Here is a 115,343-nt window from a genome sequence, read left to right as displayed (position 1 = left end):
CTGATAATCTCTTAGGATAAAGTCTCTACCTTGTCTTGTCTGTTTTCTCAGTTTAAATATTAACGGGTCACCCTTCTTTAATGGGGCTAAGTCTTCAACAGGGTAGCCGCGTGTTAATAGTTTTTGTTTGACCCTACCTCTTTCTAATAAGGGTAAATAAAATCCACCGGACACAGGTGTTAAGTAAGGAAAGTGTTTTATATCTTTTTCAATTTCTTGCTTTATTAAATTGTCTTTAATTTTAAGATAGAGAGTTTTCTCATCATCCTCTGAGGCTTCTAATGTTATAACTCCAAACCTGGAAATAAGATCACTTATCATGTATTCAATATTTGAGGGGACAGGATATCGAGAATAGCTGGACAATCTCTCAAGTATAGTATCTTTAGATAAGCCAGCTGAAGCTGCATTCCATAAACTCAGAGGAGTTATTCTGTATGTATGCATATGTTCAGGAGATTTTTCTAATTCTGCAAAAGGGCTTATATAGCTTCTTGCTTCTACAAAACCAGGATCATGAACATCCAATAAGAGAGAACCATCTCCTTGAACAATCAAGGGTTTATATTCATTTGCAACCATAAAGATCAGAATACTAAAGTAAGCTTATATGGGCAAGCCTAATTAAGAATAGATGCAAAGGATGATATACCTTTTAAGTCATTATCTGTAAAGTGAAGTCCTGCTCCGAAATAATAATCTCTTTGGTCCTGTCCCAAGATATCATCTACCCCACCAGTAATATAGACCCATGATAATGGGTTATTGGGATCGAAAGACATAAAAGGGGTCAATGTTGAACCAATTCTAAGTTTTGGTTGTTGAATAGGATCAAAATCAAAGGCTTCAATAGATAAATCAGCAAAATTTACAGGTTGATAATCAACCCCAAATCCACCTTTCCCTTCGATCAAGCCACCTCTTAATGTCAATGGACCATATATATAGGCTAATTGAATATAAGGTGCCCATGTTGATGATACTTTTGTTGTGACTGTTGTCTCTGTAGTGGCTCCTGTTGTTTCTGCTGTTGTTGTTTCTATTTTCTCTGTATAGGGGGAATAGGATAGACCTAATGCATAGTATTTATTTTTATTTCTTGGAGTTAATTTTAATCCCACTTCCGTTCTACCTGAATTTTGATTTACTAAATAATCAGTGTGATAGTCTATTCCAAGATCAATTCCTATTGTTGAGTTAATAGTGTCTTCTGCTGTCTCTGTCAAATTGATTACTCTATTGTATAATTCATCATCATTTATTAGTTTACCAAGGTTGCCTTGGCCTGATTCTATGGCTGTTGTAATACCTTGAACCTGTGCGAGAATATCCTTTCCTGATTCCATTTGTTTTGCCAGTAATGCTAATGATTGATCTATACTTTGCAGGGAGGAATTTATTTCTCCTTCATTCTGTACCATCATTCTATTAAGATTGTAGGTAAGTTGGTTAAGGCTTTCAATTAAAAGATTAAACTGTTGTATACTAGCATCAGAGTTACTACTCATACTTGAAGATATTCGTTCCATATTAGATAAGATCATATTTATACTTTTAATAGAACTTGTTAAAACATTGTATGAGTCGGAATTAGCAGTATTATTATATCCGATTTGTCCGTCGCGTCCCTGTACTTGATTAATGATTTGCTTGATAAAGTCAGAGGATATACCACTTACTTCTTCAAGCGTATCCATAGTTTGTTCCATTGCTGTTCCTGATTGTACATTATGAATCACAGCACCTTTTTTAAGTTGTGTGTGAGTAGCTGTACCAGGTTCCAGAGATACTGAGGCTGTACCTAAAAGTGATTCCATCTTTTTCTCAAAGCTAGCATCTTCGTATAAAGGAATATCTCTACTTATCTCCATATCTACCCTAGCTTTTCCATCTTCTAGTACAATATCTTTAATATTTCCGACTACAACACCGTGTATCCTAACTTTTGATTCGGGTAATAATCCTGTTGCATCATTCAAGTAAGCAGTAACTAATATAGTGTCTCCTTTATTGATTGATTCTGCTGTTAGCAGCATAAACATTATTACACCTAGAACAGAGAATGAAACTAGCATTCCAATTTTTACATATTTACTCATTCCTCTTCTCCTATACTTTCAACTGAGGTAAAACTATTGCTTATAAACTTTTTTAGTGTAGGATCAGTATCTTTTACTGCTTCTGATGGTGTTCCAAAGAAGTGAATCTCTGCTTCATGAAGAAATGCTATTTTGTCTGCGATTCTAAATGTAGCTGGAATGTCATGGCTGATAACAATACAGGTTAATCCAAGCTCTTTATTTACTTTGTATATCAAGCTATCAACGCTCTCACTTAAAATGGGATCTAAACCAGTAGTAGGTTCATCAAATAGTAAAACTTCTGGATCCATTGTTAGAGCTCTTGCTAAGGCAACCCTTTTTTTCATTCCTCCAGAAAGTTCTGCTGGGTATGATTTTTGAATACCCTGCATACCGACCCAATCTAATTTTTCAGCGACTTTCTTGTTAATAAATTTACGATCTCGAATCTTCTGAACATGTATTATGGGAAAAGCTATATTTTCTTCAACTGTCATCGAGTCAAAGAGCGCTGACTCTTGGAACAAAAAGCCAAAGTGTCTCCTGAATTCCATCAATTCCTTTGATGTTGCACCAATCATGCTTTTACCTCGATACCTAATATCTCCAGAATCAGGATTTAAGATACCAATAATATTCTTAATTAGAACTGATTTTCCTGTCCCACTTTTTCCGATAACTACAGTAATTTTCTTTTCTTCAAAGTTCAAATTTATGTTTCTAAGGACTTCTTTGGGACCAAATGATTTGTATAGATTTTCTACTGATAAAAATTCTTTCATAAGCTACTTACTTTAATATAACAACTTTAACATCAAATCTGTCATAATATAATCTGCAAAAAATATCATTAATGCGGAAGTTACAACAGCTTTAGTCGTTGATTCTCCTACTGCCTTTGCACCTCTTTCTGTATAATAACCATAAAAAGTGCAGATAATTGAAATAAAGAATCCCAATACAACTGATTTTATTAGACCTGATAATATATCTGTTGGGTCTAAAAACCAGTACATTTGATCAAAAAAACCACTAGAATCAACTCCAAGACCTATCACTCCAACGAGATAAGCTCCTGCAACACCCATTAAATTTGATGCTCCTGTTAATAGTGGAAAAGCTATAAGCGCTGCATACACTTTAGGAACAACCAGAAAATGTATCGGGTTTATTGTCATTGTTTCCATAGCGTCTAATTGCTCTGTAACCTTCATTGTACCAATTTCAGCAGCCATTGCTGAACCATCCCTTGCAACAAGCATTAATGCGGTTATAAAAGGTGCCAATTCTCTGGCCATAGTTAAGCCTACAGCCGCACCAATCAATATTTCTGAACGAAAAATGCCTAAAAGATAGTTTAATTGTAAGGCAAAAATCATCCCAATAGCAGTACTGGACAGAGCTATAACAGGAAAAGAATTCGCACCTATCTTTTCCAATTCCTCAAATATCCTTCCTATTCTGAAAGGAGGAGTAAACATCCATCGAACGACCTGCATTAGGTAGGCATAAAATCGACCTAGTACTTCAAAGTGACTAGCAATAGTCTTTGTAATTTTTTTAATTCCCAAGTTGGGCATAATTCATTCCTGGGTTGAATCCTTTTTGTTCAAGGAGTATTTTAGCAATACTTAATGTATGTGTTTTTTTTCTTATTGAAAAGGAGTGTATGTGAAAAACTGCCTAATATTACTATTTTTAACGATAATTCTATCTTGTCATAGAACAGAACAGGTTAATACGCCCCCACCTTCAATTAAAGTGACAGTAGAAGATACATCACTAATAGAAAACTATTTGAATAAACTAAATCCTTCTAGCAATATAAGCGTTCAGTATGAGGATAATGAATTAACTTTGATTCATCATCTTGACTACTCTCAAAATCCAGAGGAAATTCTTTATTTCTGGCAACAAGCAGCATTTGAGGGTTTGGACACGTTTGGAGAAAATACCAGATTGTCTATCACAGTAATGGATAACAAAAGTTTGTTTACAGTTCATTTTGTTTTAGCAAATACCAAAGCCTATCAGGAAGGTGAAATTTCTTTCCGCCAATATTTGGGTACTACTAATGTGGAATTATTAGTCTCAGGAGATGAACTGCCAGTCGCGGCAGTTTCTTTATTAGCCTATCTAGCAGGGGCAAGGGATGGTCGGTTTGATACATCGCCTGTAAACTCTCCTGAGGAAAATGAGGATAGTTTTCACTGGGTTGAGGATGAGCTCGTAGAATCAACTAAGATTTATCCTCTTAACGTTGGAGAAAATGGTCCTTATTCTTCTCCACAGAACAATGATTATTATGTTTATCAACCTACAGAGGACAGCCCCTTTATCTTTTCTATTCCTGACAATGTTTACTATTTTAGGGTTTTAAACGAGGATATGTCTGTCATTGCTTCGGCTGATGAAAAAGGACAGATTAATATGGTGTTAAAAGCCCATACGCCCTATTTTATTGAAGTATTCTCAAACAGGCAAAAAAAACAATCATATAAGTTAGTTATTAAGAAGGGAGAATGAAGTTCATGTTCAATGATAGAATTAATACCAATAGTGCAAAATGGGATAGTATTGTTCAACCTGGTTATACCTTGCCTTTATGGGTAGCAGAAATGGACTTCCCTATAGATAAAAATATTCAAGATGCATTATTACATAGAATACAACATCCTTATTTCGGTTATAGTCTAGTTCCCAAAGAACTTAATAGCGCTATTATTGACTGGTTTAATAAAAAACATGGGTATACGTTAACTCCTGAAGATATTATTCCTACCTCTGGTGTTGTCCCTGCTATCTATGGTGCAGTAGAAGCCTTTTCGGATGTAGGTAATGGTATAATTCACCAACCTCCAGTTTACAATCCCATTAGACAAGCATCTTATTCTCGATCACGTAAAACAATAAAAAACTCTCTTAAATGGAATGGAGATCATTGGGATATAGATTGGAAAGATCTGGAAGTAAAATTAGCTGACATCAATAATAAAGTGATGATTTTATGTAATCCTCATAATCCTGTAGGTCGAGTGTGGACTCCGAATGAAGTACAAAAAATAGTAGACTTATGTAGAAAAAATGATGTTATTCTTGTTAGTGACGAAATTCATTGTGATCTTACTATGCCAGGACATTCACATTGCAGTGTTTTCTCCGTTGGTGGTGATGATATTTCTATTGTACTAACAGCCACAGGAAAAACATTTAATATCCCAGGATTAAACTCGGCACGTGCCTTTATTAAAAATCCTGTGCTTAGGAACGCTTTTGATCGTATCTTACCGTATGGGTATAAAGGCCACAATGATCCTTTAAATGAAGTTGCGGCTTTTGCTGCCTACACGCAAGGTAATGATTGGTTAAGGTCAATATTAAATAAAATTACAGAAAATTATGAATCTCTACGGATTTTCTGTGAATCACATCACATTCCTTTGTCTCCTTTAGAAGGGACTTATCTTGCCTGGTTAAAACTTGGTGAAGTAACAGATAGATCTTTGGATAAACTTGAAGACGAAGGTGGTGTTAAACTTAATGTTGGTACTTGGTTTGGATCTGAGGGACAAGGGTGGTGTCGATTGAATCTTGCTTGTCCAGATGATGTTTTATCCATTGCCCTTGATAGAATTGCCACTTTTATAAAAAAAGTGTAATTCTAAATCACTATATACTCCAATAAATACTTTATGGTAATATTATAATATAAGTACTAGAATTCTTAAGAAGCCCATTCCAAAGGAGTTCTTCATGTCTGCAGCAAATAACTTATATGAGTATCCAGAGTCCAATCCTCAACCAAAACCGAAAAAAGAACGTATTAAACAGTTTGTTCTAGACACTAATGTTTTTATTCATCGTCCAGATGCCATTATGTCTTTTCGAAATAATGAAATTGTTATTCCCTTATGGGTATTAGAAGAGCTAGATAAATTAAAAATAGGCCATGAAGAAAGAGCAAGAAATGCAAGGCATGCTATCCGTATACTAAATAAATATGCTGAAAAAGGGGATCTTACTAAGGGAGTAAAAATGGAAAACAATTCCATACTCCGTATTGCCACTAGACATGCTCCTGCCTCAGGCATTGATATGGATCTCAATAAAATTGATAACAAAATTATACTAGTAGCTTACAATCTACATAAAACAGGGTGGAATCAAGTTTTTTTTGTATCTAAAGATATCAATGCACGCGTTAAAGCCGCTGCACTTGGAATCAAAGCAGTAGATTATGAGAAACAGAAAGTAAATATCGATACACTTTTTCAGGGATATCGAGAGATCCTGGTAAAAGAAGATGTAATAGAAAATCTAAGTGAATACGTTGGTTGGGATTCAGAACATGAAATGTTGGAAAATGAATTTGCTTTACTTAAATGGAAAGAGGATAAATCATTTAAACTCACTCGACATAATAAAAATGTAGGAGGTTTACATTTATTAAGTGATCCTACACCTCGAGCATGTAATATTCATCCCTTGAATGTACGCCAGACTATGGCTCTTAATTTACTATTAGATGATGATATTCCGTTAGTGTCTTTAGTCGGTAAAGCAGGAACTGGTAAAACTTTATTAGCTTTAGCTTCTGGCTTGCGCAAAATATTAGAAGGACATGTCTACACAAGGATGTTAATAAGTAGACCTATCATTCCTATGGGAAAAGATATTGGTTATTTACCAGGTGGTAAGGATGATAAACTAAGTCATTGGATGCAACCTGTTTTTGATAATCTTGAATACATTATGAACGTATACAAAAGCCAAAATCTTAAAAGTCTGGATCAATTGTTAAAAACAAAAACAATTGAAATTGAAGCTCTAACTTATATACGAGGGAGAAGTCTTCCCCGTCAATTCATCATCATAGATGAGGCACAGAATTTAACACCACATGAGGTAAAGACAATAGTTAGTAGGGCAGGTCAAGGTTCGAAAGTTGTATTAACTGGAGATCCGTATCAGATAGATAGTCCATATCTGGATTCTAATTCGAATGGTTTAACCTATTTAGTTGAGACTTTAAAAGGACAACCTTTATATGGTCATATAACTTTGGAAAAGTCAGAAAGGAGTCCTTTGTCTGAACTAGCTGCAGAACTCCTTTGAGTAGTAAAATTATTTACTTAAACTATTTAATATTTCTGCAAACTCAGAGCTGTCAGACAGAATCTGGGATTCCGATTCATTGTTACTAATGAAGGTTATCTCATAGTAGTCTTGTGTAATAATGTCTATAGCATAACACTTATAGACAAGATTAGCATCTGTAAGCAGTCTCAGAATATGAAAATTAAATTGGTTTGTATCGTAATTAGATGTATATGCATCACTATTATCTAAAGAATTTTTAAAAACATCAAAAGAATCATATATCGCCTCTTCTGAAATTCTTCCTTCCTTGTCTTCAATAGTCAAAACTGTGTTTTTTCCATATACCCATATATCACCATTTGCTATTTGGCTCTTGCTAGTTTGATCATCCAAAATTTGCCAACTCCACTTTGAACTAAAGTTTAATTGGGAATTCTCTGAGTGGAATGTTTTATTTGCACCAGCTGCATTACAACTAGCCAGCACAAAAACCAACATAATTAAGATAGTATTATGGTAATAATTCGTATGAAAGATAGTGCTTAGATTTTTGAAAAGATTTGGTTGGTTTATATTCAAAAGTTTCCCCACTTGAACTAATTACAAATGTGAAATTATCCGTTCTTAACCATTCGAAGAAAGAATCTTTGTCCCATTTTGTAGTGTATCGTATAATTTTTTCGTTTCTTTTAACATAAATCGATGCTAAATCTGCAAGACTGTACTTTTTTCCTTCAAATAAGAAATAAGCCTCATCAATATTCGTTAAAGATTTTCCATCAATTGTGAAGTTACAGGTTATGAACCCAAGATTTTCATTAGTCCCTTCTCTATAGGTAAGATCAATAAATGCTTTAGATCCATCTCCATTTAATTTGGTTGGCCTTAAGTAATATTGTAATTGTCCATTTTCTACAAAATAAACTTTTACAGGAGGTTGGGTAGCACATGACGATATTAAGAGGGAGACAAAAAAGACAAGAAAAAGAGGCCATATAATGGCCTCCTTTTGTTTATTCACCAGTAACAACTGTAGTTACCTTAGTTAATACAACCAACCATGTGTATTTAACATCTACAGTACTTACAGTAGAAATACCACCGTTAAGAGCAGCTTTTTGGATACCCATATCTAGGTTAGTTCCCATTGGAATACCAAAGATAAAAGATCCAGTTGCTTCACCAGTTTTAGATCCAACTGGATTTGAAGTAGCTGTTCCTGGAGTAGTAATTGTACAACTCATGATTGATGCAAATAACACCAATGCCGTTAAGAATTTTCCGATTTTCATTCTTAATCTCCTTCATAAAATTAGTTTTCACAAATAATAGCGTAATCGTATTCATATTTCAACTTATCTTGCAAAAAAACATAAAAAGATATTATGAAGAATCAGTTGAAGTTATTATAATTGATTGGTTGATCTTGTATAAATATATATATGGGAATAAATAATATGAATTTGGTGGACTGCTTTATTCTAATGATCAATAAATATAAAATATTTAAAAAAAACAGGGAAATCTGCTATTGTATTGGTGAAATGTATAAAAAGAATAAATAAGGACAATCAACTATGTTACCTCATATAGCTGTTATAGGTGGTGGCCCTGCTGGGTTATTTACTGCCATTAATGTTAGCCATAAAGCACAAGTTACTCTCTATGAAAAAAAAAGCAAATTAGGCCGGAAGCTGATGATTACAGGTTCTGGCCAATGTAATATCACCCATGATGAGGAACCAAGAGAAATGCTTTTAAATTATAGAGGTAATTCCCGTTTTCTACGCAATGCTCTGTACCATTATACTTCATCTGATTTGATGCAATTTTTCAGATCTAGAGGTGTTGAACTCACCATTACAAAAGAAGGGAAAGTCTTTCCTCAATCTCTTAAAGCAGGAGAGATCCTTAGTTGTTTAGAAAAGGAGTGTCTCAAAAGTAAGGTCCAAGTTCTTAATAATCAAAAAGTACAAGGCATCAGTCATATAGAGGATAAGTTTGAAGTGAAAACAAATAATGTAACAAGAATATATGATTATGTTGTCATCGCCACAGGAGGGATGTCTTATCCTGCTACAGGTAGTGAAGGCGATGGCTATGGTTTGGCTAAATCTTTAGGCCACAAAATTATTTCTCCAAAACCAGCCTTAGTAGATGTTCATATACAGGATTTTCCTCTTAATGACTGTTCCGGATTATCTTTTAGAAGCTTAAGATTAGGACATTGGAGAGAGGGGAAAAAAGTTAATAGTTATGTTGGTGATCTATTGATTACTCATGTAGGGTTTTCAGGTCCTGTTATTCTCAATAACAGTCGATTTATGAACAAACATGATGTCCTCATACCTGATTTTACTGGATATGGAGATGAATTTGTCGTTATGATAGTTGAAGCTCTTAGAAATCACCCCAATAAGAGTATTCTAAACTTATTGAAAACATTTGATCTACCCCAACATTTCGTTGAGATAGTACTTAAGCTTCATGGTATCAACCAAGATCTTCAATCAGCTAATGTTAGTAAAGAGAATCGAAAAATGATAATTAATGCCTTTCTGAATACAAAATATACTATAGCAAGAACAGGTGGATGGAAAAAAGCCATGGTAACAGCAGGCGGGGTTGATCTGAAAGAGATCAACCCCAAAACTATGGAGAGTCGTATATCTCCTGGACTATACTTTGCCGGGGAGGTGATGGACATAGACGGGGATACTGGTGGGTATAATTTACAAGCCGCTTTTTCCTCTGCCTATACCATCTCTCAAGCTCTATAAACTAAAGTTCATGATCCCATTGAGAGTAGGCTATGTCTAATTTTTTCTGAAGTTTAGATAATCTATTAGTCATAGCAAGAGCTTCTGTAAACTTATTTTTTAAAGTTAGACTATCAATCTCTCTTTGAAGATCTTCTTTTTCTACTTCCCATTGTGTTATTTTCGTCTCCCAAGATTGATCCTGAAAGGTCTTGTCTTCCGTATTGGTCCTTCGTCTATTGTGAAGTCTGTTCCCCATATGGGGTAACTGTTGGTATCTTTTCCTGAAAAAGTCTGTAAAAGACCCATAAAAGGAATGGATTTTTTCTTCTTCAATAAAAAGAACTCTTTCAATAACACGGTCCAAGAAGTACCTATCATGGGATACTATAAACAGAGTTCCGGGATAATCTTTCAAGCAGTCTTCTAGTATCTCTCTACTTTTGATGTCCAAGTGGTTTGTTGGTTCATCTAATATAAGAAAATTCGTTTCCAGATAAGATAGCTTGGCCAGTTGAAGCCTTTGTCTCTCTCCTCCTGATAATAATTTGATGCTTTTATTCATCTCTTGATAATCAAATTGATAGGGGGCCATTACATTAAAAGCCTGTGATTGAGAAAGACTTCCCCATGTTCTGACCTCTTCTTCAATTGTTCCATCCTCTGTATCAAATTTGATATCTTGTCCTATATATCCTAACTTTGTACTTGGATTCAGCCTTATAAGCGAGTTTTCCCAATCTCCTTTATCAAGGATTTCTCTAATAAGTGTTGATTTTCCTGAACCGTTAGCACCGATAAGGGCAACTCTTTCAGAGGAAAATACTTCAAAATTTATATCCTTAAAAATAGTCTTGTCAGAATAACAGAAACTATATTCTTGAACTTTTAAGGCAATATCACTTCTATGTTTCTGCCCTTGAAGATTGATCTTGATAGCTGATTCTTGATGAATGTTTAATTTGTTTCTTTCCTCTTGAAGCTGCTTAAGTTTCACTTTTGCTGTGTTCAGTAACTTTAGCACACCTACTGGCGGATTATAGGAACTTGAGGCTCTTGCTTGGAGCTGCTTTACTTCGCTAGTTGTTTCATGGATAGACTTGTCTAGATGATCAATCGCTTTCTTTTGTTGAAGTTGGGATTGGAGTAATTGAATTCTATATTGGGAATATTTACCTTTCCAATGGTTGAATTGTCCCCTTTCAATATGCCAAAGCTCATCAGTAACTTTTTCTAATAAATACCGATTGTGAGATATAACCAAAACGGCCCCTGGGTATCCTCTAAGGAATTGTTCAAGCCAGGCTAAACCAATAAAATCTAAATGATTTCCTGGCTCATCCAGTATTAATAGGTCTGGTTGGTACAATAGAGCTTTAACAAAATAAAGTAAGCTTTGCTCTCCTCCTGACAAAACGCTAATATCTGTATCAAGATCATTTTCCATTCCCAGCCGTCGTAATAAAGACAGAGCTCTATCCTGTGCTTCCCAGCCCCCCAAGGCTTCGAACTTATCCTGACATTTCTGGTAATCAGCCAGCACCTTATCTAGGTCCTTTGTGTTAGCCATTTGTTCTTCGAGCATATTCATATTTTGTTGGATTCTTAGATAGTCCTCAAGAATGACGTCGTTTATTGTTCCGATTCGATTGAATGCCAGCATTTGAGGAACATAGCCAATACTTATATCTGGTGTGGTACTTACTTTACCTTCTGTGCTTTGTAATTGTCCTAATATTATTTTGAGTAAAGTAGATTTACCAGCACCATTTGGACCGATTAGACCTATTTTATCTCCCTTGTTAATATCTACGGAAATATTTTCAAATAAAGGTTCTTCACTGAAAGAGTGTGTTAAGTTATTTATCGTTATTAGGTTCATACCATTCTCCTATGTGGTTAGTGAGAATAGGAACCTCTGACATTATAGCTATTTGTGATAGGATTTAGACTAATATCATATGAGGGTCCTATGTTTTAAAAGCCTTCATTGTCTTTCCTCCCATGTTTGATGTGAATTGTATGATCATAATTTTCTCCTTGTTCAAATATTCCCCATAGTAGTTAATATGCCATTCTAAGACAAGTATTTCCAAAAATATTTGCTATGATGACAAAGGTATCTAATAAGTCTACACTTGGTACATGGAGTTATTCTTAAAAATCCTGATGTACCTAAATATTGGCATTACCATCATTGCGGTCATTACTATATTTTTAGAAAAAGACAATGATCATTCTATGATTTCCTGGTTGCTTGCCATATTCTTTCTTCAGTCCTTCGGTCTGCTTTTATATGTACTCTTTGGTATTAATTGGCGCAAACGCAAACTGATGAAGACTAACCTGGAGAGTTCTTTCAAAGAGGAGATTGCTCCTTTTTTATGGTTACAGAAAAAATACTTAGAGGATCTTGTCTCGTCAGGAGAAGAAGAGGATTTTGAAAAAATACGCCTCATAAGAATGATGCAGAAATGTAATAATTCTCTTTTGACATTGAATAATCAATGTTCCCTATTCCATAAGGGTGAAGATTTTTTCAAGGATCTAAAAGAAGAACTTAAGAAGGCCAAACGATTAATACATATGGAGTTTTACATTTGGCGTTCGGACCAACTAGGAGAAGAAATAAAAGATATTCTCCTTCAAAAAGCAGCAGAAGGAGTAGAAATCCGTCTCCTTTTTGATGGGTGGGGCTCTTTTGGTGCCATTAGTAGAGCTTATAAGAAATCCCTTTTATCTTCTGGAATTGAATACCGTTATTGGTTAGATATTTCTGTATTGAAACCCAACATTAAAGTAAACTATCGCAATCATCGTAAAATTGTGGTTATTGATGGTCATACAGCCTATACCGGTGGGATGAATATAGGACAGGAATATATTAGTGGTACTAAACGCATGAAGTCCTGGAGGGATACCCAGATAAAGATAGAAGGTGAAGGCGTATCCATACTGCAAGCAGTCTTTTTATCTGACTGGTATAATAGTGGGGGCAAGGTTGAACATCAATGGGAACAGTTTGTCACAAAGCATAATCCTTTAGGGAGTACTCCTTTACAAGTTCTTACCTCTGGTCCCGATAGTCCCTGGGATTCTATTGCTATCAATTATTTTTCCCTTATTGCCAATGCCAAAGAATCTGTTCATATTCAGACCCCCTATCTTGTTCCTGATGCCTCTCTGTTGCGAGCCATGGAAGAGGCTGCTATGAAAGGAGTTCAGGTTAATCTCATGATGACAGGAGTTCCAGATAAAAGGATACCCTATTGGGTCGGTCAGACCTATTACGAAAGATTGCTTAAGGCTGGAGTCCGCATCTATCGTTATACAGCAGGATTCCTTCATTCCAAATATGTCATCGCGGATAGTAAATATATCTCAATAGGTAGTTGTAATATGGATATTAGAAGCTTAGAAGTTAATTTTGAAGCTAATCTTCTTATTTTTGATGAAACTATCGGGAGAGAGTTAGTTAATACCTATAATAAAGATCTTGAATCTTCTAAGGAAGTTTTTTTGAGTAGTATACAAAAGCGGCCTCTCCTCCTTAGATTGCGTAATAGTTTGTTTAGGATCTTTAGTCCTATTTTATAGCAGAAGGAATGTTCGTGAAGGTAAAGCCTATATTAACCGTTGGTCTTAATCCCGCTATACAAAAGATATTAATATTTGATAAATGGTGTCTTGGCAAGGTGAATAGAAGTGACGAGTGTCATTATGTCAGTGCTGGTAAAAGCATAAATGTTTCCAGAGTTTTAACACAGGCAGGAGTTCCTAATATAGGATTATCTCCCTTAGGTGAGATTAACCTGAAGCAGTGGTTTCAATTACAGACAAAAGATCAATTAAATATAATTCATAAACTTATGCCAGGACTAACCAGAACCTGTACAACTATTATTGATAGGTCAACAAACATTGTAACCGAAATAGTAGCTGATGAAAGTTATGCTGAACTAACAGATGTTCAGGAAGAGCTAAAAAGAGAGTATAAGCAATTAATTCCTCACATATCTTTTATTGTATTGGCAGGAAGTAAGCAAAAGGGCTTTGATGATCTTCTTTATACCCAGCTTGTCCAAGAGGCTAAGAGAAAAGGGGTACCTATTCTGGCCGATTATAAGGGAGACGATCTTAGGGCCAGTTTGATCGACAAAGAAATAAGACCTGATGTCGTAAAAATCAATCATAAAGAAATACTATCTACCTTCAGTAATACCACTTCAATAGAGGACCTCATAAGGGAACTATCCTTTCAATATAACAACAGCTTTATAATAACTCGTGAAGAAAAGTCTGTGTTGGTAGCTACTTGTGGAGTGTATCATGAAGTACCTGTGCCTCCCCTTCAAAACATAATAAACCCTATAGGCTGTGGGGATGCCATGACGGCCGGCCTTGCTCAGGCTTTGAGCTGTCATAAAGGTTTACCCACATCCCTTCAGCAGGGGCTTAAATATGCACGCTTAAACGCTCAGAGTCTCTATCCAGGGTGGATAAAGGTTTAAACTTGACCCCCAAACAGTCCTGATTTATCCTCATAGGGCATAAAAGGGGGATAACTTGTCAAAATACATTGGATCTATCGACCAGGGCACAACTAGTACAAGATTCTTATTATTCACAAAAGAAGGTAAAATTGCCTATTCCAGGCAATTAGAACATAAACAATATTATCCTAAACCAGGTTGGGTTGAACATGATCCTTTAGAAATATGGACAAGAACTCAGCAAGTTATACGATCTACTCTCACAGAGGCAGGTATTTCAGGTGATCAAGTTCAATCTATTGGTATTACGAATCAAAGAGAAACGACAGTAGCTTGGAATCCCCAAACGGGACATCCTTATGGAAGAGCCATCGTTTGGCAGGATGTGCGAACTGAATCCTTTATTCAAGATATTAAGGCTCAGAACAAAGAATCCTCTATAAAAAATAAAACCGGACTTCCTTTAGCAACATATTTCAGTGGATCCAAGATCAACTGGATGATTGAGAATAATAAAGAACTTCAAAAGGCCTTATCCAGAGGAGAAGTTCTTTTTGGAACCATGGATACCTATATCACATGGTGGTTGACCGGAGGTCCGCAGGGGGGCTCTTTTGTAACAGATATTACCAACGCCAGTAGAACATTATTAATGGATATTCATACCTTAACTTGGGACAAAGATATGATGGACACCTTTGGAGTTAAAGAAGAATATTTACCCAGGATATATCCCAGTGTACCATCTTCTCCCTTTGGCTTTACCACTAAAGATGGACCTTTTCAAGCACAGGTTCCTATAGGTGCTATTCTTGGGGATCAGCAAGCAGCTCTCTTTGGTCAAACCTGTTATGAACGTGGGGACTGCAAGAATACTTATGGTACAGGTGCTTTTCTTTTAGTGAATACAGGTACTGATATAGTAAAGTCAACCAAAGGGCTCATAACAACACCTGCTTATCAGTTAGGCAACTCTAAACCTATCTATGCCTTAGAAGGTTCTGTAGCTATCGCAGGCTCTTTAGTTCAATGGATTCGGGACAATCTTGGTTTTATTGAAAAGTCAGATGATATTGAGACTTTAGCCCTAAGTGTTGAAGATTCGGGTGGTGTGTATATCGTTCCTGCTTTTAGTGGACTCTTTGCTCCCTATTGGCGACCTGATGCCCGTGGGGTTATCACTGGCTTAACTGGCTATGTCAATTCAGGTCATTTGGCCAGAGCTGTATTGGAAGCTACTGCCTTTCAAAGTAAAGAAATATTTGATGCCATGTCCGCAGAAGCAAATATAGATCTAGGTTGTTTAAAAGTAGATGGGGGTATGACGAATAATCATACATTGATGCAATTTCAGTCAGATATACTGAATGTCCCTGTTATAAGACCTCAAATCACAGAAACAACCGCTTTGGGCGTGGCATATGCAGCAGGCTTAAGCAGTTCCTATTGGCATGATAAAGAACAAATAAAGGCACAATGGCATATAGATTGCGAGTGGTCACCTCAGATGGATGCACATACAAGATCATATAAATACAAATACTGGCAAAAAGCAGTCAGTAAGACCTTAGATTGGGAAGATCTATAAAATTGCAACTAGCTCCATATCTTCATCTGTGCTAGGGTAGGAAGACGATGAAAAAGCTCATATTTATACTTATATTGTTGATCTCTTCAAGCTATCTATTTGCAGATGATCTGGATCAATTTAAAATAGGCCCTCATGCTCAGTTTAGTCTAATTACAGTCAGTGATGGTCCTGAGTTATATGCCACATTTGGCCATACCATAATAAGAATAAAAGACATTGAGAATAATATTGACTGGGCCGTTGATTGGGGTAAGTTTGATTTTAATACAGAAGGGTTTTACTTCAAATTTATACGTGGACGTCTCAATTATTTAATGGATGTAACTCTTTTTCGCTATGCCCTTCAGCAGTATGTTATGAGAGATCTTACTTTAACAGAGCAAGTTCTTCGATTAGATACAGAGGAAAAACAGGACTTCTTTGAGTTTATCAAAGAAACATATAAACCGGAAAATCGTTTCTACAAATATGATTTTTTTAAAGATAACTGTGCTACAAGGATAGGGGAGTATCTTCTTAATGCTTTTCCAGAAGTTGTCCGTTTCAATGCTCCCTATGAAGGAAGTCAAACCTCTTATCAAAGGATGATTCAACCACACTTAAAAGTAAAACCATGGACTGGTATGGGAATAAACATCATATTAGGGCAGGAATCTGATAAAGAAATCCTTAATCATAATAAAATGTTTCTCCCCCACGATCTGATGGAAGCTGTCGATAACGCCGAAGTCTACGAGGATGGTCAATGGTTACCTCTCGTAATGGATAAACATATCATCTATCAAAGCAGGGGGATTACAACACTCTCTGTTCCTCCTTTTTATAGACAACCATTACCTTATACTATTCTCCTCTTATTAATAGGAATGATTCTATTCTATCTCGAGAGAAAGCAGATTATTTCATTAAGAATCTATGATATAGTCGCCAATGTTATCCTTTCCATTTTAACAATATTCTTACTGTTCATGTGGCTGGGGACAGACCATAGTGCTACAGCACTCAACCTCAATATTTTATGGACCTTTCCCTGGGGATTACTACTAATACAAATTCCCTTCATGAAGTCTAACAAATTAAAGCTTGTATTTACCAGTTTTCTTGCTCTTCTTAACTTATGGTTTATAACTCGTGGACTATGGTCGACAGCTTTCGTAAATCCTTCTCTTGTCCCAGTTATAGTTTTTGTTTATTTTCATAACATACATATCATATGGAAAAAGTCATAAAATGAATTTGCCATGTGACCCTATATAATTTAAAGTGGATAATGATTTTTACAGAGGAGTAACTACTTGAATAATCAAGAAAAAAGTAAATTAGATAATCCGTCTAAGCAGGATCATAATAATGCTAAAAAAGCCATTGATAGGGCCATGAAAAAATCAGAAGCCTATTTGAGCTCACATTTCCCTAATTTAAAGGTGAAGGCTATAGTTAATGGCTTGTCCTCTTATACGTTTCTTGTTTTTTTTAGTTTAATAATGGATTCTATTAGTGTAACTCATGGAATGGGATTTGTTCAGAATGAAAAGACTGTAGCATTTCTTTTGGTCGTTCTATTTTTGGACTTGGTAATTCCTTTGCTCATAATAGGTGCTTTTACTTTTATTTATATGACACCTGTTCAAAGGATATATAAAAGACAGTTTTTAACAAAAGATGTGGATTCTGATAAGTATCAGAATAACATAAAAAAGTTTGATAAATACATTCCCTATGTTTCCATCCTCATGTCTGTTCTCTATCTTTTTGGTAATCTTTGGGGACTGGAATACGATACGAGTCTGGTTACAACAGTCTTTCATATTGGATCCCGATTGAGCTTACTCCTTGTTGTGTTGGTTTTCAACTATATAAGGTTCAAGCTATTTGTTAGAAGACGTTTGTTATATGTTCTTGATTTGCATGAAATCAATACAAAGATTAGATTAACCCAAAAGCAATTCTTCTTTAACTCTATCTTGCCTATCCTGTTAATTCTGAATGCTATGTTAATATTCACAGATGTTTCACTACGTCTAACGGATGTTTCCGGTCAACGTATGGAAAATATGCAGAAACGAATGTTGACCCTCATGGGTCAGGATATGCCAAGCATAAAAAATACCTCCTCAGATAAGAGTAACTCCCAAGGTATGCAGATTGAACTTGATACTTTAGGAAAAGGATATTCACTTCTTATTTTTCTTCTACTTATCCAGACTGCCGTTATTTATTATACCTTAGGAATACTGCAAAGAAGGCAAATGAAGGATCTCCAGGATAAAATGAAGGACCTAACAGAAGGGGATGGAGATCTTACCAAAAAAATTAAGATATTAGAGATAGATGACTTCGCCGTCATTATAAGTTATGTGAATAAATTCGTAGAGACTTTGAGAAATAAATTGTTAGTTGTCAAGAATTCTGCTACTCAGGTTCAACAATCTGCAGAAGTCATCCTGAAAGAGTTGCAAAACACCTCTTCTGCCACGGAAGAGATGGTCGCCTCTGTAGAGCAAATCAATAAAACAACCACCTCTCGAACAGAAGTAATTGAACATACCGGAGCCAGTCTTAGAGGAATGATAGATTCTTTAGAATCTGTTAGTGCTTCTGTGGAAACGCAAGCCTCTTTTGTGGAACAAACGTCTTCTTCTATCAATGAAATGGCAGCTAATATTCAATCTGTTCATGAAACCACTTCAACAGCGAACAAATTATCCTCAGAATTGGAAGGTGTCGCTGGAGATGGACACAATGCTGTTCTTAAATCGATAGAGGCTGTTAAATCTGTTGAAGCCTTTAGTGATGAAGTTAACAAAATTGTTGCTGTCATTACCAAGATAGCTGCCCAAACTAACCTTTTAGCTATGAATGCTGCCATAGAGGCTGCCCATGCTGGTGATGCGGGTCGGGGATTTGCTGTTGTAGCTCAGGAAGTAAGGAATTTAGCTGAAAATTCTTCCACTTCTGCCAAACAGATCAAGGAACATATTAAGGAAATGGTATCCCTTGTTAATAATGGAGTAACTCAATCTGATGAGGCTGGTAAAGCATTGACAAGAGTCTCTGATGATGTCAGTAGGTCAAGTCAATTGATCCAGGAAATATCCGCAGCCATGGATGAACAAAGTGCAGGTGCCAATGAAATCCTAGGTTCCATCACCTCTCTTGTTGATGCCACACAAAAAATTAAAACAGTGATAAATGAGGAAATGAGTAAAAATGCTGAAATGCGCCAAGCTGTAGATCAGATTACTCAAGCCTTCCAGGAAATAAAAGTGGCAACACAGGAACAAACAGAAGGGACCAAAGAAATGATACATCTGGTCACTCAATTACAAAGTGTAGCCCGTAATAATCAGGACGTTGTCAAAGTTTTATCTAATGAATTCTCAGGATTTAAGTTAGACTAATTAAGCATTTGACAGAGAAAGTTCATAACCCCTAAGATTAATCATATTAATTAATATTTAATTTAATTAATAATAAGTAAAATCTTAGGGGTTTTTTTATGATCTTGTATTATCTTCAATTCGGATTATATCTACTGCTCATGCTGGTCATCGGGTATATATCGATGAACAAAACAAGAAACAATCGTGATTTCATCATAGGAGGACGGACTCTTGGTCCTTTCACCTCTGCAATATCCGCTGGGGCTTCGGATATGTCCAGCTGGTTACTACTAGGCTTACCGGGATCTGTTTTTGCAGGAGGCTTAAAGGAGGGCGTCTGGATCTCACTAGGATTATTGATAGGAGCCTATGCTAACTGGCTGATTGTGGCAGGGCGACTAAGGTCTATGACAGGTCGTTATGGCACTGTTACTTTACCATCCTTTATATCAAAACGCTTTGATGACAAGCTAGGTATTCTCAAAGTTGTGTCTACTATTGTCATTCTGTTTTTCTTTACCCTCTATGTTGCTTCAGGTCTGAAAGGGGGAACCCTTCTCTTTTCTCATACCTTCAATGCCAGTGAACATCTTGGTTTAATTGTCACTACTGCTGTGGTTGTCTCCTATACCTTTCTTGGTGGATATCTAGCTGTTTGCTGGACTGACCTCATTCAGGGCTTATTGATGCTGGGGGCTCTCATCTTTTGTGCCCTTTTGGCTTACTTTGCCATTAGAGGACAAGGATCACAAATCCTGGCTGCCAGTCCAAATGCCTTTCAATTTAAAACTTCTTGGATATCAGGATTATCCCTCCTGGCCTGGGGCTTTGGCTATTTTGGTCAACCCCATATATTAGCTCGTTTTATAGGGATTCGTGACGTGAAAGATGTGCCTGCCGCCAGAAGAATAGGTGTTACCTGGATGGGGGTGTGTCTAGTTCTGGCTACTGTCATAGGTATCATTGGTATTGGGTATAACTCAATTCATCCTTTGCCAGGTTTAAATGGAGAAGCTGCGAATAGTGAGCGTATCTTTCTTGCCTTAACAAGTGCCTTATTTCATCCCCTTTTTGGTGGTTTTGTATTAGCTGCTGTACTAGCTGCTGTTATGTCTACAGCGGATTCCCAGTTATTGGTACTAACTTCTTCACTAACAGAAGATATTCCTTTTATTGCCAGTCAATCAGGCAAGAAGAAAGCTATGATTAGTCGTTTTGGGGTTGTAGGTTTTGCCCTTTTGGCATTCCTCATTGCCTATAATGATTCGGGAAGCATACTTGGTATGGTTGGTTACGCCTGGGGTGGATTTGGAGCTTCCTTCGGCCCAATCATTGTTTTAAGCGTGTTATGGAAGGGAACATCAAAATGGGGGGCCCTGGCTGGAATGATAGTAGGTGCGGGTACGATCTTTGTCGTTAAGAACTTTATCAACATTCCTGGAGAATATTTTTATGAACTTCTTCCTGGTTTTATCCTTGCTTTTATTGTCACAGTACTTGTTAGTCTTATTACTCCAAAACCATCTTCTGAAGTATTAGAAGTATTTGAACAAAGCAAACATGAGGTAAAAAAAGTTCCTCTTCTGTCAAAATAAAATTTAGGCTGCTGTGTCTATACAGCAGCTTTATTCGGCCTTCTCTTCATCTGCCTTCAATGCTGCTGATTGTTTTTATCCAGGTGCATAGTGAAATATAATCCTGCTAAAGCGAGAGTAGGAGATATGCTATTCCCCTTAAAACCAAGGATGTTCAATCTGAGGGACTCAAAAGGTTCTAATAGGGTCAAAGCTGTACATCTTTTCCTACACCAGTCCCACAAGCCCAGATAGTCCTTTTGTTTACTTAATCTGAATAGTCTTGTGAATTCCTCTTCTGACAGGGACATATCTGCGATCTCTTCAAAAAGGGTATCAAAGCCTCCTTGTTCCGATAAGTTTAATTCATGAAAAAGACTTTCTAAGGGGGGCTGAAAGTTGTTTCTGGTTGAACCAATGATAAATAGGCTTTGTTTAAAGCGAAAACTGTTATTCCGGGGAATCAGATCAAAGATGATTTTCCAATAACCCCCTTCCCTCTCAATAATAGAAAGGGCGATGACCAAGTTAATATAGGTTCTGACATCAAGCTTAGGCGTATAAACTAGGTCCAGTATCTCCTGATGGCAGGAATAATCATGGATACGTGCCATAGATTTTGCCGCTATAGATTTAATATAGGGATAACTTTCCTCCATGATTTGACGCAGCGCCTGTTTAGATTTGGGGCTATTATAGGCGCCCAGAGCAAAGATTGCTGACTGTCTCCACCATGAATAATTATCCATAGCTTCTTCAATAATATCCTCTTCTAATTCTGGTCTAGGGTTCGAAAAGAGTGAGCGGATTACCATTTCCTTATCTCGCAAGGTTGCTAATTTTAATCTCTTTTGTATTTCCTGTGTGGCCAAATGGCTTTGGTCAGATTCCAATTCTGCTAGCAAGCTCTGTCTTCTTACCTGGTTTTGGGTTCTCTTTAATAGGTCAATATTGTGAATAGTCTTTAAGTGTTTTGGGTTAATAAGAATGTTAAGGAATTGATTAGCAGATAGACTACCTCTTTCCTGCAAAAGCAAGGACAATGCAAAATTAAACAGAGCCAATAAGCCCATAAGCCCAAAGGATAAACTGTATTCATGAGGAATGGCTAAGTGGAGTGCTGAAGAAAAATCGGCTAAGTATCCACCTAAAAGTCCTACTCCCAATGATACTAAAGAAAACACCACTGCCACAGCGGAGGAAAAGCCAACACGATCATCTTCGGGAATAGAATTAACAATAAGACGATCTAGTAATAAACGAATCATCCCGATAAAAAACAGGGAAATAAATCCCAGCAGAAAGAAGATCCACAAATCTGTAGATCCAGGTAACATAACCCATATGAGAGATAATACAATGATAATCAGATTAACAATTGTCAAAAGGGGTTTGCTGCCAAAGCGATCAAGAAAGGGACGGGCCAAGCGACTGGATATAATAACCCCGAGGAAATTAATCGTAGTAAAGATAAAAATGATATTAGAAGGAATCCCCACTGATTTACGCAAAAAGGGAACAGTAAAATTAAAAAGTACAATGAGGGACATCCCGCCGCAATATAAGAGGATAAGTATACGGTGTCGGGAATCTTTTAAATAACCTAAGAATTTCTGAAAAGATTCTCCTAAGTTACTTCTCTGAATCGTATCTTTTACAGGTATACGCTTGACTGCTATAGAAGCGGCTGTATTAAGAATAATACCCAAACCTAATAGAAAATAGATACCTTTTAACTCATTGGATTCATAAATGGATAAGCCTGTGAAGCTAATAAAGCGGGACAGCATCATAGAGGCATAGAGCACAACCATGACCTTTGAACTGTAATTCCCTCTTTCAGAAGGCTTTGTTACAATTCCCTGTAAAACATGATTAAGAGGGTAGGCCACATTACGAAGCAAGCAATATAGGGTGTAGACTCCAATAATAAGATAGACAGCATATCTCTGGGGGAGATAGAACACACCTCCATAGGCCAGACAGACAAGTCCCCGTAACAGCCATGCTCCAAAGAATAAGTTAACAATCCTAACACCGGGGAAATACCGGGGAACAAAGAAAACCACCAGACCAGTGAGATAAACTGTTGATGAAATATATCCTAACTGGGTATTGTCTGCACCAAAATGGAGGGCCATCAAGTAGATAATGGTCTCTGCCAAAAAGCTATATCCCAGACCATTAATGAAAGTATAAGTAAGGTAGCTTTTTTGCCCTTTAACTTTATCAGAACGTGACAGAAACATAAGTCCAAGAATGGAGTAAGTTCCTTTTAAAAGCAATACTTTTTTGTAAGGAATTGTCTCTTGTGTGCCTAATAACGTAGGAAAGTAAAGAAGAACCCAAAACATTTGTAAGGTAACAGATATTACCCTTTTCCTAGCAGGACGCCTTTGTTATGATTATACTATCTAAGGAGGCCCTTATTATTAAAAAGACCATAACTCTCATTACTCCCATTGTACTCAGTCTTATCCTAGTCTTAATACGAACATGGGTAATCAGTTATTTTTCTATAAACAATCAGTTTAGTTTAATTATTGAAAAGCTCACTCTTATCCTGGTCATATGTTCTGTCACATGGGCATTACGAGTTTTGATACGGTCCTTTAAGGATGTCTTATTAAGCAAATACAACATCAATGATGAAGATAATCTAAAATCCAGAAAGGTTCACACACAAGTGGGAATCCTTGAAAAGGTACTCAATTTTCTTCTCCTTCTTCTTATGGTAGGGATGATACTCCTTAGTTTTGACTCTGTCCGTCAGATTGGTGTGGGGCTATTTGCTTCTGCTGGGTTGGCTGGTATTGTGATTGGTCTATCTGCTCAAAAAGTGGTAGGAGCTGTTCTTGCAGGAATCCAGATTGCCTTTACCCAACCCTTTCGTTTGGAAGATGCCGTTATCGTAGAAAATGAGTGGGGTTGGATTGAGGAGATACACCTAACATATGTTGTTGTCCGTTTATGGGACAAAAGACGTTTGGTCCTTCCCTCTAATTATTTCTTGGAAAAGCCCTTTCAGAACTGGACTAGAAATAATGCTGAAATTGTCGGTTCTGTGTTCCTTTATCTAGATTATTCTGTCCCCTTAGACGTGATACGAACAGAATTAACTAGACTATTAAATAGCACCTCCTTATGGGACCATAAAGTAAATGTTCTCCAAGTGACCGATTCTACAGAAGTCTCTATGGAAATCAGAATCCTGGTAAGTGCCAGGAACTCTCCCACCGCCTGGGATCTTCGTGTCTTTATACGGGAAAAACTTATAGAGTTTATTCAAAGAGAATATCCAGATTCTCTACCTAGAAGAAGGTACCAACAGGAACATTCCTCTTGACACTATCTACCACATTGTTTAAATAATAGTTAATGCAGATTAAGAAGGATAAGGTTTACACAAATATATTAGATGCTGCTCGTGCTGAATTCCTTGATAAAGGGTTTGACGGGACTAGTATGCGATCTCTTGCTAATAAAGCCGGGGTAAGTCTCAGTAATATTTATAACTACTTTGCCAATAAAGATGACATATTTGAACAAGCCTTGCATGATGTGATTCATTTATTGGACAAAGCTATGATAGCCCACAATCGTGGATCTCATCTGACTATGGATGTCTATGACAATTCTGAGATACTAAAAAAGCAGATCCGTTTCTTTATTCATCTTATACGTAGACATCAGAAAGAGTTATATATTCTGTTCTTCAAATCCAAAGGAGTGGCAAGAGGAGATATTACCCAGCATTACATTGAAAAAATGACAGTCATGGGAGAAGAGTATATTAGGTTAATGTCCCAAAAATATGGACAAGTAAATGGTTCGGTCTCCCTTTTTTTTATACATACCTACAGTGCCTACTGGATGAGTGTAATCAAAGAACTTATAACCCACGAATTATCAGAAGATGAACTGGAGGTCTTTCTGACAGAAGCTATGGAGTTCTCTGTTGCAGGATGGAAGAGAATTATGAAAGTTTGAATTTTTTTAAATCAAAAAAGAACAATGTTCATTAAAGGAGGTTTTATTGATGAACACTCTTAGAAAGCTGCAAAATTACATGGAAGGACGTAAGATCTTTCTTCCTATTGCCCTTTTATTTTCAGCCTTAAGTGCTCTTTTGGGAATGGCTCCTTATATCTTTATATGGCAGATCATAAAGATTTTACTAGGAGGAAGCTATTCTCAGAAGACGATCACCGACCTAAGTTTATTAACAATCGCTACAGGTATTGGTGGTGTTATTAGCTACTGTATTGCTTTGAGTTTGTCCCATTTGGCAGCCTTTAGAGTAGAAAATCGCCTCAGAGCAGAGGGGATTAGAAAGATGATAAACAAACCTTTAGGGTTCTTTAGTCAAAGGTCAACTGGAGCTATTCGTAAAATAATTGATGATAATGTCAGTATCACCCATAGTTTTCTGGCGCATCAATTACCTGATTTAGCAGGAACTATCGTTATCCCCATTGCTTCTTTAGTGATGATTTTTGCTTTCGATTGGAGGTTTGGTCTTGTCAGTTTAATCCCCATGTCTATGGCATTTTTTCTCATGACAACCATGATGTCTCCTAAAGGACGACAGTTTATGATGAATTATATGGGTGCTTTAGAGGACATGAATACAGAGGCTGTAGAATATGTACGTGGTATTCCTGTTGTTAAGGTCTTTCAGCAATCAGTCTTTTCCTTTAAGAATTTTCATAAGACCATAATTAATTATAAGAATATGGTAGCTGGTTATACGAACATGTGGGAGACTCCCATGTCTCTTTATACAACGGTTATCAATAGTTTTGCCTATCTATTTATTCCTTTAGCTCTATTCTTATTCTCGAGAGAACCCTCTTCGACTGTCATCACTAATGTTCTCTTTTATATTTTGATAACACCAATCTTTACTAGTAACATTATGAGATCCATGCATATCAATGAAGCCTTTGCTCAAGCGAAAGAGGCCTTGAGTCGGATTGAGACCTTATTAAAAGCGGATGATCGAAAGGAACCCACCCATTCTGTCACCTTAAAGGATCACTCTATAACATTCCAAGACGTTAACTTTGCTTATCCCGATTCTCAGGACCTAGTTCTTAATAAGATTAATTATGTCCAACCGGAAGGGACTACTTATGCCTTAGTAGGCCCATCGGGAAGTGGTAAAACTAGTATAGCACGTTTGATTCCCCGTTTTTGGGATTGCAATGAGGGGCAAGTACAGATCGGTGGAGTAAATGTATGTGACATTCCCAAAGAGCAATTGATGAACTCCATATCCTTTGTCTTTCAGCAAACCCGATTATTCAAGGGAACGATCAAAGATAATCTATTAATAGGAAAACCAAAGGCCACTGATGACCAGATACTCCAATGTTTATCTCTGGCTCACTGTGAAGATATCATTCAAAAACTTCCTGAAGGTCTTGATAGCCTAATAGGTCCTGGTGGAACTTATCTCTCTGGAGGAGAACAACAGCGTATAGCTCTGGCGCGAGCCATATTAAAAGATGCTCCCATTATTATTCTTGATGAGGCAACCGCATTTACAGATCCTGAAAATGAGCATCTTATTCAAAAGGCTTTTAACCATCTAACCAAAGGGAAGACTGTTCTCATGATTGCCCATAGGCTAACTAGCGTTATCCAATGTGACAAAATCCTTGTCATAAAGGAAGGACAAATCCTCGAAGAAGGAACCCATACAGAATTACTGCAGAAGGAATCCCTTTATACCTACCTATGGGAGGAGTATCAGAGATCCATAAGCTGGAAGATTGGAAAGGAGGTAGTAAATGTATAAGTATTTGCAACAGCGTTTATCTTTGTCCCCTGAGGGTGCAAAGTCTTTTCTCAAAGGGGTGCTTTGGACAACACTATTGAATATCGCTCTTATGCTTCCTGCTTTATATGTCTTTGTATTCTTGACAGAGCAAATACAACAGAAGATCCTCCTTCCCCAAAGTACCCATCCTATTTTCCTTTATATAGGGATAGCAGTGCTTTTCTTTGGGATTACCTGGTTGATCGCAAAAGGACAATATCGAAGTACATTCACCTCTGTTTATGAAGAAAGTGCTAACCGCAGACTTTCCTTGGGAGAAAAACTAAGAAGATTACCACTTAGTTTTTTTGGGGAGAAGAATTTGAGTGATTTAACAGGAACCATCATGAGTGATTGTACAGAGCTGGAACATACCTTTAGTCATGCGGTACCCCAGTTATTTGCTTCCCTTATCACGATTGCCATGGCCTCTATTGGGTTATTTATCTACAACTGGCCTATGGCTCTGGCCTTATTATGGGTGGCTCCTGTTGCAGGAGGTCTTGTATTACTATCTAAAAGGATACAAATAAAAAACAATGAGAAGATTTACTTAGCGAAACGAGCTGTAAGTGACCATGTCCAGGAAGGCATGGAGAATGTACAAGATATTAAAGCTTACAATAGGGAAGATTCCTATAGTAGGGAGACCGATCGTAAGCTCAAGGAATACGAAAAGGCCATTGGAAAGGGCGAATTGATTACTGGACTCTTTCTTGACAGTTCGAAGGGAGTCTTAAAACTAGGAATCCTAACCCTGGTCCTTGTTGGTGTTTATCTAAGCACGCAAAGTTCCACACAAGTATTCCCTTTTCTTGTTTTTTTAGTCTTTGCTTCTCGAATCTATGAACCCATACAGGAAGTCCTTAATAATTTAGCCGCTCTCTTTCATCTGGATATCCCCATATCCCGGGTTCAGCAAATGGAGGCACTTCCCGTACAGGAGGGAAGCAAAGATTTTGCTCCCTCTTCTTATGACATTCAATTTGAGAAGGTAGAGTTTGCCTATGAAGAAGGTAAAACAGTCCTTAATAATGTGAGCTTTTCTCTGAATCAGGGGGAAGTTACCGCCCTTGTAGGACCTTCTGGAAGTGGCAAGTCAACAGCTGCCAAATTAGCGGCTCGCTTCTGGGATGTGAACAAGGGACAAATAACCATAGGGGGCATTGATATTAAAAATGTTGATCCAGAAACCCTCTATGAATCCTTGTCCATTGTGTTTCAGGATGTGGTTCTCTTTAACTCTTCCTTGTTGGATAACATAAGGATTGGACGTAAGGATGCCAGTGATGAGGAAGTGTTGAGGATAGCCCAATTAGCTCAATGTGACGAATTCGCCTTGTCTATGCCAGAAGGTTATAACACGGTTATCGGAGAGAACGGACGTACTCTGTCCGGGGGAGAACGACAGAGAATCTCTATAGCCAGAGCTCTTTTAAAAGATGCCCCCATTGTCATTCTGGATGAGGCCACTGCTTCCTTAGATGTGGAGAATGAAAGCAAAATACAAAAAGCTCTGTCTTACCTTATCAGCAATAAAACCGTACTGGTGATCGCCCATCGCATGAGGACAATAGCCCAGGCAGATAAGATTATCGTATTTGATCAGGGCCATGTAAAAGAGTGGGGTACACCTCAAGAACTAGAACAGAAACAGGGTCTCTATTATAAGATGATTCAAAGACAATTAAGTGTGACTACTTAAATGTTTAGTAGTTTCCTCCTTTCTTAAGGGAAAGGAGGAAACTTTTTTGTATTTTTAAGAAAAAAGTTTAAAAATTTTTCTCGATATTCCAGAAACAGCTGAGAAGTAGTTAGTAAATACTCATAAACAGGAGAGTCCTATGATTAACTACTATCTTATCAAATCTGAGCTGGATACTAACCAGGAAGAACCTTATGTGGCTCATATAAATCACAATCAAGTTCTGGATCAAAATGATCTTATTAAGGTTATGGCCCACAAGAATACTACTGTTACACGTCAGGATATTTTAGTTGTCCTGGATTTATTTGAGGAAGTCATAGAGGATCAACTATTATTGGGAAATAAGATTTCGACTAATCTCTTCCAATTTAAGTTGTCCTTAGGAGGGAGGTTTAAGAACAGAACAGAAAGTTATGACAAGAAGAAGCACCAGCTTCGTGCTTTATGTAATTTGAATTTATCCTTTAAGAAAAGGATCTCCCGCTTGGCTTCCTTGACGGCCATCCAAAAAAGAAAATCCCACATAGCCATTGATACTATTATGGATTTTGGTTCTTCCTCAGGAAGGCATATCACTCCCGGTGGACTATGTGAGATCAAAGGTTATGGTTATAGTCCCTATGAAGAAGATAAACTTCAGATTCAATTAATCCATGATGATGGACAGGTCTATGTGGTCGACCAGATCCATAGGATTCTTCCTAAAAGCATACTTTGTAACTGGCCTTCCTTTCTTCCAAAAGGTATTTACACAGTACAAATGTTGATGAAAACTCAAGACGGTGCCCAAGGGACTAGCTATCATCATCAATTTTGTCTGACTCTTTAGCCTATTTTGTCAGACCTTTTATACGAAAACGTCTGAGGTTTTTACCTAAAAGGTCTGACCTTTTTGATCTATCTCCAGTAACAAACAATAAATTTGTTATTTTGACAGAAGTGGTTATATTTAAACGACTATGAAAAGACAGTTTATAACTTTAGGCCTTTGTGGTTTATTTTTTATGGCAAGTTGTCAAAGCCACGATTCTGAGAGCTCTTCTGCTCTGGATAATCCAGAATCGTTCCGGCAAGCTATGCGGGACTTTGTGGAAGACATAAGCCTTTATGGCAGAAGCTCTGATTCTGATTTTATTGTCATTCCCCAGAATGGACATGAATTACTCGTTTATGATAACACTACCAGTGCAGATAAAAATTATACCCAGGCTATAGATGGTGTAGGGCGGGAAGACTTATTCTATGGATATGAAAATGATGACGAAGGGACCCCCACCTCTGATAGAGAGGAAATGATCACCTATATGGACATAGCGAAGAGTCAGGATATTATTCCTCTGGTAACAGATTATGTGTCTACTACTGCAAAAATAGATGACTCATATGCCCAAAACAACGCAAAGGGTTATCTCTCTTTTGCTGCGGATCACAGGGAGCTTGATCATATTCCTTCCTATCCTGTTCATCCCTATAAGGTTAATAGCAATGACATAACTAGTTTAGGAGAGGCTAAGAATTTTCTTTACCTTTTAAATCCCACAGAAAATAGTGCTTTTACAAGCAAATCTGTTTTTTTAGATGCTCTTGCTAATACCAATTATGATGTAATTATTATGGATTTATTCTATGACGGTTCCCAAGACACTGAGCTTAGCGCCTCTGAGATCAATAGTTTAAAGACAAAAGCCAATGGTGGTAAGCGTCTTGTTATTGCCTATATGAGTATAGGAGAAGCAGAAGACTATCGATACTATTGGAAATCTTCCTGGTCCTCCCGTTCTCCTTTATGGCTGGATAAGGAAAATCCTGATTGGAAAGGGAATTATAAAGTTCGTTATTGGAGTCAAGACTGGCAAAGTATTATCTATGGTGATAGTGATGCCTACTTGGATAAGATACTGGCCGCATCCTTTGATGGGGTTTACCTCGATATCATCGATGCTTATGAACATTTCGAAGATTAATTAGGATTCATCAGGGATGATGAGTTCTTTTTGATGTAAGATAACATCGAGCACCTTTGATCGTCCTGAACTTAATAGCCGCTGTATTGTTCCTCTTGATATGGACATTCTCTCAGCGGCCTCTATTTGATTTAATCCTTCATAATCACAAAGCCTTATCGCTTCAAACTCATCTATTTCAAGGAGTACTTTTTCTAGAAATCTTGCTGGTATACCAGAAGGCTTAAAGTTACGTCCTCCCTGAAGGGGGCGGCAATGTCTTGATTTTTTTCTACCCGGCATGGTGACTCCTCTTGTTAATTTTCTCGATGATCATAACCGGGTAGAGAGGATAGGACAAGCCATTCTAATGGTGGCTACAGTTCTCATGGTGATGTTCATGATCGTGACTGTGATCGTGGTTATGGGAACAGCTTGATCCATTAGATACTAGTTCTCCTTCCATAAATTTACTGATGTTTTCCCCTATATCTCCAGAAGCTCCCAGGATAACTTGGATGTCTTGTGCTTCGAAAAGGGCGACAGCTCTCTGTCCCATTCCTCCTGTAATGATCACATCAGCCCCTTGCTCATGGAGGAATTTAGGAAAAGATCCGGGAACATGTTCAGGGGGATCAAGTTCTTTTGAGCTCAATACTTGCTTTCCGTCAACTTCACATAATAAGAATTTCTTAGAATGACCAAAATGTTCTTCCACATTAATACCATCATTTGTAGGTAGGGCTATTTTCATTTTCTACTCCTTAAGTGTGCATATGCACAATTAAGGGTAGTCTTATAGGGGGTATTGGTCAAGAGGGTTTCTATATTTCTTTGTTCTTAAAGATGTGAACACTGAATTTATAACAAACAAGAGAAAACACTATGGTCCAGAGAGGACTGAATAGAAGAGCTCTAGTCACTTTGATGTCTTGAGCGGCAGAACTAAGAAAATAGTAGGGAGATATGATCCCCAGGGTTAGACCGATAAATGTTAAACTGGATAGGATTATGATATAACGACTATAGTCGCTTCCCCATAGAAGAGTAAGAGGAATAATCCCGCTACCGATTCCAATGGCCATACAAAGAGCGACGAGGGACATCCAAAGAGCCCCCTGAATGTGCCCTGTAAACAGGACCAAGAGATTACCCCACAGACATCCTCCTCCTGCAAGGATTAGGATAAGAATGTACTTGCCCCTAATGTAGTCTCTACGCTCTATGGGCATTGTTAAGGCGAAGCTTAGCCATTGCATTCTCTCTTCCTGAACAAAGACTCCACTGATCATTAAAGTACTCATCAGGGTTGCAATAATCGTATAGGATCCAGGGTCCTTGTCTAAGAAAATCACAATCCCAAGCAAAAATAAGAGTAATGTGACGATGGCTAAGGTTTGTCTTCTGAGACTGTAGAAGTCTTTGATTAGTAAACTTTTCATGAGGGTTGATCTCCTTTGATGATAAGATCCATGAATTGATCCAAATGGGGGTTTTCCACCATTATTTGGGGATGCCTATCCTGAAACTGTTTTCGATTGATGGTCAGTCCCTGATATTGGTAAGTTTCTTCTTTATAGGCTAATAGTTCTTCTGGTTTTATTGATAGGAAATCCTTCTTGCTGCAAGAGATTAATCCATAATCATAGCGAAGCTTGTCTTTGTTTTCATGAAATACAATCTGCCCCTTGTGTAGAAACAGTATCCTGTCTGCTATCTTTTCCAAGTCCTCTGTCATGTGGGAGGAAAGGAGAACCGAATGATCTGGATTTTGTACAAAATCTAATAGAATATCCAATAGTTTTGAGCGCATGAGGGGGTCCAATCCGTTAGAAGGCTCGTCCAGTATGAGGAGTCGCGCCTGATGGGATAAGGCTACTACCAGGGATAATTGTACTTTCATTCCCTTCGAGTATTTACCCAGGGGCCTGTCTATAGGGAGTTGCCAATCCCTAAGATAGGATAGGTATTGCTTTTGATTCCAATTAAGGTAAGCTGGTGCCAATATCCGGGATAATTGGAGAGGATTCACATAATCAGGAAAACTGTTATTGTCCATAATGACAGCCATGTCATTCTTGAGTTTAGGCCCTTCATTGTCCAGGGACTGTCCCCAGAACTTAACAGAACCATTAGGGGGATGATTGAGGTTTAAGATAGCCTTAAGACAGCTGGTTTTTCCTGCGCCGTTTTCACCTATAATACCTGTGATGCTCCCTTGGGGAAGAGTAAAGTCGATAGGTCCCAATTGGAAGTTTTTGTATTTTTTTACGAGATCCTGAATGACTATTGAATCTATCATTTGTCAAACTCCTGACGGAATATCTTGATCATTCTCACAAGTTCTTCAGTCTTAACCCCTGAGGATTGACTCAATTGGACAGCTTTTTCTATATGATGTTCGATCTTTCTTAGCTGTTCTTCTCTGTACATTTGGGGGTTCTGTGAAGCAACAAAGCTTCCTTTACCAATAATGGTTTCTATGAATCCGTCCTGATTTAATTGTTCGTAGGCTTTCTGTACAGTGATTACGCTAATATGAAGATCTTTAGCCATTCCCCTTATAGAGGGCAATATGTCCCCTGCCATAAGGATTCCTTCCATAATCTGGCTTTTGATTTGGGTACGAATCTGTTCATACAGAGGTTGCTGGCTATTGTTCTTGATAATGATGTCCATGATATTCTCACTGTTATATAGTGTATATGTTCAATATGTACACTATATAACAGTGACCCATTGTTGTCAAAGACAAGATCAGAGAAGAAGAGGCGTAGGTGGCCTCTTCTTAACTCCTATTATAATCCTTTGGAAGCTATATAAGCAGATAGGTCTAGTAAGCGGTTAGAAAATCCCCATTCATTGTCGTACCAGGATAAGATTTTTAGAAGCCTTGGTCCGGACATCGTTGTGGATAGGCTATCGATAATCGTTGAGTGATTATTTCCCTGGTGGTCACGGGACACTAGTGGCTTTATATTGTATTCCATAATGCCCTTAAGATCTGAATCAGCTGCTTCTTTAAGTACTTTGTTCACTTCTTCTATGTTTGTATCTCTTTTAACAGTTACTGTTATATCTAGTGCTGATACAACAGGAACGGGCACTCTTAAGGCATAGCCTGTTAATTTGCCGTCTAATTCAGGGATAACCAAACCTATGGCTTTAGCCGCTCCACTGGAGTAGGGGATAATTGATTCTGCTGCTGCCCGTGCTCCTCTGAGATTATTCATTGGTTTATCCAACAAGGCCTGGCTATTGGTGTAGGCATGGGTTGTTAGCATAAGACCATTTTCAATACCAAGCTTATCATTGATGACTTTGACAATAGGAGCCAAAGCATTAGTGGTACAGGATCCATTAGAGACTACCAGGTGTTTTTGGGGATCATATTGGTCATTATTAACACCCATTACAGTGGTTAAATCAGCCCCTTTGGCAGGAGCTGTAATGATAACCCTTTTTGCTCCCCCTTTTGTTATGTGCACTGCTGCTGCTTCTTTACTATTAAAGAAACCAGTGGCTTCCAATACTATATCTACACCATAGTCTGACCAAGGAATGAGGGCAGGATCTTTTTCTGCTATGACATGAATGCTTTTACCATCAACGATAAGAGCCTGATCTGTACTAGACACTTCACCTCTATAGGTTCCTAATACGGTATCATATTCAAAAAGGTGGGCTAAGGTAGCACTATCGGTTAGATCATTAACGGCTACCACTTCCAAATCTGTTCTCTTAAGGGCAGCCCTTAGAACGCTTCTTCCGATTCTTCCGAATCCATTAATTCCAATCTTTATCATTGTGAACTCCTTGTTGAGTTCAATATAAAGAAAAAAAACTATGGCAAAAATGACATTAATAGTTCATATTCTGCCAAAACGATTCCGGTATTCTTTTGGGGTTATTTTGAGATATTTATCAAACAAACGTCTTAAGCTTAGTGGGGTTTCGAAGCCGCAATCAGAAGCGATAATATCAACGGTATCTGTGGATTGCTCTAACTGAACTTTAGCTCTGTCCAGACGAAGCTTCTCTATATATTGCCCCGGAGGTAGTCCTACTTCTTTTTTAAAGGCTCTCGCAAAATGCCTTGGGCTCATATGAACGATGTCTGCGATATCTTCAACCTTCAAGCTTTGGCCTAGATGATCCTGTATATAATCCTGGGCCTTTTTTATAGGACTGTCCATATTAACCTGATGAGTGAGAAGGGTACTAAATTGGGATTGCCCTCCAGGACGTCTTAGGTAGAGCACCAGATATTGGGCTACTTTTTTGGCCAATTCAAAACCATAGTCTTCCTCTACTATCGCCAGGGTGATATCAAATCCAGAGCTGGCGCCTGCTGAGGTCCATATGGATCCATCTTTTACATAGATCGGATCATCTTTTACTGTTACCTCAGGATATTGAGCTAATTGATCCAAGAGCTGCCAATGGGTCGTTGCTTTTTTCCCTTTAAGTAGACCTGCTTCTGCCAGGAGAATAGCTCCGGAACATACTGAGACAATTCTTTTGAAATATTTACGGGAATTTTTAATCCAATCAATGATTTCTGATCTAAAGATTTCTTGCCTGCCACTTCCCGTTACTATAAGGGTATCAAACTGGTTTTCTTTGAGGTCCCATTCCTCAATTGTGGTGTCCGCTAATATCTGATAACCAGCCCGGCCATGAACCAGAGGCTCCGGTTCTGTGCCCATAATGGTAATCTTATACAATTCTTGGCCAGAGTAGTGATTTGCCTGGTGGAATATATCTAGGATACCCGCTCCTTCAAAGAGAAGGCCCTGGGTATTAAGTAGTAGTAAAATACTATGAGACCTATTTTTATTCATGGTCACATAATATAAATATTCTAAGTGGTGGACAAGATGATTATACAGTCGTTATCATTAAGTTTATGATTAGTTGGAGTTTTATTATCACCTCATTTATTGTTGTTGTTATGCCGGGAACTGGTGTTTTATATACACTATCTAAGGGTTTATCTTCTGCTAAAAAAGACACTATTTTGGCTGCAGTAGGATGTACCTTGGGAATCGTTCCCCATTTATTAGCAGGAGTTTTTGGATTAACTGCCCTTTTACATACGAGTGCTTTGTTATTTTCTACCATCAAATATATTGGGGTGGCTTACCTTATCTATTTGGGAATAGGTATGATTCGTAGCAAAGGTTTTAATGTGGACGTGAAGACGAGCTCCCAGTCCTCCCTTGGCATCATAGGGAAAGCGGTTCTTATTAATCTACTCAATCCCAAATTAACTCTGTTCTTTTTGTCCTTTCTTCCTCAGTTTATGGCATCCGATTCATCAAACTATGAGATTCAAATGATGATATTAAGTCTGTTCTTTATGGGCATTACCTTGCTTGTGTTCCTTGTGTATGGTCTTCTGGCTCATTCTTTTAAACAGCTGTTTACAGAATCTTCTCAGCTTATGAATAGAATCCAAAAAGGTTTTGGTCTGTTGTTTTTGGGTCTAGCTGCCAAGTTGGCTTTCGGTAAGGAATAATTGTCCTACAAGCTCGAACGAATGTTCTCTATTCTCACTACTTTACTCAATAATGAACAAGTAACAATCAAAGCTTTGGCAAAGGAATTTGAAGTATCAACTAAGACGATACAAAGAGATATAGAGGCTTTAAACAGAGCGGGTATCCCTCTCTACAGCCAGTTGGGGCGCCATGGTGGGATCAGATTACTGGAGGGGTATTCCTTAGATAGAATATTCCTAAAAAAAGACGAGTTAGAAGATATCTTATCAGGTTTATCTGGACTGGGTTCTGTATTCCCCTCTTCAAAGGGTAATCCCTTAATACAACGTTTTCTAGCAATGGGTGCCCAGAAACAGAGCTCTATAGATATAAATCTAAGTTCCCACTATAAACCTGATATCCAAGATAAATTTAGCCTATTACGACAAAGTATTAAGAATAATCATTTACTTCGTTTTGATTACTTTTCTGGCAAAGGACGTTTGGTAAGATCTGTTGAGCCTTATTTTATCCTATATCGATGGGATGATTGGTATTTGTATGCCTACTGTTTGGGTGCCAATGACTATCGACTTTTTAAAATACGACGTATGTGGGATATTGAAGAAGGAGAGGAACATTTTACTCTCCGCTTAAAGTCTTCTAAAGACCTTAACTTGGAAGAATACTTCACTGAAGAAAATAAGGTTCAAATTATTTTTGATAAGTCCGTTGAATATATTATTGCTGAAGAATTTGGTATCGCTTCCTATAGTGAGTATGATAAGGAGCATATTTTATTCGAAAGGGGATATACTGATTATTCTTTCCTATTACGCTGGGTTTTAGGATTTGGCAGTCATGCACAGGTTGTTCATCCGGTAAAACTCAAACAGGCCATCTGGGAACATTCTGTAAAAATAATGGAAAGAAAGTAGACCATATGTTGTCCCTATTTATCCCTTATTCTGTGTGATAAGGAGATTCACGATGATAATCAAAAAAGAAGATTTAACTATTTTGGAAGCTTTTGGACTTCATGGAGGGACTGGTAAAGCCATATTGAATAAGGTCGTACCTACGGACGATCTTGATTACCCCTTTGGCTTAACGGGACTGATTGAAGTGGAGGCTCATGCTGTTATTGGCACTCATTATCATATTGATAATTATGAACTTTGCCTTGTTGTAGAAGGATCTTTTCAAGTTATAGAAAATCAAGAAGAACAAATTATCCAGAAGGGGGATATGCTCATCACAGGTAAAGGGCAACGCCATTCTTTTAAGAATCTGCAAGGGACTGTGGGGATATTATTTATTGTGAATACAAAGGATCTATGTCATTAGAATAGGGGAATATTTGTATTCCAAAAAAGTAAAGCAAAATTGTGCTCCATTGTGTATCATAAATCTCAAGGAGGCTTTATGAAAATCAAATTTGATCTCATCGGATTATTTGTTGAAGATTTAGAAGCAATGGTAGCTTTTTATCGAGACGTTATCGGTCTTGGTATTAATTGGTCAGGCGAAGGACCATATGCGGAGTTTGTTCATGAAGGAATACGCTTCGCTATGTATGAAAGGGCTCAATTACCAAAGTTATTAGGACAGACTCCTGATTATCCAAAGAAGTTAAATGGTAGTTTTGAATTATCCATTAATGTAGGTCCTTCCCATAATGTTGACGATACCTATAATAGATTTTGTGAAAAAGGTGCTCAGCCCATCTATGCTCCTCGGGATGAACCTTGGAGTATGAGGTCTGCAATGATTGCCGATCCCGAGGGAAACTTAATAGAGATAGCATCAGACTTTTGGATCTAGAGGTTTGTAAATGGAATTTAATAATTTAGCAGACATTGAAGTATCTGTTATTTGGAATGCTTTTAGGGAAGCGTTTAGTCAGTATGAAGTTAAAATACAACTGTCCCTGGAGGATTTCTCTATAATGTTAGAGACAATGAACTACTCTCCACAACATTCTATAGGGTGTATTGATGAGGGAGTTCTAGCTGGTTTTTGTTTAATAGGAATGAGAACTATTAATGGACAGTCCTGCATTTATGATATTGCTACTGGGGTTATTCCTTCCTGGCAAAAAAGACATATTGGATCAAAGCTACTGGACCAATTGATTCTTAATGTTCAATCTTCGCCAATTGACAGGTTTTATTTGGAAGTTCTGGAACATAATATTCCCGCACAAAGATTATACGAGAAGAAGGGATTTAAAAGGACAAGGTTTTTAAGAATCTATAAAACAAGGAATATTGAACCTTGCTCGATAACTGGTGATTTTGTGAGTAATGAAGAGGGCCTTTCCTCTTTTAATACGGAAGAGTTCTGCAGCTATGTACCTACCTGGCAGAATAGCTTTGATACCTTTGAAACAAGAAAGGACTTGTTCCTCTTTCAATATCTTAAGATAGACAATCAGGTTGCAGGCTATTTTATTATTAATAAAGTTAATAAGAGAGTGCTTCAACTAGGTGTATCTCCTGATTACCCCTCTATTTCTGTTGTACAGACACTCTTAAAACGTATTTCTGATTTGTGTAATGGAGAAGAATTCACAATCAGTAATGTTGAGGCCAATTCTTATATGGATAAGCTTTTTCAGGAATTAAATTTAGATAATTATATCAATCAATGGGAGATGGTAAGAGATTTTCCTAAAATATAGCCCCTCATTATTCTACGATTATATATAGATCTTTATCTTGTATATCCTGTAGCATTTATAAGTGAATTAATAATGAGGAAAATAAAATATGATAGAGTTTGAACAGATTAATGACTCCCGTTTATGGTCCCTTGCTGATTATATTGTTTCTGTCCCTTTAGCTGATTTATTTTCAGAAGCTAAAGAAAACGCTGCAAGAGTAGATCAGGTTTGTATGGGGTCTCCTTTGTACCTGTTGGAAGATCATGGAGAATGGCTTTGGCTTAGAACTTACTATGGTTATCCCGGGTGGATTCGGTCAAAGGATATTATCCCGTGTACTCAGGATGAAACGGAAAACCTGGCTATGGTTCTCTCTAGTTATGGAGATGTCCTTAGGGAACCTCATTATGATAGTCCCCTTATAGAATGTCTTCCTGCCAGTTCTTTTATCTTATTAAATGGTGAGAAGAAAGAAGGGTGGCTGGAGGTTCAACTTTTAACAGGTGGTTCTGGCTGGATTCGCACAGATCATATAAAGCAACTATCAGAGCTCACAAGGCCGATGGCGGAAGATGAAAAGCGAAAACAAATTGTAGATAAAGCCTTAGAGTTTAAAGGGGTTCAGTATCGTCAGGGTGGGCGTTCTCTCCAGGGAATGGATGGCTCAGGGCTCTGTTCCCTGGTGTATTTACTAAGTGGTTCTATTATTTATAGAGATGCCGAGTTTAAATACCCCTTTGTTCCTGTTTCCCGAGATGAGTTAAAGCCTGCTGATCTGATCTTTTATTCTGGTTATGTCGCCCTCTATTTGGGCAATAACCATGTCCTTCATGCTTCTGGTCCTTTGGGAGGGGTGGGCATCAATAGTCTAGATCCCAAGGAAAATGATTTTCTTTCTCTTCCTTCACTAACCTCATATGGAACCTTTTTTCATCCAAAGGTGATGATTCTATAGGCAAAACAGGTTCCTAATATTATAGTAAGTCATGAACATACAGAATGACACAATCGCTAGTGTTCTGGAAATCTTTAAGATAGGCATTGGACCCTCTAGTTCTCATACTTTGGGACCTTGGCGTGCCGCTCAGAGATTCCAGAATGATTTAAAGATAAATGATCAGATAGAGGAAGTGGAATCTCTTCAAGTTGACCTTTATGGATCTCTTGCCCTTACTGGTTTAGGCCATGGAACGGATATTGCTGTCCTTATGGGGCTGGTCAACGCAGATCCTGTTACTGTTAATGTGGATGACGTTCAAAGGGTACCCCAGGAGATTCAAATAGGGAAGCAACTTCATCTGGGAGCCGTAAAAAATATAGACTTCGATTTGAATAATGACATAGCTCTTCTCAAGAGTCAGAGTCTTCCTTACCATCCTAATGGGATGATCTTCACTGCTTATGACAAGGATCACAATACCATTAATACCCAAACCTATTATTCCATAGGAGGTGGCTTTGTTGTTCAAGAGGGGGAGCTTCCCCATGATGATGTTGTCAGCGTTCCCTATCCCATAAAGTCTGGTTTGGATGTTCTGGCCCATTGTGACGTGACAGGATTTTCGATTGCTGAAATCGCCCGGGCCAATGAGGCTAGCAGATATCCTCAATTAGACTCTGAACTGGAGAATATATGGTCGGTGATGATTGATTCTGTTTTCCAGGGATGCACAAAAGTAGGAAAGCTGCCCGGTCCATTGGGTGTTGTCAGACATGCCAGATCAATGGTGCAACCTATTATTGGATGCCAAGAGTGCGATCAATCTGTTGAAGGTTGGATTAATCAAATCAAAAAGGCTCCTAAAAGTTTTGATCAGGTTCTCAAGCTAATTAGTGCTTTTGCTATGGCTGTTAATGAGGAAAATGCTTCTTTTGGTCGCATAGTTACTTCACCCACAAATGGATCTTCAGGGGTTATTCCTGCTGTATTATTATATTATATAGCCTTTTCCGGCTTAAAAGTCAGTAACAAAGAGATCAATGATTTCCTTCTTGTTGCGGGAGTTGTGGGGGGAATATTTAAAGATTCCGCCACTATTTCAGCTGCCATGGGAGGGTGTCAAGCTGAGATAGGAGTTTCCTCAGCTATGGCCGCCGCCGCCCTTACAGAGGGAATGGGAGGCAGTCCCCGTCAATCTTTAATGGCTGCCGAAATTGCAATGGAACATCATTTGGGGCTTACTTGTGATCCCATTGGAGGACTCGTTCAGATCCCTTGTATTGAACGGAATAGTATGGGAGCTGTTAAAGCCATAACGGCTGCGCATATGGCCATAAGCAAGGATCCTTCCAAAGCCATTGTGAGTTTGGATAGTGTTATTAAATCTATGTGGGAGACAGCCAAGGATATGAATACGAAATACAAAGAGACTTCTTTAGGTGGTCTTGCTGTGAATGTATCTGTTCGTACTCCTGAATGTTAACCATTCTTATTATCGTCTTATAAGTCAGTCTCTCAGGAGACTGACTTTTTTTATAAGCACACAAGAACAGGACATTAACTCTTCTTTTTTGTCATTTCTTCCTGATTCATTCTTCTTTATCGTCACTTTAAATTACGTTACGTTCTGTTACGTTATGTTATATCACGTCTAAAAGAGGGGGTTATTGGTTATTTCCCTTGATTTTGAAGTAAAAAAACAGTTTGGCATAGTTATTGTAGCTTATTGGACATACTAATTTGAGGAGTGGTTACTATGTACAAAAAACAAAAGGAAGTCCTGGTTACTATAATGTTTTTGGCCTGTTTTTCTGTATTTGCCGGTGGCTCAAAAGAAGCCAGAACAGAGACACAGACCAAATCTATTATAGTGTTTAATGCGGCTAGTACGACGGACATTATTGAAGAACTGGCTGTGTTATATCAGGAAAAGACTGGTATCGAAATCAAATCAAATCCTGCATCCAGTGGGACATTAGCAAAACAAATGGAAAACGGCGCTGAAGTTGATGTTTACATTTCTGCTTCTAAAAAATGGATGGACTATGCTTTGAGTCTTGATGTTATGGCTGAAAGCGACTCTTTTGTCAAAAATCGTCTAGTCCTTATTGCTCCAGAGAATTCTGAGGTCTCAGAAGTTTCTCTGGAAAAGGGTACTGACTTTCCTTCCTTATTTACTGGCTACTTGTCCATGGGTGATCCAGAACATGTCCCTGCTGGTAAATATGCCCTGGAGGCTCTCACTAACTACAACTGGTACACACAGGTAAAAGATCGAATCCTCCCGGGAGCGGATGTACGTGCTGCCTTACGTGTTGTCGAATTGGGGGAAGCTGATTTTGGCATTGTTTATGAAACGGATGCTAAAAAATCAGAAGATGTTAAGATCGTCGGGTACTTTCCTGAAGATTCCCATACCCCTGTGACATACTTTTGTGGTTATTTAAAGGATCGTTCAGAAGCGGCGAAGGGCTTCTATACATTTCTAATGGAATCAGAAGCAGCTAGTGCTGTGTATGCCAAGTATGGTTTCTCAAAGTAGTCTGGTACGCTTATGAATGTATCCCATGTCCTTTCTGCTTTATTGTTGTCTATTAAGGTGGGAATCTTATCTACTGTGTTCAATCTCCCCTTCGCTCTGGCCGTGGTTTATATCATGGCTAGATGGAACTTTAAGGGAAAGACTTTACTTGATGGATTTATTAATCTGCCTCTGGTTATGCCCCCTGTAACCACGGGGTATTTACTTCTGCTCATTCTTGGGAAAAAAGGTTTTATTGGGGCCATCCTTTTTGAGATATTCCATATAAGAATTGCTTTTACTTCTGTGGCTGCTGTGATCGCTTCTATGGTGGTTTCCTTTCCTCTCATAACAAGAAGTATCCGTATCTCCATGGATATGATCGATCCAAAATTAGAAAGGGCGGCTCTAACTTTAGGTGCCAATAGATGGCAGGTCTTCTTTCGGATAACCTTACCTTTGGTTCTACCGGGTATCGTTAATGGTATGATTCTTGGTTTTGCTCGAAGTTTAGGTGAATTTGGAGCCACCATGACCTTCGCAGGGAATATTGAAGGGAAAACACGTACCATTCCTCTAGCTGTCTATGCGTTGCTTCAGATTCCTGGGCGAGACTCGGATGCGGCCATATTAGTTCTTATATCTATTGGGATTTCTTTTTGCTCCCTGTTTTTATCTTCCTATCTTAATAAGCAATTAAAGAATCGAGGAGCTGGTATTTATGAGTCTTGATTTTAGTGTGGAACTACCTAGAAGAGATTTTCTTCTTCACTTGGAAGGACAGTTTGAGGAAGATGTTCTGGGAATTTATGGTCCTTCAGGGGCAGGCAAGACTACCTTCTTCCGTCTTCTGGCTGGTCTTGACCATCCTCAAACGGGGCATATTTATTTGAACGATCGTCCCTTAGTGGATGTTGAGAAAAAGATTTTTGTCCCTCCCTATCAGCGACGGATGGGCGTTGTCTTTCAAGAGAAGTTACTGTTTCCCCATATGAATATAGAGAAGAATCTAACTTTTGGTCAAAAATATACGACCACTAACAGGGTATCTTTGAATAAAGTAGTCGAATTATTAGATCTTGGTCCCTTGCTTAAGTCTATGCCAGTAGAGATCTCAGGGGGAGAACAACAAAGAGTGGCCATAGGAAGAGCTCTTCTTACCTCTCCTGAATTATTACTATTAGATGAACCTTTTAATGCTGTTGATAATACATTACGTCATGTGATTCTTGCTTATCTAAGGCGATTACAAAGGGAGCTTAATATCCCGCTTTTAGTCATCAGTCATGATTTGCCAGATATTCAAAGATTGACTAATCATGTTTATCTCATAAATAAGGGACAGTGTGTAGGGCATGGCTCTGTCTATGAACTCTTTGGCCAGGGGGGATTTTCTCAAGAAGGGCATGAGTTAGTGAATGTCCTTAATTTGGTCGCCTTGACAGAGGAAGCTAAGGATGGTGTTTATAACTGTCTTCTGAAGGACGCCCCTTCAGTAATGATAAAAACTCCCTTTGTGGACAAAAAGGAATTCTCTGTTGTCATACACCCAAGAGAGATTGCCCTTTCTATCCAATTTATTCAGGGTATTTCTATGCAAAATCAGTTGAAAGGTGTCATTACAAGATTCGTTGAGAAAGGTGATGGTGTCTATTGTTTTATTGATGCAGGTGTAACCTTAGCCGCTGAAGTAACTCAAACGGCTATCATAAACATGAATTTAGCTCTCGGTAATGAGGTTTATTGTTTATTCAAAGCCCATTCCTTAAGGACTGAAAATGAGTGATATGTCTTTAACCCCAAAAGAAGTAGCAGAATACTTAAAAATAGCCAAGAATACCGTCTATGAGATGATAAAAAGGGGAGAATTACAGTCTTTTAAGGTGGGAAGGAAGATCCGTATTGATAAGGCTGCCGTTGAAGCTTTAAAACAGAATCAGCCCCCCGTCATAGATCAACAGATAAGGACTCCAGCCGGTTCAGGAGATATTATTATCTGCGGGCAAGATATAATCCTGGATATCCTAACCCGCTGCTTAGAAGCTTATACTCCCTCAATTAGGGCTGTTAGGTCCTATAAGGGCAGCTATAATGGTTTGTTTTCTCTCTATCATGATGAGGTCAATGTTGCTACAGCACATTTATGGGAAGGACATTCTAATACTTATAATCTACCTTATGTTCAGAAAATGCTTCCAGGAATGGATGTCTGTATTGTGCATCTTGTTAAAAGAATCCAGGGCCTGTATGTCAAAAAAGGTAATCCCAAAAATATTACGGACTGGGTAAGCCTACAACAGAAAGGAGTCACTATGGTGAATAGGGAAAAAGGAAGTGGTACTAGGGTGCTTCTTGATGAAAAGCTCAGAATCTTGCAAATTCCCAAGTCAGATATCAGAGGATATGATCGTATAGTGACCTCCCATTCAGCAGCGGCCAGTATGGTCTGTCGGGGAATGGTTGATACAGCTCCCGGTAGTGAAAAGGGTGCTGCCCTGGTCGCTGGTATTGACTTTATTCCCCTCCAGACTGAATCCTACGATATGATCTTTTTCAAAGAACATAAAGATACTTCCCCCTATCAGGCCATCCTGGCCATCTTGAACAATCCAGAATTTCAGGAAGAAATCTCAGGACTAGGGGGCTATGACATTAGCGATATGGGAAAGGTTATCTGGGAATAATATCCTGTCCATACAGTGGGGGATTTCCCTTGAAGTCTCTAAAATACATACTGATTAGAGGGGGCCGGTTGGGCGATTGTCTTGTATTGAGCTATCTTAATGATAGGAAAAGGCATGGTATCCACATCATCAATAGTCAGAGTTCCTTCTATTTCAAACCAACCTTCTTCGGGAAATACAGAATCAGCATCAGGATATTCACAGACTAATCCCACAAGAGAGGCATCGGCTACACAACAAGTTATCGTTAAACGAGACAAGATGAATTGCTCCTTTGTTAGCTCATCTGCTCTCATAACAAAGCCGCTTAACTTGATCCTTTGTCCTTTTTTAGCTTCCGGATCCTCAAAGATACTATACATGGTGTTCATATAGTTAGAAGGTGTTATTTCCAACAGTCCATCTGTATTTACTTGGGGCTGATCAAAATACTGGGAAACCTTGTTTTGTTGTGGTACTGCCGGAATGTTTTGTGTCTGAGTATTGCTATTCAGATACTGATTGACAGAGGCGAGCTGTTCATCAAGGGAAGGGGTCTGGAGACTACTATCTGAAAACACAGTTGTTCCCTGACTAACCTTAACTCCCCGATTTTGGGCAATAGAACTCTGTAGGGAGGCAGGCTCTGTTTGGAAGCCAACAGTGAGGGGTAATACAAAAAGTATTAAGCTATATCTTCTGGGACTGGTCTGGGAGGCAAATATTTTGTTTAACTGGGTAATGGTCAATATACCTAATAGAACAATCGCAATAACCAAATACTTATCCATTCTGGGATGGAGGAATTGGTGACTCACCTGTGTGCTTACCAAAAAGAACAAGTAAATCGCCAGACAGCCTGTAATCAGAATTTTGATTAACTTATCTATATCAATTTTCATTTAATTCTCCTATATCAAATAATTAACAATGATTCCAAAAGCAATGTTCAAGATAAATATGGACGCCATAAGGAAAAGGACATAACCTCGTTTAAACCGTCCTGCTAACATGAGGGTATTTTTTATATCTATCATGGGACCCAGAGTCAGAAAGGATAAGATTGAGCCATAACTGAATTGTCCCATATAGGATCGTGCAATAAATGCGTCCGCTTCCGAACATACCGATAAGACAAAGGCTACTAAAACCATGATAAGGACAGAAAGAATAGGGGTTGCCCCTACGCCGTATAATATGGATCTAGGTAGGTAGGTTTGAAACGCCGCTGAGAGTAAGGCTCCCATTATGAAATATTTACCCACATCAAAAAACTCTTCAAAGGTATGATCTAGGATAGCGCTTAATTTGTTTTCCTTTGAATGGTCATGGCTGTGATTATGTATTTCAAAAGGATTCTCTTTGTTCAGAAGCATTTCTGCTCCTTTCTTGCGGAAGAAGATCATTGTTAATATCCCAATGATATTGGCAATAATCACTCCTCCTATGACACGTAGAAACAACATGGATAAGCTGGTTCTAAAGGCATAATAAGTACTTAATAGAACAAGTGGATTAAGAATTGGTACACTAAGTAATAAGGTCGTAGCGATATAGAGGGGTACCCCTTTTTTCACTAAACGTCCTGTTAAGGGGACAATGGCACATTCGCATATGGGCATAAAGATCCCCATGAAGGAGGCCACAATAATGCCCAGATAAGGATTTTTGGGCAGCATACGTTCAAAGAAATCTTTTGATACTAAGATTTCTATTGCTGATGATAAAAGTGTTCCCAGTAATAAAAAAGGAAGAGCCTCTAAAAATATACTGAGAAATATAGTAAAGAAGGTGTCCAGTTTATATTCACCCTGGGCTACCAGGGTACTGTTAAAAATAATGATCAATATAATAACAGACAAAATTGGTAGGTAAGTTATTAATGATGATCTCTTATGTTCTGAAGTAGATTTCTTATCACTCAATTAAATAGTTCCTTTATATGAATCTATGGAATTATACCATTGATGAGCAGAATAGTTACATATCAATCTCAGGATATAGATAAATCTTCCCCTTATCATCCCTATGTATCTGTCCTTTTATTTGTAAGGCTTCATTCAGATTCTTTTCTGTCAAAACCTCTTCTGGTTTTCCTTCTGCCAGAAGTGCACCCTTCGCTAATATATAGATATGGTCACAATAACGCAGGGCTAGATTGAGATCATGAACAGCCATCACCACAATCTTACCCTGTTCTGCATAGTGCTGGAGTTGTTTCATTAGTAGGAGCTGATGTTTGATATCTAGGTTATTTGTAGGTTCATCGAGATATACATAGGGAGTATCCTGCAGAATTGTTCTTCCTATTACCACTCTCTGTCTTTCTCCACCACTGATCTGGCTCATGGTTCTTGAAGCAATATGATCTAGTTCATATAAGCTTAGAACTGATTTAACCCTATTATGATCATTAGTAGATGGGGTCCATGTAAAATAAGGCTTACGTCCCAGTATTAGATAATCATATACCTGCATGCTTCTATCATAATGACTACGTTGAGGTACATAGGCCCATAATTTGGCTCTCTCTGCCAAGGGAATATCTTTTAATGCTTTGTTGGTATAAAGAATATCTCCCGAGGAAGGTTGACACAGACCACAGAGACTTTTGAGTAAGGTGGACTTTCCAGATCCGTTTTCACCAACGATCCCATACACACCAGGCCGGGATAAATTCATGTTTATCCTCTGAAGGGCCTCAACCTGTTTGTAGTAGATAGATAAGTTCGCCGTCTCTAGCTTCATGAATTAACTCATCCTTCTCTGCATAAGGAGGGATATAAAGAAAGGCACCCCAATAAAGGCTGTTACAACACCAATAGGGAGCTCCATAGGGGCAAACAAGCTTCGTGATAAGGTATCAGACAAACTTAATATCAAAGCTCCCCCTAAGGCAGAACCTGGTATAATAAGACGATAATCTCCACCCATAAGTAATCTGATCATATGAGGGGCTACGAGGCCGATGAATCCGATAACCCCACAAAAACTAATGATAGTTGCCGTTAAAAAAGCGGACAACAAAGCTGTTATAATCATAACGCGCCCAGGGTTGATCCCCAGGGTTTGTGCCACTTCTTCTCCTGAAGAAAGTAAGTTATAACTCCATGACATTTTAATTAAAAAGGGAGTAACCAGTAGCAATACAGCAGACAATAGGCTTACTTTGGTCCAATCAGCGCTCATTAGACTTCCCATTAGCCAAAAGACGATTTGGGCTAACTGGTCGTTGGAGGCCATAAATTGAATAAGAGAAGTTCCCGCTGAGAACAGATACATCATAGATATCCCGCTTAGGATCATGATGGAAGGTTTAAATCCTTTCTTTCTACTCATTACAAGAACAATAGCCAAGGCTCCCAGAGCAAAGAAGAAAGAACAGAATATCATGAAGATATGGTATTCTAAAGCTAAATTAGTCTGGACAAAGTTCTTGAGTAATATAGATAAAGAGGCTCCAAAACCAGCGGCTGATGATATCCCAAGCGTATAAGGACTGGCTAAAGGATTGCGCAGTATCCCCTGCATAGACGCTCCTGCGATGCCTAATCCCATTCCGCTTAATAGGGCTAGCAATACACGAGGTAGACGAATATCCCATATTATATAATGGTGATTAAGATCCACAGAAGGAGGGACAAAAGATTTTCCTGTGAATAGATCTTGAATTATTCCCCATTGATTGAGCAGGACAGATCCCACAGATAAACCTAGTATTAGTGCTAGAAGAACAAGAAAGGCCAGGAGTGGTAATAATAAAAAGTTTTGTTCCCTCTTAAGGGTAACTGTAGATCTCTGCTGTTTGATTGGTAACTCCTGAACCAAATAGAAAGTCCATTACTTCTGCATTATATTGTTCTGGTGACTTATCGGCAAAGGCTTCGGGGTATAACCAGGAAGCTATATAGTAAATAGCCGTTGGATAACGGTCTGTTAGAAATAAATCTGCCTTAATAACAAACACCCTTTCCTGCTGTACTGCTGTTGTTTTTGCAATCCCAGGTCGTCTCATAAGGGAAGAGCGCAGCTCTTTCATTGTCTTAGCACTAAGATCTCCACTTGCCCTGCGAATGATGATATCCGGATCCACATCCACAATATACTCAGGACTAAGAACGGGTACAGAGACTTCCCTGTCTGCTGCTATATTAATGCCTCCCGCCCTATCCAGGTATTGTTGGGAAGTGGATAGTCGGGAATTGGAATGATAGTCTTTACGTAATTCAAAATAAATCTTCCCTTTTCCCTTGTATAAAGATTGCCCCTCATTCACTTTGTCAGCGATGAGTTTGTCCTGTTTTGCCAGGTAGTTAACGATTTCCTTTGCCCTATCCCTGCAATCCAGTAAAGCTCCATATCTGGTAATCATATCTGCTGTCAGAGAGGGAGCGCTCGTTTGTTCTATCAGTACAGATATTCCTAAGCTCTGGAGTTTTGCAATCAGCTCATCTTTGAACATAGCATCTGCCAGAACCACCTGGGGATTCAAGCTTAATATCCTTTCCATATTGGGATGGGCAGAATTCTTTCCTACAACAGGTATTCCTTTTAATGAGGAGGGAAAGGTTGAATAAGAATCACGGCCAACAATTTTATCTGATTGCCCTAAGGACACAATTAAGGAGCTTAGCCCTGAGTTTAAGACTACGATTCTGTCCACAGGGAGTTTAACAGGGACAGTCGATCCTTCTCCGTCTACAAACTGTAGCTGATCTTGGGACTCTGATTCATCCTGTGTTTGTTGTCCTCCTCCAAAGAGAATAAAAGGGCTAAGGAGGATGACTAGTATGAAAGCCGTTGTTTTAAAGGATTCCATTAGAATTCCTTGATGGCTGATTTTGTTTTATCAATGAATATTTTTTGGATAGGAGTTATGCTTGCCAAACCTCCTGTGGCTGTAGCAGGAAGTCCTAGTTGGTTTTTCCAGGAATCCTCTTCTTCCCCCATGACATCATTTGACATATGGTCCCCATAGGTCAGCATGAAAGCAATGAAGCGGACAGCCTTAAAGTCATTCTTTTGGGCCACTTCTTTCACTTCTTCAAACTCTGGATTCCCTTCCATAACGGCCACATAGCTATGGGAATAATGCTCCTTTAGGTAATTATTCATTTGTACGAAGTCTTTGTTATATTCTGGATGTTTTTCATTACCATGAGCACAAATGACAGTGAGTTCATCCTTATCTCCGAATTCTGATTCCAGGGCCTTTATAATCTTTGGCATGTTTTCAGGATAGTAGAGGAGGGGATGAACGTATTTGATATTTAATTCAGAAGAATGAGAAGTCATTACTTGTCTATATTCCGATCCAACCATAAGAAGAAAATTAATGATGACAATATTTTTCTTACCAACCAGACTTAAATCTTCTAGCGTTTGATCAATCTTTCGAATAGGAACTTCACTCGCAAAGAGAGTGGTTTTGCCTTGTTTTAAAAGTTTTTTAACAATAAAGGAAGATGTGAATCCCCATGTCACTTCATTATGGGGAAAGGCTTTTCTCATTGCTATATCAAAGTCTTCAAGATTTTTCTGGCCACTCTCATAGCTACTCCCAAAAGCCGCTATGACAATAACAGGTTTTTCCTTATTGCTTGAAGTATATTTATTGCTTTGACATGAACTCATACCCACTCCTATCAGAAATAATAAGGGAAGCAAATATAAGATAACTGATTTATTCATGGAACTTCCTTTATACGGGACAAGAGACTACCTTAGTCCAAAAAGCGACGGGTAATAACTCTCCTTCCGCGAAGATTGTTATTATTCATTCCCTATAGGTAGCCTGACTTATCACCACAGGGTGACTTACAGTGACGGGATCGCTCCAGATTCTCACTGGATTCCCCTATAATGGAATGTTTGTGTTACCAACACTACTGGATATAAGTAGGATTAGTCTAGGTAGAAAAGAACGATTGACAAAATCTTGATTCCTTTTCTAAGTTAAAAGAGATGGTAGACTCCATAAATAAGAATTATCCCCGTATTGTAATTAGTGCTGACCGCTCTGGTTCCGGAAAAACCCTCCTTAGCACCCTCATCGAAAGGTATTGGCAACGGTCGCTGAAGGTCCAGTCCTTTAAGTGCGGTCCCGACTATATCGACCCCTCTTATCATGCTATGGCCACTGGTAGAAGTTGTGCTAATCTGGATAGTAGATTGATGTCTGGTGAACAAGTTAAAGCTCTCTTTCAAAAACACGCTGAAGGAGCACAACTTAATATTATAGAAGGAGTTATGGGGTTGTACGATGGGGCTGGCTCATTAGATGAAAGGGGAAGCGCGGCTCATATTGCCAAAACCTTAAAAGCCCCGGTTATAGTGATTCTGGATGTCAAATCCATGGCTCGTTCAGCTGGGGCCCTAGCCTTAGGGTATAAAGTCTTTGACCCGGACGTTAATGTAGCAGGTTTTCTCTTAAATCGTGTTGCCAGTACTCGTCATGAAGCTCTCGTCATTAGAGCTGTGGAAAAGGCGACAGGTCTTCCTGTTGTAGGAAGCATACCCGTAAAAAAAGAATTAACCCTTCCTGAAAGGCATCTGGGCTTGATTCCTGCCTGGGAAGATTATGACTATATTCCCCATTATGATGCTTTATTAGAGTTGGTGGAACCTTATATTAATTGGTCTTTGATTAAGGAAATAGCTGAAGGAGCTCCACCTTTAGGTCCTGTTTATGAATCATCACCTGGCCCCCCCAAAACTTATCCTGTCAAAATAGCCTACGCTTTGGATAAGGCTTTTCATTTTTATTATCAGGACAACCTGGATATGTTTGGTCATTTTGGGGCTCAGCTCGTTCCCTTTAGTCCGATGGAAGAGGATGCTCTTCCCCCGGGAATAGATGGTTTATACTTAGGGGGAGGTTATCCGGAAGTTTTTGCCCATCAGTTATCCCAGAATACTAGCATGCGTAGAAGCATTAAGGATTGGGCTCTCAATAACAGACCTATCTGGGGGGAATGCGGTGGATTAATGTACCTTCTGGATAGCCTGGTAACCCAGGAAGGAGAGGAGTATCCCATGGTCGGAGTGTTTCCTGGGCGGACGATTATGAAGAAAGGCCTTCGTGCTTTAGGATATTATACAGGAGAATTAAAAGCAGATTCCTGGATGGGGCCAAAGGGACAATCCCTCACGGGGCATTTGTTCCATTGGTCACAGAGGGAGAATACCACTGAAGAGTTGAATCACATGCTGGATTTAACCAAGGAAGATAGTCCGGAAGTTGTCCCTGATGGCTTGTTTCGCTATCAAACCTGGGCAGGATATTTACATCTGCATTTTGCAACAAATCCCCAGGTGCTGGAAGGTTTTCTTCAAAGTTGCTGGGATCACAAAGAATAAGGAGCATTCATGAATGGCCAAAGTATAACAAATAAAAGTTTTCAGATTATAGAAGATCGTCTAGGTGTTCTCGATGTCACTCCAGAACAAAGGGAAATCATCATAAGAATTGCCCATACGACGGGCGATGTGGAATTTGCCAAGACATTCAATATGACTCATGAAGCCATTATGACTGGTGTGGATGCTATTAAGAGGGGGCGTGCTGTTGTCACTGATGTGGAGATGGTACGAACAGGGATTCGAAAACAGCTCATTCCCCAGAATCAGGTTTTGTGTTTTCTAAATGATCCGGAAGTGGTAGAAGCCGTCAAACATCAGGACACAACCCGTTCCGCACTGGCCATGAGGAAAGCAGGATCCGTTCTTAATGAGGCTGTGGTTGCCATTGGTAATGCTCCTACGGCTCTCTTCACTCTCATGGAAATGATTGATGAAGGTCTGGTAACTCCTTCTTTGATTGTAGGGGTGCCTGTTGGCTTTGTAGGGGCTCTTGAGTCGAAAGTAGAATTATCTCATAAGAACTATACCCATATTACCAATCTTAGTGAGAGAGGCGGCAGTCCCATAGCCGCGGCTATCGTTAATGGTTTGATCGTATTGGCAAACAGGTAAGCCTGTGAATTACAAGGAAGTTCTCGGTTCTGTTGAAGGGAAACGCCGGGGGTATACCACAGGCACTACTGCCCAGGCTGCAGTTAAAGCGGCTCTTCAATTATTAATCTTAGGTAAAACCCAGAAAGATGTCTCAGTAACCCTTCCTTCCAGTAGCCGTGTCTATAGTGGTAAAACCATAACCATACCTCTTGCACACTCAGAATTAAACTCAGAGTATGCTCTTGTTACAGTGGTAAAAGATTCGGGTGATGATAAAGATGACACAAATGGTATCGAAATAACAGCTCAAGTAAGTTGGAATCATATAGAAGGTATTCAACTAACTGGAGGCACTGGGATTGGTATGGTGACTGGAGAAGGTTTGCCTATCCCTCCAGGAGAAGCGGCTATTAACCCTGTTCCCCGTAAGATGATCTACCAAGAAGTGATGACTCTCCTGAACGAAAACCAAATAAATAGGGGGGTGAATATTCAAATCTCTGCTCCTGAAGGAGTAGAGATGGCCCTTAAAACCTGGAATCCAAAGGTCGGTGTTCAGGGAGGAATATCCATTATTGGAACCACAGGCGTGGTGGAACCCTATTCGGAAAAGGCCTTTTTGACTTCTCTGGGAATCGTTATAAGGGCTACAGCTACCCAGAGGCAATCTTTAGTTATCTGCAGTGGGTACGTAGGGGATAAGTTCTTAGGTCAAACTCATATTCCTGATGAGGCGGCCCTCTCTGTGGGCGATTTTATTGGCTTTGCCCTTGAACAATGTTTAAGGCGTGGTATTACTGAGCTATTAATACCCTTTCATATTGGTAAACTGACGAAGGTGGCTGCGGGAATGTTTAATACCCATAGCCAATATGGAGATGCCCGATTAGAGACTATTGCCGCCTGTTTAGCTTTAGCAGGGGGAAGCTCTGAGCAAGTGAGACAGATTCTTGATTTGTCTTTAGCTGAAGAAGCGGTTACTTTGATTGAGAATTGGCATCTTAATTCCTGCTTTAACTATATTGCCCAAAGGGCTCAAAAGCGTTGTTATGAACGTTTGGATAAGTATCTAACGAATAAGGGAGAAGAGGCACATAGATATCATCTGGAAACCATTGTGCTGGACCTAAAAGGCCGACCCTTAGGGTGGTCCAATTCTGAACTTACACTGGAGGCCTTATGCCAGGCTTTTATGTAATAGGAACGGGACCTGGACACAAGGATTATGTATTGCCTAAAGCCATCCAGTGTATTAAAGATGCGGAGGTTCTTCTGGGATCGCCCCGGCTCCTTGAAATGTACCGGGAGGAACATCATAAACAACTTGTTCCTCTAAAAGGCTCTATAAAGGAATTACTTAATTCTTTGGATACTCTGGCAGAGGAATATAATTGTGCCCTCTTAGTGACAGGTGATCCAGGATATCACAGTCTTTTAAAACGAGTGAGAAAGCGTTTTTCCCCAGAGCAATATCGAGTGATTCCCGGAATTAGTGCTTATCAGGTGGCTTGTTCTCATTTAGGGATCGAATGGCAGGATATGGACTTGGTGAGTTGTCACGGCCAGAGTCTAACTTCACAGGCACAGAATTTAAATATTCAGAAGGGGGCTATTTTTTTGACAGACCCAAAGAATACACCCCATAACATTAGTCAGGAGTTATTGAAGAAAGGCTGGGAGAATGTTTCTGTCTGGTTATGTAAAGACATCAGTCTAGCAACAGAGGAATACACCCTATACCGTCTTAATAATATACCCGAATTAAAGGATAACAAATTATGCATCATGATCCTATTACCCGTCTCTACGGGATAGGGATAGGGCCGGGAGAAGCAGAGCTTCTTACCCTTAAGGCTAAACGTCTCTTAGAAGAAGCGGATATTGTATTTGCTCCCAAGGCTCGAATTAAATCAGATTCCCTAGCCTTGGATATCGTCCTTAAGGCAGGGGTTGAACCTTCTAAAATCAAGGAACTGGAGTTCCCTATGGTATTGGATAAAACCTTATTAGCTCGCAAATGGAAGGACGCTGCTGACCAGATCCTCACCTTATTACCTCAGGGCAAGACAGGGGCCTTTATCACACTAGGGGATCCTTCTATCTATAGTACATGGACTTACTTGAAGAAAGCTCTTCTGGATAAGTCTGATCATATCGAAGTCAACACTGTTCCGGGTATATCCACTATGAATGCCGCTGCCGCTGTTTTGGATAAGGAACTGGTCATCGGCAAACAGAAGATGGCTCTCATTCCTCTTCCTCGTAACCTGGATGAGATTGAAGGACTCTTAAGTTACTTTGATACGATTGTAATCTATAAAGTTTCTAATCGCTTGAAGGAGTTTCAGGAACTCATGGCCAGATTAGATTTAACAGATCATTGTGCCCTTGTTAGTCGAGTGGGATTAGAAGGAGAAAAGATTTTCCCCTCTTTAAACGATATTCATCAGGAAGAGGCTTACCTCTCTACAGCCATTATTCATGTCCCTTCTCAGGAGAAAGGAGAATGAAGATATCCTTTGTAGGTGCCGGACCTGGTGATCCCGAACTAATAACATTAAAAGGGCATCGTCTGCTTCAACAGGCTGATATTATCATTTGGGCTGGCTCTCTTGTTAATGAAAAGCTCCTTGCCTATGCCTCCCCAAAGGCTCAAATCTATAACTCAGCTTCCCTTAATTATGAGGAAGTCACTAGTATCTATGAGGAACATGCCCGGAAGGAAGGACTCATTGTCCGCCTTCACACTGGTGATCCCAGTATTTATGGAGCCATTCAGGAGCAGATAGATTACTGCCGGTCACAGGGATTAGACCATGAAGTGGTACCTGGAGTCAGTTCCTTCCAGGCTGGGGCTGCCGCTTTATGTCAGGAGTTAACCTTACCAGGAGTTAGCCAGTCTGTTGTACTCACTCGTTTAGCCGGGAGAACTCCTGTTCCTGAAGGACAGGATATTAAAGCATTCGCCAGAACTGGGGCTACTTTGGTTCTCTTCCTGTCTGTGAATCAGATAGGAAGGCTCACAGAGCAATTAAAGGAGTATTATCCCGCTGATACTCCCTGTTATGTCTTGTACCGGGTGTCATGGGAGGATCAAAAGATTATTCCCAGTACTTTAGGTTCCATAGAGAAAGAGGTGAGTAGGGAAGGGATTCATAAACATGCTCTGGTAATGGTAGGTCATGTTCTACGTGCCCAGGAAGAACCTTTCTTTTATGAAATGTCCAAACTCTATGATGGCCAGTTCTCCCATGGTTATAGAACAGGTCACCAAAAGGATAATTCATGAAGATTGGAGTCATCACCATAACCAAATCAGCTTATACCACAGGACTGTTATTACAACAGACTATGGAGAATTGTGTACATCATCATTCCTTGGAAAAGGGCTGGTTAAAGGCTCATATGGAATTCTTCTTCACCCAGTATGAGGGGCTTATCTTTGTGATGGCTACAGGGATTGTCGTCCGTATGATTGCGCCCTATATCCAGTCTAAATATTCCGATCCTGCAGTGGTTGTTGTGGACGATGCCCAACGTTATGCCATCAGTCTCTTATCTGGTCATGAAGGAGGGGCGAACGGTCTGGCTTCTCAGGTGGCCACTATCCTGGATGCAGAAGCTGTCATAACAACAGCCAGTGATACAAACCGCTTTAGAACGATCGGTATTGGCTGTAGAAAAGGCACTCCTGCAGCCCAAATAAAAGAAGCTGTAGAACAGACACTGGACGCACACAATATTCCCCTCTCTTCCCTTCGTTTGGGGGGAAGCTTTGAAGTAAAGAAAATCGAAGCAGGATTACTTGGGTATTTCCATGAATTAGCTATTCCCCTCAAGTTCTATACTAAAGAGGAAATCAATCATTGTCCCGGTGAGTTTCAAGACAATCCTGTATCCCTGCGCCAGTTAGGGGTGAGAGCTGTGGCGGAACCTTGTGCCCTTTTAGCCTCCAGACGAGGCCATCTGGTGCTATCTAAACAAATCTATAAAGATGTTACCATAGCTGTGGCAGAGGAAGAGGAAGAGATACGTGATAAAACCTAAATTGTATGTGATCGGAATAGGACCGGGTGATGGTGATTATATTATTCCTGCAGCTAGAACAGCTCTGGAAGAGTCTGAACTTATCGTAGGATATGGAAAGTATCTTAATCTTTTAGGACCATTAATAGAGAATAAAGAATGCTTCACTTCGGGAATGACCAAAGAAATTGACAGGGTGAAGTATGCTGTCGATCAGGCTCTCACAGGACGCTCCGTAGCCATTGTATCCAGTGGGGATTCCGGAGTCTATGGTATGGCAGGACTAGCCTATGAACTTTGGAAAAAGGGGGGGGGACTGGGCAGGGATATCCAGGTTGTCCCGGGAATCACAGCAGCTAATTCCTGTGCTGCTTTATTAGGGGCTCCCCTCATGCATGACTACGCGGTGATCTCTTTAAGTGATCTTCTTACTGAGAGATCCCTTATTGTCAAAAGATTAGAATTGGCAAGCCAAGGGGATTTTGTGACTGTCTTATACAATCCAAAGAGTAAGAAACGTGTCTCCCTTATAGAAGAAGCACGGCAAATCTTCCTTCAATCCCGGTCTCCTCAGACTCCTGTGGGAATGGTGACAGCTGCCTATAGGGAAGCCTGTGATATTCAGATCAGTACATTAGAGCAAATGTCTGCATTGTATGAAAATATGAATATGAACTCCACTGTCATTATAGGTAATAGTCAAAGCCGCAGATGGGGGGATGTCATCATAACACCTCGTGGGTATCCTGTTTGATTCTTGACGAAGTGCGACCTTTCTATTAGTTTAAATCCATAACGCTTGGATCCGAAACGGACCGGGACGTGAGGTTAATATGATAATAATAGATTGGTTGCCTAACCTGTCTCCTCTGTCTCAGAGGAGAGAAAAATGGCTTTTATAGAGATACGCCAAGTATCTAAATACTACTCTCATCAGGACACTCCTGTCTTGGATAATATCAATTTTGATATCGAAAAGGGTCGCTATTATTGTGTCGCAGGCACTAATGGAAGTGGCAAAAGTACTCTCATTCGCATGATTAATGGTCTGGTTCAACCAGATAAGGGAAGCATTACTGTCGAAGGTTTAAATCCTCAGGATAGTCATGATTTAGTTCTTATCCGTCAAAAGATAGCCATGGTCTTCCAGGCTCCTGAGAACCAAATCGTATCTTCAATAGTAGAAGAGGATGTCGCCTTTGCTATGGAAAACCTCTGCTGGCCCACAGAACGTATGGAAGAACAGATCTCAACAGTTCTTGATGATGTTCATATGAGTGAATACCGTAAAGCCCGAACAGATCAAATATCTGCAGGGCAACAGCAACGGGTGGCTCTGGCTGGTGCTTTAGTCATTAATCCTGATTGTCTTATCCTGGATGAGGCCTCTTCTATGTTGAATCCTCAAGCAAGAAAAGAGTTATTGCATCTCCTGGATGAATATAGAGAGGCTGGGGGGACCATCATTAGTGTGACACATCATTTGGATGAATTACTTCGTGCTGATCAGGTCATTCTAATACATAAAGGTGTTCTGCAAGGGCTTTTTACCCCCCGGGATTTATTAACCCTTCCAGATTTGGATCAACTTCCCTACAAAACTTTTCCCTGGATAGACAGGGGCAGAGCGTTGAACTTCAAACCCATACCATTGGAATTAAAAGACTTTAGTGCCCAACTTTATCAGAAGCTTCGACAGACCTCTTTCCAGTTCCCCACAGAAGAAGCCCCTTCAAGACCTCTCTTGGGAGTCATTGAAGGGCTTCATTACCAATATCCCAATTCAGAACATGGTATTCATCTGGATCACTTATCACTCTATAAAGGGGAAAGACTGATCCTGACAGGAGAAACGGGGGCAGGGAAATCAACCTTGCTTCATTTCTTAGGGGGGGTAAAAACATCCCTGGAGGGCTCCTTAGTGTGGAATGATACAACCATGGTGAAGGGATTGGTTATGCAGAACCCTGCTTTCCAGTTATTCAAGAACTATGTAGGGGATGATGTGGCCTTTGGTCCCTCCAATCAAGGGATCAAAGGAAAAGAGCTTGCCCTCAGGGTTAGGGACGCTATGGAAATGGCTGGATTACCTTTTAAGCTCTTCAAAGATCGTAAGGTAAGAACCCTCAGTGGTGGTGAAAAAAGAAAAGCCGCTATCGCCGGTGTCCTCGCCTTAAAGCCGGACCTCCTCCTTCTGGATGAACCGGGAGCCGGATTAGATCCTATGGCCATGGAAGAAATGGAAGCTATGTTGGATAGGCTGCAGGAAGGAGGGACTACCCTGATAATTGCTACCCATCATATGGAAACCGCAGCCAGAGGTGACAGAATCCTTTATTTGGCCCAGGGACAAGCTCAGGTTATAAAAACTCCTCAGGAGTTTTTTGTTCAGAACTGGCCTGCCTTGGACCTCCCTCCAGGGGCTGAGCTCAGTAATTATCTCCGGCAGAAAGGATTAGATCTTCCCATGATAGCAGATTGGAAGCAATGGGATAAGCTTTTAGGAGCAGAATATGCCTACTAAAAGCATTCATGATCATAGTCCTGGTACAAAGCTTTTTGTCTTGATTGTCCTGATGGTGTCGGCCTTTGTGGCCTCACCTTATCTGGGGTCACCTCTGATTTTCCTTTATCTGGGATACCTCTATAGTCAAAGTACTGTATCCCTTTCAGGGACTTTTGCTGCTATTGGTAAGTATTGGATTGTCATCCTTCTCTTAGGACTTTTTCAGACTCTTTTTGTGGTTGTAGATGACTCTACTACTATCTGGTATCACTGGGCTTTTATTGAGTTTTCTACCTACGATATAAACTTGTTCTGTCATTTTGTGTTTCGCTTGATTAATGTCCTCTTCTTATTCCGGTTATTCACTAGGGTATTGGACACGGCGGATCTCTCCCATGCGGTTCAGGAGATTCTCTATCCCCTGGAGAAAAAAGGACTTCCCACTCATACCGTGGGGTTGATCATTACCTTAACTTTTCGCTTTATTCCCCTGTTGGCAGAAGAACTGGATCGATTGACTATGGCTCAGAAGGCCAGAGGGACAGACTTAGGAAAAAAGAAAGGTTTTCTCCAGAATATAACAGGTCGCTTCCCTCTGATTATTCCTTTATTTATTAATGCTTTAGAGCGTTCTGAACATCTCATCGAAGCTATGGAAGCCAGAGGTTATGATACTAGTGGTAAAAGAACCCGCTTACGAGTCATTGCCAAATGTCCTGCTGATTATAGATGGATGTTTAATACTACCATCCTTCTTATTCTTCTTATATTGATAAAAATCTTCTCTGTTGAAGGGAAGTTAGGAGTGTTATTCTATGAACAAATCAAACAGTGGACTTAGAAAGATTGTTGTAGCCAGTGTTATGTCTGCTATTTCTATCATTATGGGAATAACCCATCTAGGGTTTATTCCATGGTTTTCAGGAGCTTCTCTAACTATTATGCATGTGCCGGTTATTATAGGGGCCATTTTAGAAGGGCCCATAGTCGGTATGATTACTGGATTGATCTTTGGTGTGTTTAGTTTAATTCAAGCCTCTATTGGGTCAACAGGTCCTATCGATCCCTATTTTACTAATCCTTTGATTTCTGTTGCCCCCCGTATTCTTATTGGATTAGCTACCTGGGGAGCCTATCGGTTATTCCAGGGGAAGTTCGAAGGAGTTGCAGTGGTTGTCTCTGCTATTGTAGGAAGCTATGTGAACTCTATTCTTGTATTATCTGCCCTAGCCGTATTTGGAGCTATTCCCTGGGCTGTAATACTTGGTGTTCTGGCAGGTAACAGTGTTGCAGAAGCGGCAGCCGCTGCGATAATATCCACAGCTGTCATCTTAGCATGGAAAGGAATTGATCGCAGGTCAGGATCATCCCTGGAAGCACTGGAGGAATAAATGCTATTAGCTATTGATATAGGCAACTCAAATATTGTTTTTGGAATCTGTGACGAGGATCGTTGGGTCCGCCAATGGCGGCTGCGAACAGATCCTTTTAAGATGCCTGATGAATATTCTGTTCTCTTTAGGGATCTCCTTCGTGAAGAAAACATAGTTGGTACTGACCTCGATCAGGTTATCATGAGTTCTGTTGTTCCTTCTTTAACAGGGAAGATTCAGGAAATGACCAGAGGCTTAGCAGGTCAAGAGCCATTAATTGTAGGTCCTGGTGTCAAGACGGGTATCAAGATTAATATTGCCAATCCATCCGAACTGGGCACAGATATCATCTGTAATTGTGTAGCTGCTTATGAACGCTTTAAATCTTCCTGTATTGTTGTTGACTTCGGTACAGCCCTGACTTTTACAGGTTTGTCTGATGAGGGGGAATTCCTGGGAGTAGCTATTGCTCCAGGTTTTCAATCTGCTGCGGAAGCCCTGTCCTCTCATACTGCACAGCTTCCCCAAGTGTGGCTGGAACCACCAGAGAAAGTCCTGGGACGTAATACCATTCAATCGATTCAGTCTGGAGTTATTTATGGTTATACCAGTCTTGTAGAGAACATGATTGATCGTATTAAAAAAGAAATAGGTAAGGATGTTCCTGTCATTGCGACCGGTGGCCGTGCTAATGTGGTGGCCAAATTAACAGACCGCTTTACTGAAAAAGAACCCTGGCTCATTCTGGAAGGTCTTAAGATCATTGCCAAAAAGAATAGAAGGTAAAAGAACAGTCTTAAAAGGGGGAGGGGGTTTTAATCCTTCCTCTCCCCACTTTATTAAGCTACTCAATGATAAATTGAGAGACTTGCTTATTCAATGATTTCACACTGTCACTGGTTTTATGGGTTAGTTCTCTGACAAATTCAACGGACTGGTTTATTTGAACAGTTCCTGTGGCCATCTCATTTATACTTAAACGTATCTCATCGGTTACTTCAGCTAGATGTGATATTTCCTCCAGTACTTGATTAGCTCCCGCTAGCATTTCCTTTGATGAATTACTAACTTTATCACTTTGTGATTGGATAACCGTTAGAGATTGTAACACTTCTTCGTTAGCCGTTACCTGTTCATCCATTGCTGATTTTATCATGTTTTCCTGTTCAACTGTCTTTTGACTTAAATTATGCACTACATCGAACTTATCCTTCGTAGATACGAGAGCCACACCAATTTTGTCTATGCTTTCCTTAAGGGCTGATAGGGAGTGACTGATTTTACTTCCCTGGGAACCAGAGTTTTCGGCCAGTTTACGTATTTCTTGAGCTACTACGGCAAAACCACGACCAGTATTACCAGCGTGGGCAGCTTCGATAGCCGCATTCATTGCTAATAGATTAGTCTGGGAAGCCATATCCTGAATGATGTTACTCGCTTCTTCCAATCCTACCGATTCCTGTACTATCGAATCAAAGATTTGTGATAATTCTCCTATTGATTTGTAACCAGATTCAGAAGCTGACTGCAGCTCTTCCATAGTAATGGCATTGGCTTGAAGACTATGGTGAACAGAACTAATATTAGCGGTCATCTCTTCTACGGCTGAAGAAGAGTTACTAATATTTTTAATTTGTTCGTCAATTCGTATATCTAAATGTTTTATCCCTTCTCCCACGGCATTCAAGGTGGCATGCATTTCTTCCACACCAGCTGATTGGTTGAGAATTCGGGAATTAATGCTTTCAATGTTCGCTGTAATCTCATTAATAGCTGAAGCCGTTTGGGTCATATTAGCTGTTAAATCTGAATCAATATTAGAGAGGGAGTGACCTTCCTCTTTTATTTGCCTAACCATGTTGCCAATACGGATCATTGTTCTGTTAATGTATTCACCCATTAGATCTAGTTCATCTGAACCTTTAATTTTCAATCGCTTTGTGAGGTCTCCCTCTCCTTCGGCAATATCCTGAAGGTTAAGGGCCATAGTTTTAATACGTTTCACCATGATACTTGAGATAAGAATCTGTACTCCCAACATGGAGATAAGAACCAGACCCATGGTGAAGAGCATAATAGATCTTAATTTTAATAAAGAAGAAAACATATCAGAATAAGCAACTTCAGCTACTATGCGCCAGCCAGTACTGAAAATCTTTTTATATCCTGCAATATAACGTTCCCCATCCAGAGTATAGTCCACTAGACCGGAGTCTTTATTAAGAATCTCCTTCCCGTAATCATAATTACTAATGTTCTGATTCATTACTTTATCATTGTCTTTATGGGAGATAACAACACCATTGTGATCTACCATATAGGCAAATCCATCTGTCCCTAGTTGCATAAGGTCAACCACTTCTTTGTTGTACTTTTCCAAGGGAACGGTCGCTATAAGTACCCCTTCTACTTTACCATTCTGCTTGATTGGCGCGGCCAGAACAAAGACAGGTAAATTACTTACCTTGCTCAATATCACATCAGAGATAGCTTCTTGTCCCTTTATGGCTTTCCTGAAGTAATCTCTTGTGGCTAAATTCAACACTCCAACTTGTTCTTCATCATTGAAAGCAACTACTAGGCCTTCTTTGTTCACAACGCCAATTGTATCAAAGTAATTCAGTCTCTGGTTCCAGTCTTGGAGTTTTTTATCTAAACCCCTAATGTCTTCAGCTGTGGAAGAATTCTGAAAGGGAATTAAAATATCCTGGGTTTGTGATAACAAATATATAAGTTTTCTATTATCATTAATCCATGAATCTGCATTTGTGGATGCCAAATCTGTTTGTCTTTCGATCTCTAATTGGTGCATGTGCTCAATCTCGTTACTAACGGGGATCATGATTCCCATAAAGACTATCGCTAGACCTATAACGAGAATGATGCTGTTTGGCAGTATAAATTTACCCTTAATTTTCATGTAGCCTCCCTTTTTCTGTAAAAATAGCTTGTAATTCTTTGATACGGGTCTATTCAATTAGGATAGGATATTGCTGTTTAATTCCTTAATAAAATTGTAAGAAGTGTGGATTAATTCTTTATATTATAAAGTGATAGCAATGCGTATACAAAAGGTCTTATAGTTGTATTTTTGTCATATTATTAGTCATTATGTCAAGATTAAAACCATAAATCGAGACATCCTTTTTAATAAAAAAGCCCCTTTGTTAGGGCCTTTTTGCTATTATTTTTACAATATAAACGGGGAATTTTTCTAAGTTGCTTCCCCCTTTTTTGACTGGTTGAACCAAGTTAGGTCAATGCTTAGTATTCATCAAGAAATGTCTTCTTTTCACCCTTATTGGACCAGCCTATGATTGCATCGGTAAAGATGTTTTTGCTGGACATAAAGATACTCTTATCCACATCTTTGAAGGTATTACCTAATTGGGCAATTAGTTCCTTTACTTCTCGCCGTTTGCTGGAGGTTTTCTTCGCAGCAACAATACAACCACAATTCATGGGATTTAAACCACTTTGTTTTGAAAAGGTTTTTATGTCCTCTTCTCTGACATAATAGAGAGGACGGATGAGTTCCATATTGTTAAAGTTCTGGGATTTGAGCTTAGGCATCATGGTTTGGTATTTACCAGAACAGAGAATATTCATCATGATAGTCTCAATAACATCATCAAAATGGTGACCCAGAGCGACTTTATTACAGCCTAATTCTTCTGCCTTGGCATAGAGGGCACCTCGGCGCATACGGGCACAGAGATAACAGGGATAATCATTAGCGATTTCATCAACCACTTCAAAGACTTGCTTGTTGAATATCTGAACGGGAATTCCCAGGTGACTACAATTAAACATAAGTTGATCCCTGTTAGTCGTATGGAAGCCAGGATCCATGGATATAAAATGGAGATCAAACTTCGTACCACTATGACGGTGGAATTCCTGGAATAATTTAGCCAGCAGTAAGCTGTCCTTACCTCCCGATATGGCTACGGCAATGGAATCTCCTTCCTGCACCATTTGAAATTCTTTGATCCCTTTTACAAAAGGAGTCCATAATTGTTTACGGTACTGTTTTATCAGACTCTTTTCGATTTCTTGTATTGGTTTTAATTCTGATTCTGGTATGAGTAGTTCACAGCCGCTACCTGATAGTCCTGCCATTGTATCCTCCGAATTGCAATTATTGATTATTTTAATTAGCTAATCAATAGCAAGGAGGCTAAAGTCTTTCGTTTATAAGTTTTAGAAATCTTCGAAGTCATCATTTTCTGCCTCAGATACGTCGTATTTAAAGCCGGTGATAACCTCTTCTTCTTTATCCATTTTAGGAGTAGGAGGTACCACTGGGCGGGGCGTTGGAGCAGGGGGCTCGGTTGCTTTAGGCTTTACAGGGGTTGGTTTCTCTTCTAATTCAATATTTATTGGTTCTTTCTTTTTGCTTTCTTGAGGAGGCATAAGTTTTTTAGACTCATGGGTCTTTATTTCTTTCTGATTGGGACTTTGATTCGTGACTCCATATTGTTCGTCGATCTTGAAGAAAGCAATAGTTTCCCTCATGTTTGTGGCTTGTGATAGAAGTTCATCAGCCATTGAAGCTAATTGTTCTGAGGAGGATGCGTTTTGTTGCACCACCGAATCCAGTTGATTGATCGCGCTGTTGATTTGGTCCGCCCCTTTACTTTGTTCGGTGCTGGCTACAGAAATTTCTTCTATGAGGGTAGCAGTTGTCTGCATGGCAGGTACGATCTCTGATATTTTCTTTTGAGCAGCCGCAGCCCTCACTGTACTATTTTTGGAAATATTGGTGATTTCTTTGGCAGAGGATCCACTGGTTTCGGCGAGTTTACGTACCTCAGTGGCTACTACAGCAAACCCTTTGCCTGCATCACCTGCTCTGGCTGCTTCAATGGCTGCGTTTAGAGCAAGTAGATTTGTGCTACGTGCGATCTCTTCGATGATGGATATCTTTGTTGCTATTTCCTTCATGGCGTTAACCGTATCCAGAACAGCTTCATTACCTTCAATGGAATCATTGGCGACTTTTTGAGCCATTCGATTCGATTCTACTGCATTATTGCTGTTTTGCTGTATGTTGGAATTTAGTTCTTCTACAGCTGCGGCTACTTCTTCCATATTTGCTGCCTGTTCTGTTGTTCCTGTTGATATTTGCTGTGCTGAGGAGGCTATTTGTTCACTATTGGCCGTGATTCTACTGGAAGCCTGGCTTATGGTTATTACTATGTCCTTTAAAGCATGGGTCATGGTCTGCATGGATCCATACACGCCAGTAAGATCCCTACTGGGAAAATCAATATTAAGGTCACCACTGGCTATGCGTGAGGTTACCATCTGTATATTATACGGTTCTCCTCCTAATTGCTTAAGGAGCGATTCTGTTATAACGGTAGTTATTGCAATTCCAATAACAAGAGCCAGAAGGGATAATATTACTGTTAATATGGAGTTATTTTTAGCAGCACTTTTAATATTGGCTGTTACACTTGATTGAAAATCTTTTGCACTATTTATAACTTTCTCTGCTGCAATAGCTTGCTCTTCAATGATCCTGTTTTGGGATGCTACATATTGCCTGCTCAAGCTAAGGTTGTATCGGTAAATATCTATTCCCTCACGTACTTCTTTTAGGAATGCCAGGTTAGAAGGGGTAGTCCAGCTACGAGCTGTTAAATTTAGATTTACCTCTAGTTCTTTAAAGTGCTCCGCCCATTCCTGATCCAGAATATTGACATTGTTTTCATCTGATAGAAGTACTTCTGTATTGATGTGGAATAAGAGGTTTTGAATAACGAACATAAATGTCCTGTTCTCATCGTTTTCTTTTTGTAGAAAGGAGTTCATTTTTTCCTGAAGTTCATTAAATATTTCTGTTCGAATGTGTTCCGCTGCCATAAGTTGATAGTTAATATTAAAATAATCTTGATTCTCAGAATTATAGGAAGTCATATTATCACTTAACAATTTTGTTTCTTTTCTTTCTTCTTCTGTGATTAAAGGATCAATAGCCTTAACTTGAGCTATTACATTTTTATAATTCGTTTTGATATTTGCATAATAGTTATAGTCATTAGTTAGGGTATAGCTAAGGGAATTAGTTAATGCCTCTTGAGCATTAATAATTATATTATTGGAGATAGTGCTCACATTGGTCTGATCAATGATCCTTCGTATGCCCATTGAACCTGATATTCCCATAAAAAGTGATATAAATATTAAAACCATAAAACCTAAAATAAGTTTTGTCCTGACCTTTAACCTCATCTATTGTCCTCACACTTGTTTGACTTTCTCCTTATCAAGTCTAAGAGAGAGAAGTAAAAAATGCACATTTTTATTGTTATGGAATGATAAAAAGTTTGAAGGCCACTCTCCCATAACTTATGATTGATAATAAGGAGGCTGGAACTCATTATGATAAAAGAAAAAAAGATATTCACCCTTAGTTTTCTTTTTATGGTTATGTGGGTATTGCCTGTCTTTTGCGGGGGCAGTTCTGAGAGGGCAAAAGAAAATGTAAAAATAGGAGTATCCGTAATCTCTGTAGAAGCTTTTCAATACTATATAAAACTGGGTATTGATAATTATGATAAGGAAAATACAAATACCCTGTTTGATATTCGTATCGCTGACAACGATATGGAGACTCAGATTAAGGATGTAAATGATTTCCTGACGATGGGATATCAGGCCATATTGATAAGAGCAGTGGATTCAGAAGGAACCGCACCCATATCGGAGGCCTGTAAAAAGGCAGGGGTTCCCCTTATTGTCGTTAATAGTTCCATAGGATCTTCCTATGATACTTTTGTTGCTTCTGAGGAAAAGGCTATGGGAAAGGCTCAGGCTGCTTATCTAGCAGAATTAGCGAAAGGTCAAGGAAATGTGGCTATCTTTGTGGGAGACCCCAATGCTGAAGGGGCTCGTATGAGAACAGAAGGGTTTCATGAAGTACTGGATTCTTATCCTGATCTGCGTCTCATTGTAGAAGAATCAGCCTTTTGGGATCGAAAACAGGCCTATGATATAAGTGTAAATTGGATAGAGGCCGGTTTACCAATTGATATAATTATGGCTAACAATGATGAAATGGTCATCGGGGCTATATCCGCTTACAAGGAAGCGGGTAAAGATGGGGGACTTTTATTTGGTGGTGTTGATGCTACTGAGGAGGCTCTTCGCCTGCTTAAAGAAGGGAGTCTTCAAGTTACCATTTTCCAGAATGGTATATCCCAGGGCTATATAGCCGCAAAAACAGCTTATGAATATACCCAGGGCAAGAAACTAGCTTCCTATATTGATGTGCCCTATGAAGTGGTGACTCCAGATAGGGCTGATGAAATATTACAACAATTAACCAAGTAATGAGTTATTCTCATCTGGTTAATCAATTTGACTTTCAATGCCTTCTTTTTTCAAAGTTTCTTTGACTTCATTAAGGAGTTCTTTGTCTACAGGGTTGATAAACTTAAGGGCTCCAAAAATGACTATAAATGATGGTATGAGAAAAATAACTGCAGGTATGACATAAAAGGCTCTTAAAGTCCTTCCTGTATTTGATACTAATCCCATGGCAATGAGCATACGGCTTCCGTATATAAACATTAATACAACGGCAATTCCAATGGCTAGTAATAATGCGTAATTTCTGATCTTACTAGTGAAGGATATTTGGGGGTGTTCTTCCTCTTTTTTTAATTCTATTTCGAAACCTTTTGCGAAGCCCTTCATCGCAGTTAATGTTTTTTTGTCTTTATCCTTTTCTTTGTCTTCTTCTTGTTCGACTTTGATATCGTAGTCAGTGTACTTCGTTTCAATAATACTTTTGATTTTATCTATCATTTCTTACTCCTACTGATCTGTTTTTCTCAAAAGATAGCCTAATAGATTTAAGATTTCAATATCCATTAAGATTTGACTGTACTTTCAGTGAATTCTTCCAGGGATCTCTTTAATATTTTCGAAGAACATATATTCCCTGGACCTCCTACACAGCCCTCTTGACAGGCCATAACTTCCAGAAAGTCGAAGTTCACAGTTCCGGGACGTTTCGCATAGCTATTGAGTATAAGAACAGCTTTTCGATCTATTCCTTCTAGCTTCTGTATTCTGTCATCCTTGATTCCAGTGGCCTCAGCCACTGCTTTACTGACTCCACCTGAAGCAGCAAAATTGTGTCCTTCTCTAGGAGCTGTATTCCATGTCTCCTGGAGTGTATTATCCCATTGCTCTTCTACTTGTATTCCCTTAGCTACGAGAAGTGCTCCTAATTCTTCAAACGTCAGAACAGCTTCAGCAGAACCATTAAGACGGGCTTCTCTCTTTTTGCCCAGACAGGGGCCAATAAAGACCCGGAAAATGTTTTTATTCTTCCATTGACGTCCTGTGAATGTTAGAGGCGAGGGGGTCTCACTGATATGATTAACCATATCAGGTATATGAATATGGGCTAAGCGCTGATATACGGGACAACAGGAGGAAGTCATAAAACCTTTCCCTTCTTCTAGTTGTTCTGTCAATTCTTGTCCTTCTGCTTTTATGGTCTCGATCGCCCCTGAGGCCACTTCTGTTACATAATCAAAGCCTAGTAGGTATAAGCTATTAAGGAGTTGCTTGTAGGTCCCGGGAAGTTGGCCTTGTATAGATGGTGCTAACATGGCTACCATAGGGACCTCTTTTTGAAATAATTTCTTGGCAACCATTCCCATGTAAGAAGGACTTACTGGTGCTCCAAAAGGACAGGATATTAGACATTTTCCACAGTCAATGCATTTATCTGGATCAATCCTGGCTGGTTCGTTATGGTTTCGCTCTATCGCTTTGACAGGACAAGCTTCCTGACAAGGGATCTTGGTTTTTACAATGGCACCATAGGCACAGCCAGATTGACATTTACCACATTTAATACATTTGTCCTGGTCAATGAAGGCTTTGGGATGAAAGCTTATGGCGTCCTTTGGACAAAGGGATTGACAACTCTTGTCCAGACAAGTGCGGCAAAGATCGGTTACTAATAGTTCTTGTTCCGGGCAGGTGCTGCAAGCTTCGGGTAGTATGCTGATCTGGGGGGATACCTGGTCCATGTCTTCAGGTATATTTTCCCACAATTCGCTTAGGATGGTCTCATCAGATATTTGGTCATATTTAAATCCCAGGGCTGATATAATCCGTGCTCTGATAACCGCTCTATCATGATGAATACAGCATCTGTTAATGCTTTCATTATTGTTGGTGATATGGAAGGGTATCTTATGTAGCTCTTCGGGCTTTCCCGCAAGAAGTCCCTTAGCCGTTTGGCATAGGACTTCTCTTCTTATGAGACTGGATCTTCTATCCATTGCTGCGTACCATGTCTATATGAGCGTTTCCCAGAATTTGACCATCTATCTTGATATAGGGAGGTGCTCCATATTGATCTCTTAGTTTACAGGCCTGTAGACAGTTTGTTCCTTTGAGCTCAAAAGACTGGGTCTGATTAAGTTCTTTTAATTCCTCTAATAGATCTGCTGCTCCCAAGAGGTAGCAGGTTGTTCCTAGACATATTTCTACTTTCATATGGTCACTCCCTACAAGTATTCAATTTGAACTGATTTGGTATATTTGTTTTTGAGAACATCTTTTAGTTTCTTGAGTATATTACGTCTTATTTCTAATTCTACTGGCATACTGGGATCTTGATGGGCATTATTGATCCTTGTCCCTCCTAGAAGAAATATTTCATCACTTTCCAACAGTAGTTCTATAAGTTTCATAGCCGGATCCCCGGAATCTTTGTTTTGCTTGTTCGGTTCCTCAAGATACTCCACTGTGCGAGCTAAGGTTAGGATTCCTTCTGTAACCAGGTTGATTCCTTCCATGTGGGAGCAGGGAGGGAGCTTGTGGTTCCCCATATGGAGATCTACCGTAACAGGAACTTGCCATTCTCTGCTGATAATTTGGGCTGTGGTGCCTCCGGATATTACCTTTTTACCTTTGAAGTCTTTAAGCTTTTGTGCGAGAAGAGGATCCCTTTGGGACTCAAAGGGAGGACCGGATACAAGGAGGACTCTCCGGGGTTTGCGAAAGTAAACGACTGCACAACTAATGTCATCCTTGGCTTTATAAGTATCATAATACCTAGCTTTGTTGACCATCATTTCGCTTAATTTACGGGCCGAAATGGTGGGGTTTTTTCTTATAATGTCCTGAATAAATGGTATGGGATTCTGCCATCCAAAGGGGGTCGCTTTGTTTCCCATCCCAGCCTGGGTTACCCCATCGGAAAACAATATAATTCGATCACCCCTTTGGGGCTGAAATTCGCGTTTACTAATATGAGTTGGATAGCTCTGGGGTCTGTCGAACTTTTGAACTTCCTGATCTAGGTGGAGAATAGTATCTCCTCTAAAAACAAGGGCAGGTGGATTTTCATATTCAATGAGAGAGGTAAAGTCCTTTTTTCCTACTTTTATAATCGAGAAGGTGGCATAGCTGATCTTCCGTGAACTACAACTGGGAAGACTGCGGTAGATTAGTTTCGCACACTGATCTATTTTATGTTGAGCCAAGGACATTTTTAGGGCTATCTGGGTTGTTAAGGTGGATAGTACATTTGCTTTGATTCCTGACCCTAAACCATCTGATAGAACAGAAATAATTTCCCCACTTTCCTTATCTCTTGTGGAGACAAAAGTGTCCCCTGCGGCCATTTCTCCTGACTTCGTACATATATTGGAAGCCACATCTACAAAAAATCGGTCTGTCATTAGTTAGCACTTTCGCTGGAGGTTGAAAAGGATTCAATAATAGAATTAAGCATGACTTCACTAGCTGAGGCATTTTCTCCCAAGAGAAATGCTATCTGTTGTACGGTCTGTACGTTTGTCTCCAGCACTGATTTGGCTTTGTTAATGATGTTTTCTCTCTGGACAAATACCTGGGTAATGTCTTGAAATATTCCTCCGGCTATCCTGTTATTTTCTATGGGAAACAGGGAGTAGTTATAGACCTTACCTTTGGCCTTTAAGCTTTTGCTTGATATGAATCTATTGTCCCTTAGGACGAGTCCAAAGAATTGTTCCAGTTGAACAAACTTATTTAAGGGACGTCCTTCTAATAGCTGGTGTGATGTATCATCAATAACCTTTGCTGCTTCGGGAGCAAAGTACTGTAGAAAGAGATGATTCGATTCAACGATGTTTAGTTTTTTGTCAATAATAACGACACCGCAAGGAATGGTGTGAAGCAGGGCTACGGCTTTCTTCTCCGCTACTTTCCGAAGGTAACTAACGCACATATTAGGTTCCCCTTGTCCGTTGATACTCATTCTGGCAAAGTCGTAACAGGAGTTGTAACCACATCCTCCACAATCTTTTTCATCTTCCTTGGTATACTTACCGATGCTTTTCAGAAATTCCTGTATCTTAACATAATCTGTTTGAATGTCAGGTTTTGTTAATATAGGCCATGCATGCTTTGGTAGGGTAATAGTTTCTTGTTTTAACAGGGCAGGGTTGTTTTTCTTTTGTTCTTTATCTTTTAATAAACTACGTTGAAGAAAGCTTGTTTTTGTGGATGTGCAATGACCTTCCATACAACCTCCTTGACAGCTTAAAAGATCGAGAAACATTGTTTGTGAATCATCATTAGTGTAATTTTCCAAACAATCTTTAATAAAACTGATACCAGATAAGCTTTGGGCACCCATGGTTATGTCCCTATCCTCCCCTAAAGCGGTCATCATCCCTCCTGGCAGGGGATATTGGGTTCCTGTTCCTTGGTATCGATCCAGGGATGTACATTTCTTTCGTAAAGGAAAGTCTCCCTTCCTCATCCGGTTATGGAGCTGTATAAATTCATCAATTGTAAGGGCTTTATCTATGTATTGGGGATACTCATCTGATTCCCACTTCTTGGCGGCGCAAGGACCAATAAATACAATAGCCTTTTGAGGATGCAGTTCCTTAACCACCTGACTTTGAATGAGGAGGGGAGACGGGATTGGTAAAATATTGATATTACTTTGATCCTGATACATGGATAAATAGCGAACTATGGCAGGACAGGCTGAAGATGCCCAGGTTGTTCCTTTGGCCTCCTCCCTGGAGAGAAAGCCTTTGATATATTTTGTGGTAAGGTTTGCTCCATTGGATACAAAGCTGAAATGGGTAAAACCTACCTCTGCTAACATTTGATAGAGATCCCCTTGTTTTGAGTTTGTATCAGTATTAACAATAGATGGTGCCAGTAGGGCAATTGCCTTTTTATTTCTTAATAACTCTTCAACACTATAACTATCATCTCGTATACGTTTTGCATGGGAAGGACAAACCTGAACACATTTGGCACATAGTATACATTGATCGGTTAAGATTACTGCGCTGGCATTTTTGACTTGAATGGCTTTGACTGGACAATGGCGAACGCATTTATAACAGTCCTGGCATTCTGCTTCCACTGTAAATATAGGTGAAGTTTTAGTCATAGTTTTTCTCTAGTAGTTGATGGAGGTGTTCTATGCTTTCAACCTTTATTGCTTTATCATTGATTTCAATAATGGGACCCTTGCTGCATTGTTCACAACATAAACGCCCTGTTAACTCAAATCTGTCATTGGCCTTATTACTTTCCATCCATTCCTGAATGACGCCTAAGTTTGTCCTATTGCCTCTGGAAAAGCATGAACTTCCCATGCAAATGGCAATCTTGGTTCTCTCCATCTTTTGTGTCCTAATTAGATATTTAGTATCTATAAAATAATATCTATAAAATAATATGAATAGTGAAAGGATATGTCAATATCCAGATAATAACTATTTATTTATCAATTGAGAAACTTGTAATATAATGAGCTATGGATGTACAAGATCGTTTACCTCTGCCCACTCTTCGTAGAATGCCCGGTTATCTGAGAAAAGTGACTTTAGCCTTGCAGGAAGGTCAAGAATATATATCAACCTCTCTTCTCTCTCGTTCTCTTCATATTACCTCTATTCAGGTCCGAAAAGATTTGGAGTACTTAAATGTTAAGGGTTGGCCTAAGAAAGGCTATTTATGTAGGGATTTAGAGGAGGCCTTGGGGAATCTATTGGGTTTAGATTCCAGGTTTGAAGTTATACTTGTTGGTTTGGGCGCTATTGGCCGGGCTTTAATGGAATACCCTAAGTTCAAATATTATGGAATCTCCATAAAAGCTGCTTTTGATAGTAAAATAAGAAAGTCTCATATCAATGGTATTCCCGTATATCCTATGAGCAATTTAAAAAAATACGTGAAAGAAAATCCAATGGAAGTAGCTGTTCTGGCTGTGAATGATGATCTGGCTCAATCTTGTTTGGATCAACTGGTAGAGGTAGGTATTAAGGGGGTATGGAATTTTACAACCAAAGCCCTACAATCTCAAAAAGTTATATGGATAAAGAATATTGACTTAGGTTTTCTTTTTGGGTCCTTTATTGCTGAGTATCTCCACCACAAAAAAACACTACCCTCTTAGAATAAATACCGAATTAACACAGGAGCCACTAGTTGAAAAACTTTTTGTTTCAAGGGTTACAGTGTTTAAATGGGAATCTGGGTGTGGTTATCCTAATATTAAATCATCACTTTTATTGTATTATTCTGTCTATACACATCTACAGCCTATCAACAGGCGTTTATTTAAATGAGTAGGCTGTTGTCTCCAGTAGAGACAACAGCTTTATTAATCATATTATTAGAAGGAATAGGATAAGGATATCTTGAAGTAGTCATTGTTGTCGTAATAACCGAGTTGACCATCTTCATCACCACCAAAGATTCCATAAACTGCTTCTAATTCTGTTTCCCCTTTGGACCATACAAACCCTGGGATGATGTAATAATCTGCATCTTCCACTTCATACACTGTGGTTAGTTTTGTTTCAAACTCATCCTTATTGAACTTTTTGTTCAATTTGGCACGTATAGTGGTTTTTGTTAGATCTGTGTCGTATTCACTATCTGAAGCGTTATCAGTAATTTGATCATCCATTAATCTATAACGAAGATCCCCTTGTAAGTTGAGGTTGACTCCTCCCCAAAGATCTCTGTCAAATCCAAAGTTACCCACTAGAAAAGGGTTTTTCACAGCACCATCATCTCCGTCCAAATCTTCTGTAATAAAACCTGCCAATTCAGCACGTACATTAAATCCTGCCCAAACAGAAGCGTAGTCTGCCCCTATCTGATGATAGCGGTTATATTCAAGATCAATCGATGTTTGTGATGTGAAATGAGCACTAGGAGAGGTCAGCACACCATAATAATATTGGAATCCTATATCAGAAGTTCCTACTGTTGTAGTGAATCTTACTCCTCCTTGGGAGTACTGTAGGGTGGATGTGTCTTTATTCAATCCATTTACTGTTACACTAGGATCTGCAACATAGCTTTCTAATAGTGCAATTCTTCCTGGTTTCCAAACTCCGCTCTCATCATAATTATCTTGTTTCGCATAAGGAACAAACACTCCTTCTAACTTAGAGAACATCCCTAAAGCATAAGACATATGGAGTAGAGGAACACCTATTCTTCTTTCTAAGTTATCGGTTACAGTCATGTCACTGTAGTCAACAGGATTGATAACGCTTAGAGGTCCATCACTGTCTGCTTTTCCCCAGATGATTTTCTTTATACCTGTTTCAACATCAAGTTTTCCATAATAGGCTGTTAGATAAGCCTCATTAATAGAGAATAATTCATCCTCCTGGTTAACATCCAAATCAATGACACCATCTACATTACTCCCTGTGGCTGAGAACTTTAGTTCTCCAGTGAATAAGTCACCAATTGAGGCATCTCCCACTTCATCAATAGAATCAAAATTATCAGCAAATAAAGTGGTAGAGGAAGTCACTTTCCCTGATACCTCTACTGCTGGTGCTGTGCTACTACTGCTTGAATCAGTAGTAGCTGTATCTCCGAAGCCAAAATCCTGAGCACCTGCTAGACCAGACGCTGCAAGGAATAGGCTTACAATGGTCAAAATCCTAGGTATTCTCATTATCTAGCTCTCCCTGTTGCAAGGTAGTTAGTAGTAAATACAGCATCAGGAATGGGTTGATCGTACTTGATGATATCAACTTTAATGGTTGTACTTGTATTGGACTTTATTGTGGTCATTTTCATTTCCATGGGCGTTACCCAACCTTGAACCGTCTCGAATTTAAGTACTTGGAATAATTTGACCATATCCCCTTTGTCATCATACAGTTCCATCTTACGAGTTGCCTTAGTATTTTTGTCTACCCAAATTTTTACTTTTGCATATTGATAAGATTCTTTGGGAACAGATTGGATTAACCAACAGTCGTTACCGTCTAATGAGTCACTACCTAGAAGAGTATGGGTATCTTTATTAACATCTCTATCAAGGGCTGATAAATCATCATAGGAAAAGTCTGTACCTACAAAGCTGCTTGACCCTTCTGAAGAACTAATTCTTCTAACTTTACCAAGTGCTGGTAAATATATCCATTTATTGTCATCACCGTCTTTAACTTCCAATGTTAAAAAACGTGTTCCTGCGACACTTGCTGGTTTTTGAAACATTATGACACCACGATTACTGCCATCTTTGGCATCACTGGTATACTCATCAATCATGCGCTCTGTTGTAGAGCCATCTTTAGCTGTAAGAATCATTGTTGATCTTGTTGATGTAGTCTTTGCATCAATACGATTCCGTGAGGCATCAATGATTTGTTCAGCTGACTGCTGTGCAAAAGCAAACTGTGAAGCAATTAGTAAACTGCTTATTAAGAAAAACTTCTTCATGTTAAAACTCCTTATCAAGAAATGATGGTTTAAACCAGTTTAGAATTACTGGTAATAGGCTTAATGCAATGAGAGAACTTGAGAACATAGTGAAGGCAATGAGTATTCCCAATTGGGATAGGATATTGAACTTAGAGAGTATGAGAACAGCAAAACCAGCTCCTACAGATACGGCGTTTATAATGATTGCCTTACCGGAGGAGGTAAAAGTTTTAGCTAAGAAGTCCTTACCATTGGCTGCTTTACGTTCTCTATAATAGGAATCAAGATAATGGATGATATAATCAATACCAATCCCTATAGAGATACTAGCTACCAAAGCTGTTCCAATATTCAGCTTAATACCAAAGAAACCCATAATGGCGAAGTTCATAAGTATGGAGATCGATAGAGGAATTACTCCTATTAATCCAGCAATCACTGATCGATAAGATACCCATATAATGATGAATACACTAATGAGTGCTATGATTACCGAAGTAAGTTGGGAGTATACAACCAATCGACTTAAAGCAGCTTCTACCAAGGCCATTCCTCCCACTTCAACAGAAACTGTTTCAGGGAATTCTGCATCTACATAAGCATTAATAGCGTCTACTACTCTTTGCGTGTCTATCTGCCCTTTTGTTTTCATTAGTACATTCATTCTAATGGATGTTGGCTCAAGAGGATCATTGGAATAGCTGCTTATATCTCCTGACAATAGAAGCATATAGTTGGATACAATGCTCTTGAGTTCCTCTGTAGTTTTCTTACCATACTTTTGAGGATCTGTAGGTATCTCATAATAGGTCGCTCCCTCATAATTTACTTTTTCACGAAGCAAAGTTAATAATTCCTCTGCATTCATTGTGTAGTGTCCTCTATTAAGGGAAGCATCATTTAAGGTTTCCACTAATGTTTTAACATCAAGTGGATCCAAAGTGATAGTGTCTGTATTATCTGTAGCTACTACTTCTGGCTCTGTAGTAGTGGTTGCGGAGAAATCATCACTACTTTCAAAACCAAAAGAATCAAAAGATCCAAAACCAAAGTCGTCTTGGACTGTTGGGGCTTCTACTGGTTTTAGACCATCAGGACTTTCGTCAGCATTGTAAACTTGGTTCATCCGTTTCACTAGATCTGTGAAAGAGGTAACTTTTCCAACTTCTGGAATCTTTTCATCCAAATATTGCTCTAGACTATCTACTGATTCAAGGACTTCAGGGTCAAGTACGCCCCCAGCTTTTTCTGATTTGATTATGACACTAACAACTTTGGATCCTCCAAATTTTTCCCTAACAAATTTATCTGCCAGAACAACATCTGTTCCGTCTTTAAAGTACTCAACTAGAACATTATCAATAATGAGTTTTGATACACCAAAAAGAGATACCACTACGATTACTACGGCTAAAAAAAGTACTGTGTGTTTTTTTCGTGTAATAGCTATAAAAACCTTGGCAATGGCTTTTGTTGATTCATCTTCTTCATCATTGTTTTTTGATTTGGAAAACAATTTCTTCTTCAAGGGCCTGGGTCCAATAATAAGGAATAAACTAGGAATAAAAGTCATAGCCACAATAAAGGAGGCAATAACTCCGAAACTTGAGAAGATACCAAATTCTCTAATGGGAAGCACATTTGTGAAACAAAAGGATACAAATCCTGTAAATGTCGTTAGTGCAGCCAAAGATACAGGTTTGCCTATCTTTGATACAAGTTCTAGAACTAACTCATCATGTTCTTTTCTTGTTAGTTTACTCTTTAGTTCTCTATCATCAATGTAGTGAGTAACAACGTGAATTCCATAGGCACTCCCCACAGCTATCAGTATGACTGGCAGAACAGTGGATATCACCGATAATTTGACATGGAATAGTGGCATAGCTCCCATAGACCATATCGTGGCAATCAAAACAGTTATAAGAGGAATGACAACCGCAAATCCTCTTTTAAAGGATAAGAAAAGAACAAAGATCACCACAATAGCTACAATGGGAATTAACAACTTAATGTCTGCAGACATGGCCTTGTTAATATCTGAATTAAATACTGGCATTCCCGTAATATAGACAGTAGTATTTGGTTCAAAAATATCTTTAGCTAATTGATGGACACTTTCTAAAGCTTCCAGGCTCTCCGGATTACCTGCTTCATTTTGTTTGATTCCAAACTTAACAATTATCTGTGTAGAAGTTAAGTCATCAGAGACAAGCGCATTTTTGTACATTTCCCATGATACAACTCTATGTTTTGCTTCATTTACTTCCTTTGCTGATCCATCAAAGTCTTCGGAGACTATGGGTTGTACAACTATGGAATCTCCTTCTGATGTTATGTAATCAGTTGATAATACAGAATCAACAGACTCTACATCTGTTATAAGCTCTGCCTTATCATCAAATTCTTTGATTTTCTGAAGGAAATCAGCTTCAAACACTGAATCGTAATGACGATCTAAGGCTATTAATACAAATACCTGAGATCCGAAAGTCTCCTCAATATAATCAGCAATAACACGTGATTGATCTGTTTCTGGTACAAATCGATAGTTATTGTTGTCGAGGGCAACATTTTTGAGTTGATAACCAAAAAAAGCTGTTATCAACAATACAACGACCACGTTTAGTTTTGGCCATTTGAATAGTTTTTTCATTAACCTCTATTCTCCTTTCTGTAAAAACATTTAGACCATATCAATATCAATAAGATTTAATTCTGATCGGTCTACGTTATCTGGGACAATCCCACGAAGAAAAATCATAAAGATGGATCTTATTTCCATGATAACTTTTTTTATTTTGTCCTCATCTGATTTTGGCAATCTTTGAACAATGTCAAGAATAGCTCCATGAACAATGAGGACAGCCTTTGCTATACCCTCTGCATTGACTCCTTTTTCTATGGTTCCATCCTTGTGTCCGGACTCAATTACTTCCACTAAGAACTCATATAGTAGGTAGAGAGGAGATGATTTTGATTGGTTATTTTGGGGTAGTACTACAGGGAAAGTTGGATCCATATAATTCTTTATACCTGCAATTAATAGGATATCATCTGATGTCCCATAAAACTGAAGATATGCTTCCCATATTACCATCAATTTTTGTAGTCCGGTCATTACCTCCTTGGTATGTTCTTTGACATAGATCAAGAAGCGATTACCTGCTGTTAAGAATAAGGATTCGAGAATCTCATCTTTACTTTTAAAGTATATATATAATGTTCCTTTACTCAAGGAGCATTTATTTGCAATATCCTTCATTGTGAGATCATCAAATCCTGTTTCCCGTATGAGTTGCATAGCTGCATCAAGAATCAGTTCGCGTTTAGCTTCGTGTTTCCTCGCTATTTTGTCAGCATCATGCATATCCTCTCCTTAAAAAATAACCAACGGTCATATTTTTGATATAGAAAATATAACCATCGGTCATTTTTTGGTCAATAGATATTTTATATTTAAATATTAAAAAAAATGAAAAGTCTATTTATGTCTATTAAAGGGGATTTGTATTACTTTAAACTATCTGTAACAGTTGCACTCATAGAACTGGCAAAGCCAATTATAACTATTCTTTTGATAGCTATTTGTGGTGCTGTTAAGAAGGGCGCCTTATCAATGAGAAGCAAAATTATTGTAACAACTGTTAAGGATCCAAGGTAGATTAAGCAGATTCTAATTAAAAAATGCGGGATATAGTTACGTAAATGAAAACGGTACATATTGAAGTAAACATATAATCCAAGGATTGTTATTGTAGTAATACCAATCCATACAACACGTGTCATGGACAAATCTTTTCCTAGATCCCAAACCTCACCTGTAAAAGCTAATGGGATAGCCAATATAGCCGCCCCCATTAGTATTTGAAAGAAATCCCGAGGTTTAAACTCCCAGCCTATGGGCTGAAGCGTATAGTTAATTTTGTTTTGATCTCCTTCGATTTGTATAATTCTGTGGAGATAACCATCAATACGTTTTGTTTTAACTTCCTTCATTTCATTCCTTGCCTTGAATTATATTTGTAGTCGTCGGATAGGCGAATTCAATCTCTAAATCTTCGAAAATACTCACAATTTTCATATTTATCATTTCACAAAAATTCATAAAGTCCCAATAAACTGGTGGGCTATACCAGAAAAGTACTCTAATATTCAGAGCATCTTTGCCTAATTCATTAAAATAGACACGAGGGGGAAACTCTTCTATCATCCCTTCATGATTGTCCATAAGTTCTCTTAGTCTTGTTAGTAGAAGATTGATTTTGGACATAGGAGTGTTGTAGGGAACTTTAAGGTCAATAAGTTTGCGTATTGTCTCTCTTTTTCCGACATTCTCTATTGATACTGAGGCCACTTTTTCATTGGGTATAACGACTAAGTTCCCATCCATTGTTCTCAGACGAGTACTACGAAAGCCTATGTTCTCAATAATACCATCATAGTCTTCAATGAGTATTCTTTCTCCTAATTTAAAAGGTTTATCTGCAAATATCATGAAGCTACCGAATATATTTTTTAGAACGTCCTGCACTCCAAAGGCAATAGCAATACCACCAATTCCCAAGCCTGCTAGGAGTGAGTTTAAATTTTTACCTGTAATCTGTTGGATGACAATAAAAGTGGTAAGCAAGATGAGGAAGATTCTAAGGCTAAATCTGATGATCTCAACTTGAGTTCTGTCAAAATCATTATCCTTTGACTCCGATAATTGGCTGAAGGAATGTCCAATATTTTCAGATAAACGATAAAAAAACAAAAAGAAAGATATTGTGAGTAATACACTAGAACCTGTTTTATATGTTGTGAATAGAAAAAAGCTCGAATCTAATAAAGGACTCATCCCATAAAAACTTAAAGCGATTAATAAGATCCGGACAGGACCAGAAAAGGCTGATAAAACAAGATTATTTAGTATCTTATTGCTCTTTCTTTGGAGTGTGTCTATTATCTTTCTGGTTTCAGATACACACCAGATGCTGTTAAAAAGAAGAATAAAGATATTAGCTATCAATATATAATTTGTGTATCGAATAGGTAATAAATTAGAATCACTTCTAAAGTAAGTCCAAACTAATATGGAAAGAGACAATATTATAAATAATGTCCTTAAGGCTAAAACAAGCGTATTAGGTTTATTCTTTTCGGAAGGATAGTTAACTTTAAAGGCATGGGTAATAGACCAAAGAGGGATTTGAATAATGATAGCCAGTACTAATTCAAAAATAAGTATGGACATTATATCAGTATCCTCAGGTAAACTACTGCTGATGATAATTCCTGTCAGTAATATTAAAACGACTCTAGAGAAGTATTTAAGAAAAATAGCCCTATCTTTCTTAACAAGTTTTTTTAATAATATTTCAATTAAAATAACTAGACCAATGAGGATAGCCAATCTGATGAGAAGCTCTTGATTTTCATAAAGCAATTTCATATTTCAAGTCTATAAGTAATTTATGAGGAGGACAATATATTTAGTAATTTCTCTAGTCGTTATTCATAGCTTGGAAGAAAGTCTCTAATAGCTTTCAAAATAACTTGTGGTTGGTCCCATTGCATAAGATGATTGGAGGAACTTACACCGGTAAAACTGGCAGAAGGAATCAGTTGAGCGAGTTCTCTACCTTTCTCAATGGGAATCCAATTGTCTTGTTCCGCCCATAATATATGAGTTGGAATATTGATGTTTGCTAGTCCTTCTCTGATATCATCAGTATATTTTTGATCCATTTGCGCAATCTGACGGTAAAAAGCTTTTTTGCCCTCTTCCCCTAGCCAAGGTTCTACAAGAATATCTAAATCCTCATCAGTAAATGGTTTGTATAGAGCGTCTCTAATATAAGCCTGGACCATTGCTTTATGAATGTAATTTGGTATTTGGTTGAAAACTTCTTCATGATGCTTTACATGCTTAACAAAAGGGGAACCCCAAGGAGATAAGGCCACTACATCAAAAAGCAACATTTTACTAATAGCTAGTTGGTTAATAATAATTGAGCGTAACAATGTAGCTCCTCCAAAGTCATGTGCAACAGCATAAGGTGATTGTAAATTCCAATACAGCATTAATTCAACGAAAGCTTTATTCTGTATATCTAATGAGACATTTCCTACTTTTTCTGATTGTCCATAACCCAGAAGATCGTAAATATATATTCTATAATAAGGTTTCAATTCCTTTAGTATCTCACTCCAGACCGCTGAAGAAAACGGGGTTCCATGCAGAAGGACAAGGTCTGGGCCTTCTCCCTGAATATCGTAATAAATCTTCCCATAAGTACTATCAAAAAACATAATTTAATGGTGAATAATTAAATAGATATTGTCAATGAAGACTTTATAGCTGATATCTGAATTATTAACATAATATTAATAAACTAATGAAAATATAACATATGTCTAAACTCTGATCTAAAATCATGGATCTTTTCTTACCTCTTACATAATATCCCCCTCCAGGAGTTCGTTATGAAAGAAAAATCTGAATTTAATAAAATTTTATTTTGGTATGGTATTTCTGCCATATTTTACGTTTTTGTTGTTGTATTTGCGTTTAATCATCCCATTTTCTTCAGTAATTTAACAAATGAAGATGGGCTAATTGAAACTACTGGTACTATTGGTTTTCTATTAGCATCTATTTTGTTTACAGTTTTTACAATTAAATCAAAAGAGCTAAGGGAGCAAAAAAAAGGTGCCTATTTTTTTATAATATGCTGGGCTTTAGTTGCATTTATAGCCTTTGGTGAAGAAATTAGTTGGGGACAGAGAATCTTTAATGTTCAACTTCCTGAACAATATCAGGTAAAGGAATTTCGTCATTTTGAAGGCCCTATGCAAAATGTTCAAAATGAAACTAACATACACAATATGGGTTTTTTTGAATCTAGCTTCATCGCCAAAAGATTCCAGTCTTTGTTACAAATGTTGCCTTTCTTTCTGCTTCCCTTATTAACTCTTATTAAAAAGGTACGAGTATTCTTCCATAAAATCTATCTTCCTATTCCATCACTTCAACTAATCATGTGGGGTGCTGGTTCTTGGTTTATTGGAAAGACCTTTAGGTTTTTTCCTTCATTAATTGAGGGGACATTTGACTACAATCGATTCAACGAGTTCACAGAGGCAACTATTGGTATAAGTTTTATGTTATTCTCCATTGAATGTCTTATACACTCAACTGATTTTTTTAAGTATCGCTACAAAAAACAACAAGCTGTTGAATCTAAAGTATTAGTTAAATAAATTAGTAGCCTAGACTCAGCTCTTCATCTAAGAGCTGAGTTCTTGAGTGAATAACAAGAGCCACGCTTAAAAATAAAGAGTTTATGGCTCTGATCTTGCCTACATCTTTTCAATCCTCCATTGAGGAAGTGCTCTGTCTGCTTTTATTATAAAACCATCTTTGTCTAAAATCATCTTTAGCTTCTTTATTTTTGAATCTAAGGTATAAACTAAGTATTCATATTCGCTACTGGATATAGAAATGTCATTTGTGTGATGGGTTCCTTGTTTAGATGTGGATTCATTGGTAATCTGTAAATAAATGGTATCTGAATTAGTGTCATGATTAAATGTTACATCATCAATTGACATTCTTAGATGATTATCTTGTAGCCAATGTTGTTGTTGTGATTTTATATCCTGGATTATCTGACCTGGTGTACATACTTCCACTTTTATTTCTTTTTTATTCAGGGATAATCGAATCTTTCTAGCCTTAGGTTGGGATTCCATAATATAAGAATAGAAGCGGGCTGATTGTAATTTTAGTAATGTTTTTGAACTGCCAGGTAAGTTATTCAGAGCTTTTAATGGCTCACTATTTCTATAATCTTCATAATAGAATCCTTTTAAACCAAAAAATTTTCCTGTCCTCATTTTATAGAAATCACGACATATATATGTATCTTGTTCAAGATAGGGAGATGCGATATTAAGAAACTCTCTTACTAAGTAGTTCCTTGTTTTAATAATCACTTAACAATAACCTCATTAATAATTCTTTTGTACTTTTCTTATTAGATATATCTTTGGCCAGTCAATATATAGTTTTGTGGTTCTTATATCCAGTATTATGATTAAAAAAACTGTGAATATTTCTTATATTGCAATCAGAAGGGGAGGGAGAGATGTTTCTCTCCCTATAGGGGCGTGTTATTTTGTCACAAATTTAGAAACTTGATTATTTAAAGTTCCTACACTGTCGCTAGTTTGGTGCGTTAATTCTCTGACATATTCTACCGATTTATTTATTTGTACGGCACCAGTTGCCATTTCATTAATGCTGAGGCGGATTTCTTCTGTTACTTCTGTTAAGTGAGAGATTTCTTCAAGAACTTGCTTGGCTCCAACCAACATTTCTTTTGAGGAATCACGGACATCATCACTTTGACTTTGTATGGCTGTTAATGAGTGTAATACCTCTTTACTGCCTGTTACTTGCTCATCCATCGCTTGTTTGATGATACTTTCCTGTTCTACTGTTTTCTGACTCAAAAGATATACTGAATTAAACTTACCTTGTGTAGAATCCAAAGCAGAACCAATTTTATCTATGCTATCTTTAAGGGAAGTTAAGGCTTGACTAATTTTACTACCTTGGGATCCTGAATTTTCTGCTAATTTACGGATTTCTTCAGCTACAACAGCAAAACCTCTTCCTGTATTACCTGCATGAGCTGCTTCTATTGCTGCGTTCATAGCGAGTAAATTGGTTTGAGATGCGATATCCTGGATTATTGTACTTGCTTCTTCCAAACCTGCGGATTCTTTGATGATAAGTTGGAAAATATTGGAAAGTTCTCCAATAGATTGATAACCAGACTCAGATGCTGACTGCAATTCTTGCATAGAAGCAGCATTCGTTTGGAGACTCTGGTTAACAGAGTTGATATTTGCCGCCATTTGTTCTACGGCGGCAGAAGAATCTGATATGTTTTTTATCTGTTCATCAATACGATAGTCAAGGTGTTCAATTCCATCCCCTATGGCATCTAATGTTGCGTGCATTTCTTCAACACCTGCGGATTGATTAATAATACGTACATTTACACTTTCAATATTAGCGGTAATCTCATTAATTGCTGAGGCTGTTTCAGTCATATTGGAAGATAGATCTGTGTCAATATCTGCCAAGGATAGGGTCTCTTCTTTTATTTGTTTAACCATATCCTCGATACGTGTCATTGTCTTATTGACATAATCTGCCATTTGATCGATTTCATCAGATCCTTGTATAAGAAGTCGTTTTGTTAAATCCCCTTCCCCTTCTGACAAATCTTTGAGATTTAATACCATGGCTTGAACTCGTTTAACAATGGACCGCACAAGGACAAATTGAACTATTAACATCACGATAAGAATTAACGCCATAATGATACTCATAGTAATGGTTAATTCTTTTAGTGAGGCAAACATATCATTGTAAGTAACTCTTGTTATTAATTTCCAGCCTGTAATGGGAACAAGGTTATAGCCAGCGAGAATACGTTCATTCTCAAATTTGTAATCTATTATTCCTTCTTTCTGTGACATAATTTCTCTTCCGAAATCACTATCTGTTATGTTATCCTTGAGGATTGATGCACTATTACGGTGGGCTATCATAACTCCTTTATCATCAACCATATAGGCATACCCATCATCCCCAATTTGGATGGTATCAACTGCTGATTGAGTAAAATTACTTAATTTGATAGCTCCATAGATAATACCGATAATGTTATCACCATCTTTAAGTGGTGAGGCTATTACAAATACGGGTTTTTGGGATACCTTACTAACCAAAACCTTGGAGATAGCCAAATTCCCTTTGATAGCTTCCTTAAAGTAGTCTCTACTACTTAGATTTAATGATCCCACCTGACTTGCCTCACTATGGGCAATAGCTATTCCTTCTTTGTTAAGGATTCCCAATGTGTCAAAATCATTCATAATAACGGTTAAACGTTTTAACTTATTATTGATTTTGGCTAATTCTTGTGTTGATACCTTCGCTTCAAGGGGAATAATAAGATCATTCATCTGGGCTATTGTTTCAATATTAGCCCTTCGTTCTTCAAGCCATGTTTCTGCTTTATTCGTTGTTACATCCGTTAACTGCTTTAATTCCCTTTCATGTATTGTTTCAATTTCTTTTATAACACTTGTTACCATTGTTAAAAAGACAACCATAAGTCCTGCAATCATGACAATTGCTGTAGGGAGCAGAACTTTACCTCTAAGTTTCATAAAACCTCCATAGTCCTATTCGCTGAAATCTAAAACTTTTATTCTGCCTCTTGATTACATTTCATTAATGAATTGTGACTATTAGCTAAGAACTCTTTAGGCTATCCTAGAAGAGAGCATTTTTTTTAATTTATTTTGTCACTATACATTGTTAAATATCAATTTAATCAAATTTGAACATTTTGGAAACCTGTTAATTTAGGACATCTTTAGTTTTCTAAGATGGGACTTTTTTCTATGGTTTTGTTCATTGGCTTACATGAAGTCCCTATTCTATAGTCAATATTTAGATGTCCTAACTTCTAAGTTGAGATTTTATTAATAGGATCTGATCCACATATAATTAATTCAGTATTGATTCTTTAACATCTGTTTGAACTGATCTAAAGTTATTTGGGTAGAATCCTTCTGTCCTCTTTTTCTTACATTAATTGTCTTTGTTGCTATTTCTTTCTCACCAATAATGATCAGATAGGGAGTACGTATTTTTACTGCTTCGCGTATGCGTTTACCCAAGGTCTCGGTTCTCTTATCTATTTCAACTCGAAATTTACTATCAGTTAAAAAATCCTGTACTTTAAGTGCATAATCAAGGTGCTTATCATTCACAGGTATTATCATTATCTGTGTAGGCATTAACCAAAAGGGGAGGGCACCTTGATGAATTTCCAATAAATGGGCTAATGTCCGCTCATAACACCCAATGCTGGATCTATGGATTATATACGGATGCTCTTCTTTGTTGTTTTCATCAGTGTAGGTCATTCCGAAACGTTCTGCTAGTGCAAAGTCTAGTTGTAATGTAAAAAGAGTTTCTTCGCGCCCTTCAGCATCTTTCATTTGGATATCCAGTTTAGGCCCATAAAATGCGGCTTCTCCTTTTCCATCAGAATAGGAAATATTATGTTTTACCAAAAAGGATTTTAGTAAGGACTCAGATTTTTCCCAAGCTGAGTCATTTTCTATATATTTGTTTTTCTTTTGAGGATCTCTTGTTGAGAATCTAAACCAGAAGTTTTTAAAGTCTAGTTTAGCCATTATGGTATTAATAATATCCAGGCAATTAAGAAATTCTTTTTCAATTTGGTCAAATCTGCAGATAATATGTCCATCAGATAAAGTGAATTGCCTAATCCTATTTAGTCCATGAATAGATCCTGTAGGTTCATTTCTAAATAAAGTAGAAGTTTCGGAATAACGAATAGGCAGTTCTTTATAACTATGTTTTTTTCTAAGATATAATTGGAATTGAAAAGGACATGTCATAGGCCTCAAAGCATAATAGTCTTCTGGACCGGCTTCCAGTACAAACATGTCTTCTTTATACAGGTCCCAGTGTCCTGATATCTCATACAGGTTTTTACTTGCCATTAAGGGAGTACTAGTCAAGAGATAGCCATTCTTTTCCTCTAGTTCTTCTACCAATTTAATCATGCTTCTCTTAATACAATTACCTTTTTCTGTTAGTAATGGCAAACCTTTACCTACAGTTGGTGATTGTATAAAGAGGTCTAGTTCCTTCCCTAATTGTAAATGGTTTTTCATAATAATGCTCCTTATTGTCACGCACAACAAGGTTATAGGTCAGGACCTAAAAAAACCCCGCTATGCGGGGTTTTCGTATATATTTGTACGACCTCTAGCCCGCAATGGGTATAGTTAGAGTTGTCGTAGTCGTTGTAAAATTTATATTAATGTAATTCATATTCTAGCGATGTTAATGACTTTTTTCTTATTAATCAAGAGTCTTGCCTTTTAATTTCATTTAAGACGGGAACGACAATAGGTTCCGGGATATCAAAATCAGATGTCCAGCTTTGTTGTTCCTGATTCATCTGTTCTTCTAGAAAAGTCATATCTCCATCATAGTTTTCTATAAGATAGGGGATATCCTCTTTTGTTAGCTTTAAGCGATCATATTCAATGAGTCTACTTATAACGCTATGTATTGCCTGTTGGCGTGAATATTTTATACCTGAGATTAATGATAATCCCCAAGGTTGCCTCATGGATATACTGGTGTCACGGAAAATATAATTTAAGTACGCTGACCGTGTATCTTCAATAGTTCGTTGTGTTCTGGGTGGGCTTAAGGGAATATATTTATCTATAATCAAAAGTAAATCTACGGCTAGTTCTTTTTGATCATTTACTTTGACCTCTGCTGTTTCATGTTCTAATGTGAATTCTTCCAGTTTTTGTTCGAAAAGTTGAACCATAGGTATTATCTGCTTTTGGTGCAGACCTATGGATTTTTCTGTTAGGTATACTCCCTTTCCTTTATTCTTTTTATGCATCAGATGTAGTTTTGAAAGGGGGTGTTCACTACGATCCATTTCCTGAAGCATCTTTACATAATTAATCCATGTAGTCTGGAATTTTTTATGTGCCTGTTTTGTTTTTAAACCTGCTCGACGAAGTCTCTGATATATATCTAAATCTGCTCTTAACTTTGAAGCTGAGTAGCTTTTATTATGGATATTTTCCTTGAGTGTTGCTACAATTTTCTCTTGAAGTATTTGGGATGATCTAATATTGGGCAGAGAGGCTATAACCTTATGAATACCCTTTATATGAGTATTCTTTGCACTTTCTCGGTACAGTCGTTCTGCCAGTATTCTTAAGTAACTATTGCGTTTATATATGGCTGATCCATACTCTCTTCTTGCTATCTCCAATCTCTTCGCTGCGATTGTATAGGCTTTGTGCCCGATATAATGGGCATGAAAGTAAGGATATTGTCTACTGCATATAAGCTCAAAGGCCAAGATACACACTTCTTCAGAATCTGAAAGCGTCATTAAATTTAAATCATCATTCTCAGCTGCCGATAAGACCCTGGAAATAAACCCTCTGGTTCTCATTCTTCCAACATTTTTATCCGGTCCTACACCATTTACTCTGTTCAATATTAAGCGTGTCACTTCTTCGGAGGATGCTTTTATTTGCTCCATGTGTGGTTCCAGCAGGATTTTTATCCGTTCTCTCTTTTCTTTTGCTCTAGATAAGAGTCCATTTTGACGATAAGTCTCGGCATGGGCCATAATCTCTGATATTTCTAGATCATTTGTTAGATCGTACATAGCTGTTGCTAAGGCATAGGCATCTGCATCAGGATTCTCCAACAGGTATTTTGCCCCTAATATGTTACGGCCCTTTTCATCAAGATTTGTCAATTGCAAATCCCTGATTTCTGCAATTCTTTTGGGCAGAAGGTTAAAAACCCTTTCCAGGGAATTTCTTTCTTCCTCTCTACTATCCCCTGCTGTCATGTTGTAAATAAACTTAGAGATTAAAGCAAATATACCTGCAATGACAGTATATCCAGCAAAATATATAAATACTTCTGGAGATGCAGTCTTGCCATAAGCTACATAATACCCCCCTTGTAATCCCAGGTAGGTAACAGGTCCAGCTGTCCATGCTATTTGCATAAAAGCAGTTCCCCATTTTTCTTTTCTAGCAGCACCATATACCTTTTTTAATATAGTATCAGCGAGTTTCTCAGCAGATTGGATTGATGTGTGATGATGATTTGAATACCTAGGCATATTAATTATGTTAACATTTAATTAGTCTGTTGTCTGTGGGGGGAAAACAATCTTTTACTGAAGTAGACTTGTATTTACATATCACAGTCATTAGGATTAGTTGATAGATAAGGGAAATGGAGTTATTTTATGGATTTTTTTATGGACTTATCTAAAAAGAAAACCATTATCTTACTATCTCTCTTCCTGCTTTTGTTGAGCAGTGCCTACAATCAGAGACAGATTCTATTTCGTATATCTGTCGAAAATACTCAAAACCATGTACAAACCAAAGGTGTTGCACTATTTGCCCAGGAAATATCTGACATATTAGGACCAGAATATAAGGTCCAATTTTATGATTCTGCTCAACTATTCAGAGATCAGGAAGTGATAACTGCATTAGCTCGTGGCAGTTTGGAAATGGCCGTTCCTGGTACATGGCAACTCGATCGTTATGTTCCCGATATCAGTTATTTCCTCCTTCCTCAGTTCTGGGGTAAAAATAGTAAAGATTATGATGAGTTTTTGGAGAGTGATAAAGGTCAGTTGTTACTGAATAAGATTGAGGGTAATCTGGGAGTTATTGTTCCTGGTCTTTGGATGGATTTAGGCCCAGCTCATATCTTTACAACAAGAAAACAAATAAAGAGTTTTAAAGACTTGAAAGGGTTAAAGATTCGAGTAGCAGGAGGAGAAGCCAACAGATTACGAATTAATGCCCTGGGTGCTCAAGGCGTAATCATTGCTTGGCCTGATCTGATTCCCCGTATAAAGGATCATTCCATCGATGGGATATTAACCACCTTTGAAACCATTAACAGTGCAAATCTGTGGGAAGGAGGCATTAAATATGCCTTTACCGATTATGAATACTTTGCCCAATATGTCCCTATTGTTTCTGTTAAGTTTTGGAAAAAATTAAGTACACAACAGAAAAATGAGTTTGTTAGTACTTGGAATAAAATCGTTTTGGAACAAAGAAAGCAAGCACAATTGGCTCAAATAGAAGCTATAAATAGTGCTCAATCACATGGCATAATTGTAACAGCTCCCCAAAAAGATGACTTAAATCAGACTCAAAAGGAAGTACGTAATTTAGAAGGTCAATTTATAAAGCAACTTTCCATTGGAGCCTATCTGCAGGAGTAAAACTTGGTAAACAAAATGCGGTACCTGTTGACCCTTATGTTAACTGTGACAACAATTATAATTGTTTCTTTGTCTATCAAGAACCTGTGGTCAGCATTGGAAAGAAAGACAAATGCCGACATGGAACATCTTCTCCAGCTAATGAGCTCCCAAATAAATAATAGTTTACTTACTGCTGATAGTTTTCTTCGTTATTTAGTCTATATGAATAATCAAAGTCTCACTGATCAAGGTCTGGAATTTCTTAGACAAGAGCTAATACTTCATCCAGAGATATCCTATCTCAAAGTTTTTAATGGCACAGGTCAAGTATTGTGGAAGAGTGTCTTTTCTCCTGATAGTAATGAAGTTTACACTTTGCTAAGCCAGTACCATAGTAATAACCAGGTGGATTTTGTTTTACTTCAGGGAAACCATGATGTCGATAATTATATTCATTTGAGTCGTGTTATATTTGATGAACAAGGATATATCAAATATCTATTCGAAATAGGTCTTAATGACCAAAGTCTTTTTCCTTCACCGGAAGATCCATCAATGTCCAATATATTCAATATCAGTTTATGGGATGCTAAGTTTAGTCTTTTATTAGAGCGTAATTATAAGCAAACAAAATCTTTTGCAGATATAGAGATATACAATGGGGAGGAAAAGGTAGCTTCTTCATTAACAGGTGGTACTCATATTCGATCATTCAAAAAATACACACAAGGGATTCAACAGCTAAATGCTTTTCCTTTGTATTTTACTATGGTGATGGATCGAAATCCGGATATAAGAAATTTTCAAAAGCAGTCTGGACTTCTTATAGGTCTGTTCCTTACCTTCAGTGCTATCACCTGGGTTTTGAGTTTTATGTATCAACAACAAAAATACAACAAATCTTTAGGTATTCAAAATGATAATCTTCAAGAATTAAATAAAAAACTCGAAAAGACCAGTAAAGAAAGAAAGTTGTTAATTCAAGAAATTCATCACCGTGTAAAGAACAATCTGGCTCTTATTAATCACATTATAAGTTTAATTACTGATGAAGGTGGTCCTTATACAGAGCAGACATTAAAAGATTTGAGTGCTCGTATCATTGCCATTCAAAATGTCCATGATACTTTGTATAAAAGTAGTGATTTATCTCAGATTGAGATTCCTCAATACTTAACGGAAATCACAACAATGATATTGTCCTCAGTCTGCCAATTCCCTGTTGCAGTTGAGAATAATATGAATAAATTTACATTACCTGCCAAAAGAGTAATCCCTTTGGGCATATTGACTGCGGAAATAATCACAAATGCTATTAAATATGGCCTGTTACCTGGAGGAACAATATCTTTTAATGGAGGTTTTCAGGAACAGAATATGATACTTCTTCGAATATCAAACGATGGCAAACCCTATCAGGACGGTCACCGGGGATTAGGTTCTGATCTTATAGAGGCTCTGGTCTCACAACTAGAAGGGGATATGGAATTGGAAACAGGAGAAAAAACCACTTTTTCCATTCATTTTCCCAGAGATGATCAATAAACAGTTGACAGGTCCAACCAAAAGATTATGGCAAAAATAGGAAAATACTCATAGACTGTTAATGTGAATACGAAGGCTCTTCAATGTTTTATTAAGGTATATGAAAGAAAAAGCATAACTTCAGCAGCCAAAGAAATATTTATATCTCCTCAGGGTTTAAGCAAAGCTATAAAGCAGTTGGAGATAGAATTGGATACTGAATTATTCTATAGAGGGACTCAAGGTATGGAAGCAACTGAATCTGGAGAGTTACTCTATGCCCGTGCCCGTCATATTCTTTATTTAATGGAAGATATTCAAAAAGAAATCAGTTTGTTAAATGGTAGTCAAGGCGCTTTTCAAGTGATGATCTGTTATTCCATCAGCTCTCTGATTCCATTAAATAAAATATATGAGTTTACAAAGGAACAACCACATATTCAATTGAAAATAAAAGAGATACCCGATGATTATTCTTTAAATGAACTCGTTCAAGAAGAAGCAGATGTTGCCATTCTTCTTGGACATGAAGGCTTAGATAATTGTGAATATGAGCTTTTGTCTTCTGGAGAGATCGTTGTTGTGGTAGCTCTTGATCATCCTTTTGCCAAGCTTTCTGAAATCTCAATTGCAGATTTGGAAAATCAGAAAATAGCACTTAAAACTGTAGATTCAGATAAGAATCATAGTATTATAGACAAATGTCTTGAGCTAGGTTTCTCTCCTTCTATCATCCATGAGAGTGGAAACTTGGCCGCCATTCATGGTTTATGTGAAAGCCAGCACTTAGTAGGTATCTCTATAGATTTTGTAGAAAAGACCTTCCCTAATAAAAATTTAAAAGTTGTAAAATTAAAAGAAAAAATCCCCTTAAATGTATATTTTGTCACACGTGTGAGGGATATAAAGAATCAAGTTGAACAACAGTTCCTTAATTATATAAAGCAACAGGGTATATGAGCTAATATGTCTAATCTTAAATATCAACATATAATAAAAAAAATGACATTGGAACAGAAAGCCTCTCTTATGTCTGGTAAGGATTTTTGGCAGACACAGGATATTCTCTCTTTGGGAATTCCTAGTATCTTTTTGGCAGATGGACCCCATGGAATACGAAAACAAGCTGTATCCTCAAGTCAAATGGGATTCAATCAGGGAATTCCTGCTACCTGTTTTCCAACTGAAGCTACTGTGGCGAATAGTTGGAATATTGAGCTGAGTGAAGCCGTTGGATCTTATTTAGGAAAGGAAGCTGTATCACAAAATGTTCATGTCCTACTAGGACCAGGCATAAATATGAAGAGAAGCCCTCTCTGTGGACGTAATTTTGAGTACTTCAGTGAAGACCCATATTTAGCTGGCAAATTAGCCGCAAGTTATATTCGTGGCGTTCAAACACATGGTATCTCTGCTTGTGTCAAACATTATTGTGCTAAAAACCAAGAAGAAAGAAGTATGTCCCTTAACACCATCGTAGATGAAAGAGCATTAAGAGAGATCTATCTAACTGCATTTGAAATAGCTGTTAAAGAAGGGAAAACTAAAGCCATTATGTCCTCTTATAACAAATTGAATGGGGAATATACAAATGAAAACCTCCATATCATGGTCAACATATTAAGAGATGAATGGGAATATGATGGTTGTGTTATTACTGATTGGGGTGGGAGTAGTGATCGCGTTAAAGGAATAAAAGCGGGAAATGAATTGGAAATGCCTTCTTCTGGAGGAGAAACAGATAGACAAATCATCGATGCTATTAAATCTAATGAATTAGCTGAAGAACAATTAGATGAATGTGTTGATCGTGTATTGGATTTGGTTTTAAAAACTAGTCAAATAGGAAAAACACCTAGTATGCCCTTTGATGTAGCCAAACATCATCGGATCTCTCAAAAAATGGCTGAAGAATCTATTGTATTACTTAAAAACAAAGACGATATTCTACCCATTAAATATAACAAAAAAGTGGCTGTTATAGGGGATTTTGCCAAAGAAGCAAGATACCAGGGATCCGGGTCTTCTCAGGTCAATCCCACAATTTTAGAAAATACATTGGAATGCTTTGCTGAGTCAGGTATTACTAGTATTGGTTATGCCCAAGGTTTTTTACGTAATGGCAAGACGCAAAAAAAGTTAGTAAAGACCGCTTGTGAGCTAGCTCAGAAGGCGGATGTTGTGCTTCTCTACCTGGGTTTAGATGAGTTATCAGAAGTACAAGGTCTAGATCGTAAAGATATGAGGTTACCTTCAAATCAAATAGAACTATTAAACACCTTATACAAAGTGAATGAAAACATTGTTGTTTGCTTATCCAGCGGTTCAGCGATTGAAATGCCATGGATCATTAAGGTGAAAGGCCTATTGCATGGATATTTAAGTGGTCAAGCGGGAGCACGTGCATTACTCCGTATAATATCTGGTGATGTTAACCCTTCTGGTAAGTTAGCTGAAACTTATCCCTATCGTTATGAAGATACTCCAACCTATAATCATTTTCCTGGAAAAGAAGCCAGTGTTGAATATCGCGAATCTGTTTATATTGGATATCGTTATTATGACACAGCAAATGTAAATGTTTTATTTCCCTTTGGTTTTGGCCTAAGTTACACTAGTTACGAATACTCTGATTTAAAGGTGAATTCTGAAGGGGTGACTTTTAAAATAACCAACACTGGATCTGTACCGGGAATGGAAATAGCCCAATTATATATACATTGTCAGAGTAAAGCCATATTTAGACCATATAAAGAATTAAAAGGTTTTAAGAAAGTATTTATAAATCCGGGAGAAACAAAAGAAATCACAATATCTTTTGATGATAAAAGTTTCCGATATTTTGATATAGAGAATAATTCCTGGGAGGTTGAAGAATCTTCCTACGACATATTAATAGGTTCCTCAAGTCAAGATATAAAATTAACCGATAGCCTATTCATAACAGGGACTTCAAAACAACAGACTTATACAAATCACAGCTTGAAGCATTATCAATCTGGTCAAATACAAAATGTTCCCTCCCATGAGTTTGAACAACTATTGGGTTATCCTTTACCTTCCCCCTTATGGGATCGTAATCGGCCATTGGACTATAACGACTCGATTGCACAATGTATTTATGCAAAGGGTCTTGTCATACGAATCTCTTTTCGGTTCTTTCAACTGATAATGTGGCTTTTAGAAAGAACAGGACAGAGAAAAGCCTATAATTTCTTAAAAGTATCTGTTTACAACATGCCCTTTAGAGCCTTATCTCTTTTAACCGGAGGCAAGATCTCTTTTCAGACTGTAGATGGTATTCTTTTAATAGCCAATGGGCATTTCTTCAAAGGGATAGGTACTATCCTAAAAAAGAAACAGAAGGGTAGAAATGATGTATGATTATTTAATTGTCGGATCAGGTCTTTATGGTTCAGTTCTGGCACATGAATTAACAAAGGCTGGAAAACGATGCCTAATTATTGAAAAAAGAAACCACATTGGTGGGAATATATATACTAGAGAGTGGGAAGGAATCCATATTCACCAATATGGAGCTCACATATTTCATACAGATAATAAACTTGTGTGGGACTATGTTAATGAATTTGTGGAGTTCAACAATTATGTAAATAGTCCAATAGCTAATTATAATGGAGAACTTTATAATCTCCCCTTTAATATGAATACTTTCTACCAGATGTGGGGAGCCAAAACTCCTGATGAGGCTAGGGAGATTATTGAGAAACAAAGAAAAGATAACTTTACCGATGAACCGAAAAACCTAAAAGAACAAGCCATCAATTTGGTCGGAAAAGATATTTTTGAAAAATTGATTGAAGGCTATACAGAAAAGCAGTGGGGACGTTCGTGTTCTGAATTACCAGCTTTTATTATTAAACGCTTACCTGTTAGGTTTACATTCAATAATAATTATTTCAATCATCCTTATCAGGGGATCCCCAAAAAAGGTTACACTTACCTAATAGAAAAATTAATTGAAAATATAGACGTCAAAACCAATACGGATTATTTAGAAAATAGGGACTATTGGAATAGTCAAGCCTCAAAAATAATCTACACTGGACCTATAGACGCTTTTTTTGATTACAAGTTAGGAACACTTGAATATAGAAAAGTCAGGTTTGACACTCAGTACCTGGATATTCCTAATTTTCAGGGAAATGCAGTTGTGAATTACACAGATAAATCAACACCTTATACCAGGATTATTGAGCACAAGCACTTTAACTTTGGACAGCAGCCAAAGACAGTCATCAGTTATGAATATAGTGAAGAGTGGTCTTTGGGGGATGAACCATACTATCCCATTAATGATACAAAAAATAATGAACTTTATAGGCAATATAAGGCTCTTGCCGATACACTTCCTGATGTACACATTGGTGGGCGTTTAGGTGAGTATAGATACTACGATATGGATAAGACCGTCGCCGCTGCCTTATCACAAGTAGAATCAATGATAGATTAAAATAATAGTATTTTTGTTTTCTATCTCTACAATTGGTTGTAGGGGGTAACTGTTTGTTTATGGTTAAACTAATGGTTGCTCCCCCTTAACAATAAGCTTATGGCTGTCTGAAAAAAGCCATGTTATAGTCATCAAACCAACCAGGAAGAGATAGGAACTTATGAAATATAAAGAAATTATTGATCAAATGACATTAGAGGAGAAGGCTTCTCTTATGTCAGGTAAGGACTTCTGGCAATCCCAGGACATACCCCGCTTAAACATTCCCAATTTGTTTTTGTCAGATGGTCCCCATGGTTTAAGAAAACAAGCAGTTGCTGCAGATCACCTAGGTTTAAATGAGAGTTTACCAGCAACTTGTTTTCCTACAGCCGCTACATTAGCCAATAGTTGGAACGAGGACCTGGGTGAACAAATCGGTCAAGCTTTGGGTGAAGAAGCATTAAGTCAAAAAGTAAACGTCTTATTAGGTCCTGGTATCAATATAAAGAGAAACCCCCTCTGTGGTAGAAACTTTGAGTACTTCAGTGAAGATCCCTACCTGGCAGGTAAGTTGTCTTCGTCAATGATTCGTGGAATTCAATCTCAGGGTGTCTCTGCCTGTGTCAAACATTTCAGTGTCAATAATCAGGAAATGAATCGGATGACCATTGATACTATTGTTGATGAAAGGACTCTAAGAGAGATATACCTTACAGCTTTTGAAATGGCCGTAAAAGAAGGACAAGTTAAATCTTTAATGTCCTCTTATAACAAACTGAATGGTTTTTATACCAATGAAAATCTTCATTTAATGCAGGATATTCTTCGAATAGACTGGAACTATGATGGCTGTGTTATAACAGACTGGGGTGGAAGCAATGATAGAGTTGAAGGTTTGAGAGCAGGAAATGAACTTGAAATGCCAACAACTGGAGGCGAAACAGATAGAGATATCGTTCTTGCTATAAAGGAAGGAAAAATTGAAGAGTCTATCCTGGATGAAGCTGTAAACCGCCTGCTTACTTTGACTTATGATACTAATAAAGCCTTGTCAGACCGAGATGTTACAGTCGATATAGAACAACATCATAAGCTTGCTCAAACGGCTGCTGAAGAGTCTATAGTATTGCTTAAGAATGAAGGGGATATTCTTCCTCTAAAAGAGAATACCTCTGTCGCTGTTATTGGAGACTTTGCTGATGTACCCCGTTATCAGGGTGCTGGGTCTTCTATTGTAAATCCAACAAAACTTGACTCCTTTTTAGATTTAATCCCCTCAAGCTCATTAAACTATGTTGGCTATGCTAGAGGATTTAAACGATATGGAGGAACCAGTAACGCTCTCATTCGAAAAGCCTGTCAACTTGCGAAAAAGGCTGACAAAGTTATTTTATTCATAGGACTAGATGAGTATAGTGAAGTAGAAGGTCTTGATCGGCCTAACATGAAGTTACCCCAAAATCAAATTGACCTTTTACATGAACTATCCCAGGTCAATAAAAACATTATCATTGTTTTGTCCAGTGGATCAGCTGTTGAAATGCCTTGGATTAATAAGGCCTCCGGAGTGTTACATGCTTATCTTTCAGGACAAGCTGGGGCAGGAGCGATCCTTAATGTTATTACTGGTCAGGTTAATCCCTCTGGTAAATTAGCTGAATCTTATCCTTTTCAATATGAAGATGTTTCCTCTAGGTCTAACTTTCCAGGAATGGAAAACTCTGTGGAATACCGTGAAGGTCTTTTTGTCGGATATCGATATTATGATACAAGCAATACTCCTGTATTATTTCCCTTTGGATATGGTTTGAGTTATACCCAATTCAAATATGAAGATTTGAAGCTTTCCCAAACATCCGTTAGTTTTACTTTAAGCAATACAGGCTTAGTCAAAGGTTCTGAAATTTCACAACTATATATAAAAGGACCTTCTGATCAGATATTCAGACCTTCAAAAGAATTAAAAGGGTTTTCTAAGAATCATCTAGAACCAGGACAAAGTATTAATATAACTATTCCTTTAGATGACAAAGCTTTTCGTTACTTTAATGTCAAAACTCAAACCTGGGAAATCGAATCTGGTAGTTATACCATTATGATAGGTTCTTCCAGTGCAGATATACAGCTATTGGACAAAATAGAAATTACGGGTACTGATGCTCCCTCTCCTTATAAGAAAGAAAACCTTCCTTCTTATTTTAATGGCAAAGTCGCCAATGTAGGAGATGCGGAATATGAAGAACTCTTAATAGAACCCCGTCCTGACACTCTTTGGAATAGAAAAAAAGCCCTTGGTTACAATGACACCATTGCCCAATGCCAATATGCCAAAAGCTGGGTAGCCCGTCTAAGTTTTAGATTGATAATCTTTGCTCATTGGTTTTTGAAGTGTATAGGTCAAAGAGCGACTGCCAACCTGATTATTATGTCTGTTTATCATATGCCATTTCGAGGAATAGCTAGAATGACAGGGGGGATTTTTAGTCTTCCAATGATCGATGGTCTTCTTATGGTTGTAAATGGACACTTCTTTAAAGGTTTCAATCACTTTTTTAAAGAAAAGAAAAAATTGAAAAAGGCTCATAAGTAAATGAGCCCAAGCTTATCAAGAGAGAGAAAAGATATGAATAACACTGGAATTAAAGCATGGTGGACAGGCTTTACACAAAAGCATCCTACTATAGCGCAATTTATTGTATTTTTTATTTTGAGTAATGGGGTTACTCTATTACAAATGTTAATGATGCCCCTTCTAAAAAGTATTTTTGAAGGAACTGGCCTCGTGCATACTAGCTTCCAAATCTGGCCTATAGGACACAATTTGGATGGAAGCCTATACTATATATTTAACTACCCAGCAGGTTCGATAGCGAATGGTGGGGGTGGTGGATTAGCTTATTTCCTTGCTGTCGAGATTACTTTAGCCATAGCTCAAATCATTAACTTTTTTGCTCAACGTAATATTACTTTTAAATCGAATAATAATATTTGGAAATCAGCATTCTGGTATTTTATCGCATGGATAGTTATCACTATTTTAGCGGCTGCCCTGCAGGGATTATATAAAGCCCCCATCTATAACTTACTTATGAATACTCTTGGATTAGGATCCGCAGGAGAAGCGATGGCTGACTTTATTACCATGATCATTAATGCAGCTATTTCCTTTTGGGTTTTCTTCCCTATATTCAAAATCATTTTTAAGGAAAAAGAGGCCTAAGAGGTATTATGAAGTTATTATCTGTCATTGTTCCTTGTTATAATTCTCAAGATTATATGGGTAAATGCTTAGATTCTTTACTGAGTGATACCGATGAAGTCTTAGAAGTTTTAATCATTAATGATGGGTCCACAGATCAAACATCTCAAATAGGACAGGACTATGAACAACGTTATCCCCATATCGTTAAACTAGTCAATCAAGATAATAAGGGGCATGGTGGTGCTGTGAACACAGGCATCACCAACGCTACTGGTGAATATATTAAGGTTGTTGATAGTGATGATTGGGTTGAGGAATCTGCCCTTTCTACGATTTTAACTCAATTGAAATCATTACACTCATCAGGTGAATCTATTGATATGCTGGTTAGTAATTTTGTCTACGAGAAGTTAGGCGCTAAGATGAAGAAAACCATACGATATACAAATGCGTTACCTCAGAACACAGTCTTTACCTGGAATGACATTAAATCCTTTCGAAAAGGTCAGTATTTGTTAATGCACTCCTTAATATATAGAAGAGCACTGCTGATTGAGTCTGGATTAATACTCCCTGAACATACTTTTTATGTTGATAATCTATTTGCTTTCATTCCTTTACCTTATGTTAAAAAGCTCTACTATCTCAATGTTGATTTCTATAGATATTTCATTGGACGGGAGGATCAGTCTGTTAATGAACAGGTGATGATTAAGCGCATAGATCAGCAGCTTAAAGTCAATCAAATCATGATAGATCATATGTTGAATACCGAATTTACTAATGCTAAGCTCAAACGCTATATGCGCCATTTTCTTGAAATCATTATGACCGTATCAAGTATCCTGCTCATTAGATCTAGGCAGGAAGAGAATCTAAATAAAAAAAATAAACTATGGCGTTCTGTAAAATACCAGGATCCCTATTTGTATAGACGTTTGAGATATGGACTATTCGGTCTAGTCAGCCATTTACCTGGACGACTGGGGCGATCTATATCAATAACTTGTTATAAAATTTCACAAAAAACCTTTGGATTTAACTAAATATTTACGAGGAGGAGCTAATGAAAAAGGAAAAGAGTAAAAAACAGCTACTACGTAGTTGGATAATATCTCTAGTGCTTGTAATTGGTTTAACGGCAATTATCAACATAGCATTTAATGTATTGAGTGGTTATGCTGATCTTTACTTAGGAACAAGTAAGGCCGTTATTACACAGGCAGAAGGAACTGAAGATTGGGATAGCCAATATTACAGTAGTGATTATGCTTCTGATGAAGAAGTCAAAACTGCGGCAGAAGAAGTTGTTTCTACCATTGAGTCAGAAGGAATTGTTTTATTAAAGAATAATGGAGTTCTTCCTTTATCAACATCAGAATCGGATCAAACAAGAATAACCCTTATGGGCCGTGATTCTGTCGATGCTGTTTATGGTGGTTCCGGGTCGGGATCGGTAGATATCTTTACCGTAATTGATCTCAAGACAGGATTGGAAGCCTCTCATTATGTAATTAATCCTGAAGTCTACGCACTGTATGATGAATATGCATCTTATAATGTGGGAAGAAATCAATTTGGTGCCCCTGTCAAAAAGTATGAAAATCCAAAAGCTGACATTGTTATGGATAAGCCAGAAGAATCAAATTATCGAATAGGAGAAATGCCTGTTTCAAAATTCACTGATAGTACTGTAGCTAGCTTTAATCAATATAATGATGCTGCAGTCCTGGTCTTTGGCCGGGGTGGTGGAGAAGGCGGTGATTTAGCTCTTGATATGGAAGGCTCTGATCCTAATTATGTATCAGGTCAACATCAATTGGAATTGAACAAAGACGAAAAGGATCTTCTAGCCTTAGCCAAAGCTAATTTTGACAAAGTTATTGTCATAATAAACGCTAGTACTTCAATGGAATTAGGCATTTTGGAAGACGATCCTGATATTGATGCTATTCTTTATGTTGGTTCACCAGGTCAGACTGGGTTTTATGCTGTAGGTGAAGTTCTTAATGGAACGGTAAATCCATCAGGTAGAACCGTAGATTTATTTGCTTCAGATTTTACAAAGGATCCCACTTTTGTGAACTTTGGTTTTTATCAATATAACAACATTAGTGAAGACAATGCTATTGGTGATGGATTCTTTGTTCAATATGAAGAAGGAATTTATTATGGTTATCGATATTATGAAACAGCAGCCAATGAAGGTTTCATTGATTATGATGAGGCTGTAGTGTATCCCTTCGGATATGGGTTGAGTTACACTGACTTTGACTGGAAAGTCGTTAATCAAGAACTAGGTAATGTTGATGGTACAATTCAAGTAGATGTGGAAGTGACAAACACAGGAGATAGAGCGGGAAAAGATGTAGTACAACTCTATTATCATGCTCCCTATTATGATGGTGGAATCGAAAAAGCCCAGGTTGTATTAGGAGATTTTGCTAAAACAAAATTACTTGAGCCAAACGAATCTGAAATCCTTAGTCTATCCTTTCCTGTAGAAGATATGGCTTCCTATGATTATAAAACAGAGCGGGCTTATGTTCTGGATAAAGGGGAGTACGAAATCCTCGTACAAACAGACTCACATAATAGAAAAGAAGGTATAGCCCCAATAACTTATGATGTGAAGAAAACTGTTGTTTATTCAGGCAATGATCATAGAAATTCAGATGCTTCTGAAGTGACAAATGAGTTTGATCAAATATCGAATTTATTCACTGATGAACCGGAAGCTGGTAAGATCACCAATATGTCAAGATCTGACTTTGAAGGTACCTTTCCAACAGCTCCCACTGTTGATGATATGACTGCCAATGAAGCTATCATTCAATCATTCCAAGAATGGGCCATTGCTGAAAATCTTGATCCTGAAGCTCATATGCCTACGACAGGTAAACAAAATGGTATTAACTTAATCAATATGAGAGCCAGGGATTATGATGATCCCCTTTGGCAGGACTTCCTTGATCAACTCAAACCTGAAGATGTTGCTGCTATTGTCGTCAATAGTGCTTACAATACCGGGGCTATTGAGTCTGTTGGTAAACCTGCTACTGTTGATTTAGATGGACCAGCGGGTATTAATTCTTTTATGGGCGCCAAGATTAGTGGAATTGCCTATCCTTCAGCTGTCATGATCTCTGGAACTTTTAACAAAGATATGGCATCTACTATGGGACAAATGATAGGTAATGAAGCGCTTGCTAATGGTGTTAATGGCTGGTACGCTCCAGCTGTAAATATTCATAGGTCACCCTTTGGTGGTAGAAACTTTGAATACTATTCTGAGGATCCTATTCTGTCAGGTAAAATAGCCCAGTCTGTTGTTGAAGGGGCTGCTAGTAAAGGTGTTTACTCATTTATTAAACACTTTGCCATGAATGACCAGGAAACTAACAGAGTAAACAATGGGGTTTCTGTATGGGCCAATGAACAAGCCTTCAGAGAAATCTATCTTAAACCTTTTGAATGGGTCGTCAAAAATAGTCGAACGAATATTAAGTACATCGCTGATGATAAGGGAACCTTAGCTGAGAAAGAAATCCCAGCGTCCATGGCGATAATGAGTTCTTTTAACCGTATTGGTGCTACATGGGCAGGTGGCTCACCTGAATTGATGACTAATGTCTTACGTGATGAATGGGGATTCCAGGGACTTGCTATAAGTGACTTCAACCTCTATGAATACATGTATGGAAATCAAGGGATAGCTGCTGGGACAGATATTTATATTACCTTCTCAACTTCCAAATCCTTAGATAAAGTCAATAGTCCTACTGTCGCTAATCAATTACGACGCGTAGCTCATAACCTAATGTACACAGTGGCGAATAGTAATGCTATGAATGGAATTGTTCCTGGTTCTACTGTTTCTTTCACTATGGCCCCTTGGGTTAAAGGGTTGATTATTGGAGATATTATTATTGCTTTACTTCTTTGTTTAAGAACCTTCTTTGTTTTCAAAAAAATAAAAACAAAAGAAGACTAATATAATCTAATTCACTCCCGGGAGTATCTTTATTTCTCCTGGGAGTTTCTTTATTTCATAGGAATGATAAAGACATGATGAATGACTAATCAGAATACTTTGAATCAATCAGTTAATCCCTTTTTACCTAGTTATGAATACATACCTGATGGAGAGCCTTATGTCTTTGGTGATAGGGTGTATCTTTATGGTTCTCATGATCGTTTTGGTGGATCCATATTTTGTCTTAATGACTACGTTTGTTATTCTGCGCCAGTGGACGATCTGGGTAATTGGACTAATGAAGGTGTGATTTATCGTAAGAATCAGGATCCCAGAAATCGTCATGGCCTGAATTTACTATTTGCTCCAGATGTCGTATATGGTAAGGATAAACGGTATTATCTATATTATACTCTTGGTTTTTCTGGAATCATGGGCGTCGCAGTTAGTGATATCCCTCAAGGCCCCTTTCATTTTCATGGTCATGTGAGCCATAAAGACGGCACTTTATGGGGAAGAAGAAAAAATGATTATCTTCCTTTTGATCCGGCTGTATTTATTGATAAGGGACAAGTGTATTTGTACTCTGGTTTTGCTAAATACATTCCTTCCTTTCTTACTGGTTTTGTTCCCTTAAAATGTAAGGGTGGTACTGTTCTTACTTTGGAAAATGACATGCTAACAATTAAAGAAGAACCTCAACTTATATTCCCAAGTGACGGAGTGGATTCTTTTCAAGGTCATGAGTTTTTTGAAGCAAGCTCTATCCGGAAAATCAATAATAAATATTACTTTGTCTATTCATCTGTACATAATCATGAATTATGCTGGGCTTATAGTGATTACCCAAATAAGGACTACCTATTTGGTGGTGTTTTGGTTAGTTTGGGAGACATCAATCTTAATGATATAGATAGAGAAAAGAAGGGCCTCAATTATCTGGGCAACACCCATGGGGGACTCCTTAATATAAAGGACAAATGGTATATTTTTTATCATCGTCATACGAATAGACACTCCTATTCAAGGCAGGCTTGTGCAGAGGAAATCATCTTTAAAGATGGTCATTTTCTACAAGCTCCTCTTTCTAGTTGTGGTCTGAACGGCAAACCCCTATCTGGTCAAGGATACTATGAAAGCCGTATCGCCTGTCATCTTCGCTCTTCAAAAGGTGTGGCACGATATGATAAACCACTTCGAAAGATCTTCCTTTACGATCATCCTTATATCACCCAGTCGGGAAAGGATAGAGAGGATACGCCTGATCAGTTTATAGCGAATATAAGAGACGGAAGTTCGGTGGGATTCAAGTTCTTCACTTTTCAAGGACTTCATAGTGTATCAGTAAAGATCAGAGGGAAAGCAAGTGGAAATCTAATCTTGTCTACCTCTCTTGCGAAGGGAAAACCCATTACGATCATCCCTGTGAATATACAGAATCAAAAGAGATGGGTGACCATAATGGTGTCCAGTCAGAATCTGGAAGGAGTCTATCCTCTTTATTTCTTTTATGAAGGTACAGGGGCGATAGACTTCAAGAGCTTCATACTTTACGATTGATATAAGCAGAATAATCTTTAGATTTTGGTCTATAATCTGTATCAAATAATTCTGAGGCAATTAAAAAGTCTGCAGAGGCTCTATTTGTAGCCAAGGGAATATTGTACAGAACGGATATTCTTTCTAAGGCCTTTACATCCACATCATGAGGTTGTGGCTCCATTGGATCCCATAAAAAGATCATGATATCAATTTGCTCTGTAGCTATCATCGAACCAAGTTGCTGATCTCCTCCCAGGGGGCCGCTTTTGAGTTTGATTATTTCTGGAAGGACATCAACTGTTGCCTCTGTTTTCTTGAGAAAAGCTTCTGTCACTAGACGTCCTGTTGTTCCTGTACAGACAAGTTTATGACTTTTAAGTTTTTGCCAGTTATAATAAACCCATTCTACCAAGTCTTCCTTACGATTATCGTGGGCTACAAGAGCGATAGTTTTTCGTTTTTTCATAGATGCCTTATCCTTTTCTAACATAGTATTAAGATGAGTATAAAGAAGCTTGGTAAAAAAGCCTATAAGCTACTTGTTACCTATAATCAACAATTAGTTGATTCAATCTATTTTGAAGTAGCTTATGGTATTACGTAATTCCTGGGATTGGGAGGATAACTCTTCTGTTGCTGCAGCTGTTTCTTCAACCATGGCAGCATTTCTTTGGGTATGATCATTGAGGTTTTCTACAGTTTTTTCTATCTTGATAACACTGTTAATCTGTTTTTGTGAGGTAATAGTAATATCACTTACCAGAGAAGTTACTTTACTGACAGATCGGTTAATGTCATCAAGGACTTTACGTGCTGTTTGTGTTATCTTAACTCCTTCATTAACTCTATTGCTACTATTTTTGATGATATCAGATATTTCATCTGCCGCTTTATTTGATCTTTTTGCCAGTTTTCTTACCTCAACAGCTACAACAGCAAAGCCTTTTCCCTGTTCGCCTGCTCTTGCTGCTTCAATACTTGCATTTAAAGCCAGCAAGTTAGTTTGAAATGCTATGTTATTGATCACTTCAATTATACTGGTAATTTGATTGCTCGTTTGAGATATAGATTGCATTGAAGAGTCTATGTCATGGACTGCTGCCGATCCTTTTACTGATTTGTCCAAGGCTTCCTGTGCTAAAGCCTTTGCGGCATCAGTGTGCTCTGCATTATTCTTAATCGATTGGTTCAGTTCTCCAATTTCAATAGTCGTCTTTTCCAATAAATCTGTTTGTTCCTCAGATCTATCCGCCAGGTCTTGATTACCACTGGCTAATTCCATGCTTGCCGTTGTCATTTCATTACTTCCAGAATGAACGATCTTAATAATCTCTCCTATTTTTTTATTCATGTTGTTCAACGATTGGGCAAGTTGTCCTACTTCATCACTACGATTCAAAATCGAAGAAGGTAACTCCTTATTTAGTTGTCCATTCTCATAAGCTTTAAGAATACCTACTAAATGTATAAGTGGTCTTGTTATAGATCTGGTCATGAAAAGGGAAATGATAAAAGTGACTACAGATAGGCTAACCCCTATGATGATAATGAATAATAAACGTTGGGTTTTCCCTTCTGATGTCGCTTGCATCATGACTACCGCTGTATTCATTTCTGATAAAAGAGGGATATTGTTAGCTATAATATAATTATAAGCTGTTTCATTTTTATTGGTAATATAGGAATTACACATATCCTTAAAGATAAACCAATGGTCCTGAACGATTTTAAGTTGATCAAAAGTAGTTTTTGTTTCCATTTGAGGTAGATATACATAATCTTTTAAGGCCGTATCTAGAGGGGCCTTTCCTCCGTCTTTGAGTGCATTCAATGTTTCTTCAAATATGGTCATTGTTAATTGTATCTTATCTGGATCTGTTTCTCTTTTTGAGTATAGGAGTATTTCCTTCGTCATACGTTGTGATAACATCCGTTGACGCCCCGCTAAATTGATACGTAACCCATCAAACTTTTGTGAGTTGGATACTAAAAAGACAAGAAGGGATACTATAAATAAAAAGAGCAGAATTGCTCCGTGTGATAAGACAAATTTTGTATTGATTCGTTTCGTTCGTAACATAACTATAACTCCCCATAACAAGTATTAGTTATGGGAAGTTATAATGCTAGATAAGGTAATAAAAACTTAACTATCCTTTTACACTTCCTGCAGTAAGTCCAGCTACGATAAATTTCTGTGCCGCAAAGTAGAAAATAGCCATTGGGATAATTGACAAGCTAATGAAGGCCATAATCTGGTTCCAACCTGTTGAGAACTGGCCTTGGAATTGCATAATCCCCATTGGGATCGTAAATTGTCTGGCTTCATTCAATACTAGTAAAGGAAGTAAAAATTGATTCCAACTTTGAATAAAGGTAATGATAGCGACTGTTGCAATAACAGATGTTGAAATAGGAATAACTATTTTGAAGAGAAAAGTAAAAATAGTCCCCCCATCAATTTTACAAGCTTCATGTAGTTCATTAGGAATATCCCTAAAGAATCCTGAAAAAATAAAAATACTTAAAGGAAAGGCAAATGCCCCTTCTGCTAAGATAACACCTAATCTACTGCCTAATAATCCCAAATTTCTCATTTGAAGATACAAAGGAAGGACTGCTACTGTTAGAGGAAATAGCATACCCATAAGAAAGAAATTATAGATGAATAAACGACCTTTAAAGCGTAATTTGGTCAGAGCTATTCCAGCTGTCATGGATAATACAATGACAATGACATTTTCAATAAAGGCAATAAATACGGAGTTATATAAAAAATTCCAAAACTGTGCCGATTTACCTAGAATCATTCGATAGGCATCTAAGGTAAAAGGAGAAGGTAAACCGAAGGGGTCTGCCAATATTTGTCCATTTGTCTTAAAACCGGCGATTATCACGGCATAGATGGGAAAGACCATCATCAAAGACACCACAGTCCCTAATATTAGTTTGTAGTAGGAATTTCTTTTCCTTTGGGATGGGTTTAAATCATTAGTCATTTTGACCTCCTACTACGTATTTTTGATAGAGCAGATTGAAGACTAGGCAAATAAGAAATATTACGATGGCTACAGCACTACCATATCCAAATGCAAATCTCTTAAAGCCGAAGTTATATAAGTATGTAACGAGTGTTTCCGTTGAATGAGCTGGACCACCTTGACCCATAGCCCATACCACATCGAATATATTAAAAGCTCCCACAACTGATAGAAAAGCCGAAATGATAATGGTTCCTTTCATACAAGGAATAATAACATTCCCGATAATTTGAGCTTTACTAGCCCCATCAATGAGAGCAGCTTCTTCCAATTCAATAGGAACGTTTTGTAATCCTGCTACATAGAGGATCATGTGGAATCCCACATATTTCCAAAAGATAACCAGGAAAATAGCCATAAAAGCTGTATCCAAATTACCCAGTAGACCGATCTTTGTTCCTTCTCCAAAGATTAGACTCGCAATGATAGTAGGAATCCCAAACTCTGGATCATAGATAAATTTCCAAATAACCCCAATGGCTATCTCTGCCAGGATATAAGGAAAGAAGAATATTCCCCTGTGAATAATAGCCGTAGGATAAGATTCTCTTCCAATTAGTAACGCTAATGTGAAGGCTATTGGCAGTTGAACGACTAAAGAAAAACCAACAATTAACACATTGTTCCATAAGGCCTTAATAAAGATGGGATCCTTAAACATGCGGATGAAATTCTGAATTCCCCTAAAGTCTGATAAAGGACCTAAACCCTTCCATTTGAATAATGAGTAGTAACTAGCTTGAATCACAGGAAAGACCACTAAGCTTGTGAATAATACTAAGGCTGGCCCTACCAATATGATAACTACTCCATACTTTTTGATAGTATCCCAAGTCGAATCTTGTAGTGTCATGAATTGTTCCCTTTTGTTAGAAAAGAGCGGAATAGAATTCCGCTCTTATAATATTACTTTTCCGATTGCCATGTAGCATCAATAAGTGCTGCAGCTTCTGCAGGTGTATATAAACCTGCTAGTATACCAGTTGCGGCATCCTTGACTGCTTCACCCACAGCTGGGGGAAGATATTGATCATAGTACAGCTGATAATAATCAGCACCTTGTACAGCTTGAACTATCTTCTGAGCATTAGGTTGTCCTTCAAGGGCAGCTTCTGCACCTTTAACAACCGGAATAACTCCTTCCACTTCGTATGCTGCCATGTTGTTTTCTTTAGTTAAAAAGAACTTGAGGAAATCTTTGGCTTCTTCTGGTGCATCAGCACTAAGAACATAACCGCCGCCACCTCCCATAACATCAGTGTTCTTACCTTTACCTCCTGGTATAGATGGGAAGTTAAACCAGCCTAAGTCATCTCCTAAGCCTTTTCCAGTTTCAGAGTTAGCTTCTTGAACACCGGGAGCCCATTGTCCCATAAGTTCCATTGCTGCTTTACCATTACCCATAAGAGCTGATTCGTTATCATAAGTGGATCCTAAATAACCTTCCTGAAAAGGATCTAGGGCTGCTAATTCGAGAAGTTTTTCTCCTGCCTGAACAAAGGATTTGTCATTAAAGGAACCTTGACCGCTTACCACTCTATCAAAGGCTTCTTGACCTCCCATTCTCATAGCAAGGTATACCCACCAGTAATGAGTTGGCCATCTGTCTCCACCACCTAAAGCAACAGGTACATATCCAGCCGCTTTTGCTTTTTTGACAATGTTTAATAATTCAGGCCAGGTTTTGGGAACGTCAACGCCTAATTCTTTAAAAATTTTCTTGTTGTACCACATTCCTACAGCACCCATATCATAGGGAGCGCCATAATAATGACCTTGATAGCTATATACTGATAAAGCTCCAGCACCAATGTAAGGGGCTAGCTCTTTCTTTACATAGGGTGTTATGTCTTTTAAAGCACCAGCTTTTGCATACTCATTCATTACCCCTCCACCCCAAGAAGCAAATAGGTCAGGAGCATTTCCCGCAGGGATAGCTACCTGGATCTTTTGCTTGAAAGATTCCACATCCATCATAGTTAGTTCTATGTTGACATTGGGATGAGACGCTTCATAAGTGCTAATAAGTTCTTTTCTCCATTTTTCCCTAACATCATCAGCTCCTCCGCCGCCAGAGAGAGCCCACCATGTTATGGTTGTTTTTCCACTGTTTTTATCCTGTTGCCCTTCAGCCATTAAAGGACTGGTAAGGACAGTAAAACTTAGGATAAGTGTGAATAATAGTAATCTTTTCACCATAAGCCTCCTAATATTGATGACTTATTGTTCAACCCTTTTGCGGATTTGATAATTGGCAAAAGTTCTGGTTTATCTATAGGTTATTTCACTGATAAGGGAATAGTTTGATTTCTTCTTGTGTTGTAGCCATAACCACTATACAATTTGCTCATGAAAAGGGTGGGGGTATTTTCAGCTAGTCCTGACGAACATTACCAATATACTGTCAGCAAAGGGATTGAAGGTGCTTTTAAGAAGTCCAGTATATCTTTAATATATTTTTTAGGCGAACGAATTGATTCTCCTCAGGTTCTCGATCAACAATCAAACTTTCTGTATGACTTAGCCAGAGAAGCTGAACTTGATGGTATTATAGGTATAACAGGATCTTTAAGTACTTTTGCAAGTATCGAGTACATAAGAGATTTCTATTCGTCCTTTCCCCAGAATATACCCACCATAAGTATAGGGGGGGCGGTCCCTGGTATCCCATCTCTTGTCTCTGATAATGCCCGAAGTATTGAGCAGATTGTGACGCATCTGATAGAGGACCATGGGCGGAGAAACATTGCTTTTTTATCTGGTCCTGATAAACATCAAGAGGCTCAAGATCGACTTTCTGGGTATAAACAGGCTCTCATTAAGCATCAGTTACCATATAATGAGGCATTAGTTGTTAAAAATGGGAATTTCCTTTCCTCCTCTGGGGCTGAGGCAATGGTTAAAATACTAGAGAAAAAAGTATCCTTTGATGGGGTGATCGGGGCTAACGATGATATGGCTTTGGGAGCATTGAATGTTCTTTTAGAAAAAGGTTATCGAGTTCCAGAAGATATATCTCTATGTGGATACGATAACAGTGAAGAATCCCGATTAAATGAACCTAAGCTTACGACGGTAGCCCAACCTTGTTATCTTATGGGACATGAAGCAGCTCAGGCCATGATTAACTGGATTGATGAAGGCCAAATGCCCGATAATCTTATCCTTTTAGAATCTGAATTATTTCTTAGAAGATCCTGTGGTTGTCTAAATCATTCCAGTGAGGATAGTTTTACCAGACAAATCCTTGATTACTGGCATGACAGAGTAGATCTTTCTCTAACCAGTCGTAATCTGATAAAAATAACACTGGAGATGACCTCTTCATCCTTATCTCTCGTTGAAGTAAAGGACCTCTTTAGCCAATTAGAACACTTATTAATTGATTATTGGAAGCTCAGTGATATTCCCTTTGATCTATATAGTCTAAATGACTTACTTGATGATCTGTTAAAAAGGTATCACTCTGGTAATTACCAGGTATTAAGTGATTATTTAAAGTGCTGGATGAGGCAGGTAAATCAAGCTCATCATAAGAATCTCATAAAAAGGCTGGAAGTTAATCAAACCAATATTAGCAATCTTCTCTCAACTACTAGTGAACTCTTAACTTCTTTTGATTTTCCCTGTCTTTATGCTATTTTGGATGATCAGTTATCCAAGTTAATGATTGATGAATTGTATATCGTTAAGGCTATATCCCAAACGCAATCTCAGTTAATATATGTACATGAGACAAATAATACCTTAGGGGCTTCCTATATAAACCAATTATTTGACTCTACAAAGCTACTTCCCCCTGAAATGATAAATCGATCCATGACCCATCCTTTAGTGGTTATGTCCTTATTTCATGGAACAAGTCACTTCGGATATGTTGTCTATCTGAAGAAAGAACATATCCCTGTATCGAATTTGTTAGCTGTGACTCAACAGCTTCGCAGTGCTATTAATAGCATTCAGTTTATCCAGCATAAAGAGGATTTTCGTATGGTTCTTGAAAAAAAAGTCCAGGAGAGAACCAAAGAACTGAAATACCTCAACGATCAATTAAGACAGGAAATCAACAGAAATAAGGATCTCCAGGCCCTGACTCTCCAAATTACAGACAGGGAGCGACGTTTATTCGGTCAGGAGCTTCATGACGATATCTGCCAGCGTATGGGGGGGGTGTCCATGTTGACACAAGTCTTGGGAAGAACCTTAGCCAAACAGGACAACAAATTAGCAGATGATGCCTTGAGAATATCCCAGTTGATGGATGAGACCCTGGATATTACCCGTAAAGTATCACATAGTTTATTTCCCACAGTTTTATCTGAGAGTGGTCTCCAATATGGTATTGAGGAGCTATGTCAGAAAGTCAGTATTCAATATGGGATTCCTGTAGTAACAAAGTTTTATCAGGAAGATATCTCACCTCGTCTCAACGAGTCTGATTGCCTTAATCTCTATCGAATCACTCAAGAGGCGCTACAAAATGCCATTAAACATAGCCATTCCCAATCTATTCTGGTAGAGATTAGTGAAACGGAATTCCATATTAAGTTATCCATTAGTGATGATGGTTGTGGTTTTGAGACAAAAAGTATCAAGAATATTCAAGGGATAGGATTTCATTCTATGCGTCATAGAGCTGAAGCTTTGGGGGCTTATCTTCATATCCACAGTCAAGAAGGTGAAGGCACCATAATTACCTGTATTAAACCTAAAGGAGAGCCGTATGAGCACTTATTCCAATCTAATTAAACAGATCCTTATCGTTGAAGATCATCCTATTTTCAGAGCTGGTCTTGTACAACTAATTAAAAGTGTCGAGAACTGGCGAATATTAGGAGAAGTAGCCTCTTCCTGGGAAGCCTTGGCCGTTGTACGTCGTGAGATTCCGGATATCATACTAGTTGATATAAGCTTACAAGATTCTAATGGTCTTGATCTTATCAAAGACTTGTTAAGGGAGTTTCCCCATTTGAAGATCCTGGTTCTGTCGATGCATGATGAAAGCTTTTATGCTGAAAGAGCCCTTCATGCTGGTGCTAAGGGGTATGTTATGAAGCAAGCTGCCCCCACTAAGATATTTGATGCTATTGAATCAATTCTTCTAGGCAAGATATATGTGAGTGATGATGTGAAGGAACGTTTATTGGAACGGATGATTTCTAGTTCAACCAGGGACAGTCCTTCCGATGTTAGTGATTTGAGTGACAGAGAGTTTCATGTCTTTGAGTTAATAGGATTTGGCTACAGTTCCCGGGAGATAGCCGAAAAGCTGAATCTATCAGTAAAAACCATTGAAACCCATAAAGATCATTTGAAAAATAAGCTTAACTTACGCTCCTCTAGTGAATTAAGACAATTTGCCATACAATGGAAACTATCTAATAAGGTCTAGCATAGGGGAAAATACCTAGTGACTAATAGTTGAACTACCCTAGGATCAGAACAGGCAAAACACCAGAGTCAAAGAGGTTCTTTAACCGCTATATACCTTAGCCAATCCTTTTTACACTAGCTTTATTCTATTTGAATCAGGAGAGGCTTAATGCAAGATAAACCCCTTATTACTCATATGTACACAGCAGATCCTTCTGCCAAGGTTTTTCAGGGTAGGGTCTATTTATATCCATCCCATGATAGAGATATCGATAAAGATCAAGATGACCTGGGTACTCAATATGAAATGGAAGATTACCATGTTTTTAGTATGGACTCCATTCCAGGAGAAGTTGTCGATCATGGCTTGGCTCTTCATGTTGATCAAGTTCCCTGGGCTACAAAACAAATGTGGGCACCAGATGCTATGGAGAAGGATGGCAAATATTATTTGTATTTTCCAGCCAAAGATAAGGAAGATATATTTAGAGTAGGTGTTGCTGTTTCAGACCAACCTGGAGGACCTTTTAAGGCAGAACCAGAGCCTATTAAAGAAATGTATTCTATTGATCCTGCTGTATTTAAAGATGATGATAAATCTGTATATCTCTATTCTGGAGGATTATGGGGGGGACAACTAGAAAACTGGAGGAGTGGCTCTTTTAATCCAGACGACAAAGAACCAGGCCCTGAAGAAAAAGCACTATGTCCTATCGGTGCTAAATTAAAAGACAATATGCTGGAAGTCGCTCATTCACCTGTTCCTATTCAAATTCTTGATGAAGAGGGTAATCCTCTCAAAGCAGGTGATGAGGATCGACGTTATTTTGAAGATCCCTGGGTTCATAAATATAAAGATTTGTATTATCTCTCCTATAGCACAGGGACAACTCATTATTTGGTTTACGCTACCAGTACTAATCCTTTAGGTCCTTTTACTTACAGAGGACGAATACTGAATCCTGTGTTAGGCTGGACAACTCACCATTCCATAGTGGAATTCCAGAA

Annotated in this window: 102 protein-coding genes and 1 riboswitch (2 of these 103 cut by a window edge); of the genes, 55 read left to right on the top strand and 47 right to left on the bottom strand. The window is 38.2% G+C overall.

The features are described from left to right. The 4 genes in view from K345_RS0111825 to K345_RS0111810 are tightly spaced (at most 38 nt apart) and all read right to left on the bottom strand, a layout consistent with a single transcriptional unit that may run on beyond the window. Positions 1–582: the 5' portion of a DNA repair helicase XPB gene (locus tag K345_RS0111825; protein ID WP_028974327.1), read on the bottom strand. 1,101 nt of this gene lie to the left of the window's left edge; only the first 582 of its 1,683 coding nucleotides appear in the window; it begins with the start codon at positions 580–582; its stop codon lies beyond the left edge, outside the window. 38 nt (positions 583–620) lie between these two features. Continuing rightward, on the bottom strand, positions 621–2,099 hold the full coding sequence (locus tag K345_RS0111820; RefSeq protein WP_028974326.1) for an MlaD family protein: 1,479 nt from the start codon (positions 2,097–2,099) through the stop codon (positions 621–623). Then, positions 2,096–2,863 carry an ABC transporter ATP-binding protein gene (locus K345_RS0111815; protein WP_028974325.1) on the bottom strand — a complete coding sequence of 256 codons (768 nt, stop codon included), beginning with the start codon at positions 2,861–2,863 and terminating at the stop codon, positions 2,096–2,098. Before K345_RS0111815 ends, K345_RS0111820 begins: the two co-directional genes overlap by 4 nt. Before the next feature lie 12 nt (positions 2,864–2,875). After that, on the bottom strand, positions 2,876–3,661 hold the full coding sequence (locus K345_RS0111810) for an MlaE family ABC transporter permease (RefSeq protein WP_053228262.1): 786 nt from the start codon (positions 3,659–3,661) through the stop codon (positions 2,876–2,878). A gap of 91 nt (positions 3,662–3,752) precedes the next feature. Between K345_RS0111810 and K345_RS0111805 the strand changes: the two genes are divergently transcribed. The 3 genes from K345_RS0111805 (at position 3,753) to K345_RS0111795 (ending at position 7,196) form a co-directional block, all read left to right on the top strand. After that, on the top strand, positions 3,753–4,607 hold the full coding sequence (locus K345_RS0111805; protein ID WP_028974323.1) for a hypothetical protein: 855 nt from the start codon (positions 3,753–3,755) through the stop codon (positions 4,605–4,607). 5 nt (positions 4,608–4,612) lie between these two features. Further along, positions 4,613–5,740 carry a MalY/PatB family protein gene (locus K345_RS0111800; protein ID WP_169714809.1) on the top strand — a complete coding sequence of 376 codons (1,128 nt, stop codon included), beginning with the start codon at positions 4,613–4,615 and terminating at the stop codon, positions 5,738–5,740. A 94-nt stretch (positions 5,741–5,834) separates the two neighbouring features. After that, the gene (locus K345_RS0111795; RefSeq protein WP_083963749.1) at positions 5,835–7,196 is read left to right on the top strand and encodes a PhoH family protein; all 1,362 of its coding nucleotides are present in this window, start codon (positions 5,835–5,837) and stop codon (positions 7,194–7,196) included. A 9-nt stretch (positions 7,197–7,205) separates the two neighbouring features. Here the strand turns inward: K345_RS0111795 and K345_RS0111790 are convergent, their stop codons facing one another. Genes K345_RS0111790 through K345_RS0111780 form a run of 3 tightly spaced genes read right to left on the bottom strand, consistent with a single transcriptional unit; the run spans position 7,206 to position 8,473 of the window. Further along, complete coding sequence (locus K345_RS0111790) at positions 7,206–7,679, bottom strand: hypothetical protein (RefSeq protein WP_156888389.1); 474 nt, start codon at positions 7,677–7,679, stop codon at positions 7,206–7,208. Positions 7,680–7,692: 13 nt separating this feature from the next. Then, complete coding sequence (locus K345_RS0111785; protein WP_156888388.1) at positions 7,693–8,202, bottom strand: hypothetical protein; 510 nt, start codon at positions 8,200–8,202, stop codon at positions 7,693–7,695. Beyond that, a complete protein-coding gene (locus tag K345_RS0111780) occupies positions 8,195–8,473 on the bottom strand; it encodes a TRL domain-containing protein (protein ID WP_037572132.1) in 279 nt (92 codons plus the stop codon). Before K345_RS0111780 ends, K345_RS0111785 begins: the two co-directional genes overlap by 8 nt. Before the next feature lie 285 nt (positions 8,474–8,758). Between K345_RS0111780 and K345_RS0111775 the strand changes: the two genes are divergently transcribed. Then, a complete protein-coding gene (locus K345_RS0111775; RefSeq protein WP_028974317.1) occupies positions 8,759–9,961 on the top strand; it encodes a BaiN/RdsA family NAD(P)/FAD-dependent oxidoreductase in 1,203 nt (400 codons plus the stop codon). A 1-nt stretch (position 9,962) separates the two neighbouring features. Here the strand turns inward: K345_RS0111775 and abc-f are convergent, their stop codons facing one another. Beyond that, on the bottom strand, positions 9,963–11,822 hold the full coding sequence (gene abc-f / locus K345_RS0111770; protein ID WP_028974316.1) for a ribosomal protection-like ABC-F family protein: 1,860 nt from the start codon (positions 11,820–11,822) through the stop codon (positions 9,963–9,965). A 263-nt stretch (positions 11,823–12,085) separates the two neighbouring features. Between abc-f and cls the strand changes: the two genes are divergently transcribed. From cls to putP, 6 genes are all read left to right on the top strand, one after another. After that, complete coding sequence (gene cls / locus K345_RS0111765; RefSeq protein ID WP_083963748.1) at positions 12,086–13,537, top strand: cardiolipin synthase; 1,452 nt, start codon at positions 12,086–12,088, stop codon at positions 13,535–13,537. Positions 13,538–13,551: 14 nt separating this feature from the next. Then, on the top strand, positions 13,552–14,451 hold the full coding sequence (locus tag K345_RS0111760) for a 1-phosphofructokinase family hexose kinase (protein WP_028974314.1): 900 nt from the start codon (positions 13,552–13,554) through the stop codon (positions 14,449–14,451). A gap of 55 nt (positions 14,452–14,506) precedes the next feature. Next, positions 14,507–16,021: a glycerol kinase GlpK gene (glpK, locus tag K345_RS0111755; RefSeq protein ID WP_028974313.1), complete on the top strand. Its 1,515-nt coding sequence runs from the start codon at positions 14,507–14,509 to the stop codon at positions 16,019–16,021. Between the two features lie 47 nt (positions 16,022–16,068). Continuing rightward, positions 16,069–17,253 (top strand): lipoprotein N-acyltransferase Lnb domain-containing protein, encoded by a 1,185-nt coding sequence (locus tag K345_RS0111750; protein ID WP_028974312.1) that lies wholly within the window; start codon positions 16,069–16,071, stop codon positions 17,251–17,253. Positions 17,254–17,319: 66 nt separating this feature from the next. Beyond that, positions 17,320–19,425 carry a methyl-accepting chemotaxis protein gene (locus K345_RS0111745; RefSeq protein WP_028974311.1) on the top strand — a complete coding sequence of 702 codons (2,106 nt, stop codon included), beginning with the start codon at positions 17,320–17,322 and terminating at the stop codon, positions 19,423–19,425. A 98-nt stretch (positions 19,426–19,523) separates the two neighbouring features. Continuing rightward, complete coding sequence (gene putP, locus K345_RS0111740) at positions 19,524–21,002, top strand: sodium/proline symporter PutP (RefSeq protein ID WP_037572126.1); 1,479 nt, start codon at positions 19,524–19,526, stop codon at positions 21,000–21,002. Between the two features lie 56 nt (positions 21,003–21,058). On the opposite strand, the gene K345_RS0111735 is transcribed toward putP, so the two are convergent. Then, positions 21,059–23,230 carry an MFS transporter gene (locus K345_RS0111735; protein WP_169714808.1) on the bottom strand — a complete coding sequence of 724 codons (2,172 nt, stop codon included), beginning with the start codon at positions 23,228–23,230 and terminating at the stop codon, positions 21,059–21,061. Between the two features lie 152 nt (positions 23,231–23,382). Between K345_RS0111735 and K345_RS0111730 the strand changes: the two genes are divergently transcribed. The 6 genes from K345_RS0111730 (at position 23,383) to K345_RS0111705 (ending at position 30,477) form a co-directional block, all read left to right on the top strand. Beyond that, positions 23,383–24,327, top strand: a complete 945-nt coding sequence (locus K345_RS0111730) for a mechanosensitive ion channel family protein (RefSeq protein WP_083963746.1) — start codon at positions 23,383–23,385, stop codon at positions 24,325–24,327. A 32-nt stretch (positions 24,328–24,359) separates the two neighbouring features. Further along, entirely contained in the window at positions 24,360–24,971 is a 612-nt protein-coding gene (locus tag K345_RS0111725) for a TetR/AcrR family transcriptional regulator (RefSeq protein WP_028974307.1), read from the top strand. 49 nt (positions 24,972–25,020) lie between these two features. Further along, the gene (locus tag K345_RS0111720; protein ID WP_028974306.1) at positions 25,021–26,784 is read left to right on the top strand and encodes an ABC transporter ATP-binding protein; all 1,764 of its coding nucleotides are present in this window, start codon (positions 25,021–25,023) and stop codon (positions 26,782–26,784) included. Beyond that, the gene (locus tag K345_RS0111715; protein WP_028974305.1) at positions 26,777–28,510 is read left to right on the top strand and encodes an ABC transporter ATP-binding protein; all 1,734 of its coding nucleotides are present in this window, start codon (positions 26,777–26,779) and stop codon (positions 28,508–28,510) included. Before K345_RS0111720 ends, K345_RS0111715 begins: the two co-directional genes overlap by 8 nt. A 139-nt stretch (positions 28,511–28,649) precedes the next feature. Further along, positions 28,650–29,342 (top strand): HU family DNA-binding protein, encoded by a 693-nt coding sequence (locus K345_RS0111710; RefSeq protein ID WP_028974304.1) that lies wholly within the window; start codon positions 28,650–28,652, stop codon positions 29,340–29,342. Between the two features lie 130 nt (positions 29,343–29,472). After that, on the top strand, positions 29,473–30,477 hold the full coding sequence (locus K345_RS0111705; RefSeq protein ID WP_028974303.1) for an endo alpha-1,4 polygalactosaminidase: 1,005 nt from the start codon (positions 29,473–29,475) through the stop codon (positions 30,475–30,477). Here K345_RS0111705 and K345_RS0111700 read toward each other — a convergent pair whose 3' ends face one another. The 7 genes from K345_RS0111700 to K345_RS0111670 form a co-directional block, all read right to left on the bottom strand. Further along, on the bottom strand, positions 30,478–30,759 hold the full coding sequence (locus K345_RS0111700; protein WP_028974302.1) for a DUF134 domain-containing protein: 282 nt from the start codon (positions 30,757–30,759) through the stop codon (positions 30,478–30,480). A 64-nt stretch (positions 30,760–30,823) separates the two neighbouring features. Next, on the bottom strand, positions 30,824–31,210 hold the full coding sequence (locus tag K345_RS0111695; protein ID WP_028974301.1) for a NifB/NifX family molybdenum-iron cluster-binding protein: 387 nt from the start codon (positions 31,208–31,210) through the stop codon (positions 30,824–30,826). 70 nt (positions 31,211–31,280) lie between these two features. After that, entirely contained in the window at positions 31,281–31,898 is a 618-nt protein-coding gene (locus K345_RS0111690) for an ABC-2 transporter permease (protein WP_028974300.1), read from the bottom strand. Next, on the bottom strand, positions 31,895–32,758 hold the full coding sequence (locus K345_RS0111685; protein WP_028974299.1) for an ABC transporter ATP-binding protein: 864 nt from the start codon (positions 32,756–32,758) through the stop codon (positions 31,895–31,897). Before K345_RS0111685 ends, K345_RS0111690 begins: the two co-directional genes overlap by 4 nt. After that, entirely contained in the window at positions 32,755–33,135 is a 381-nt protein-coding gene (locus K345_RS0111680; RefSeq protein WP_028974298.1) for a GntR family transcriptional regulator, read from the bottom strand. The genes K345_RS0111685 and K345_RS0111680 overlap by 4 nt, the downstream gene beginning before the upstream one ends. A gap of 119 nt (positions 33,136–33,254) precedes the next feature. Continuing rightward, positions 33,255–34,259: a type I glyceraldehyde-3-phosphate dehydrogenase gene (gene gap / locus K345_RS0111675; RefSeq protein ID WP_211227887.1), complete on the bottom strand. Its 1,005-nt coding sequence runs from the start codon at positions 34,257–34,259 to the stop codon at positions 33,255–33,257. A 66-nt stretch (positions 34,260–34,325) separates the two neighbouring features. Next, positions 34,326–35,300, bottom strand: a complete 975-nt coding sequence (locus K345_RS0111670; RefSeq protein ID WP_028974296.1) for a GlxA family transcriptional regulator — start codon at positions 35,298–35,300, stop codon at positions 34,326–34,328. Between the two features lie 65 nt (positions 35,301–35,365). Here K345_RS0111670 and K345_RS0111665 point away from each other — a divergent pair, with 65 nt between their 5' ends. The 11 genes from K345_RS0111665 (at position 35,366) to K345_RS0111615 (ending at position 44,749) form a co-directional block, all read left to right on the top strand. Continuing rightward, positions 35,366–35,977, top strand: coding sequence for a LysE family translocator (locus tag K345_RS0111665; protein ID WP_028974295.1), 612 nt, complete (start codon positions 35,366–35,368; stop codon positions 35,975–35,977). Continuing rightward, positions 35,978–36,877: a helix-turn-helix transcriptional regulator gene (locus tag K345_RS0111660; RefSeq protein WP_156888387.1), complete on the top strand. Its 900-nt coding sequence runs from the start codon at positions 35,978–35,980 to the stop codon at positions 36,875–36,877. 52 nt (positions 36,878–36,929) lie between these two features. Continuing rightward, positions 36,930–37,286 carry a cupin domain-containing protein gene (locus K345_RS0111655; protein ID WP_028974293.1) on the top strand — a complete coding sequence of 119 codons (357 nt, stop codon included), beginning with the start codon at positions 36,930–36,932 and terminating at the stop codon, positions 37,284–37,286. Positions 37,287–37,364: 78 nt separating this feature from the next. After that, complete coding sequence (locus K345_RS0111650) at positions 37,365–37,763, top strand: VOC family protein (protein WP_037572119.1); 399 nt, start codon at positions 37,365–37,367, stop codon at positions 37,761–37,763. A 10-nt stretch (positions 37,764–37,773) separates the two neighbouring features. Next, the gene (locus K345_RS0111645; RefSeq protein WP_028974291.1) at positions 37,774–38,622 is read left to right on the top strand and encodes a GNAT family N-acetyltransferase; all 849 of its coding nucleotides are present in this window, start codon (positions 37,774–37,776) and stop codon (positions 38,620–38,622) included. Positions 38,623–38,710: 88 nt separating this feature from the next. After that, positions 38,711–39,559 carry a C40 family peptidase gene (locus K345_RS0111640; RefSeq protein ID WP_028974290.1) on the top strand — a complete coding sequence of 283 codons (849 nt, stop codon included), beginning with the start codon at positions 38,711–38,713 and terminating at the stop codon, positions 39,557–39,559. 31 nt (positions 39,560–39,590) lie between these two features. Then, complete coding sequence (locus K345_RS0111635; RefSeq protein ID WP_211227883.1) at positions 39,591–41,027, top strand: L-serine ammonia-lyase; 1,437 nt, start codon at positions 39,591–39,593, stop codon at positions 41,025–41,027. A gap of 273 nt (positions 41,028–41,300) precedes the next feature. Next, positions 41,301–42,086, top strand: a complete 786-nt coding sequence (gene modA / locus K345_RS0111630; protein WP_053228261.1) for a molybdate ABC transporter substrate-binding protein — start codon at positions 41,301–41,303, stop codon at positions 42,084–42,086. A 12-nt stretch (positions 42,087–42,098) separates the two neighbouring features. Then, positions 42,099–42,797 (top strand): molybdate ABC transporter permease subunit, encoded by a 699-nt coding sequence (gene modB, locus K345_RS0111625; RefSeq protein ID WP_028974287.1) that lies wholly within the window; start codon positions 42,099–42,101, stop codon positions 42,795–42,797. Next, positions 42,787–43,851, top strand: a complete 1,065-nt coding sequence (locus K345_RS0111620) for a molybdenum ABC transporter ATP-binding protein (RefSeq protein ID WP_028974286.1) — start codon at positions 42,787–42,789, stop codon at positions 43,849–43,851. Before modB ends, K345_RS0111620 begins: the two co-directional genes overlap by 11 nt. After that, positions 43,844–44,749 (top strand): helix-turn-helix transcriptional regulator, encoded by a 906-nt coding sequence (locus tag K345_RS0111615; RefSeq protein ID WP_028974285.1) that lies wholly within the window; start codon positions 43,844–43,846, stop codon positions 44,747–44,749. Before K345_RS0111620 ends, K345_RS0111615 begins: the two co-directional genes overlap by 8 nt. A gap of 38 nt (positions 44,750–44,787) precedes the next feature. On the opposite strand, the gene K345_RS0111610 is transcribed toward K345_RS0111615, so the two are convergent. The 6 genes from K345_RS0111610 to K345_RS0111585 are packed head-to-tail and all read right to left on the bottom strand — an operon-like array spanning position 44,788 to position 50,362. After that, positions 44,788–45,630, bottom strand: coding sequence for a TIGR03943 family putative permease subunit (locus tag K345_RS0111610; RefSeq protein ID WP_028974284.1), 843 nt, complete (start codon positions 45,628–45,630; stop codon positions 44,788–44,790). 9 nt (positions 45,631–45,639) lie between these two features. Further along, positions 45,640–46,653, bottom strand: coding sequence for a permease (locus tag K345_RS0111605; RefSeq protein WP_028974283.1), 1,014 nt, complete (start codon positions 46,651–46,653; stop codon positions 45,640–45,642). Positions 46,654–46,708: 55 nt separating this feature from the next. After that, entirely contained in the window at positions 46,709–47,476 is a 768-nt protein-coding gene (locus K345_RS20895) for an ABC transporter ATP-binding protein (protein ID WP_053228260.1), read from the bottom strand. A gap of 3 nt (positions 47,477–47,479) precedes the next feature. Further along, on the bottom strand, positions 47,480–48,556 hold the full coding sequence (locus K345_RS0111595; RefSeq protein ID WP_053228259.1) for a FecCD family ABC transporter permease: 1,077 nt from the start codon (positions 48,554–48,556) through the stop codon (positions 47,480–47,482). Beyond that, complete coding sequence (locus K345_RS0111590; RefSeq protein ID WP_028974281.1) at positions 48,507–49,547, bottom strand: ABC transporter substrate-binding protein; 1,041 nt, start codon at positions 49,545–49,547, stop codon at positions 48,507–48,509. The genes K345_RS0111595 and K345_RS0111590 overlap by 50 nt, the downstream gene beginning before the upstream one ends. Further along, entirely contained in the window at positions 49,547–50,362 is an 816-nt protein-coding gene (locus K345_RS0111585; RefSeq protein WP_169714807.1) for a sirohydrochlorin cobaltochelatase, read from the bottom strand. The genes K345_RS0111590 and K345_RS0111585 overlap by 1 nt, the downstream gene beginning before the upstream one ends. A gap of 107 nt (positions 50,363–50,469) precedes the next feature. Next, positions 50,470–50,611, bottom strand: a riboswitch (adenosylcobalamin (AdoCbl) riboswitch). Positions 50,612–50,692: 81 nt separating this feature from the next. Between K345_RS0111585 and K345_RS0111580 the strand changes: the two genes are divergently transcribed. From K345_RS0111580 to K345_RS0111525, 12 genes are all read left to right on the top strand, one after another. Next, complete coding sequence (locus K345_RS0111580; RefSeq protein WP_037572116.1) at positions 50,693–52,087, top strand: cobyrinic acid a,c-diamide synthase CobB; 1,395 nt, start codon at positions 50,693–50,695, stop codon at positions 52,085–52,087. A gap of 9 nt (positions 52,088–52,096) precedes the next feature. Then, positions 52,097–52,702, top strand: a complete 606-nt coding sequence (locus K345_RS0111575) for a precorrin-8X methylmutase (protein WP_028974278.1) — start codon at positions 52,097–52,099, stop codon at positions 52,700–52,702. A 4-nt stretch (positions 52,703–52,706) separates the two neighbouring features. Beyond that, the gene (gene cbiD / locus K345_RS20890; RefSeq protein ID WP_053228258.1) at positions 52,707–53,882 is read left to right on the top strand and encodes a cobalt-precorrin-5B (C(1))-methyltransferase CbiD; all 1,176 of its coding nucleotides are present in this window, start codon (positions 52,707–52,709) and stop codon (positions 53,880–53,882) included. Beyond that, positions 53,864–54,499, top strand: a complete 636-nt coding sequence (cbiE, locus tag K345_RS0111565) for a precorrin-6y C5,15-methyltransferase (decarboxylating) subunit CbiE (protein ID WP_028974277.1) — start codon at positions 53,864–53,866, stop codon at positions 54,497–54,499. The genes cbiD and cbiE overlap by 19 nt, the downstream gene beginning before the upstream one ends. Further along, entirely contained in the window at positions 54,463–55,194 is a 732-nt protein-coding gene (gene cobI / locus K345_RS0111560; RefSeq protein WP_037572113.1) for a precorrin-2 C(20)-methyltransferase, read from the top strand. Before cbiE ends, cobI begins: the two co-directional genes overlap by 37 nt. Next, on the top strand, positions 55,191–55,973 hold the full coding sequence (cobM, locus tag K345_RS0111555) for a precorrin-4 C(11)-methyltransferase (protein ID WP_028974275.1): 783 nt from the start codon (positions 55,191–55,193) through the stop codon (positions 55,971–55,973). The genes cobI and cobM overlap by 4 nt, the downstream gene beginning before the upstream one ends. After that, positions 55,970–56,731: a cobalt-precorrin 5A hydrolase gene (locus tag K345_RS20885; protein WP_053228257.1), complete on the top strand. Its 762-nt coding sequence runs from the start codon at positions 55,970–55,972 to the stop codon at positions 56,729–56,731. Before cobM ends, K345_RS20885 begins: the two co-directional genes overlap by 4 nt. After that, a complete protein-coding gene (gene cobJ / locus K345_RS0111545; protein WP_028974274.1) occupies positions 56,718–57,464 on the top strand; it encodes a precorrin-3B C(17)-methyltransferase in 747 nt (248 codons plus the stop codon). Before K345_RS20885 ends, cobJ begins: the two co-directional genes overlap by 14 nt. Before the next feature lie 135 nt (positions 57,465–57,599). Continuing rightward, positions 57,600–59,234 (top strand): energy-coupling factor transporter ATPase, encoded by a 1,635-nt coding sequence (locus K345_RS0111540; RefSeq protein ID WP_028974273.1) that lies wholly within the window; start codon positions 57,600–57,602, stop codon positions 59,232–59,234. Then, positions 59,224–60,057 carry an energy-coupling factor transporter transmembrane component T family protein gene (locus tag K345_RS0111535; RefSeq protein ID WP_028974272.1) on the top strand — a complete coding sequence of 278 codons (834 nt, stop codon included), beginning with the start codon at positions 59,224–59,226 and terminating at the stop codon, positions 60,055–60,057. The genes K345_RS0111540 and K345_RS0111535 overlap by 11 nt, the downstream gene beginning before the upstream one ends. Beyond that, positions 60,032–60,607, top strand: coding sequence for an ECF transporter S component (locus K345_RS0111530; protein WP_028974271.1), 576 nt, complete (start codon positions 60,032–60,034; stop codon positions 60,605–60,607). Before K345_RS0111535 ends, K345_RS0111530 begins: the two co-directional genes overlap by 26 nt. After that, positions 60,608–61,375, top strand: coding sequence for a type III pantothenate kinase (locus K345_RS0111525; protein WP_028974270.1), 768 nt, complete (start codon positions 60,608–60,610; stop codon positions 61,373–61,375). A gap of 58 nt (positions 61,376–61,433) precedes the next feature. On the opposite strand, the gene K345_RS0111520 is transcribed toward K345_RS0111525, so the two are convergent. From K345_RS0111520 to K345_RS22415, 3 genes are all read right to left on the bottom strand, one after another. Then, positions 61,434–63,509 (bottom strand): methyl-accepting chemotaxis protein, encoded by a 2,076-nt coding sequence (locus K345_RS0111520; protein ID WP_028974269.1) that lies wholly within the window; start codon positions 63,507–63,509, stop codon positions 61,434–61,436. 344 nt (positions 63,510–63,853) lie between these two features. Next, complete coding sequence (locus K345_RS0111515; RefSeq protein ID WP_028974268.1) at positions 63,854–64,711, bottom strand: tRNA 2-thiocytidine biosynthesis TtcA family protein; 858 nt, start codon at positions 64,709–64,711, stop codon at positions 63,854–63,856. Between the two features lie 81 nt (positions 64,712–64,792). Beyond that, positions 64,793–66,829, bottom strand: a complete 2,037-nt coding sequence (locus K345_RS22415) for a methyl-accepting chemotaxis protein (protein WP_053228256.1) — start codon at positions 66,827–66,829, stop codon at positions 64,793–64,795. 150 nt (positions 66,830–66,979) lie between these two features. Here K345_RS22415 and K345_RS20875 point away from each other — a divergent pair, with 150 nt between their 5' ends. Then, on the top strand, positions 66,980–67,930 hold the full coding sequence (locus K345_RS20875; RefSeq protein ID WP_053228255.1) for a substrate-binding domain-containing protein: 951 nt from the start codon (positions 66,980–66,982) through the stop codon (positions 67,928–67,930). 18 nt (positions 67,931–67,948) lie between these two features. On the opposite strand, the gene K345_RS0111500 is transcribed toward K345_RS20875, so the two are convergent. The 6 genes from K345_RS0111500 to K345_RS0111475 all read right to left on the bottom strand — a co-directional run bounded on the left by K345_RS0111500 (position 67,949) and on the right by K345_RS0111475 (position 73,278). Continuing rightward, on the bottom strand, positions 67,949–68,407 hold the full coding sequence (locus tag K345_RS0111500) for a hypothetical protein (protein WP_028974267.1): 459 nt from the start codon (positions 68,405–68,407) through the stop codon (positions 67,949–67,951). A 65-nt stretch (positions 68,408–68,472) separates the two neighbouring features. Further along, entirely contained in the window at positions 68,473–69,903 is a 1,431-nt protein-coding gene (locus K345_RS0111495) for a [Fe-Fe] hydrogenase large subunit C-terminal domain-containing protein (RefSeq protein ID WP_028974266.1), read from the bottom strand. After that, entirely contained in the window at positions 69,896–70,120 is a 225-nt protein-coding gene (locus K345_RS0111490; protein WP_028974265.1) for an NADH-quinone oxidoreductase subunit NuoE family protein, read from the bottom strand. Before K345_RS0111490 ends, K345_RS0111495 begins: the two co-directional genes overlap by 8 nt. An 11-nt stretch (positions 70,121–70,131) precedes the next feature. After that, positions 70,132–71,310: a SpoIIE family protein phosphatase gene (locus K345_RS0111485; RefSeq protein ID WP_028974264.1), complete on the bottom strand. Its 1,179-nt coding sequence runs from the start codon at positions 71,308–71,310 to the stop codon at positions 70,132–70,134. Beyond that, complete coding sequence (locus K345_RS0111480) at positions 71,310–73,028, bottom strand: [Fe-Fe] hydrogenase large subunit C-terminal domain-containing protein (protein ID WP_028974263.1); 1,719 nt, start codon at positions 73,026–73,028, stop codon at positions 71,310–71,312. The genes K345_RS0111485 and K345_RS0111480 overlap by 1 nt, the downstream gene beginning before the upstream one ends. After that, positions 73,021–73,278 (bottom strand): (2Fe-2S) ferredoxin domain-containing protein, encoded by a 258-nt coding sequence (locus K345_RS0111475; RefSeq protein ID WP_028974262.1) that lies wholly within the window; start codon positions 73,276–73,278, stop codon positions 73,021–73,023. Before K345_RS0111475 ends, K345_RS0111480 begins: the two co-directional genes overlap by 8 nt. Before the next feature lie 119 nt (positions 73,279–73,397). On the opposite strand from K345_RS0111475, the gene K345_RS20870 reads away from it, so the two are divergent. Next, on the top strand, positions 73,398–74,039 hold the full coding sequence (locus K345_RS20870; protein WP_053228254.1) for a redox-sensing transcriptional repressor Rex: 642 nt from the start codon (positions 73,398–73,400) through the stop codon (positions 74,037–74,039). A gap of 219 nt (positions 74,040–74,258) precedes the next feature. On the opposite strand, the gene K345_RS20865 is transcribed toward K345_RS20870, so the two are convergent. The 7 genes from K345_RS20865 to K345_RS0111435 form a co-directional block, all read right to left on the bottom strand. After that, positions 74,259–75,566 (bottom strand): hypothetical protein, encoded by a 1,308-nt coding sequence (locus tag K345_RS20865; protein ID WP_053228253.1) that lies wholly within the window; start codon positions 75,564–75,566, stop codon positions 74,259–74,261. Next, a complete protein-coding gene (locus K345_RS0111460; RefSeq protein WP_028974261.1) occupies positions 75,566–76,339 on the bottom strand; it encodes an outer membrane lipoprotein-sorting protein in 774 nt (257 codons plus the stop codon). Before K345_RS0111460 ends, K345_RS20865 begins: the two co-directional genes overlap by 1 nt. A gap of 1 nt (position 76,340) precedes the next feature. Next, the gene (locus K345_RS0111455; RefSeq protein ID WP_028974260.1) at positions 76,341–78,977 is read right to left on the bottom strand and encodes an efflux RND transporter permease subunit; all 2,637 of its coding nucleotides are present in this window, start codon (positions 78,975–78,977) and stop codon (positions 76,341–76,343) included. A gap of 30 nt (positions 78,978–79,007) precedes the next feature. Further along, positions 79,008–79,691, bottom strand: coding sequence for a TetR/AcrR family transcriptional regulator (locus K345_RS0111450; RefSeq protein WP_028974259.1), 684 nt, complete (start codon positions 79,689–79,691; stop codon positions 79,008–79,010). A gap of 143 nt (positions 79,692–79,834) precedes the next feature. Then, on the bottom strand, positions 79,835–80,320 hold the full coding sequence (locus K345_RS0111445) for a DUF2391 family protein (protein WP_028974258.1): 486 nt from the start codon (positions 80,318–80,320) through the stop codon (positions 79,835–79,837). A 1-nt stretch (position 80,321) separates the two neighbouring features. Continuing rightward, entirely contained in the window at positions 80,322–81,758 is a 1,437-nt protein-coding gene (locus K345_RS0111440; protein WP_028974257.1) for a mechanosensitive ion channel family protein, read from the bottom strand. Positions 81,759–81,817: 59 nt separating this feature from the next. Further along, entirely contained in the window at positions 81,818–82,618 is an 801-nt protein-coding gene (locus tag K345_RS0111435; protein ID WP_028974256.1) for an alpha/beta fold hydrolase, read from the bottom strand. 174 nt (positions 82,619–82,792) lie between these two features. Here K345_RS0111435 and K345_RS0111430 point away from each other — a divergent pair, with 174 nt between their 5' ends. Then, a complete protein-coding gene (locus K345_RS0111430; RefSeq protein WP_028974255.1) occupies positions 82,793–83,569 on the top strand; it encodes a hypothetical protein in 777 nt (258 codons plus the stop codon). Between the two features lie 99 nt (positions 83,570–83,668). Here the strand turns inward: K345_RS0111430 and K345_RS0111425 are convergent, their stop codons facing one another. From K345_RS0111425 to K345_RS0111410, 4 genes are all read right to left on the bottom strand, one after another. Continuing rightward, the gene (locus tag K345_RS0111425) at positions 83,669–84,205 is read right to left on the bottom strand and encodes a hypothetical protein (protein WP_211227882.1); all 537 of its coding nucleotides are present in this window, start codon (positions 84,203–84,205) and stop codon (positions 83,669–83,671) included. Positions 84,206–84,481: 276 nt separating this feature from the next. Then, positions 84,482–86,557 (bottom strand): methyl-accepting chemotaxis protein, encoded by a 2,076-nt coding sequence (locus tag K345_RS0111420; protein WP_028974253.1) that lies wholly within the window; start codon positions 86,555–86,557, stop codon positions 84,482–84,484. Positions 86,558–86,905: 348 nt separating this feature from the next. Next, entirely contained in the window at positions 86,906–88,102 is a 1,197-nt protein-coding gene (gene thrS, locus K345_RS20860; RefSeq protein ID WP_053228252.1) for a threonine--tRNA ligase, read from the bottom strand. A 194-nt stretch (positions 88,103–88,296) separates the two neighbouring features. After that, positions 88,297–90,108, bottom strand: coding sequence for a hypothetical protein (locus tag K345_RS0111410; RefSeq protein ID WP_028974252.1), 1,812 nt, complete (start codon positions 90,106–90,108; stop codon positions 88,297–88,299). Between the two features lie 129 nt (positions 90,109–90,237). On the opposite strand from K345_RS0111410, the gene dctP reads away from it, so the two are divergent. The 10 genes from dctP (at position 90,238) to K345_RS0111360 (ending at position 105,939) form a co-directional block, all read left to right on the top strand. Further along, positions 90,238–91,239, top strand: a complete 1,002-nt coding sequence (gene dctP, locus K345_RS0111405; RefSeq protein WP_245584624.1) for a TRAP transporter substrate-binding protein DctP — start codon at positions 90,238–90,240, stop codon at positions 91,237–91,239. A gap of 3 nt (positions 91,240–91,242) precedes the next feature. Continuing rightward, on the top strand, positions 91,243–92,766 hold the full coding sequence (locus K345_RS0111400) for a sensor histidine kinase (RefSeq protein WP_028974250.1): 1,524 nt from the start codon (positions 91,243–91,245) through the stop codon (positions 92,764–92,766). A 63-nt stretch (positions 92,767–92,829) separates the two neighbouring features. Further along, positions 92,830–93,705, top strand: a complete 876-nt coding sequence (locus tag K345_RS0111395; protein ID WP_028974249.1) for a LysR family transcriptional regulator — start codon at positions 92,830–92,832, stop codon at positions 93,703–93,705. A gap of 6 nt (positions 93,706–93,711) precedes the next feature. Further along, on the top strand, positions 93,712–96,129 hold the full coding sequence (locus K345_RS0111390; RefSeq protein WP_028974248.1) for a beta-glucosidase family protein: 2,418 nt from the start codon (positions 93,712–93,714) through the stop codon (positions 96,127–96,129). After that, positions 96,119–97,219 carry a UDP-galactopyranose mutase gene (glf, locus tag K345_RS0111385; protein WP_037572103.1) on the top strand — a complete coding sequence of 367 codons (1,101 nt, stop codon included), beginning with the start codon at positions 96,119–96,121 and terminating at the stop codon, positions 97,217–97,219. Before K345_RS0111390 ends, glf begins: the two co-directional genes overlap by 11 nt. Positions 97,220–97,379: 160 nt before the next feature. Next, a complete protein-coding gene (locus K345_RS0111380) occupies positions 97,380–99,791 on the top strand; it encodes a beta-glucosidase (protein ID WP_028974246.1) in 2,412 nt (803 codons plus the stop codon). Between the two features lie 33 nt (positions 99,792–99,824). Further along, on the top strand, positions 99,825–100,421 hold the full coding sequence (locus K345_RS0111375) for a hypothetical protein (RefSeq protein WP_028974245.1): 597 nt from the start codon (positions 99,825–99,827) through the stop codon (positions 100,419–100,421). Between the two features lie 8 nt (positions 100,422–100,429). Then, positions 100,430–101,449, top strand: a complete 1,020-nt coding sequence (locus K345_RS0111370) for a glycosyltransferase family 2 protein (RefSeq protein ID WP_028974244.1) — start codon at positions 100,430–100,432, stop codon at positions 101,447–101,449. A 20-nt stretch (positions 101,450–101,469) separates the two neighbouring features. Further along, complete coding sequence (locus K345_RS20855; RefSeq protein ID WP_037572100.1) at positions 101,470–104,397, top strand: beta-glucosidase; 2,928 nt, start codon at positions 101,470–101,472, stop codon at positions 104,395–104,397. Between the two features lie 81 nt (positions 104,398–104,478). Beyond that, complete coding sequence (locus K345_RS0111360) at positions 104,479–105,939, top strand: family 43 glycosylhydrolase (protein WP_028974243.1); 1,461 nt, start codon at positions 104,479–104,481, stop codon at positions 105,937–105,939. Here the strand turns inward: K345_RS0111360 and K345_RS0111355 are convergent. The 5 genes from K345_RS0111355 to K345_RS0111335 form a co-directional block, all read right to left on the bottom strand. After that, positions 105,923–106,387, bottom strand: a complete 465-nt coding sequence (locus tag K345_RS0111355; RefSeq protein ID WP_028974242.1) for a methylglyoxal synthase — start codon at positions 106,385–106,387, stop codon at positions 105,923–105,925. The genes K345_RS0111360 and K345_RS0111355 overlap by 17 nt on opposite strands. Before the next feature lie 102 nt (positions 106,388–106,489). Continuing rightward, positions 106,490–108,001 carry a methyl-accepting chemotaxis protein gene (locus tag K345_RS20850; protein ID WP_053228251.1) on the bottom strand — a complete coding sequence of 504 codons (1,512 nt, stop codon included), beginning with the start codon at positions 107,999–108,001 and terminating at the stop codon, positions 106,490–106,492. A 70-nt stretch (positions 108,002–108,071) separates the two neighbouring features. Further along, positions 108,072–108,920, bottom strand: coding sequence for a carbohydrate ABC transporter permease (locus K345_RS0111345; RefSeq protein WP_028974241.1), 849 nt, complete (start codon positions 108,918–108,920; stop codon positions 108,072–108,074). Beyond that, positions 108,913–109,815, bottom strand: a complete 903-nt coding sequence (locus K345_RS0111340; RefSeq protein WP_028974240.1) for a carbohydrate ABC transporter permease — start codon at positions 109,813–109,815, stop codon at positions 108,913–108,915. Before K345_RS0111340 ends, K345_RS0111345 begins: the two co-directional genes overlap by 8 nt. Positions 109,816–109,868: 53 nt before the next feature. Beyond that, complete coding sequence (locus K345_RS0111335; protein WP_245584623.1) at positions 109,869–111,158, bottom strand: ABC transporter substrate-binding protein; 1,290 nt, start codon at positions 111,156–111,158, stop codon at positions 109,869–109,871. 162 nt (positions 111,159–111,320) lie between these two features. Between K345_RS0111335 and K345_RS0111330 the strand changes: the two genes are divergently transcribed. From K345_RS0111330 to K345_RS0111320, 3 genes are all read left to right on the top strand, one after another. Further along, positions 111,321–113,711, top strand: a complete 2,391-nt coding sequence (locus K345_RS0111330; RefSeq protein ID WP_028974238.1) for a substrate-binding domain-containing protein — start codon at positions 111,321–111,323, stop codon at positions 113,709–113,711. Then, positions 113,686–114,354, top strand: coding sequence for a response regulator (locus K345_RS0111325; protein WP_028974237.1), 669 nt, complete (start codon positions 113,686–113,688; stop codon positions 114,352–114,354). The genes K345_RS0111330 and K345_RS0111325 overlap by 26 nt, the downstream gene beginning before the upstream one ends. Positions 114,355–114,504: 150 nt before the next feature. Further along, a protein-coding gene (locus K345_RS0111320) for a glycoside hydrolase family 43 protein (RefSeq protein WP_156888386.1) crosses the window boundary here: on the top strand, positions 114,505–115,343 show its 5' portion. It continues 121 nt past the right edge of the window; the window shows 839 of its 960 coding nt (coding positions 1–839); the start codon lies at positions 114,505–114,507; its stop codon lies off the right edge, out of view.

The organism is Spirochaeta cellobiosiphila DSM 17781, from assembly GCF_000426705.1.
Lineage (GTDB): Bacteria > Spirochaetota > Spirochaetia > DSM-17781 > DSM-17781 > Spirochaeta_E > Spirochaeta_E cellobiosiphila.
This window is presented reverse-complemented; position numbering and strand designations above follow the sequence as displayed.

Bases quoted from the DNA above. Each gene is read 5' to 3' on its own strand.
- K345_RS0111820 (WP_028974326.1), bottom strand. From the start codon at position 2,099: ATGAGTAAATATGTAAAAATTGGAATGCTAGTTTCATTCTCTGTTCTA.
- K345_RS0111815 (WP_028974325.1), bottom strand. From the start codon at position 2,863: ATGAAAGAATTTTTATCAGTAGAAAATCTATACAAATCATTTGGTCCC.
- K345_RS0111810 (WP_053228262.1), bottom strand. From the start codon at position 3,661: ATGCCCAACTTGGGAATTAAAAAAATTACAAAGACTATTGCTAGTCAC.
- K345_RS0111800 (WP_169714809.1), top strand. From the start codon at position 4,613: ATGTTCAATGATAGAATTAATACCAATAGTGCAAAATGGGATAGTATT.
- K345_RS0111795 (WP_083963749.1), top strand. From the start codon at position 5,835: ATGTCTGCAGCAAATAACTTATATGAGTATCCAGAGTCCAATCCTCAA.
- K345_RS0111790 (WP_156888389.1), bottom strand. From the start codon at position 7,679: ATGTTGGTTTTTGTGCTGGCTAGTTGTAATGCAGCTGGTGCAAATAAA.
- K345_RS0111780 (WP_037572132.1), bottom strand. From the start codon at position 8,473: ATGAAAATCGGAAAATTCTTAACGGCATTGGTGTTATTTGCATCAATC.
- K345_RS0111775 (WP_028974317.1), top strand. From the start codon at position 8,759: ATGTTACCTCATATAGCTGTTATAGGTGGTGGCCCTGCTGGGTTATTT.
- abc-f (WP_028974316.1), bottom strand. From the start codon at position 11,822: ATGAACCTAATAACGATAAATAACTTAACACACTCTTTCAGTGAAGAA.
- cls (WP_083963748.1), top strand. From the start codon at position 12,086: ATGGAGTTATTCTTAAAAATCCTGATGTACCTAAATATTGGCATTACC.
- K345_RS0111750 (WP_028974312.1), top strand. From the start codon at position 16,069: ATGAAAAAGCTCATATTTATACTTATATTGTTGATCTCTTCAAGCTAT.
- putP (WP_037572126.1), top strand. From the start codon at position 19,524: ATGATCTTGTATTATCTTCAATTCGGATTATATCTACTGCTCATGCTG.
- K345_RS0111735 (WP_169714808.1), bottom strand. From the start codon at position 23,230: ATGTTTCTGTCACGTTCTGATAAAGTTAAAGGGCAAAAAAGCTACCTT.
- K345_RS0111730 (WP_083963746.1), top strand. From the start codon at position 23,383: ATGATTATACTATCTAAGGAGGCCCTTATTATTAAAAAGACCATAACT.
- K345_RS0111725 (WP_028974307.1), top strand. From the start codon at position 24,360: ATGCAGATTAAGAAGGATAAGGTTTACACAAATATATTAGATGCTGCT.
- K345_RS0111720 (WP_028974306.1), top strand. From the start codon at position 25,021: ATGAACACTCTTAGAAAGCTGCAAAATTACATGGAAGGACGTAAGATC.
- K345_RS0111715 (WP_028974305.1), top strand. From the start codon at position 26,777: ATGTATAAGTATTTGCAACAGCGTTTATCTTTGTCCCCTGAGGGTGCA.
- K345_RS0111710 (WP_028974304.1), top strand. From the start codon at position 28,650: ATGATTAACTACTATCTTATCAAATCTGAGCTGGATACTAACCAGGAA.
- K345_RS0111705 (WP_028974303.1), top strand. From the start codon at position 29,473: ATGAAAAGACAGTTTATAACTTTAGGCCTTTGTGGTTTATTTTTTATG.
- K345_RS0111700 (WP_028974302.1), bottom strand. From the start codon at position 30,759: ATGCCGGGTAGAAAAAAATCAAGACATTGCCGCCCCCTTCAGGGAGGA.
- K345_RS0111695 (WP_028974301.1), bottom strand. From the start codon at position 31,210: ATGAAAATAGCCCTACCTACAAATGATGGTATTAATGTGGAAGAACAT.
- K345_RS0111690 (WP_028974300.1), bottom strand. From the start codon at position 31,898: ATGAAAAGTTTACTAATCAAAGACTTCTACAGTCTCAGAAGACAAACC.
- K345_RS0111685 (WP_028974299.1), bottom strand. From the start codon at position 32,758: ATGATAGATTCAATAGTCATTCAGGATCTCGTAAAAAAATACAAAAAC.
- K345_RS0111680 (WP_028974298.1), bottom strand. From the start codon at position 33,135: ATGGACATCATTATCAAGAACAATAGCCAGCAACCTCTGTATGAACAG.
- K345_RS0111670 (WP_028974296.1), bottom strand. From the start codon at position 35,300: ATGAATAAAAATAGGTCTCATAGTATTTTACTACTACTTAATACCCAG.
- K345_RS0111665 (WP_028974295.1), top strand. From the start codon at position 35,366: ATGATTAGTTGGAGTTTTATTATCACCTCATTTATTGTTGTTGTTATG.
- K345_RS0111655 (WP_028974293.1), top strand. From the start codon at position 36,930: ATGATAATCAAAAAAGAAGATTTAACTATTTTGGAAGCTTTTGGACTT.
- K345_RS0111650 (WP_037572119.1), top strand. From the start codon at position 37,365: ATGAAAATCAAATTTGATCTCATCGGATTATTTGTTGAAGATTTAGAA.
- K345_RS0111645 (WP_028974291.1), top strand. From the start codon at position 37,774: ATGGAATTTAATAATTTAGCAGACATTGAAGTATCTGTTATTTGGAAT.
- K345_RS0111640 (WP_028974290.1), top strand. From the start codon at position 38,711: ATGATAGAGTTTGAACAGATTAATGACTCCCGTTTATGGTCCCTTGCT.
- K345_RS0111635 (WP_211227883.1), top strand. From the start codon at position 39,591: ATGAACATACAGAATGACACAATCGCTAGTGTTCTGGAAATCTTTAAG.
- modA (WP_053228261.1), top strand. From the start codon at position 41,301: ATGTACAAAAAACAAAAGGAAGTCCTGGTTACTATAATGTTTTTGGCC.
- modB (WP_028974287.1), top strand. From the start codon at position 42,099: ATGAATGTATCCCATGTCCTTTCTGCTTTATTGTTGTCTATTAAGGTG.
- K345_RS0111620 (WP_028974286.1), top strand. From the start codon at position 42,787: ATGAGTCTTGATTTTAGTGTGGAACTACCTAGAAGAGATTTTCTTCTT.
- K345_RS0111615 (WP_028974285.1), top strand. From the start codon at position 43,844: ATGAGTGATATGTCTTTAACCCCAAAAGAAGTAGCAGAATACTTAAAA.
- K345_RS0111610 (WP_028974284.1), bottom strand. From the start codon at position 45,630: ATGAAAATTGATATAGATAAGTTAATCAAAATTCTGATTACAGGCTGT.
- K345_RS20895 (WP_053228260.1), bottom strand. From the start codon at position 47,476: ATGAAGCTAGAGACGGCGAACTTATCTATCTACTACAAACAGGTTGAG.
- K345_RS0111590 (WP_028974281.1), bottom strand. From the start codon at position 49,547: ATGGAATCCTTTAAAACAACGGCTTTCATACTAGTCATCCTCCTTAGC.
- K345_RS0111585 (WP_169714807.1), bottom strand. From the start codon at position 50,362: ATGAGTTCATGTCAAAGCAATAAATATACTTCAAGCAATAAGGAAAAA.
- K345_RS0111580 (WP_037572116.1), top strand. From the start codon at position 50,693: ATGGTAGACTCCATAAATAAGAATTATCCCCGTATTGTAATTAGTGCT.
- K345_RS0111575 (WP_028974278.1), top strand. From the start codon at position 52,097: ATGAATGGCCAAAGTATAACAAATAAAAGTTTTCAGATTATAGAAGAT.
- cbiE (WP_028974277.1), top strand. From the start codon at position 53,864: ATGCCAGGCTTTTATGTAATAGGAACGGGACCTGGACACAAGGATTAT.
- cobI (WP_037572113.1), top strand. From the start codon at position 54,463: ATGCATCATGATCCTATTACCCGTCTCTACGGGATAGGGATAGGGCCG.
- cobM (WP_028974275.1), top strand. From the start codon at position 55,191: ATGAAGATATCCTTTGTAGGTGCCGGACCTGGTGATCCCGAACTAATA.
- K345_RS20885 (WP_053228257.1), top strand. From the start codon at position 55,970: ATGAAGATTGGAGTCATCACCATAACCAAATCAGCTTATACCACAGGA.
- K345_RS0111540 (WP_028974273.1), top strand. From the start codon at position 57,600: ATGGCTTTTATAGAGATACGCCAAGTATCTAAATACTACTCTCATCAG.
- K345_RS0111535 (WP_028974272.1), top strand. From the start codon at position 59,224: ATGCCTACTAAAAGCATTCATGATCATAGTCCTGGTACAAAGCTTTTT.
- K345_RS0111530 (WP_028974271.1), top strand. From the start codon at position 60,032: ATGAACAAATCAAACAGTGGACTTAGAAAGATTGTTGTAGCCAGTGTT.
- K345_RS0111525 (WP_028974270.1), top strand. From the start codon at position 60,608: ATGCTATTAGCTATTGATATAGGCAACTCAAATATTGTTTTTGGAATC.
- K345_RS0111520 (WP_028974269.1), bottom strand. From the start codon at position 63,509: ATGAAAATTAAGGGTAAATTTATACTGCCAAACAGCATCATTCTCGTT.
- K345_RS0111515 (WP_028974268.1), bottom strand. From the start codon at position 64,711: ATGGCAGGACTATCAGGTAGCGGCTGTGAACTACTCATACCAGAATCA.
- K345_RS22415 (WP_053228256.1), bottom strand. From the start codon at position 66,829: ATGAGGTTAAAGGTCAGGACAAAACTTATTTTAGGTTTTATGGTTTTA.
- K345_RS20875 (WP_053228255.1), top strand. From the start codon at position 66,980: ATGATAAAAGAAAAAAAGATATTCACCCTTAGTTTTCTTTTTATGGTT.
- K345_RS0111500 (WP_028974267.1), bottom strand. From the start codon at position 68,407: ATGATAGATAAAATCAAAAGTATTATTGAAACGAAGTACACTGACTAC.
- K345_RS0111495 (WP_028974266.1), bottom strand. From the start codon at position 69,903: ATGGATAGAAGATCCAGTCTCATAAGAAGAGAAGTCCTATGCCAAACG.
- K345_RS0111490 (WP_028974265.1), bottom strand. From the start codon at position 70,120: ATGAAAGTAGAAATATGTCTAGGAACAACCTGCTACCTCTTGGGAGCA.
- K345_RS0111485 (WP_028974264.1), bottom strand. From the start codon at position 71,310: ATGACAGACCGATTTTTTGTAGATGTGGCTTCCAATATATGTACGAAG.
- K345_RS0111480 (WP_028974263.1), bottom strand. From the start codon at position 73,028: ATGACTAAAACTTCACCTATATTTACAGTGGAAGCAGAATGCCAGGAC.
- K345_RS20870 (WP_053228254.1), top strand. From the start codon at position 73,398: ATGGATGTACAAGATCGTTTACCTCTGCCCACTCTTCGTAGAATGCCC.
- K345_RS20865 (WP_053228253.1), bottom strand. From the start codon at position 75,566: ATGAGAATACCTAGGATTTTGACCATTGTAAGCCTATTCCTTGCAGCG.
- K345_RS0111460 (WP_028974261.1), bottom strand. From the start codon at position 76,339: ATGAAGAAGTTTTTCTTAATAAGCAGTTTACTAATTGCTTCACAGTTT.
- K345_RS0111455 (WP_028974260.1), bottom strand. From the start codon at position 78,977: ATGAAAAAACTATTCAAATGGCCAAAACTAAACGTGGTCGTTGTATTG.
- K345_RS0111450 (WP_028974259.1), bottom strand. From the start codon at position 79,691: ATGCATGATGCTGACAAAATAGCGAGGAAACACGAAGCTAAACGCGAA.
- K345_RS0111445 (WP_028974258.1), bottom strand. From the start codon at position 80,320: ATGAAGGAAGTTAAAACAAAACGTATTGATGGTTATCTCCACAGAATT.
- K345_RS0111440 (WP_028974257.1), bottom strand. From the start codon at position 81,758: ATGAAATTGCTTTATGAAAATCAAGAGCTTCTCATCAGATTGGCTATC.
- K345_RS0111435 (WP_028974256.1), bottom strand. From the start codon at position 82,618: ATGTTTTTTGATAGTACTTATGGGAAGATTTATTACGATATTCAGGGA.
- K345_RS0111430 (WP_028974255.1), top strand. From the start codon at position 82,793: ATGAAAGAAAAATCTGAATTTAATAAAATTTTATTTTGGTATGGTATT.
- K345_RS0111425 (WP_211227882.1), bottom strand. From the start codon at position 84,205: ATGAGGACAGGAAAATTTTTTGGTTTAAAAGGATTCTATTATGAAGAT.
- K345_RS0111420 (WP_028974253.1), bottom strand. From the start codon at position 86,557: ATGAAACTTAGAGGTAAAGTTCTGCTCCCTACAGCAATTGTCATGATT.
- thrS (WP_053228252.1), bottom strand. From the start codon at position 88,102: ATGAAAAACCATTTACAATTAGGGAAGGAACTAGACCTCTTTATACAA.
- K345_RS0111410 (WP_028974252.1), bottom strand. From the start codon at position 90,108: ATGCCTAGGTATTCAAATCATCATCACACATCAATCCAATCTGCTGAG.
- dctP (WP_245584624.1), top strand. From the start codon at position 90,238: ATGGATTTTTTTATGGACTTATCTAAAAAGAAAACCATTATCTTACTA.
- K345_RS0111390 (WP_028974248.1), top strand. From the start codon at position 93,712: ATGTCTAATCTTAAATATCAACATATAATAAAAAAAATGACATTGGAA.
- glf (WP_037572103.1), top strand. From the start codon at position 96,119: ATGATGTATGATTATTTAATTGTCGGATCAGGTCTTTATGGTTCAGTT.
- K345_RS0111380 (WP_028974246.1), top strand. From the start codon at position 97,380: ATGAAATATAAAGAAATTATTGATCAAATGACATTAGAGGAGAAGGCT.
- K345_RS0111375 (WP_028974245.1), top strand. From the start codon at position 99,825: ATGAATAACACTGGAATTAAAGCATGGTGGACAGGCTTTACACAAAAG.
- K345_RS0111370 (WP_028974244.1), top strand. From the start codon at position 100,430: ATGAAGTTATTATCTGTCATTGTTCCTTGTTATAATTCTCAAGATTAT.
- K345_RS20855 (WP_037572100.1), top strand. From the start codon at position 101,470: ATGAAAAAGGAAAAGAGTAAAAAACAGCTACTACGTAGTTGGATAATA.
- K345_RS0111360 (WP_028974243.1), top strand. From the start codon at position 104,479: ATGACTAATCAGAATACTTTGAATCAATCAGTTAATCCCTTTTTACCT.
- K345_RS0111355 (WP_028974242.1), bottom strand. From the start codon at position 106,387: ATGAAAAAACGAAAAACTATCGCTCTTGTAGCCCACGATAATCGTAAG.
- K345_RS20850 (WP_053228251.1), bottom strand. From the start codon at position 108,001: ATGTTACGAACGAAACGAATCAATACAAAATTTGTCTTATCACACGGA.
- K345_RS0111345 (WP_028974241.1), bottom strand. From the start codon at position 108,920: ATGACTAATGATTTAAACCCATCCCAAAGGAAAAGAAATTCCTACTAC.
- K345_RS0111340 (WP_028974240.1), bottom strand. From the start codon at position 109,815: ATGACACTACAAGATTCGACTTGGGATACTATCAAAAAGTATGGAGTA.
- K345_RS0111325 (WP_028974237.1), top strand. From the start codon at position 113,686: ATGAGCACTTATTCCAATCTAATTAAACAGATCCTTATCGTTGAAGAT.